The organism is Streptomyces sp. CC0208 (assembly GCF_003443735.1).
In the GTDB taxonomy this organism is placed as follows: domain Bacteria; phylum Actinomycetota; class Actinomycetes; order Streptomycetales; family Streptomycetaceae; genus Streptomyces; species Streptomyces sviceus.
Window position 1 is genome coordinate 1,826,083 of record NZ_CP031969.1, and the last position, 115,343, is coordinate 1,941,425.

Annotated in this window: 96 protein-coding genes and 2 pseudogenes (2 of these 98 only partly in view); 64 read left to right on the forward strand and 34 right to left on the reverse strand. The window is 71.1% G+C overall.

Annotation, left to right across the window (positions count from 1 at the left end; all coding sequences use genetic code 11):
• A protein-coding gene (locus tag D1369_RS08360; protein WP_037901810.1) for a GntR family transcriptional regulator crosses the window boundary here: on the forward strand, nt 1-611 show its 3' portion. The gene continues 67 nt to the left of window position 1, outside the view; 611 of the gene's 678 nt are visible here — the last part of the coding sequence; its start codon lies off the left edge, out of view; its stop codon occupies nt 609-611.
• 24 nt (nt 612-635) lie between these two features.
• Here the strand turns inward: D1369_RS08360 and D1369_RS08365 are convergent, their stop codons facing one another.
• The 4 genes from D1369_RS08365 to D1369_RS08380 form a co-directional block, all read right to left on the reverse strand.
• Nucleotides 636-2,123, reverse strand: a complete 1,488-nt coding sequence (locus tag D1369_RS08365; RefSeq protein ID WP_118082368.1) for a cellulose-binding domain-containing protein — start codon at nt 2,121-2,123, stop codon at nt 636-638.
• A 572-nt stretch (nt 2,124-2,695) separates the two neighbouring features.
• Nucleotides 2,696-4,027 (reverse strand): radical SAM protein, encoded by a 1,332-nt coding sequence (locus tag D1369_RS08370; protein WP_007385588.1) that lies wholly within the window; start codon nt 4,025-4,027, stop codon nt 2,696-2,698.
• 58 nt (nt 4,028-4,085) lie between these two features.
• Nucleotides 4,086-4,748 carry a pyridoxamine 5'-phosphate oxidase family protein gene (locus tag D1369_RS08375; protein WP_007385587.1) on the reverse strand — a complete coding sequence of 221 codons (663 nt, stop codon included), beginning with the start codon at nt 4,746-4,748 and terminating at the stop codon, nt 4,086-4,088.
• 90 nt (nt 4,749-4,838) lie between these two features.
• Nucleotides 4,839-5,846, reverse strand: coding sequence for a hydroxyacid dehydrogenase (locus tag D1369_RS08380; protein ID WP_007385586.1), 1,008 nt, complete (start codon nt 5,844-5,846; stop codon nt 4,839-4,841).
• A 120-nt stretch (nt 5,847-5,966) separates the two neighbouring features.
• Between D1369_RS08380 and D1369_RS08385 the strand changes: the two genes are divergently transcribed.
• The 10 genes from D1369_RS08385 to D1369_RS08430 all read left to right on the forward strand — a co-directional run bounded on the left by D1369_RS08385 (nt 5,967) and on the right by D1369_RS08430 (nt 19,459).
• Nucleotides 5,967-7,220: an FAD-binding protein gene (locus D1369_RS08385; protein ID WP_007385585.1), complete on the forward strand. Its 1,254-nt coding sequence runs from the start codon at nt 5,967-5,969 to the stop codon at nt 7,218-7,220.
• A gap of 113 nt (nt 7,221-7,333) precedes the next feature.
• Nucleotides 7,334-8,566 carry an ROK family transcriptional regulator gene (locus D1369_RS08390; RefSeq protein WP_037901805.1) on the forward strand — a complete coding sequence of 411 codons (1,233 nt, stop codon included), beginning with the start codon at nt 7,334-7,336 and terminating at the stop codon, nt 8,564-8,566.
• Nucleotides 8,567-8,615: 49 nt separating this feature from the next.
• Nucleotides 8,616-10,460 carry a glycoside hydrolase gene (locus tag D1369_RS08395; RefSeq protein ID WP_118082369.1) on the forward strand — a complete coding sequence of 615 codons (1,845 nt, stop codon included), beginning with the start codon at nt 8,616-8,618 and terminating at the stop codon, nt 10,458-10,460.
• 229 nt (nt 10,461-10,689) lie between these two features.
• On the forward strand, nt 10,690-11,955 hold the full coding sequence (locus D1369_RS08400) for a sugar ABC transporter substrate-binding protein (protein ID WP_037901803.1): 1,266 nt from the start codon (nt 10,690-10,692) through the stop codon (nt 11,953-11,955).
• Nucleotides 11,956-11,975: 20 nt separating this feature from the next.
• The gene (locus tag D1369_RS08405; protein WP_007385581.1) at nt 11,976-12,944 is read left to right on the forward strand and encodes a sugar ABC transporter permease; all 969 of its coding nucleotides are present in this window, start codon (nt 11,976-11,978) and stop codon (nt 12,942-12,944) included.
• The gene (locus D1369_RS08410; protein ID WP_007385580.1) at nt 12,941-13,810 is read left to right on the forward strand and encodes a carbohydrate ABC transporter permease; all 870 of its coding nucleotides are present in this window, start codon (nt 12,941-12,943) and stop codon (nt 13,808-13,810) included. Before D1369_RS08405 ends, D1369_RS08410 begins: the two co-directional genes overlap by 4 nt.
• A gap of 25 nt (nt 13,811-13,835) precedes the next feature.
• Complete coding sequence (locus D1369_RS08415) at nt 13,836-16,700, forward strand: glycoside hydrolase family 2 TIM barrel-domain containing protein (protein WP_007385579.1); 2,865 nt, start codon at nt 13,836-13,838, stop codon at nt 16,698-16,700.
• 131 nt (nt 16,701-16,831) lie between these two features.
• On the forward strand, nt 16,832-17,848 hold the full coding sequence (locus tag D1369_RS08420) for an ATP-binding cassette domain-containing protein (RefSeq protein WP_007385578.1): 1,017 nt from the start codon (nt 16,832-16,834) through the stop codon (nt 17,846-17,848).
• 1 nt (nt 17,849) lies between these two features.
• The gene (locus D1369_RS08425; protein WP_037901800.1) at nt 17,850-18,653 is read left to right on the forward strand and encodes an ABC-2 family transporter protein; all 804 of its coding nucleotides are present in this window, start codon (nt 17,850-17,852) and stop codon (nt 18,651-18,653) included.
• 5 nt (nt 18,654-18,658) lie between these two features.
• Nucleotides 18,659-19,459 carry an ABC-2 family transporter protein gene (locus D1369_RS08430; protein WP_007385576.1) on the forward strand — a complete coding sequence of 267 codons (801 nt, stop codon included), beginning with the start codon at nt 18,659-18,661 and terminating at the stop codon, nt 19,457-19,459.
• Nucleotides 19,460-19,483: 24 nt separating this feature from the next.
• Here the strand turns inward: D1369_RS08430 and D1369_RS08435 are convergent, their stop codons facing one another.
• Both D1369_RS08435 and D1369_RS08440 read right to left on the reverse strand, forming a co-directional pair.
• Nucleotides 19,484-20,737 carry an MFS transporter gene (locus D1369_RS08435; RefSeq protein ID WP_007385575.1) on the reverse strand — a complete coding sequence of 418 codons (1,254 nt, stop codon included), beginning with the start codon at nt 20,735-20,737 and terminating at the stop codon, nt 19,484-19,486.
• A 33-nt stretch (nt 20,738-20,770) separates the two neighbouring features.
• Entirely contained in the window at nt 20,771-22,039 is a 1,269-nt protein-coding gene (locus tag D1369_RS08440; protein WP_007385574.1) for an acyltransferase, read from the reverse strand.
• 124 nt (nt 22,040-22,163) lie between these two features.
• Here D1369_RS08440 and D1369_RS08445 point away from each other — a divergent pair, with 124 nt between their 5' ends.
• Complete coding sequence (locus D1369_RS08445; protein WP_050789780.1) at nt 22,164-25,856, forward strand: helix-turn-helix domain-containing protein; 3,693 nt, start codon at nt 22,164-22,166, stop codon at nt 25,854-25,856.
• Between the two features lie 99 nt (nt 25,857-25,955).
• On the forward strand, nt 25,956-26,492 hold the full coding sequence (locus tag D1369_RS08450) for a hypothetical protein (protein WP_007385572.1): 537 nt from the start codon (nt 25,956-25,958) through the stop codon (nt 26,490-26,492).
• A gap of 26 nt (nt 26,493-26,518) precedes the next feature.
• On the opposite strand, the pseudogene D1369_RS42840 reads toward D1369_RS08450, so the two are convergent.
• Nucleotides 26,519-26,719, reverse strand: a pseudogene (locus tag D1369_RS42840) (VOC family protein); the annotation flags it as partial.
• A gap of 194 nt (nt 26,720-26,913) precedes the next feature.
• On the opposite strand from D1369_RS42840, the gene D1369_RS08455 reads away from it, so the two are divergent.
• Entirely contained in the window at nt 26,914-27,306 is a 393-nt protein-coding gene (locus D1369_RS08455; protein ID WP_007385570.1) for a hypothetical protein, read from the forward strand.
• On the opposite strand, the gene D1369_RS08460 is transcribed toward D1369_RS08455, so the two are convergent.
• The 3 genes from D1369_RS08460 to D1369_RS08470 form a co-directional block, all read right to left on the reverse strand.
• On the reverse strand, nt 27,278-29,257 hold the full coding sequence (locus D1369_RS08460) for a hypothetical protein (protein ID WP_007385569.1): 1,980 nt from the start codon (nt 29,255-29,257) through the stop codon (nt 27,278-27,280). The two genes, D1369_RS08455 and D1369_RS08460, sit on opposite strands and share 29 nt — an antisense overlap.
• A 24-nt stretch (nt 29,258-29,281) precedes the next feature.
• A complete protein-coding gene (locus D1369_RS08465; protein WP_118082370.1) occupies nt 29,282-30,973 on the reverse strand; it encodes a DUF2264 domain-containing protein in 1,692 nt (563 codons plus the stop codon).
• 107 nt (nt 30,974-31,080) lie between these two features.
• Nucleotides 31,081-32,121, reverse strand: a complete 1,041-nt coding sequence (locus D1369_RS08470; RefSeq protein WP_037901796.1) for a rhamnogalacturonan acetylesterase — start codon at nt 32,119-32,121, stop codon at nt 31,081-31,083.
• 194 nt (nt 32,122-32,315) lie between these two features.
• Between D1369_RS08470 and D1369_RS08475 the strand changes: the two genes are divergently transcribed.
• Entirely contained in the window at nt 32,316-33,998 is a 1,683-nt protein-coding gene (locus tag D1369_RS08475) for a rhamnogalacturonan lyase B N-terminal domain-containing protein (RefSeq protein WP_007385566.1), read from the forward strand.
• A gap of 2 nt (nt 33,999-34,000) precedes the next feature.
• On the opposite strand, the gene D1369_RS08480 is transcribed toward D1369_RS08475, so the two are convergent.
• Nucleotides 34,001-35,410 carry an RICIN domain-containing protein gene (locus D1369_RS08480; protein WP_007385565.1) on the reverse strand — a complete coding sequence of 470 codons (1,410 nt, stop codon included), beginning with the start codon at nt 35,408-35,410 and terminating at the stop codon, nt 34,001-34,003.
• Nucleotides 35,407-36,483, reverse strand: a complete 1,077-nt coding sequence (locus D1369_RS08485; protein WP_037901795.1) for a glycoside hydrolase family 43 protein — start codon at nt 36,481-36,483, stop codon at nt 35,407-35,409. The genes D1369_RS08480 and D1369_RS08485 overlap by 4 nt, the downstream gene beginning before the upstream one ends.
• 190 nt (nt 36,484-36,673) lie before the next feature.
• Between D1369_RS08485 and D1369_RS08490 the strand changes: the two genes are divergently transcribed.
• Both D1369_RS08490 and mmuM read left to right on the forward strand, forming a co-directional pair.
• Complete coding sequence (locus tag D1369_RS08490) at nt 36,674-38,758, forward strand: autotransporter (protein WP_037901793.1); 2,085 nt, start codon at nt 36,674-36,676, stop codon at nt 38,756-38,758.
• Between the two features lie 135 nt (nt 38,759-38,893).
• Nucleotides 38,894-39,835, forward strand: coding sequence for a homocysteine S-methyltransferase (gene mmuM / locus D1369_RS08495; protein ID WP_007385562.1), 942 nt, complete (start codon nt 38,894-38,896; stop codon nt 39,833-39,835).
• A gap of 93 nt (nt 39,836-39,928) precedes the next feature.
• On the opposite strand, the gene ppk2 is transcribed toward mmuM, so the two are convergent.
• Nucleotides 39,929-40,918 (reverse strand): polyphosphate kinase 2, encoded by a 990-nt coding sequence (gene ppk2 / locus D1369_RS08500; protein WP_050789779.1) that lies wholly within the window; start codon nt 40,916-40,918, stop codon nt 39,929-39,931.
• 239 nt (nt 40,919-41,157) lie between these two features.
• Between ppk2 and D1369_RS08505 the strand changes: the two genes are divergently transcribed.
• The 4 genes from D1369_RS08505 to D1369_RS08520 all read left to right on the forward strand — a co-directional run bounded on the left by D1369_RS08505 (nt 41,158) and on the right by D1369_RS08520 (nt 44,919).
• The gene (locus D1369_RS08505) at nt 41,158-41,352 is read left to right on the forward strand and encodes an antitoxin (RefSeq protein WP_007385560.1); all 195 of its coding nucleotides are present in this window, start codon (nt 41,158-41,160) and stop codon (nt 41,350-41,352) included.
• 335 nt (nt 41,353-41,687) lie between these two features.
• Nucleotides 41,688-41,981: a hypothetical protein gene (locus D1369_RS08510; RefSeq protein WP_118082371.1), complete on the forward strand. Its 294-nt coding sequence runs from the start codon at nt 41,688-41,690 to the stop codon at nt 41,979-41,981.
• A 242-nt stretch (nt 41,982-42,223) separates the two neighbouring features.
• A complete protein-coding gene (locus D1369_RS08515) occupies nt 42,224-43,228 on the forward strand; it encodes a TIGR03885 family FMN-dependent LLM class oxidoreductase (protein ID WP_007385559.1) in 1,005 nt (334 codons plus the stop codon).
• The gene (locus D1369_RS08520) at nt 43,219-44,919 is read left to right on the forward strand and encodes an alpha-amylase family protein (protein WP_118082372.1); all 1,701 of its coding nucleotides are present in this window, start codon (nt 43,219-43,221) and stop codon (nt 44,917-44,919) included. The genes D1369_RS08515 and D1369_RS08520 overlap by 10 nt, the downstream gene beginning before the upstream one ends.
• Nucleotides 44,920-45,039: 120 nt before the next feature.
• Here D1369_RS08520 and D1369_RS08525 read toward each other — a convergent pair whose 3' ends face one another.
• Nucleotides 45,040-46,626: a carboxylesterase family protein gene (locus tag D1369_RS08525; RefSeq protein WP_205574461.1), complete on the reverse strand. Its 1,587-nt coding sequence runs from the start codon at nt 46,624-46,626 to the stop codon at nt 45,040-45,042.
• Between the two features lie 317 nt (nt 46,627-46,943).
• Between D1369_RS08525 and D1369_RS08530 the strand changes: the two genes are divergently transcribed.
• Together D1369_RS08530 and D1369_RS08535 are read left to right on the forward strand one after the other, a co-directional pair.
• A complete protein-coding gene (locus D1369_RS08530; RefSeq protein ID WP_007385557.1) occupies nt 46,944-47,987 on the forward strand; it encodes a substrate-binding domain-containing protein in 1,044 nt (347 codons plus the stop codon).
• 159 nt (nt 47,988-48,146) lie between these two features.
• Nucleotides 48,147-48,569 (forward strand): helix-turn-helix transcriptional regulator, encoded by a 423-nt coding sequence (locus D1369_RS08535; protein WP_037901789.1) that lies wholly within the window; start codon nt 48,147-48,149, stop codon nt 48,567-48,569.
• Nucleotides 48,570-48,602: 33 nt separating this feature from the next.
• Here D1369_RS08535 and D1369_RS08540 read toward each other — a convergent pair whose 3' ends face one another.
• Together D1369_RS08540 and D1369_RS08545 are read right to left on the reverse strand one after the other, a co-directional pair.
• A complete protein-coding gene (locus D1369_RS08540; RefSeq protein WP_037901787.1) occupies nt 48,603-49,142 on the reverse strand; it encodes a peptidoglycan-binding protein in 540 nt (179 codons plus the stop codon).
• 215 nt (nt 49,143-49,357) lie between these two features.
• Nucleotides 49,358-50,026 carry a ThuA domain-containing protein gene (locus D1369_RS08545; RefSeq protein ID WP_007385554.1) on the reverse strand — a complete coding sequence of 223 codons (669 nt, stop codon included), beginning with the start codon at nt 50,024-50,026 and terminating at the stop codon, nt 49,358-49,360.
• Nucleotides 50,027-50,098: 72 nt separating this feature from the next.
• Between D1369_RS08545 and D1369_RS08550 the strand changes: the two genes are divergently transcribed.
• On the forward strand, nt 50,099-50,731 hold the full coding sequence (locus D1369_RS08550) for a VOC family protein (protein WP_007385553.1): 633 nt from the start codon (nt 50,099-50,101) through the stop codon (nt 50,729-50,731).
• 52 nt (nt 50,732-50,783) lie between these two features.
• Nucleotides 50,784-51,185 (forward strand): VOC family protein, encoded by a 402-nt coding sequence (locus D1369_RS08555; RefSeq protein ID WP_007385552.1) that lies wholly within the window; start codon nt 50,784-50,786, stop codon nt 51,183-51,185.
• Here D1369_RS08555 and D1369_RS08560 read toward each other — a convergent pair.
• Together D1369_RS08560 and D1369_RS08565 are read right to left on the reverse strand one after the other, a co-directional pair.
• Nucleotides 51,168-51,833 carry a helix-turn-helix domain-containing protein gene (locus tag D1369_RS08560; RefSeq protein WP_007385551.1) on the reverse strand — a complete coding sequence of 222 codons (666 nt, stop codon included), beginning with the start codon at nt 51,831-51,833 and terminating at the stop codon, nt 51,168-51,170. The two genes, D1369_RS08555 and D1369_RS08560, sit on opposite strands and share 18 nt — an antisense overlap.
• Nucleotides 51,834-51,842: 9 nt before the next feature.
• Nucleotides 51,843-52,784 (reverse strand): AraC family transcriptional regulator, encoded by a 942-nt coding sequence (locus D1369_RS08565; protein ID WP_007385550.1) that lies wholly within the window; start codon nt 52,782-52,784, stop codon nt 51,843-51,845.
• A gap of 81 nt (nt 52,785-52,865) precedes the next feature.
• Here D1369_RS08565 and D1369_RS08570 point away from each other — a divergent pair, with 81 nt between their 5' ends.
• On the forward strand, nt 52,866-53,702 hold the full coding sequence (locus tag D1369_RS08570) for an NAD(P)H-binding protein (protein ID WP_007385549.1): 837 nt from the start codon (nt 52,866-52,868) through the stop codon (nt 53,700-53,702).
• 80 nt (nt 53,703-53,782) lie between these two features.
• Here the strand turns inward: D1369_RS08570 and D1369_RS08575 are convergent, their stop codons facing one another.
• Nucleotides 53,783-54,925 (reverse strand): YihY/virulence factor BrkB family protein, encoded by a 1,143-nt coding sequence (locus D1369_RS08575; protein WP_037901784.1) that lies wholly within the window; start codon nt 54,923-54,925, stop codon nt 53,783-53,785.
• Nucleotides 54,926-55,511: 586 nt separating this feature from the next.
• On the opposite strand from D1369_RS08575, the gene D1369_RS08580 reads away from it, so the two are divergent.
• The 20 genes from D1369_RS08580 (at nt 55,512) to D1369_RS08680 (ending at nt 79,474) form a co-directional block, all read left to right on the forward strand.
• Nucleotides 55,512-56,720: a heparan-alpha-glucosaminide N-acetyltransferase domain-containing protein gene (locus tag D1369_RS08580; RefSeq protein ID WP_007385547.1), complete on the forward strand. Its 1,209-nt coding sequence runs from the start codon at nt 55,512-55,514 to the stop codon at nt 56,718-56,720.
• 35 nt (nt 56,721-56,755) lie between these two features.
• The gene (locus D1369_RS08585; protein WP_007385546.1) at nt 56,756-59,224 is read left to right on the forward strand and encodes a Pls/PosA family non-ribosomal peptide synthetase; all 2,469 of its coding nucleotides are present in this window, start codon (nt 56,756-56,758) and stop codon (nt 59,222-59,224) included.
• A 35-nt stretch (nt 59,225-59,259) separates the two neighbouring features.
• Nucleotides 59,260-61,377: a non-ribosomal peptide synthetase gene (locus D1369_RS08590; RefSeq protein ID WP_007385545.1), complete on the forward strand. Its 2,118-nt coding sequence runs from the start codon at nt 59,260-59,262 to the stop codon at nt 61,375-61,377.
• Between the two features lie 13 nt (nt 61,378-61,390).
• Nucleotides 61,391-62,377: a TauD/TfdA family dioxygenase gene (locus tag D1369_RS08595; RefSeq protein WP_007385544.1), complete on the forward strand. Its 987-nt coding sequence runs from the start codon at nt 61,391-61,393 to the stop codon at nt 62,375-62,377.
• Entirely contained in the window at nt 62,374-63,405 is a 1,032-nt protein-coding gene (sbnB, locus tag D1369_RS08600; protein ID WP_007385543.1) for a 2,3-diaminopropionate biosynthesis protein SbnB, read from the forward strand. The genes D1369_RS08595 and sbnB overlap by 4 nt, the downstream gene beginning before the upstream one ends.
• Nucleotides 63,406-63,435: 30 nt before the next feature.
• Nucleotides 63,436-64,419, forward strand: coding sequence for a 2,3-diaminopropionate biosynthesis protein SbnA (gene sbnA, locus D1369_RS08605; protein ID WP_007385542.1), 984 nt, complete (start codon nt 63,436-63,438; stop codon nt 64,417-64,419).
• 343 nt (nt 64,420-64,762) lie between these two features.
• On the forward strand, nt 64,763-66,397 hold the full coding sequence (locus D1369_RS08610; protein WP_118082374.1) for an acyl-CoA dehydrogenase family protein: 1,635 nt from the start codon (nt 64,763-64,765) through the stop codon (nt 66,395-66,397).
• Between the two features lie 254 nt (nt 66,398-66,651).
• Nucleotides 66,652-67,941, forward strand: coding sequence for a GAF domain-containing protein (locus tag D1369_RS08615; RefSeq protein WP_037901781.1), 1,290 nt, complete (start codon nt 66,652-66,654; stop codon nt 67,939-67,941).
• A 152-nt stretch (nt 67,942-68,093) separates the two neighbouring features.
• A complete protein-coding gene (locus D1369_RS08620; protein ID WP_007385539.1) occupies nt 68,094-69,389 on the forward strand; it encodes a hypothetical protein in 1,296 nt (431 codons plus the stop codon).
• 17 nt (nt 69,390-69,406) lie between these two features.
• Complete coding sequence (locus tag D1369_RS08625) at nt 69,407-69,979, forward strand: GNAT family N-acetyltransferase (RefSeq protein ID WP_007385538.1); 573 nt, start codon at nt 69,407-69,409, stop codon at nt 69,977-69,979.
• 336 nt (nt 69,980-70,315) lie between these two features.
• Nucleotides 70,316-72,013 carry a nitrite/sulfite reductase gene (locus tag D1369_RS08630; protein WP_007385537.1) on the forward strand — a complete coding sequence of 566 codons (1,698 nt, stop codon included), beginning with the start codon at nt 70,316-70,318 and terminating at the stop codon, nt 72,011-72,013.
• The gene (locus D1369_RS08635) at nt 72,010-72,189 is read left to right on the forward strand and encodes a hypothetical protein (RefSeq protein ID WP_007385536.1); all 180 of its coding nucleotides are present in this window, start codon (nt 72,010-72,012) and stop codon (nt 72,187-72,189) included. The genes D1369_RS08630 and D1369_RS08635 overlap by 4 nt, the downstream gene beginning before the upstream one ends.
• Nucleotides 72,186-72,896 (forward strand): phosphoadenylyl-sulfate reductase, encoded by a 711-nt coding sequence (locus D1369_RS08640; protein WP_007385535.1) that lies wholly within the window; start codon nt 72,186-72,188, stop codon nt 72,894-72,896. Before D1369_RS08635 ends, D1369_RS08640 begins: the two co-directional genes overlap by 4 nt.
• Nucleotides 72,893-73,456 carry an adenylyl-sulfate kinase gene (gene cysC / locus D1369_RS08645; RefSeq protein ID WP_007385534.1) on the forward strand — a complete coding sequence of 188 codons (564 nt, stop codon included), beginning with the start codon at nt 72,893-72,895 and terminating at the stop codon, nt 73,454-73,456. The genes D1369_RS08640 and cysC overlap by 4 nt, the downstream gene beginning before the upstream one ends.
• Nucleotides 73,453-74,391: a sulfate adenylyltransferase subunit CysD gene (gene cysD, locus D1369_RS08650; RefSeq protein WP_007385533.1), complete on the forward strand. Its 939-nt coding sequence runs from the start codon at nt 73,453-73,455 to the stop codon at nt 74,389-74,391. The genes cysC and cysD overlap by 4 nt, the downstream gene beginning before the upstream one ends.
• Before the next feature lie 2 nt (nt 74,392-74,393).
• Complete coding sequence (locus D1369_RS08655) at nt 74,394-75,722, forward strand: GTP-binding protein (RefSeq protein WP_007385532.1); 1,329 nt, start codon at nt 74,394-74,396, stop codon at nt 75,720-75,722.
• A gap of 222 nt (nt 75,723-75,944) precedes the next feature.
• The gene (locus D1369_RS08665) at nt 75,945-77,048 is read left to right on the forward strand and encodes an ABC transporter substrate-binding protein (RefSeq protein ID WP_007385531.1); all 1,104 of its coding nucleotides are present in this window, start codon (nt 75,945-75,947) and stop codon (nt 77,046-77,048) included.
• Between the two features lie 36 nt (nt 77,049-77,084).
• Entirely contained in the window at nt 77,085-77,870 is a 786-nt protein-coding gene (locus D1369_RS08670) for an ABC transporter ATP-binding protein (protein WP_037901773.1), read from the forward strand.
• Nucleotides 77,857-78,735, forward strand: coding sequence for an ABC transporter permease (locus D1369_RS08675; protein ID WP_037901771.1), 879 nt, complete (start codon nt 77,857-77,859; stop codon nt 78,733-78,735). Before D1369_RS08670 ends, D1369_RS08675 begins: the two co-directional genes overlap by 14 nt.
• Nucleotides 78,736-78,739: 4 nt before the next feature.
• Nucleotides 78,740-79,474, forward strand: coding sequence for a sirohydrochlorin chelatase (locus tag D1369_RS08680; protein ID WP_007385528.1), 735 nt, complete (start codon nt 78,740-78,742; stop codon nt 79,472-79,474).
• On the opposite strand, the gene D1369_RS08685 is transcribed toward D1369_RS08680, so the two are convergent.
• Nucleotides 79,464-80,501 (reverse strand): 2-dehydropantoate 2-reductase N-terminal domain-containing protein, encoded by a 1,038-nt coding sequence (locus D1369_RS08685; protein ID WP_037901768.1) that lies wholly within the window; start codon nt 80,499-80,501, stop codon nt 79,464-79,466. The two genes, D1369_RS08680 and D1369_RS08685, sit on opposite strands and share 11 nt — an antisense overlap.
• 122 nt (nt 80,502-80,623) lie before the next feature.
• Here D1369_RS08685 and D1369_RS08690 point away from each other — a divergent pair, with 122 nt between their 5' ends.
• A complete protein-coding gene (locus tag D1369_RS08690; RefSeq protein ID WP_007385526.1) occupies nt 80,624-81,154 on the forward strand; it encodes a hypothetical protein in 531 nt (176 codons plus the stop codon).
• Between the two features lie 64 nt (nt 81,155-81,218).
• Here the strand turns inward: D1369_RS08690 and D1369_RS08695 are convergent, their stop codons facing one another.
• Together D1369_RS08695 and D1369_RS08700 are read right to left on the reverse strand one after the other, a co-directional pair.
• Nucleotides 81,219-82,130, reverse strand: a complete 912-nt coding sequence (locus D1369_RS08695; RefSeq protein WP_007385525.1) for an NADP-dependent oxidoreductase — start codon at nt 82,128-82,130, stop codon at nt 81,219-81,221.
• Nucleotides 82,127-82,591, reverse strand: a complete 465-nt coding sequence (locus tag D1369_RS08700) for a hypothetical protein (protein WP_050789778.1) — start codon at nt 82,589-82,591, stop codon at nt 82,127-82,129. The genes D1369_RS08695 and D1369_RS08700 overlap by 4 nt, the downstream gene beginning before the upstream one ends.
• A gap of 241 nt (nt 82,592-82,832) precedes the next feature.
• On the opposite strand from D1369_RS08700, the gene D1369_RS08705 reads away from it, so the two are divergent.
• From D1369_RS08705 to D1369_RS08760, 12 genes are all read left to right on the forward strand, one after another.
• Nucleotides 82,833-84,068: a sedoheptulose 7-phosphate cyclase gene (locus D1369_RS08705; protein WP_007385523.1), complete on the forward strand. Its 1,236-nt coding sequence runs from the start codon at nt 82,833-82,835 to the stop codon at nt 84,066-84,068.
• Nucleotides 84,065-84,832 carry an SDR family oxidoreductase gene (locus tag D1369_RS08710; RefSeq protein WP_007385522.1) on the forward strand — a complete coding sequence of 256 codons (768 nt, stop codon included), beginning with the start codon at nt 84,065-84,067 and terminating at the stop codon, nt 84,830-84,832. Before D1369_RS08705 ends, D1369_RS08710 begins: the two co-directional genes overlap by 4 nt.
• Nucleotides 84,833-84,863: 31 nt before the next feature.
• Entirely contained in the window at nt 84,864-85,547 is a 684-nt protein-coding gene (locus D1369_RS08715) for an HAD-IA family hydrolase (RefSeq protein WP_037901766.1), read from the forward strand.
• Nucleotides 85,544-86,602, forward strand: a complete 1,059-nt coding sequence (locus tag D1369_RS08720) for an ROK family protein (protein WP_240436059.1) — start codon at nt 85,544-85,546, stop codon at nt 86,600-86,602. Before D1369_RS08715 ends, D1369_RS08720 begins: the two co-directional genes overlap by 4 nt.
• Entirely contained in the window at nt 86,599-87,687 is a 1,089-nt protein-coding gene (locus D1369_RS08725; protein WP_007385520.1) for an alcohol dehydrogenase catalytic domain-containing protein, read from the forward strand. The genes D1369_RS08720 and D1369_RS08725 overlap by 4 nt, the downstream gene beginning before the upstream one ends.
• Nucleotides 87,684-88,535, forward strand: coding sequence for a TIM barrel protein (locus D1369_RS08730; protein ID WP_237557685.1), 852 nt, complete (start codon nt 87,684-87,686; stop codon nt 88,533-88,535). The genes D1369_RS08725 and D1369_RS08730 overlap by 4 nt, the downstream gene beginning before the upstream one ends.
• Nucleotides 88,532-89,569 (forward strand): alcohol dehydrogenase catalytic domain-containing protein, encoded by a 1,038-nt coding sequence (locus D1369_RS08735; RefSeq protein ID WP_118082376.1) that lies wholly within the window; start codon nt 88,532-88,534, stop codon nt 89,567-89,569. The genes D1369_RS08730 and D1369_RS08735 overlap by 4 nt, the downstream gene beginning before the upstream one ends.
• Complete coding sequence (locus D1369_RS08740) at nt 89,566-90,900, forward strand: MFS transporter (RefSeq protein ID WP_118082377.1); 1,335 nt, start codon at nt 89,566-89,568, stop codon at nt 90,898-90,900. Before D1369_RS08735 ends, D1369_RS08740 begins: the two co-directional genes overlap by 4 nt.
• A gap of 97 nt (nt 90,901-90,997) precedes the next feature.
• Nucleotides 90,998-91,774: an alpha/beta hydrolase gene (locus D1369_RS08745; RefSeq protein WP_050789775.1), complete on the forward strand. Its 777-nt coding sequence runs from the start codon at nt 90,998-91,000 to the stop codon at nt 91,772-91,774.
• A 129-nt stretch (nt 91,775-91,903) separates the two neighbouring features.
• Entirely contained in the window at nt 91,904-93,115 is a 1,212-nt protein-coding gene (locus D1369_RS08750) for an acyltransferase (protein ID WP_037901764.1), read from the forward strand.
• A gap of 59 nt (nt 93,116-93,174) precedes the next feature.
• Nucleotides 93,175-94,353, forward strand: a complete 1,179-nt coding sequence (locus D1369_RS08755) for an MFS transporter (protein WP_007385514.1) — start codon at nt 93,175-93,177, stop codon at nt 94,351-94,353.
• A gap of 6 nt (nt 94,354-94,359) precedes the next feature.
• Nucleotides 94,360-95,565: an acyltransferase gene (locus tag D1369_RS08760; protein WP_205574462.1), complete on the forward strand. Its 1,206-nt coding sequence runs from the start codon at nt 94,360-94,362 to the stop codon at nt 95,563-95,565.
• Here the strand turns inward: D1369_RS08760 and D1369_RS08765 are convergent.
• Both D1369_RS08765 and D1369_RS08770 read right to left on the reverse strand, forming a co-directional pair.
• Nucleotides 95,477-96,763: an MAB_1171c family putative transporter gene (locus tag D1369_RS08765; RefSeq protein ID WP_202477116.1), complete on the reverse strand. Its 1,287-nt coding sequence runs from the start codon at nt 96,761-96,763 to the stop codon at nt 95,477-95,479. The genes D1369_RS08760 and D1369_RS08765 overlap by 89 nt on opposite strands.
• A 167-nt stretch (nt 96,764-96,930) precedes the next feature.
• Nucleotides 96,931-97,485 carry a DUF1697 domain-containing protein gene (locus D1369_RS08770; protein ID WP_007385511.1) on the reverse strand — a complete coding sequence of 185 codons (555 nt, stop codon included), beginning with the start codon at nt 97,483-97,485 and terminating at the stop codon, nt 96,931-96,933.
• Nucleotides 97,486-97,719: 234 nt separating this feature from the next.
• Between D1369_RS08770 and D1369_RS08775 the strand changes: the two genes are divergently transcribed.
• The gene (locus D1369_RS08775; RefSeq protein WP_007385510.1) at nt 97,720-99,984 is read left to right on the forward strand and encodes an MMPL family transporter; all 2,265 of its coding nucleotides are present in this window, start codon (nt 97,720-97,722) and stop codon (nt 99,982-99,984) included.
• Between the two features lie 73 nt (nt 99,985-100,057).
• Here the strand turns inward: D1369_RS08775 and mgt are convergent.
• From mgt to D1369_RS08800, 5 genes and pseudogenes are all read right to left on the reverse strand, one after another.
• Nucleotides 100,058-101,330, reverse strand: a pseudogene (gene mgt, locus D1369_RS08780) (macrolide-inactivating glycosyltransferase).
• Nucleotides 101,311-102,087: an ErmE/ErmH/ErmO/ErmR family 23S rRNA (adenine(2058)-N(6))-methyltransferase gene (gene erm, locus D1369_RS08785; RefSeq protein WP_007385508.1), complete on the reverse strand. Its 777-nt coding sequence runs from the start codon at nt 102,085-102,087 to the stop codon at nt 101,311-101,313. The pseudogene mgt and the gene erm overlap by 20 nt, the downstream one beginning before the upstream one ends.
• Nucleotides 102,088-102,349: 262 nt before the next feature.
• The gene (locus D1369_RS08790; RefSeq protein WP_037901756.1) at nt 102,350-103,624 is read right to left on the reverse strand and encodes a sugar ABC transporter substrate-binding protein; all 1,275 of its coding nucleotides are present in this window, start codon (nt 103,622-103,624) and stop codon (nt 102,350-102,352) included.
• A complete protein-coding gene (locus tag D1369_RS08795; RefSeq protein WP_007385506.1) occupies nt 103,624-104,457 on the reverse strand; it encodes a carbohydrate ABC transporter permease in 834 nt (277 codons plus the stop codon). Before D1369_RS08795 ends, D1369_RS08790 begins: the two co-directional genes overlap by 1 nt.
• A complete protein-coding gene (locus tag D1369_RS08800; protein WP_007385505.1) occupies nt 104,454-105,389 on the reverse strand; it encodes a sugar ABC transporter permease in 936 nt (311 codons plus the stop codon). Before D1369_RS08800 ends, D1369_RS08795 begins: the two co-directional genes overlap by 4 nt.
• Nucleotides 105,390-105,601: 212 nt before the next feature.
• Between D1369_RS08800 and D1369_RS08805 the strand changes: the two genes are divergently transcribed.
• Nucleotides 105,602-106,456, forward strand: a complete 855-nt coding sequence (locus D1369_RS08805) for an aminoglycoside phosphotransferase family protein (RefSeq protein ID WP_007385504.1) — start codon at nt 105,602-105,604, stop codon at nt 106,454-106,456.
• A gap of 13 nt (nt 106,457-106,469) precedes the next feature.
• Here D1369_RS08805 and D1369_RS08810 read toward each other — a convergent pair whose 3' ends face one another.
• Nucleotides 106,470-107,378, reverse strand: a complete 909-nt coding sequence (locus D1369_RS08810) for a LysR family transcriptional regulator (protein ID WP_007385503.1) — start codon at nt 107,376-107,378, stop codon at nt 106,470-106,472.
• A gap of 80 nt (nt 107,379-107,458) precedes the next feature.
• Here D1369_RS08810 and D1369_RS08815 point away from each other — a divergent pair, with 80 nt between their 5' ends.
• Both D1369_RS08815 and D1369_RS08820 read left to right on the forward strand, forming a co-directional pair.
• Nucleotides 107,459-108,445, forward strand: coding sequence for a DMT family transporter (locus D1369_RS08815; protein WP_037901755.1), 987 nt, complete (start codon nt 107,459-107,461; stop codon nt 108,443-108,445).
• Nucleotides 108,385-108,927, forward strand: coding sequence for a YbaK/EbsC family protein (locus tag D1369_RS08820; RefSeq protein ID WP_007385501.1), 543 nt, complete (start codon nt 108,385-108,387; stop codon nt 108,925-108,927). Before D1369_RS08815 ends, D1369_RS08820 begins: the two co-directional genes overlap by 61 nt.
• A gap of 7 nt (nt 108,928-108,934) precedes the next feature.
• Here D1369_RS08820 and D1369_RS08825 read toward each other — a convergent pair whose 3' ends face one another.
• The 4 genes from D1369_RS08825 to D1369_RS08840 form a co-directional block, all read right to left on the reverse strand.
• Complete coding sequence (locus D1369_RS08825; protein WP_007385500.1) at nt 108,935-109,657, reverse strand: 3'-5' exonuclease; 723 nt, start codon at nt 109,655-109,657, stop codon at nt 108,935-108,937.
• A 120-nt stretch (nt 109,658-109,777) separates the two neighbouring features.
• Nucleotides 109,778-111,022, reverse strand: coding sequence for an SAV2148 family HEPN domain-containing protein (locus D1369_RS08830; RefSeq protein WP_082319488.1), 1,245 nt, complete (start codon nt 111,020-111,022; stop codon nt 109,778-109,780).
• A gap of 114 nt (nt 111,023-111,136) precedes the next feature.
• Nucleotides 111,137-112,456 carry a copper amine oxidase gene (locus tag D1369_RS08835; protein WP_037901753.1) on the reverse strand — a complete coding sequence of 440 codons (1,320 nt, stop codon included), beginning with the start codon at nt 112,454-112,456 and terminating at the stop codon, nt 111,137-111,139.
• A gap of 58 nt (nt 112,457-112,514) precedes the next feature.
• On the reverse strand, nt 112,515-113,333 hold the full coding sequence (locus D1369_RS08840; protein WP_007385497.1) for a hypothetical protein: 819 nt from the start codon (nt 113,331-113,333) through the stop codon (nt 112,515-112,517).
• 195 nt (nt 113,334-113,528) lie between these two features.
• Between D1369_RS08840 and glgX the strand changes: the two genes are divergently transcribed.
• Nucleotides 113,529-115,343, forward strand: partial view of a glycogen debranching protein GlgX gene (gene glgX, locus D1369_RS08845; RefSeq protein WP_007385496.1) — the 5' portion only. 318 nt of this gene lie beyond the right edge of the window; 1,815 of the gene's 2,133 nt are visible here — the first part of the coding sequence; it begins with the start codon at nt 113,529-113,531; its stop codon lies off the right edge, out of view.

A 115,343-nucleotide genomic window follows, 5' to 3' on the forward strand; every position in this document is an offset into this window, starting at 1 on the left:
AGCGGGTCGCCGACGCCCTGCGGGCCGCGCTGATCGCGGGTGAACTCCTCCCGGGGCAGGTGTACTCGGCGCCCGCGCTCGCCGCCCGCTTCGGTGTGTCGGCCACGCCCGTGCGCGAGGCCATGCTCGACCTCGCCAAGGAGGGCTTGGTCGACACCGTCCCCAACAAGGGGTTCCGGGTCACCGCGGTCTCCGAGAAGCAGCTCGACGAGTACACCCACATCCGCTCGCTCATCGAGATCCCCACCGTGGTCGAGCTGGCCTCGACCGCCGACCCGGTCTCCCTGGAGGCGCTGCGACCGGCCGCCCGGGAGATCGTGCAGGCGGCGGTGTCAGGCGACCTGATCGCCTACGTCGAGGCCGACACCCGCTTCCACCTCGGCCTGCTCGCCCTCGCGGGCAACTCCCACCTGGTCGAGGTGGTCGGCGACCTGCGCAAGCGGTCGCGTCTCTACGGCCTCACCCCGCTGGTGAAGTCCGGCCGCCTGCTGGCCTCCGCCGAGGAGCACCTCGAACTCCTCGACGCGCTGATCGCCCGCGACGAGCGGGCGGTCCACGCGGTCATGACCCGGCACATCGGGCACGTCCGGGGGTTGTGGGCGGCCAAGTAGGCGAGGGCGCGATCTGACGTTTTGTCAGGACTTTGCGCACTCCTGCCCGTTGAGGGAGAAGTCGTAGGCAGGGGCGTTCTTGCCCTGCCAGGAGGCGAGGAAGCCGAGGGAGAGCGAACCGTCCGCGGCGACCGACTTGTTGTAGGCCTCGGCGGTCGCGGTGACCTTCGAGCCGCTCTGGGTGAAGTTCGCGTCCCACATCTGCGTCACCTTCTGGCCGTCCTTGAAGGACCAGGTGATCCGCCAGTCGTCGAGCGCCTCGGCGGTGGTGACGGTGACCTCGGCCTGGAAGCCGTCGGGCCACTGGTTGACGAGGGCGTACTCGAAGCGGCAGGCCGGTGCGGCGCTCTCGCCGGGCTCCGGTTCCTCGGCGCCGGCGGAGGAGGTGCCCTGGGGTTCCGGGTCGGAGTTCGTCGCACCCGTGGACTCCGACGGGTTCCCCGTGGGCGTCCCGAAGGTCTGCGCCGAGCCGGGCGCCCGCGAGGTGACGGCGGGGACGGAGGAGGTGAGGACGGAGGAGGTGGGGTTGGCCACCGGCTGGCCCTCGGCGGTGGTGCCGGGCCCCGCGGCGCCGTTCTTCATGTCGTCGCCCGGCATCATCGAGACCGCGAGGGCGAGCAGGGAGACGAGGACAGCGGCGACGAGCAGCCCGTTGCGCGCCACCTTCGCCTTGTGTGCGCCGGGGTTGGGGGGCCCGCTCTCCAGGGCGTGCGGGCGCCCGGCACCGAGACGCACCTCGGCGGCCCGGCGGCGGCGCTCCAGATAGGCGAGCCCGCCCCAGCCGATCACCCCGCCGGCGAGGGCCGCGGGCAGCCCGCCGCCGTGCAGTCGAAGACAGGCTGCGGCCTCCGCGCACTGCTGGCATCGCGCGAGATGGCGGGAGAGGTCGGCCGGTGCCTCGCCGGAGGCGGAGCGGGTGACGGCGTCCAGCAGCCGTGCGTAACTGCGGCAGTGCGTGTCCATCGGCATGTCGAGGTGGTTGCGGTGGCTGCGGTCCCGGAACAGGACGCGGACCTGGGCGAGTTCTTCGCCCACGGTGGCCGGGTCGAGGCCGAGCCGACGGGCCACCACGGGCAGCGGCAGCGCCTCCACCTCGGCCAGCCACAGCAGTTCGGCGTCCGCCGCCTGCAGATCGCGCAGTCCGCGCAGGGCGATGGGGCGCTGCAGCGGTGGCCCGGTGTAGCGGGTGGCCTTGTCGGAGTTGAGCCACAGCCGCAGATCGGGGTCGAGGCGGTGGCCGAGGCCCTGCGTCTCCCAGTCCGCCGCGATGGTGCGAACGGCGGTGAGCAGCAGGGGTATCCGGGGCAGCCGGGCCGGACGGCGGCCGGCACCGCGGACGGCGGCATCCGCCTCCCGGGCCTCACGCGTGCCGAGGGAGAACGCCTCCGTGGCCAGTTCGGTGGCGGCGGTGGAGCCGGCCGTGCACAGATCGGCGTACGACAGCACGGCATCCCAGCACTCGGAGAACAGCGCGGCCTCGGCGGCGTCCTGGGGGGTCGGCAGGTCGGGCATGGGTCTCCTGCATCCAAAGCGAGGTCAACTCGCCATACTGGCAAAGGAGTTGCGGGGAACCTCGCGGCAGGACAGGAGCCTTTCACGTCTCCCACACAACTGACAAGCAGGCTATTCAAATCGGTTACCGAGGGTTCGGTCCACTCCCCCACGGCATATTGCTGCGCGGAGTCACGTCCTTGTGTACGGACCGGAAGCGGGAACGTATCAATCCCGCCACACAGGAACCAGCCGTAACGCGGAATCAGTCCCGCTGTCGGTGCCCGGACATGGCGGGCCACTCACACTGCCGGGGGTGGTGAACGCGCGCGACGGAAGACGCCTCGGAGCCGGACGGGGGGGTCGGCGCCGCTCGTTCGGCGGCAGAAACCGGTCACGGCCGAGGCCCACCCTCGCGCGGGGGGCGGACCTCGGCCTTGGCCTGTTCCGAAGGGTCGAAACGGTTCCGAAGAGTCGAACGGATCCGAAGGGTCGGACCCGAGTCGGCGCCGAAGCCGTCAGGCTTGAACCGGCGCCGTCAGGCTTGAACCGGCGCCGAAGCCGTTCTCAGACCCAGGCCGGTTCCGGAGCCGTCAGACCTCGGCCGCCTCGGCCGGTTCCGGGGCCTCCGGAAGGCTGTCCATGAAGGAGCTCACCGAGAACACGGCGCGACCGGGTCCGGGCGGGCCGTAGCCGGGAGGCGAGGAGAGCCCGAAGTCGTCCATGGTCTGGCGGTAGGCCTGGAGCAGCCGGATGTGGTACTCCAGCGGCGCGCCCTGCGGGTTGGCCTTGCCGAGCGGAGTCGTCGGCTCGGGGCACCAGGTGGTGAAGCGGGGCGTGATGCCGTGCGACATGAAGAACCGCAGGCCCTCGGTGGTGGAGGCGATGGCCTCGTCGACCGTCTTGAAGCCGAAGGGCTCCGCCATCTCGACGCCCGCGACGAAGTTGGGGATGACATTGCGCGCCCCGAACACCTCCGCCGAGTCCAGGATGCGCTTGTGCCACACGTCCCGGCCGACGTACCGCTCCTTGCCCGGGCAGTACATCTTGAAGAGGTACTCGTCCCACACCTCGTAGTTGGGGTGGTAGATCTGCACGCCGTAGTCCTTGAACCGCTGCACGTCGTCCCGCGGCAGCGCCTGGGCCACGACCTTGCCGATCCACCGGCCCGGGAAGCGCTCCTCGATGGCCTTGGCGTAGTGGCCGTAGAAGTCGGCCTCGTCGCGCCCCGAGACGGTCTTGGTGATCGCGCCGCCGGTGAGCGTGTAGGCGGTGGACACCTTCGCGGTGTCGTACCGGTCGATGATCTCCAGGGCTTCGAGGACCTCCTCGACGTCCTTGACCCCGGTGTACGGCCGCCCGGCCGCCTTGTGCTGGCGCCAGTTGTGGTTGATGTCGCAGTACTGGCACTCCTCCTTGGCGCCGAAGTACTGGCAGACCCGGAAGACGGTCAGGTAGATCAGGTAGCCCCACTGGATGGTCGGGGCGACCTCCATGACGGACTTCCCGCTGGAGAGCTTGTGCCGGTAGTACTCCGGCATCGGCGGCACACCCACGTCGGCGATCCGCTTCCCGTCGAGGTAGAGGCCGAGCAGCCCTTCCTCGTCGGCGGCCACGCGGTACGGCGAGGACGGATTGACCCGCACCGACACCACGGTCCGCCTGAGGTCGTACGGCCCGCCGGTGAGGATGATCTCCTCCGGCGGCCGGCGCAGCGCGGCCTCGCCCAGCTCCGGCAGGGTGCCGTGGTCGAAGGAGAAGATGAAGTACGACTTCGGCTTCACCTCACCGGACTCGTTGTCGCTGAGGGCTGACGGGTCGAAGGCCACGCCACCTCGCAGCAGGTCCTCCTTGAAGACGGCTTCCCGCGGAACCTGCGGAAACCGCTCCATCAGATCTTCGACCAGCGCGGTACGGCTGCCCATCCCGTATCTCCTCCCGGATCGGACGTACGACTCCTCACGGTATGCCCTCGCTCGGACATCAGCCGTGCCGGGTCCCCTCACGGCGTGCGATATGGGGCGGTACGGGGGTTTCCAGAGGCAGTGACGGGTCCGGAACGGGCGTGCCCCACGCCGAGGTGAGCGGAAGCACACCGGCCCACAGCCCCAGCTCGGCGTCGGGCCCGTCGCCGTCGTCGGGGGCGCCCGTACGGATCTTGACGGAGGCCTCGTCGAGGCGGAGGGCGAGCAGAGTGGTGGCCGCGAGCTCCTTCCGGCTGGGCTGCCGGGCGTACGTCCACTGTCCGGGCGTCGCGTGTTCGGTCAGCAGGCGCAGGCCGGCCAGCTTCTCCTGCGGGTCGGTCACCTTGCGGGCCTCGCCGTGGATCATGGCGCTGCGGTAGTTGACGCCGTGTTCGAAGACGGACCGCGCGAGGACCAGCCCGTCGACGTGCGTGACGGTGACACAGACCGGCGTACCGCCCGCGAGGCTGCGGCTGGCGACCGAGCCGTGCAGGTAGAGCTGCCGCTCGTCGCGCCCGTACACCGTGGGCACGACCAGCGGCCGCCCCTCGACCACGACCCCGAGATGACAGACGAACCCCGCGTCGAGGATCGCCTCCAGGTCGGCCCGGTCCAGGCTGCCCTGCTCGCGCAGGCGCCGGTGGCGGGTGAGGTCGGTCTCGGGAAGCTGCTCAGAAGCCACGAACCAGGACGCTACTGATTCAGCGATTCCATGGCCAGTCTCCAACCCAGTTGGACCTTGAAGCAGCCGTAGAACAACGAAATCCGTAGCTCAGGCCGTTCGCTCCAGCTCGGCGAAGTCCACCGGACACGCGAGCCCGGCCCCGGACACCACCCGCTCCGCCTCGGCGGCGACCGCCAGCCCCAGTCGGGCCAGCTCGTTGCCCTGTGAGCCCGCGAGGTGCGGGGTGACGAAGGCACCCGGAAGGTCGTGGAGGGGGGAGTCGGCGGGCAGCGGCTCCGGGTCGGTGACGTCGAGGATCGCGGACAGGCGGCCGGTGCGCAGCTCGTCCACGAGGGCGTCCGTGTCGACCAGGCTCCCCCGCGCGGTGTTGATCAGGACCCCTCCGTCCGGCATCAGGGCCAGTTCGCGGCGGCCGATCAGGTGCCGGGTCTCAGGGGTCTCCGGGGCGTGGACGGTCACGATGTCCGAGGTGCGCAGCAGGTCGTCCAGCCCCACCAGGGGGACGCCCAGCCCCGCGGCCCCCGCCTCGTCGACGTACGGGTCGCTCAGGCTCACCGCGAGGTCGAACGGCCGCAGCAGCTCGATCACCTTCCGCCCGATCCGGGACGCCCCGATCACCCCGACCCGCCGCCCGTGGTTGCCGATGCCGGGCACGACGCCCCAGCCGGGAGAGACCCGCTCGGCGCGCAGTCGCTCGCGGCGCACGAAGACGTCCTTGCCGGCGAGCAGGATCATGGCGAGCGTGTACTCGGCGACGGGCACCGCGTTGGCCTCGGCCGCCGAGGACACGGCGATCCCGCGCCGCCAGATCTCGGGGCCGGCGAAGCCCTTGACCGAGCCGGCCGAGTGCAGGACGGCCCGGAGTTTCGGGGCCGCGTCGAGGACGGCCGTGTCCAGACGGGGGCAGCCCCAGCCGGTCACGAGGATCTCGGTGCGGGCCAGGACGTCCGCGAAGGCCGGGTCGGTGAGATCCTCGGCCACCAGAGCGGGATCGATGTCCACCCACTCCCGCAGTCGCGCCAGCACCTCGGGCGGGAAGAGGAGCGGCACGTTCTCGGCGGTCATGGCGAACAACGCCTGAGGTCGCTCGGACAAGGTGGGAGTCCTCCATACCTGCGGAAAAGCATACGAAACGGTTGTAGAAAACGCTCTCTACGGTAGGCCCCGACAAATGAGAGGGTCAACGCATACACACTCCCAGGAGGAACGACGGACATGTCGGAGACGATCACCAACTGGGCGGGGAACATCACCTACTCCGCCAGGGAACTGCACCGGCCCCACTCGCTCGACGAGCTCGCCGCCCTCGTCGCCGACAGCGCGCGGGTGCGGGTGCTGGGCAGCGGGCATTCCTTCAACGAGATCGCCGAGCCGGGCCCGGAAGGTGTCCTGCTGACGATCGCCGACCTGCCGGCGGTGATCGACGTGGACACCGAGGCCCGTACGGTACGGGTCGCGGGCGGCGTCCGGTACGCCGACCTGGCCCGCACGGTCCACGCCCACGGCCTCGCGCTGCCCAACATGGCGTCGCTGCCGCACATTTCGGTGGCCGGCTCGGTGGCGACCGGCACCCACGGCTCGGGCGTCGGCAACGGTCCGCTCTCCTCGGCCGTGCGTGAGGTGGAGCTGGTCACCGCGGACGGCTCGCTGCAGACCATCGGCCGGGACGACCCGCGTTTCGGCGGCGCGGTCACCTCGTTGGGCGCGCTCGGTGTCGTCACCGCGCTCACCCTGGACCTCGTGCCCTCCTTCGAGGTGGAGCAGTACGTCTTCACCGAACTCCCCCTCGCCGGCCTGGATTCGGCGGCCTTCGAGACGGTCATGTCGACGGCGTACAGCGTCAGCCTGTTCACCGACTGGGGCGCGCCGGGCTTCCGGCAGGTCTGGGTCAAGCGGCGGACGGACCAGCCGCTCGCCGACTTCCCGTGGGCCGCACCCGCCACCGAGAAGATGCACCCGGTGCCGGGCATGCCCGCGGTCAACTGCACCGAGCAGTTCGGGGTGCCGGGGCCCTGGCACGACCGACTGCCGCACTTCCGGGCCGAGTTCACACCGAGCAGCGGGGCGGAACTCCAGTCGGAGTACCTGCTGCCGCGCCAGTACGCCCTTGAGGCGCTGCACGCGGTGGACGGCGCCCGGGAGACGGTCGCCGGGGTGCTCCAGATCTGCGAGGTGCGGACGGTGGCCGCCGACGAGCAGTGGCTGAGCCCCTCCTACGGCCGGGACACCGTGGCCCTGCACTTCACCTGGATCGAGGACACCGCGGCCGTCCTGCCGGTGGTACGCCGGCTGGAGGAGGCACTGGAGCCCTTCGACGCGCGGCCGCACTGGGGCAAGGTGTTCACCACGCCCGCCGAGATCCTGCGCGAGCGCTACCCGAGGCTCGGCGACTTCCGGAAGCTGGCGCGTGAGCTGGACCCCGAGGCAAAATTCGCCAACGCCTTCGTGCGGGCCGTACTCGACGCCTGACTTTATAAAACCCCTTTCCTAACCCCTTGTACAAAGTCCCTCGCAGCCCATAGCCTTGCGCCGCGCCGGTGCCACTGTCGTCCCGGCATGAGCGAAGGGATGGGGCAGGCCCGGTGAAGCGCACATCACGCGACATCCGCACCGCGAACCGCTACGAGGTGTTGCGCCAGATCATCGCCGAGTCGCCCACCTCCCGGCAGGAGCTGGCGGCGGCCACCGGGCTGAGCCTGGCCACCGTCGCCACGCTCGTGGGCGAGCTGCTCGACCTCCGGATGATCACGGAGGTCGGGTTCGAGGAGTCGGCCGGCGGGCGTCCGAGGGGCCTCGTGGCCGTCAACGCGTCGGGGGGCGCGTTGATCGGCGTGGACATCGCGGAGACCTACGTCCACGTCGAGCTGTTCGACCTCGCGCTGAACGTCCTGGCGCGTGCCGAGGAGGACATGCGCCCGGGCGAGAGCCTCCCCGAGCAGGTGGTCGGCCATGTCGCCGCCGCCGTCGGTTCGGTGGTGACGCAGGCCGGGATCGAGGGCGCCCGGGTGCTGGGCGTGGGCGTGAGCGTGCCGGGGCAGGTGGACCGCGCGACCGGCATCTCGGAGTACGCGCCCAACTGGGACTGGCACGACGTGCCGCTGCTCGACCTGCTCTCCGAGTACATCGCCTACCCGCTCTACCTGGACAACCCGCTGCGTGCCGTCGCCGTGGCCGAACTGTGGTTCGGGGCGGCGCGCGGGAGCGGGAACGCCGTGGTGGTCACCCTCGGGACCGGCGTGGGCGCCGGGCTCGTCCTGGGCGGCGCTCTGCACCGGGGCGTGTCCAACAGCGCCGGCGAGTGGGGCCACAACACGATCGTCCTGGACGGACGCCTGTGCCGCTGCGGCAACCACGGCTGTGTGGAGACGTACGTGGGCGCGCCCGGGATCATGCTGAACCTGCGGGAGCTGAGCCCCGACAGCGAGCTGCTGCACCCGGGCGACCAGACGGCGACGGTCGCCGCACTGGCGCGGGGGATGCGCACCGGGGACCCGGTGGCGATCGAGGTCGTCCGGCACACCGCCCGTTATCTGGGCGCCTCCATCGCGCATCTGGTCAACCTGTTCAACCCCGAGGTGGTCGTGCTCAGCAGCTGGGTCGCGGCCGCCCTCGGCGAGCCCCTGGTCGCGGAGGTGCGCGAGGCCGTCGCCCGGCACGCGCTGCCCCGGCCGATGGCCGCCACCGAGATCGTCCTCTCCCCGATCCCGACGGATCCGGCGTGCCTGGGCGCGGCGACGTTCGCGCTCGAAGGGGCGCTCCAGTCGGTCGGGCAGAGGTCCGCGAAACGCACCACCCCGGCACGCACGAAGGCGTAGGAACCCCGGCCAGGAGCCGTACCGCACCACCTTCACGACGACGGAAGGGATGCACGTGTCTCACCCCCACCGCAAGAGATCAGCCCTGCTGACAGCCGCAGCCGCGTTCGCTGTCGCGGGACCGCTGATATCCGCTCCGCCCGCGTCGGCCGCCACCCCCACGGTGGCCGAAGTCTCCCCGCACGCCGCCCAGACCATCGACAACATCGGCGCCTCGGGCGCCTGGTGGGTCAACGACCTGAAGAACTTCGACCCGAAGGTCCAGGCCCGGGTGTCCAGGCTGCTGTTCTCCAAGGACGGCCTGGCGCTCAGCAGTTACCGCTACAACATCGGCGGGGGCGGCACCGGTGTGACCTACGCGCCGCGCGCTCCCGAGACCTTCGTGAACGGCGACGGGTCCTACGACTGGAGCAAGGACAAGGCGGGGCGCACGTTCCTGTACGCGGCCGCCAAGTACGGCGTGAAGGACCTGATCGCCTTCGTCAACAGCGCGCCCACGCAGTGGAAGACCAACGGCCTGAGCTGCGGCGGCTACCTCAGGACGGAGAACGAGCAGGACTACGCGAAGTACGTCGCCGACGTCACCGACCACTTCGCGAAGCAGGGCGTGAGGTTCGACTACATCAGTCCCTTCAACGAGCCGACCAACAGCTTCGGCGACTGCGGCCAGGAGGGCATGCTGGTCCCGGTCGACCAACGCGACGACATCGTGCGGGCGTTGGGCGCCGAGCAGCAGGCCCGGAAACAGAAGACCGGCATCATCGCCGACGAGTCCAGCTCCACGGTGAGCTTCAACACCGAGGTCCCGCAGTGGATCTCGCAGCCGGACACCGCCCAGTACGTCGACAAGCTCGCCCACCACACGTACAACAACCCGGGCGACGACCAGCGGGCGAAGATCTACGAGACGTCCAGGTCGGTCGGCAAGCAGTCCTGGTCCACGGAGATCTGCTGCTTCGGCAAGGGCGGCACGGGCTGGGCGCAGGAGTACGACCCCACGATCGACGGCGGTCTGAACCTCTCCCGGATCATCTACAAGGACTTCGCGACCGCGCACGACTCGGCGTTCCAGTGGTGGGTCGCCCTGTCCGAGATGATCGGTTCCGACCCCCTCGCGCGCAACGACGAGGGCTGGAACGACGGCCTGATCTACTACGACCCGAACTACGCCACCAACGGCAACCAGACCCTGTACTTCACCAAGCGCTACTACGCGCTCGGCCAGTACAGCAAGTACGTCCGGCCGGGCTCGGTCGCGCACAACGTGACCGGAGCACCGGACGGCGTCGAGGTGTCGACGTACGACGACCACGGCAAGTGGGTCGTCGTGGTCAACAACCACAACACCACCGACACCGCGGTGAAGCTGCACTTCAACAGCAAGGCGCCGGTGCGCGCGAGCAAGGCCGTGCGGACCTCGGCGACCGAGAGCTGGGCGAAGGTCGCGAAGCCGTCGGTCAGGGGCGGCACGGCCTCGGCGACCCTGCCGGCCCGGTCCATCACGACGTACGTCCTCGACCAGAAGGGCCACGGCACGTCGGCGGTCACCGGCGCGCTGGCGGGCAAGCAGTCCGGCAAGTGCCTGACCGCGAGCGCCTCGGGTGCGGTGATCACGAGCTGCACGGGCGGGTCCGAACAGGTGTGGTCGTACGACGCGAAGGGCCGCCTGAAGGGCGTGAACGGCTATCTGACCGCGGGGAGTTCGGGACTCACGACGAGCCCTGAGGCAACCCGTGACGGCAGTCAGCAATGGCTGCTGAACTCCAACGGCCAAGTCGTCAGCGAGGCGTTGGGCACCTGCCTGGACGTCGGCGGACAGGCGACGGCCGACGGCAGCAAGGTCGGCCTGTGGACCTGCAACGGCGGGACCAACCAGGCCTGGTCCAAGCAGTAGCGCAGCACATCCGCAAGGGGGTCGCGGGCCGCGGTGCGGCGGCCCGCGACCCCGGGACGTCCGGTATCCCGAACGCCGCACAACGCTTCGAGCAGACTTCGTCCAACCCCTTGCCGAAGCCTTAGCCGAAGGTTAACGTCCCGCACCGCAGGTCCATTTGAGCCACCTGGCACTGAGCCGCAGAGCCAAGGCGCAGAGCCGTAGCCGTATTCGAGACAAGGACGTCAGCATGTCGGCATTGAGCAACAGCAACTGGGACCGTCGAAACGTTCTGCGAGCCGCGATGGGCCTGGCCGCCGCCGGCGGGCTGGCCGCGTGCGGCAGCAACAACGGCCGAGGCGGGAGCGGAGGGTCGGGAACCCAGCTCACCCAGATGTTCCACGCCTACGGCGAAGCGGGCACGGAGCAGGCGATCAAGCGGTACGCGAAGGCGTACAAGAAGGCCAACGTGACCACCAACTGGATCACCGGCAACACCTTCGAGGCCAAGCTCTTCTCGTCGCTGCTCACCAAGCAGGCGCCCGACGTCTTCGAGTTCCACCCGCAGATCCAGATGGTCAAGAGCGGGCAGGTCGCCGACCTGACCGACATCATCGACCCGGTCAAGGACGACTTCAACCCGGCCGACATCAAGTCGCACACGGTGGACGGCAAGATATACGGCGTCCGCATGATCGACGACCCGCAGTTCTTCTTCTACCGCAAGTCGATGCTGGAGAAGGCCAAGGTCGACGTGCCGACCACCCTCGACGAGCTGCTTGAGGCGGCGGAGAAGCTCACCACCAACAAGGTCAAGGGCGTCTTCCTCGGCAACGACCTCACCCCGGCCATCAACCCGCTCCTCTGGTCGGCCGGCGCCGACACCCTCACCCCCGACAACAAGCCGGCCTTCCACACGGACGCCGTGGTCGCCGGCATCAAGCAGCTCCGCCAGCTGTTCACCAGCGGCAACCTGCTCCTGGACGCCCCGGCCGACTACTGGGACCCGTCCGCGATCAACCAGGGCCTGTGCGCCATCCAGTTCTGCGGCATGTGGGCGATGCCCGCCATGCAGAAGGCCCTCGGCGACGACCTCGGCGTCTTCCCCTTCCCCAAGGTCGGGGACAACGGCAAGCAGTCGGTCTACAACGGCGGCTGGTCGATGTTCGTCAACGCCAAGGGCAAGAACGTCGACGCGGCCAAGGAATACGTCAAGTGGCTGTGGATCGACCAGAAGGAGTACCAGGAGGACTGGGCCACCTCGTACGGCTTCCACATCCCGCCGCGCACCTCCATCGCGCAGTCCGCCACCAAGCTCAAGTCGGGCCTGCCGGCCGAGGGTGTCAAGCTCTTCAACGAGTTCGGGCACTTCGACAACATCGGCTGGACCCAGTCCATGATCACCGCCCTGACCGACGCGTTCACCAACAGCGTCCGCAAGAACGGCGACCCGAACGCCGCACTCGCCACCGCGGAGAAGAAGGTCAACGCCGAGCTCAAGAAGCTCTTCGGATAGGTCGACGGAGAAACCACGACATGTCGACCACCACCACGCGCGGGGTCGCCCAGCCCGCCCCGGCCCAGGCCTCACCGGCCCGGCCGCGGCGGGCCCTACGGGGCAACCCGACCCTCAACTTCTGGCTCTTCACCGGGCCGTTCCTCATCGGCCTGGTGATCTTCGTCTTCGTGCCGATCGTCTGGAGCATCTGGCTCAGCTTCTTCGACGCACGCTTCACCGTGACGCCGAGCAAGTTCATCGGCTTCGACAACTACAAGAGCATGCTGACGAACTCCAACTTCACCGGTTCCCTGGTGACGTTCACGGTGTTCGCCGCGCTCATCGTGCCCCTCACCTGGACCCTGTCCCTGGGCCTGGCCCTGCTGGTGCACCGGCTGCGCTTCATGCGGGCGTTCTTCCGGTCGGTGTTCTTCCTGCCCACCGCGGTCAGCTACGTCGCCGCCGCGCTGATCTGGAAGATGTCCATCTTCACCGGGGTCCGCTTCGGCCTGATGAACACGGTGCTCGGCTGGTTCGGCGTCGACAACATCGCCTATCTGTCCGACCCGAACCCGCCCTGGTACTGGCTGGTCATCGTCACCGTACGGCTGTGGCTGCAGGCCGGTTTCTACATGATCCTTTTCCTGGCCGCGCTGCAGAACATCCCGGCGGAGCTGTACGAGGCGGCAGCGATCGACGGCGCCAAGCCCGGCTGGCAGACCTTCCGGTACATCACGCTGCCCCAGCTGCGTGCCACCTCCACCGCGGTGATCCTGCTCCTGCTCGTCGCCGCCTACCAGGCGTTCGACGAGTTCTTCAACATCATCTCGATCAAGGCGACCTGGGGTCAGACCCCGCTCATGGTCCTGTACAAGACAGCCCTCGGCGACAACCAGGACTACGGCGCCGGCAGCGCGGGCGCCGTCATCCTCACGGTGCTGATCTGCGCCGTCACGCTCCTCCAGGGCAAGTTCATGGGCTTCGGAAGGGGGGAGGACTCCAAGTGACCACCACCGCACCTCAGGTGGGCAAGGAGAGCCGCAAGAAGCGCGGCGCCGCCCTCGGCAACACGGGCCTGTACATCGCCGTCAGCGTCGCCGCCCTGCTCTTCCTGCTCCCCTTCTACCTGATCCTGCGCAACTCCCTCTCCACGGACCCGGAGATCACGGGCGAGAACTGGAAGCTGCTCCCCTCCTTCCAGTGGGGCAACATCAGCGAGCTGTTCGACGACCCGACGGTCGACTTCGCCAGGTCCATGTGGAACTCGACGGTGATCGCCGTCTCCATGACCGTCGGCACCCTGCTGATCTGCTCCCTGGCCGGCTACGGCCTCGCACGCATCCCCTACAAGCACGCCAACAAGGTCTTCTACGCCGTCCTCGCGACCCTGATGGTCCCCACCGCCGTCACCTTCGTGCCCAGCTTCGTGCTGGTCTCGTCGCTCGGCTGGATCGACACCTACCGCGGTCTGATCATCCCGGGCCTGTTCAGTGGTTTCACCTGCTTCCTGTTCCGGCAGTACTTCCTCGGGTTCCCCAAGGAACTGGAGGAGGCGGCACGCGTGGACGGGCTCGGCTACTGGGGCGCATACTGGCGCATTGTCGTACCCAACTCGCTGAACTTCTTCGCGGCGATGGCCACGATCACGTTCATCAGCGGCTGGAACGCCTTCCTGTGGCCGTTGGTCATCGGCCAGGACCCGAGCTCCTGGACCGTCCAGGTCGCACTGTCCTCCTTCATGACCAACCAGACCGTCAACTTCCACCTGATCTTCATGGCCACCGCCATTTCCATCCTGCCCCTGCTGTTCGTGTTCCTCTTCCTCCAGCGCTGGCTGGTCCAGGGGATCGCGCAGACCGGCATCAAGGGCTGACACCTCTCTCAGGACCTGGAGACCGATGTCCTTCCGCACCACCAGCAGCGCTTTCGACTACGTCGAGGACGTATCCCCGGGCAGCGGGGCCCTCCCGCCCCGCGCCTGGTACGCGTCCTCCGACGCGAAGGCCCTGTCCCTCGACGGCGCCTGGCGCTTCCGGCTCTCGGCGACCGCCGACGCCGAGGACGACTCCTTCGCCGAGGAGGGATACGACGCCGCCGGCTGGGCCGAGGTCACGGTCCCCGGGCACTGGGTCCTCCAGGGCGACGGCGCCTTCGGGCTGCCGATCTACACCAACCACCTCTACCCCTTCCCGGTGGACCCGCCGCACGTCCCCACCGAGAACCCGACCGGCGACCACCTGCGCGTCTTCGACCTGCCGGAGGACTGGCCCGCGGACGGCGGCGCGGTGATCCGGTTCGACGGTGTCGAGTCCTGCGCCCGGGTCTGGCTCAACGGCACGGACATCGGTGAGTTCAAGGGCTCCCGGCTCGCGCACGAGTTCGCCGTGGGCCATCTGCTGAAGCCCAAGGGCAACGTCCTGGCGGTCCGCGTGCACCAGTGGTCGGCCGGCTCCTACCTGGAGGACCAGGACCAGTGGTGGCTGCCGGGCATCTTCCGTGAGGTGACCCTGCTGCACCGCCCGGCGGGCGGCGTGCTGGACTTCTTCGTGCACGCCTCCTACGACCACCTCACCGGCGAGGGCACCCTGCGTGTCGACTCCGACGTAGACGGGCGGGTGCTGGTGCCCGCCCTCGACATCGATGTCGCCACCGGCGAGTCCGTGACGGCCCTGGTGGCCCCGTGGAGCGCCGAGAGCCCCCGCCTCTACGACGGCGAACTGGTCACCGAGGGCGAGCGGGTCCCGCTCAGGATCGGCTTCCGTACGGTCGTCCTGGAAGACGGTCTGATCAAGGTCAACGGCAAGGCGGTCCTGTTCAAGGGCGTCAACCGGCACGAGTGGCACCCGGAGAAGGGCCGCACCCTGGACCTTGCGACCATGCGCGAGGACGTGCTGCTGATGAAGCGGCACAACATCAACGCCGTGCGCACCTCGCACTACCCGCCGCACCCGGCCTTCCTGGACCTGTGCGACGAGTACGGCCTGTGGGTCATCGACGAGTGCGACCTGGAGACCCACGGCTTCACCGAGCAGGACTGGCGGGACAACCCCGTCGACGACGACCGCTGGACCCCGGCCCTCCTGGACCGCGCGGCCCGCATGGTCGAGCGGGACAAGAACCACCCCTCGATCGTCTTCTGGTCGCTGGGCAACGAGGCCGGCACCGGCCGCGGTCTGACCGCCATGGCCGAATGGATCCACGGCCGGGACCCCGAGCGGCTCGTCCACTACGAGGGCGACTGGAACTGCCGGGACACCGACGTGTACTCGCGCATGTACGCCTTCCACGGCGAGGTCGAGCAGATCGGCAAGCGGCTGGACGGCGGCACGCAGGGGCGCCGCGAGCTGCCTTTCATCCAGTGCGAGTACGGCCACGCCATGGGCAACGGCCCCGGCGGCCTCGCCGACTACCAGGAGCTCTTCGAGAAGTACGACCGTCTCCAGGGCGGCTTCATCTGGGAGTGGATCGACCACGGCGTCCAGCACCCCGAGCTCGGTTACGCCTACGGCGGCGACTTCGGCGAGGAGCTGCACGACGGGAACTTCGTCTGCGACGGCCTGATCTTCCCGGACCGCACGCCCTCCCCCGGCCTGATCGAGTACAAGAAGGTCATCGAGCCGGTCCGCATCGAGGGCGCCGACGGCACCGTGCGCGTCACCAACAAGTACGACTTCGCGGACCTGTCCCAGCTCGCCTTCGAGTGGTCGTACCAGGTGGACGGCGAGACGGTCGAGGCGGGCACGCTCGCCGTACCGGCGCTGGCACCGGGTGAGTCGGCGGACCTGAAGCTGCCGGAGTCGCCTGCGCACGAGGGGGCGGAGGCGCAGTGGACCGTGAGGGCACTGCTGGCGTCCGACACGGCCTGGGCGGAGAAGGGCCATGTCGTCGCGTGGGGCCAGCTGCCGGCTTCCTCGCCGGTACGGCCCTCCGTGGCGGCCACCGACCGGCCGGTGCGCGGCGAGCGGCTGATCACCCTGGGCCCGGCGTCCTTCGACGGCCGTACCGGCGCCCTCAAGGCGATCGGCGGGGTCGCCGTCGAGAGCCCGCGGCTTGACGTGTGGCGGGCGACGACCGACAACGACGAGGGCACGGAGTGGAACTCCGGAATCCAGTACAGCGCGCTGTGGCGGACCCTGGGCCTGCATCGCATGCGGCACCGACTCGGTGCGGTGGAACTCGATGAGGACGCGCTGACGGTCCGCACCCGGGTGGCGCCCGCGGCCCGCGAGGTGGGCCTGAACGTGGTCTACCGCTGGACCTCGGACGGCTCGCGGCTTCGCCTGACGGTGTCCGTCGGCCCCGACGGCGAGTGGACCCAGCCGCTGCCGCGCCTCGGCATCCGGCTCGGACTTTCGGAGGCCGACCAGGTCAGGTGGTTCGGCGGCGGCCCCGGCGAGGCCTACCCCGACACCCGGAAGGCCTCGATGGTCGGGCGCTGGGACGCGACCGTGGACGAGCTCCAGACGCCGTATCTGCGCCCGCAGGAGAACGGCGCCCGCGCCGACGTCCGCTGGGTGGAGCTCGGCGGGCTGCGGATCGAGGGCGACCCGGAGTTCTCGTTCACCGCCCGGCGCTGGACGACCGAGCAGCTGGACGCGGCGACGCATCTGACGGATCTGCGGGCCGGTGACACGGTGTGGGTCAACCTCGACCACGGTCACCACGGTGTCGGCTCGCAGTCCTGCGGTCCGGGCCCGCTGCCGCAGTACCACCTGCGGGCCGAGCCGGCGGCGTTCTCGTTCGTCTTCTCGGTGATCGATTAGTCCAATTCACCAGTGGATTAATCCATTGCCCGTGTGATCGCGGTTCTGCGACGGTCATGGTGTACCCGCGGCCGGTCGGCCCTCCAAGCCGACCGGCCGCACCTCTTGTTCACCGCAAGGGAGTTCACAGCGTGCCCGGAAGCATCGAGGTTCGCGGCCTGTCCCGCACCTTCCACACCACCGTCCGTCGCCCCGGCCTCGCCGGCACCCTGCGTTCCCTGGTCAACCCGGAGCGGGTCGCCAAGCACGCCGTCTCGGACATCACCTTCGACGTGGCGCCCGGCGAACTCCTGGCCCTGCTCGGCCCGAACGGCGCGGGCAAGTCCACCACCATCAAGATGCTCACCGGCATCCTCACGCCCACCTCCGGCGAGGCCCGGGTGGCGGGCGTGGTGCCGTACGAGGATCGCGAACGCAACGCCCGTAACATCGGCGCGGTGTTCGGGCAGCGCACCCAGCTGTGGTGGGACCTGCCGGTGCGCGAGTCGTTCTCGATCCTCCGGGACATCTACGAGGTGCCGAAGGTCGAACACGCGTCCCGGCTGGCGGAGTTCGACGACATCCTGGAGCTGTCCACCTTCTGGGACACCCGGGTCCGCCATCTCTCCCTCGGCCAGCGGGTGCGCTGCGATCTGGCGGCCGCGCTGCTGCACGACCCGCCGGTCGTCTTCCTCGACGAGCCGACCATCGGCATGGACGTGGTGGTCAAGGAGCAGGTGCGGGAGTTTCTGCGCCACCAGGTGGAGGAGCGCGGCCGTACGGTCCTGCTGACCACCCATGACATGACCGAGGTCGAGCGGCTCGCCGAGCGGGTCGTGCTGGTCAACCACGGCAGGCTCGTCCTCGACGGCTCCCTCGACGAGATCCGCCGTAAGTTCGGCTCCACCTGGCAGGTCCGCGCGACCCTCGCCGACGCCCACACCGACGTCGTCCCGCTGCCGGGGATCGCGGTGCTGCGCAAGGAGGGCCCGCAGGTCGTCTTCGGCCCCGAGAGCCCCGACGGACCGGACTCCCCCACCGTGCACCAGGCCCTGAAGGCGGTCATCGAGCGGTACGAGGTGACGGGCGTCGCCATCGACGAGGCCGACCTCGAAGACGTGATGCGGGCGGCCTACGTACACGCGGAGCCCGCGGCCGAGGCGGTCTGACATGGCCGTCCTGCACGCCTGGCGCGCCGCCCGGGTCACCCCGCTCGGCGAGCTGCACGCACCGCCCCGGATGACGGCCGTGCTGGTCCGCCTGGTCGTCCAGGTGGTCCTGGTGGCTTCCCTGTGGCACGGCCTGTACACACACACCGGCACCACCGCGGGCCTCGCCGAGGGCCAGGCGGTCACCTATGCCGTGCTGGCCGTACTCGCCTCCCGCCTGCGGGAGTTGGACCAGTACGCGGGCCGGGACACCGTGCTCCAGCACATGCACTTCGGCACCATCGTCTACTGGTATCTGCGCCCGCTGCCGCCCCAGCGCTACCACGCGCTGCGTGCGCTGGGCGAGCAGTTGTACGGCTTCACGTGGGCGCTCGGCGGATATCTGGTCTGCCTGGCGGCCGGCGTGGTGGACCCGCCCGAGTCGGCGGCCGTGGCAGGGGTGTTCGCGCTGAGCCTGCTCCTTGGCCAGGGCGTCCTGTACTTCGTGCTGCTCACGCTGGACCAGCTGTGCTTCTGGACGGTCCGCAACAACGCGGCGATGCTGATCCTGATCTTCGCGCAGAACCTGCTGTCGGGTGTGTACGCGCCGCTGTGGTTCTTCCCGGACTGGTTCATCACGCTGAGCGGATTCCTGCCGTTCCAGGCCACGTTGAGCGTGCCGCTGTCCCTCTACATCGGACGCATCCCGCTGTCCGACGCCTTCGGGCAGCTGGCGATCCAGGCGTTCTGGGTCGTGACGCTGTTCCTGTTCACCCGTTTCCTGTGGCGGCGGGCCGCTCGTCGCGTCATCTCCCAAGGAGGCTGAGGCCCGTGAACGGCATGCGGATCGCGTGGCGCGTCACGCGTCTCAACTTCCGTGCGCAACTGGAGTACCGCACCGAGTTCCTGCTGATGATCGCGATCGGTGCGATCTGGCAGGTGTCGGTGATCGTGTTCGTCACCGTGCTGCTGACCCGGTTCACCGGGATGGGCGGCTGGGACAGCTCGGAGGTCCTGCTGATCCCGGCGACGCGGATGCTCGCGCACGGGCTGTTCGTCCTGTTGCTGGGCCGGGTGCACGGCGCGGGCCGGCAGATCCAGGAGGGCAGGATCGACATCTACCTGACCCGCCCGATGCCGGTGTACCGCCAGCTCCAGCTGGCCTTCTTCCCCACCAACGCGATCGGCGACCTGACGGTCGCGGTGGGCCTGATGGTCGGCGCGCTCAGCCGCAGCCAGCTGGACTGGACGCCGGGCCGCATCTCCTACCTGATCGCCGCCGTCGTCGGGGGCATGTTCCTGGAGGCGGCCCTCTTCACTGCGATCACCTGCGCGGCCCTGCGCTTCCCGGCCGCGGACTACTGGAGCCGCTGGCTGGAGGAACTCCTGGGCACCTTCGGCAGCTACCCCCTCAACGTCCTCCCGAAGGCAGTGGGCGGCCTCCTCACCTACGGCCTCCCCCTCGCCTTCGTCGCCTACTTCCCGGCAGCGATCCTGACGGGCCACGGCCACGACACGGGAGTCCCGTACTGGCTGGCGGCGATTTCGCCGCTGCTGGGCGTGGTGGCGTATCTGGGGTCGCGGGTGCTGTGGGGGTGGAGTCTTCGGCATTATGCGGGGGTCAACGGGTGACTTGCCGGGTGACGTGCGGCGAGGTCAGGAACGGCGGATCGGGGTGAACAGGGCGGTGGCCGCCACGAGTACGCATGTGGCGCCTGCCACCAGGCCCACCGGTGCCGTGCCGTGATGGTCCGCCGCCCAGGTCAGGACGGCCGCGCCGATCGGGGCCGCTGAGTAGTGCAGGGTCCAGAAGGCGGAGGTGACGCGGCCCAGGAGGGGTTCCGGGGTCACCTCCTGGCGCAGGGACATGGAGCAGGTGCCCGCCATGCCGCCGCAGGCGAGGAAGACCGCGCACAGCGCCGCGACGGCTGGTACGCCACGGGCCCAGCCGATGCCGGCGAAGGCGAGCCCGCACAGCGCGACCGAGCCGGTCCAGACCGCGCCGAAGCCGAGCCGTCGGCGTATCCGCGCCACCAGCAGGGCGCCGGTGACGGTACCGAGCGCGCCGACGGCCATGACGGTGCCGACCGTGCCGTCGTCGTGGCCGAGGTCGTGCTTGAGGTGGTAGATCACCAGGTCGTTCAGGCCGAGGGTGAGGAAGCTGAACACGAACAGCAGCAGGGTGAGCGAGCGCAGCACCGGGTGCCCGCGCAGGAACGCCACCCCGGTGCGCAGGTCGCGCCACAGGCCGGTGCGTTCGCCATCGGCTCCGGCGGGTCGGGCACGGAACCGTACGAAGGCCGTGCACAGCGCCGACACCCCGAAGCTCGCCGCGTCTACGCCGACGGCCGTGGCGGGGCCGGTCCAGGCCGCCACCACGCCCGCGCACACCGGTCCCAGCACCCCGGCCGCGGCGGCCGTCGCGTTCAACCGACCGTTGGCCTCCGTGAGTTGACCTGTATCGACGAGACCCCGTACGACGGTGACGTACCCGACGGCGAACAGCATGCCGCCCGCCTCGCACACCGGCAGCACCGCGTACAGCAGCCAGACCCGCGGCCCGAACAGCCACACCAGCGGGATCACCCCGTACAGCACCGTGCGCACGAGGTCGCAGCCGATGAGCAGCCGGCGCCGGTCGACCCGGTCCACCACCACTCCCGCGAACACGGCCGCCACCACCGAGGCGGCACCACCGACCGCCGTCAGCAGTCCCATCCGGGCGAGGGAACCCGTGGCCTCCAGCACCAGCAGGGGCAGGGCGATCAGGGCGAAGGAGTCACCGAGGACGGAGAGGGTCTGGGCGGCCCAGAAGACGGCGAAGTCGCGTTGCCGCCGGAGGGGACGCGAACGGGGCGGCGACGAAGGCGACTTGTCGGTCGTGCCGTCCCGCTGAGCCTCGTACGCCATGCCCCTCCCCTGGTCCCGGACGAACTGGCAACTTTAGGGTCGCCGACGCCGGCATGGAAATGACTTTCGGCCGACGGCGGTCGGCTGCTGCCGTCCCCCGTGCACCCGGCCCGCCAACCTGCGCCCCCAAGCCTGGCCCGGCGCTTCGACGCAACGATGAGTCAGCAGACACACGGGCAACAGCGCGGCGAAGAAGGCCACTTCGAGCACGAGACTGTCCTGCCGCCGTCGGCCGACCGTTGCGTCGATCACCGCCAGCAGGACCGGATGCACCAGATAGACTGAGTAGCTGATCGTTCCCAGTCCGGTCAGCACCGGCGGTACGCGGCGACCGCGCGCCCCCAGTCCGACGGCGAACGTGAGCACGGCCAGCAGGAACGCGACGATCCAGCCGCGCCGTGCGAAGTGGTCGTCGGCACCGGCCCCGTACGCACTCCCCACGGCACAGACGACCACCAGGACAGCGGCGCCGGCCGTACGGCGCCAGGTGCTCTGACCGTTCTCGGCACGGTGAACGGCGGTGCCGAGGAACATCACGGCGAGGATCACCAGGCCCTCCCACAGCGGGACCGTGCCGTTGAACGGGACCAGGACGAGCGCCAGCACCCCGCCCAGCACACCCCCGAACCCCCGCAGCACGGGTGACCTGGCGCTCGCACAGCAGATGGCGAGCGCCATGGTGATCGAGGCGCACACGATCAGCGGGGCCGTACCGACCAGGCCTGACAGGGCGGAGGCGGGCAGCACCACGCCCGCCGTCACGCTCGCCGCGGAGAGCACTGCCAGGGTGACCGCGATCGCCGCGGACTGCCGGTGGAGGCGCACCGTGAACAGGGCGACGACCAGCAGGTAGAAGGACATCTCGTAGGAGAGCGTCCACAGGACCAGCAGGACATCGGGCGTTCCCAGCAACTCCTGCAGCATCGTGGCGTGGGCGACGACCACGGTGACGGCGTTCTGCCCGCCGAAGTCACGCAGCTCCGCGACACCCAGGAGGTGGGCGGCGAGGAGCACCGTGACGACCACCGCCCACAGCGGGTACACGCGGAAGATCCGCCCGATCCAGAACGTCCGGACGCAGCCCCGGCGTTCCAGCGACGCGGGGATGATGTAGCCGCTCACCAGGAAGAACACCATGATGCCGTAGCGGCTGGTGTTGAACTGCGGCATCAACTCCCGCCGGAAGTCCGCCATGAAGGTGTACGAGGAGTGGTCAAACACCACGACGAGTGCGGCGATACCGCGCAGGGCGTCCAGCCAGCCCAGCTTCGCCGGAGCGGGGACGAGGGGTGGGGATTTCATGCGGGAGCGGAGTCCTCTTCGATCAGGCAGGCCCCGGTCGGGGTGCGCTGATCACCGAGTTCACCGGCCGGCGCATTGTTCGGCAGTACCGTTCTGGCGGCCGAACATTGAACGGGGTGAAGGTGTGGCGGGGCGTCGTGAGGTACCGGTGGATCCGGCCGCGGGTCCGGTGCAGCGGTTCGCGTTCGAGTTACGCAAGCTGAGGCTGGAGGCGGACGGGATCACCTACCGGTCGCTGGCGCGGCGGGCGGGCTATTCGGTGACCACGCTGTCGCAGGCCGCGGCGGGCGAGCAGTTGCCGACGCTCCCGGTGGTGCTGGCCTATGCGGGGGCATGCGGTGCGGATCCGGCGGAATGGGAGGACCTCTGGAAGGCGGCGGTGGAGGAGTCCGCCGGTGACGGCTCCCGGGGCGAGGACGGAGCGCTCTCGCCGTATCGCGGTCTCGCACGGTTCGAGACCGGGGACAGCGCCCTGTTCTTCGGCCGGGAACAGCTCACCGCCGACCTGGTCGATCTGCTGGGCCGCCGACGGTTCGCCGCGGTCTTCGGCCCTTCCGGCAGTGGCAAGTCCTCCCTGCTGCGGGCCGGGCTGATACCGGTCCTGCGGCGCGCTCAGGAGCCGGGCCCGCGCCCGGCCGCGATCCGGATCCTGACCCCGGGCGAACAGCCCGCCCGCAGCCACGCAGCGCTCCTCACGCCCGCGATTCCCCGCGAGGGCAACGCCGGGGCGGACACGTTCGTGATCGTCGACCAGTTCGAGGAGGTCTTCACCCTCTGCCGCGACGCGGCCGAGCGCGCTCGCTTCATCGATCTGCTGCTGACAGCCCGTCAGCCCGTGAGCCGGCTGCGGGTGCTGCTGGCGGTGCGCGGCGACTTCTACGGCCGCTGCGCCGAGCACCGTGAGCTGGCCGACGCACTGCGTGACGCCAACCTCCTGACCGCACCGATGAGCCGGACGGAACTGCGTGACGCCGTGGTCAAGCCGGCCACGGCCGCCGGGCTGACCGTGGAACGCGCCCTGACCGCCCGGCTGGTCGAAGAGGTCGCGGATGCGCCGGGCGGGCTGCCCCTGCTGTCCCACGCGTTGCTGGAGACCTGGCGACGGCGCCGCGGCAAGACACTGACCATGGCGGGGTACGAGGCGGCGGGATGCCTGGACGGCGCGATCGCCAAGACCGCCGAGGAGGTCTACGGCCGGTTCACCGAGGACCAGGCGGCCGCCGCCCGCCGGGCGTTGTTGCGCCTGGTCTCCCCCGGGGACGGCACGCCCGACACCCGCCGTCCCGCCGTGCGCGAGGAACTCGGCAACACCGGCCGGGTGGTGGAGGCGCTCGCCGGGGCACGGCTGCTCACCCTGGACGGGGACACGGTCGAGATCGCCCACGAGGCGCTGCTCACGGCCTGGCCCAGGCTGCGCGCCTGGATCGAGGAGGACCGCGAACGCCTGCGGGTGCACCGGAACCTGACCGAAGCGGCCCACACCTGGCAGGAACTCGGCCGCGAGGAGGGCGCGTTGTACCGGGGAAGCCGGCTCGCCGCCGCCCAGGAACACTTCGACGGCGCACCGCGCGAGGACCTGACCGACCTGGAGCGCGCCTACCTCGACGCCGGCCGCGACCACGAGCAGAAGGGCCGTCGCCGGTCCCGGCTGGTGCTCACCGCGGTCACCGCCGCCCTGTGCCTCGCCCTCGTCGCCGCCGGTCTCGCCGTGGGGCAGTGGCGGAGCGCGGTCACCGCCCAGCACCTGGCCCAGTCCCGGCAACTGGCCGCCGAGTCCGGTGCGTTGCTGGACGCCGACCCCGACCTCGCGGCGCTGCTGGCCGTCCACGCCTACCGGACCAGTCCGACCCGCGAGGCCACCGCCGCCCTGTACGCCGCCTCGGGGCTGCCGCTGCGCAAGCGCCTGGTCGGTGGCACCGAGCCCGTGGATTCGATCGCCCTCAGCCCGGATGAACATACCGTCGCCGCCACCAGCCGAGACGGCAAGGTGCGGATCTGGAGTCTGCCCGGAGGCCGACTCCGACACACGTTCACTGGCTACGACAGCGGCGAAGTCGCGGCGTTCAGCCCCGACGGAGGCACCCTCGCTGTCGCTTTCGCCCGTGGTGCCGACGGGATGATAGGGCTACTGGATCCGGTCACCGGCAGGAAACTCAGAACCATCACCGTCCCCGACGGTTCGGTACGCGGGATGGCCTTCAGCCCTGACGGCCGTACCGTGGCCGCCGCCTCCGTGACCACCGTACGGGTGTGGGACGTGGCCACCGGTCGCAAGCGGCGCGGCTTTACCTGGCTCTATCCGCAGGCGGTCGCCTTCGGCCCGGACGGACGGACCGTCGCCGCAGCGGGCCTCGACGGACTCGTGCGGGTGTGGGACGTGGTTACCGGCCGTACCCGCACCGTCCGCGGCGACCGAATCGACGGCAAGGCAGTAACTTTCAGCCCGGACGGACGGACCTACGCGGTGGTCCGCGCCGGCGGTTCGGTGCAACTGCGGGAGGCGGCCACCGGGATCGTCCGGCGCACCTTCAAGGACGTTCCCGTGGGGATGAACCAGCTGGCTTTCGCCCCCGACGGGCGGACGATCGCCATCCCGAGCCTCGACGGCACGGTGCGACTTTGGGATACCGCCTCCGGCGCGGCGCGGGCCACCGTGACCGCCGGGCACCACGGACGAGGAGTCATGCAAGTGGCCCTCAGTGCGGACGGCCGAACCCTGGTCACCAGCAACAACGGGGACCCCGACGTCCGTGTCCACCGCCTGCCCGCCGATCTCCCGCAGACCACTCTGCCCGGCTCCGCCGACACCTCCATCGACGACATGGTCTTCAGCCCGGACGGACACGCGGTGGCCACGGTCCGCCAAGGGCCGGTCGGCCGTGGGGAGGTACAGCTCTGGGATGCCGGGACCGGCGATCACGAAGCCTCACTGCCGCTCGACAAGGACTCGGCTCCCGGAAGAAAGCAGCCGCAGTTCCCGGTTAGCCGCCTGGCGGCCGTGGGGTTCGACCCGACTGGCCGTGCCCTGGCTGCAAGGTCCGTCAAGAAGGGGGTGATCGAGGTCCTGGACGTCGCCACGGGCCGAATTCGCCTGAGCCGTGCCCTGGGCGCCGGCGGCGCGGCGGTCTTCAGCCCCGACGGGACACGGCTCGCCGTCATCGGCCGGCAGGGGGCGGTACACCTCTTGAACCTCTCCACCGGCGTACGGCACACCGCGGCCAAGCCCGGCAGCCGGAGGATGGCGTTCACCCCGGACGGACGCACTCTCGCCGCAGTGGGCAACGAGGCCGACGGTGACCAGGTCAGGCTGTTCGACACCGCGACGGGACGTTCCCAGCGCACCATCAAGCTGGGCGCCCGGTTCCTCTCGGCCTTCGCGTTCAGCCCGGACGGGCGCACCCTGGCCACCGTGAGCGGCAGTCGCGGATCGGTGACGATCTGGAACGTGCGCACCGGCCGACTCCAGGACAGCTTCCGTGTCGAAGGTGAAGTGGCGTCGCTGGCCTTCAGCCCCGATGCGCGCACCCTGGCCGCGGGCGGCGCGAGAGGCGTCCAGTTGTGGGACCTCGCGACCGGCCTGCACAGGCTCACCCTGCCGGCGCGCTCACCCGAAGCGGTGGCGTTCAGCCCCGACGGGCGCACCCTGGCCATCGGCGCGGCGGGCTCCGTCGGCCTGTGGAGTGTCGACCTGCCCGACCCGGCCCGCGCGATCCACGACATCTGCGCGGCCGTCGACACCGACCTCACCCCTCTGGAGCGGGCCCGCTACGTGCACGACGAGTCCACGGGAACCGGCTGCCGGCGGGCCTCGCCATAGGTAGGAGGCGTCAGCCGCCGCACGCCCCCACCCGGAGCTCCGCCCACACGGTCTTGTACGCCCCTCGACGCGACGGTCCCGGACGGCGAGTCGGCGTACGTGCACGGCATCAGCGCGGGCGGTGTCGCCGCCCTCGACCTGCTCGCCCGGCACCCGGCGCGGCTGCTGCACGTCGTCGCGCACGAGCCGCCGTGTGTGAGCGTGCTGCCGGACGGGGCACGGCAGCGGGCCGGGTTCGTGGAGGTCTGCGACGTCTACCGCGACCGGGGTCTCGCCGCGGCGGGAGCCCGCATGGCCGCCCTGCTGGAGGAGCGGGCGGCCGGTGAGCTGCCGGAGGGCCAACCCCTGTCCAGGGAGGAGGAGTTGGCCAGCCCCATGGCGATCTCCCTGGCCCACGTCCTGCTGCCCTTCACCGCGTACATCCCGACGGCGGCTCCATCGGGGCCCCGGCTCACCCTCACCGCCGGCACCGACTCACGCAACCACCTCCTTTACCGCACAGCCGAGTTGCTCGCCAAGGATCTGCACGGCGACTTCGTCGAGATCCCCGGCGGTCATCTCGGCGCCGCCCAACATCCGGTGGCCTACGCCGAACAGCTCACGCGGACGCTGCTCGGGGCGGACGTGACCGGCTGATCCTTTGGGCGGGCGCCGGGGCGGCCTCAGTGCTTCCGTTCCGCCGCCCTCCGCTCCTCGCAGAACTCGTTGCCCTCCGGGTCGACGAGGACCACCCAGCCCATGCCGTCACCCGTGCGCTGGGCGTCGACGATCGTGGCGCCCAGAGCAAGGAGGCGGTCGACCTCCTTGTCGCGGGTGCGGTCCTGCGGCTGGAGGTCGAAGTGAAGGCAGTTCTTGACGGTCTGCCGTCCGGAAGGACGGGACGCCGACCTGGGCGTACGCTCGGGTGACACCGTCGTACGCCACCCCACTGAACGGTCCCTCCCCGACCGCGACGACTCTGCGGATCGCCCGCCTCAAGCCCTGAGGATGGCCGTGCAACCGTCTCCCGCGGCCGCGTGTCCCACTCAGTGCGACGCACACGGACGGGGGAGAGCGCATGGGCGACGGTGTACGAAGTGTCCGACGGTTCTTTCGGCGGCATCCGACGGAGCCGCCCCAGCCCTCGGAGCTCCTGCCCATCCTGCGGGTGTGGTTGTTCCTGCTGGCCGTGGGGGCGTGCGCGGCCGCGTTCGGCTGGGAGACAGTGTCGCTCACGCTCCTCGTCGGGACGGTGTGGGCCATGTTCGACGAAGTGACCCTGGGCGTACGGCACGGTTGGCCCGCCTTCGTGGCGGCGCTGGCGGTCGGCAGGGGCATGAACCGTCTCGCGCAGGCCGCGGTGCCCGGGTCCGGGTCGCTGTGGGACGAGTTCTGCGTGAACGCCCTGTGCACCGCGGCGGCTCTGGTGACGTTCGTCGGGGTCAGTCGGCTGCGGTGGCGGAGGCGCTGAGCAACTCGACCATCTGCCGCATGACCTCCACGGGCAGGGCCGGGTTCCGTGCGGCGGTCTCCGCGGCGCCGCTCGCCTGCCGCAGCAGCCGGACGAGGATGCGGGCCGGCATGTGGGGGTGGCGAGCGGCCGCGCTCCGGATGTGTTCGTGCGGGTCCTCCAGCAGTCGTGCCGCGGCGGCCGGTGACAGCCGTGGGTCGGTGGCGGCCCGGTAGCGCACCTCGTCGCTGTTGTCCCGGCTGAGTCGCTCTACCAGTTCGGGCGTGGATTCCGGGTCGTCGAGGGCCAGTCGGCGCATGCGCGGGTTCGGGTCGTCGGCGTGGCGCAGGAGGTCGTGGCGGGGGAAGTTGGGGTGGCCGCGCGGCCGGTCGGGGCTGGTGAGGCTGCCGTCCCACCACTGCCACACCCGCATGAGCATGTCGGCGGGCGCGTCGTCGCAGGACTCGGCGAGGAAGAGCTGGACGACGCGGTCCTCGTCGTCGGCGAGAAGGGCCACGGCGTCCGGCGGGAGGTGCCGGGCGCGGGCGACGCTTCTGCGGACCAGGGGGTGGGAGGAGGCCGCCAGGCGGCCCATGGCGGCGGGGTCGTCGTGCAGGGCGACGACCCAGTCGAGCGGGTAATAGCGACCGCTCGGGTCGAAGTCGTAGAGGATTCCGGCGCGTTGCTCCTCGGTGAGGTCGGCTCGCGTCGAGATCTCGAACCGCACGCCGGCGTCGGGGTCGTCGCCGAGCAGGGCGATCAGGTCCGGGGCGAGGCGTGGGTTGCCGGCCAGGGAGCGGCGTTCGGCCGCCTCCCCGTGCCGTGCCACGTGCGCTGCCAGGTCATGCTCCAGCAGACAGGTCTGCAGCGCCTCGCGCTTGGCGTCCAGCTCCTCGAACACCGACCGGGACATCGGGTGCTCCTGATGGTGCAGCAGCAGCGCCCGTGCCCGCACCAAGTCGTGGGAGTCGGCCAGCAGCGCGTCTCGCGCCGGGGCGTCGAGGTGCGGCCAGGCCGCCGTGCAGGCCACGTGGCGCACGCCGGCGTCGGGGTCGGCGGTCAGGGCGACCGACAGGGAGGCGGGCAGGCCCTTGAGGCGGGCCGTCTCGGAGCGGACGCGCGGGGACGGGTCGGCGGCGAGTCCCCGGCAGGCGTCCTCGGGAAGTTCTGCCCAGCGGTCGGCGGCCACCATCGTGAGGATCCACCGCTGTCGGTCATCCCGCTCCGCGAGGATCGCGCGGGCCCACTGCTCGGGGGTGATGTTCGGCTGAAGCTCGGCCGCCCGCATCCGCAGCTTCCGATCCGGATGGGCCAGGAGGGCCTCCACGGCGTCCGCCGGCAGCGCACGGTACAGCGCGTACGACGACCGCTCCACCAGGAGCGGCCACAGATCCCTCGGGGTGGCGGGGTTGAGCGCGAGTCCGTCCGCCCACGCGTCCAGCAGCTTCCCGAGGGGCTTCGGCCCCTCGAACAAGGACACCCACGCGGCGGCCCGCTCCTCCGGTGTCTCCGCTCCAGCGGCACGTGCGGCCTCCTCGTGCCGCTCCCTGAGCCGGTCGACGGCGACGAGCCAGACCGCGTACTCCTCGGTCGTGGCGCCCACCATCGCGTCCCCGTCCAGGGACAGCGTGAGGAACTCCGGTTGCCCGGGGCGCGGTCCCAGGACCCCGGCGAGATCCCAGTCGTCGGTGAGCCGGACCCGCACCCATCCCCCGCTGCCGGAGAAGTCGACGAGGAACACCCCGTCGCCGCCAAGGATCCCGGCCTCGGTCGCCAGCCGGTGCCACTGGGCGTTGAGTTCGGCGACCAGGTCCGGCCGGTCGTCCGCCACCGCGACGGTCGGCTCGGTCTCCCACCCGACGACATGCCGCCACGCGAACGGCGGCGGCAGCACCTCCTCGACCCGCCGGTCCCCCACGACCTCCAGCCCGGCCCGGCCCAGCAGTTCTACCAGTTCGTCTCTCCCACCCATGATCCTCATACTGCCCGAGGCGGTTCAGCCCCCGGCGGTGATTTCCACTCCGGAGCCGTCCAGCCGGACCCGCGTCTCGGAGCCCCCGCTCCAGACCACGGTCAACTCGCCCTCTCCCACGGCCCGTACGGTCACCGTCTCCCCCAACGGCACGGCATCGGCGTCAGCGGTGAGCCGGGCCAGCGCGACGAACAGCGTGTCCCCCTCCCCCGTCACCCCGCTCAACTCGTCATCGAGGCCCACAGCAGGCAGCAGTTCGGCCCGGACACCGTCGCGCGCGGCCCATCCCGTCACCCGCACCGGCGTCCCGGGCTCGGCCCCGGACACGAGGAAGGCGCGCACCTCCACGGCTCCCCGCGCGAGCACGACACTGGAAACCCGCGCGCCCCCGGCCGCCCTGTGCCGCGAAGCCGCCCACCCCTCCCCCACACCCAACGGCTCGATCTCCGTACGGTTCGGATCCCCGCCCACGATCAGGCTGTTGTCGTACGACTCCGAGGGCTCGGTCACCGTCGAGTACGCGAGGCGGGTGTAGTACGGGTCGTAGCGGACGTCCTCGCTGCCGTGGTTGTGGAGGCGGACGAGGCCGTCGGAACGGGTGGACTGGAGCAGCCAGTTGGGGGCGGCGATCGAGGTGACCGCGTCGGAGCGTTCGGCCGGGCCCGGCTCCTCCACCGCCGTCCACACCTCGTGGTCCGCCGGGAGGAGCAGGCCGAGGAAGCCCTTGCTCGCCCAGTACGGGGAGGCCGGGCCCGAATAGCCTTGCAGGACGGCGGAGTCGGGACCGTGCCAGCCGAGGGTGAGCAGGCCGCGGGAGTCCACCGCGCCCCGGTCCAGGAAGTACTTGAGGGCTCCGGAGGCCAGCCGTCGGGTCTCGCCCGGGGGCAGCGGGGTGTGGCCCGTCAGCGCGCCCAGCCACAGCGGGACGGTGGTCGCGAAGCGGTACGTCAGGGAGCGGCCCTGGTGCATCGGGGCGCCGTCGGCGCCGAACAGGCGGGCGTAGTCGTCGAGATGGCGGGAGAGGCGGCCGCCGTACAGGTCCAGCAACCGGTCGTCCTGGGCCAGCCAGGCGTGCAGCACCGGGTAGAGGTGCATGGCCCAGCCGTTGTAGTAGTCGAACTTGCGGCCGTCGCCGTCCGTGTACCAACCCTCGCCGACGTACCACTGCTCGATGCGCTCCAGACCTCGGTCGATCGCCTTGCGGGAGGCGTCCGGATCGTGCCCGACCGACGACAGGAAGCCGGCCACCGTGACCGGGAACAGCTCCCAGTTGCAGGGCCAGGCCTCGGCGGTGAGCGCGTCGCCGAGCCAGGCCGCGGTGCGCTGCCGTACGGCGTCGTCCAGACGGTCCCAGAGCAGCGGCTTGGTGATCCGCAGCGCGAACGCGATCGACGCCGCCTCGACCAACGGCTGGCTGCGGTCCGCGATGCGGGGCCAGACTCCCGAGACTCCGGCGGCGAGACCGTCGGCGTACCGCTCCAGCGCGGTCGCGTCCTGACGGAAGGCCGCCAGCAGGAGCGTACGGGCGTAGCCCTCAAGGCCGTCGGAGAGCCGGCCGGACCAGCTCTCCCGGTCACCGGGGAGGTGGTAGAGGGCGCGGTCCTCGGTGGCGTACGGCTCGACCGCGGCGAGCAGGGCGTCGGCGGCGGCCTCCCAGTGGGCGCGCGTGTAGCCGGTGTGCGGACTGAGGGTGCGGTCCTCGGGGGGCAGCTGCATCGGTTCTCTTTCTTCGACTCGCAGGCTCGCAGGCTCGCAGGCTCGCGGCTCGCGGCTCGCAACACAGACCTGGGGCGCCCCGGTTCCGGTCGGGACGCCCCAGGCGTCTATCCCACCCTCACAGACCCCTTGGGCACCAGCCCCTGTGCGAACAGTTCGTCGCGGACCAGGCCCGCGTACACGGTGGCGCCGTGTACGGAGGTGTGGGTGTTGTCTCTCTTCTCGTTGTAGAGATAGATCGCCTTGGAACCCTCCACCCCGAGGGACTCCACGAGCGCCTTCGTCTTCGCCGTCAGGTCGATCAGCGGGACGTCCTCGGCCGCGGCCACCGAGCGGATCACCGCGGGATGGTCCACCCCGAGGCCGTTGACCAGCAGGGCCGTCCCGTTGTTCAGCGTGCCGTCCGAGTTGAACCAGCGTCGCACGATGGGCGTCACGAGGACAGGGTTCCCGCCTTTCTCCCTCACACCCGCGACCAATGTCTCCAGGTTCGCCCGGTACGTCGCCTCGTCGGTCGTCTTGTCGTTGTGGGCGAGCTGGACGAGGACGAGGTCGCCGGGGCGGATCAGCGGCTGGACCGTGGCCCACAGACGCGGCTCGGACAGATAGGTCACCGTGCTCTCGCCGGAGTCGGCGTAGTTGGCCACGGACACGCCCTTGCGCAGGTACTGGGGCAGTTGCTGGCCCCAGCCGGAGTAGGGGTCGCCGGGCTGGTCGCAGACCGTGGAGTCGCCGACGAGGAAGATCTGGCGGGTGTGCCGGGCGCGGGTGACCTTGATGTCGGCGAGCGCGGGGGCCGAGCCGCCCAGCACGAGGTCCAGGCCCGGCGTGCCGTCGGGTCCGGTCGGTTCGCCCTCCGGGGTGCGGACGTTCACGGTGAAGCTGCGCGAGACCTGCTCGCCGGCCTCGGCCGCCGTCTCCGGCAGCAGCGAACGCCGGGTCTCACCGCTGATCTTCGTGCTTGACGCGGCATCGCCGCCGAGGAGGACCTTCACGTCGTACGTTCCCGGCGGGACGTCGAAGTGGCAGCCGGCGGTGGTGCAGTTCTCGATGCCGAGGGGACGGCCGGAGTGCGCCTGCGCCGGTACGGCGGTCAGGCCCGCGCTCAGCGTGACCGCCGCCAGCACGGCGAGGTTGAAACGTCTCATTCGAGGCTCCTCAGACGGACGACAAGGCCTGGCGGCTGGACCGTACCCCCATCTGCAAGCGCTTTCTAGTCCCTGCGCGAGTTTCACAAGATTGCCAACTCCCAGGCAGTGAAAGCCCTTTCGCGAAATCGATTCAACTGTCACCCTCCAAAGCACCCGCACCACCCCCACACGTCTCCGAAGGAGGCACCCCCATGTCCGAATCCACCGTGCACGCAGCGGTCGGACGCCGCACCTTCGTCCTCGGCACCGTGGCCGCCGCCGGCACCGCCGCCCTCGCCGGGCCGCTCGCCGACAGCGCCTCCGCCGCGAGCTTCGGCTGGTCCGACGACGGCTCAAACTACGTCGTCGACACCGGCGCCAACCTCGTCTTCAAGATCAGCAAGACCAACGGCGATCTGACCTCGCTGGTCTACAAGGGCACGCAGTACCAGGGCTACGGCGGCAAGAACTCGCACATCGAGTCCGGCCTCGGCACCTCCACCGTGAGCATCAAGCAGTCCGGCACGACGATCCTGATCTCGGTCGCGTACGGCACGCTGAAGCACTACTACGCGGCCCGCAGCGGTGAGAACAACGTCTATCTGTGGACCAACAAGGCCGACGACTCGGTCTCGGCGACCCGCTACATCCTGCGCGTCAACGCGGGCAAGTTCCTCAACGACGAGCCCGACTCGTACACTTACGCGCCCACCACCATCGAGGCCTCCGACGTCTTCAAGAAGTCCGACGGTCAGACCCGCTCCAAGCACTACGCGAAGGCGCGGGTCATCGACTACAACTACGTCGGCTGGACCACCGGCAGCGTCGGTCTGTACATCGTGCGCTCCAACCACGAGAAGGCCTCCGGCGGCCCGTTCTACCGCTCCCTGCTGCGCCACCAGAGCGCGGACGGCGGCGGTCTGTACGAGATCCTGTACTACGGCGAGAACCAGACGGAGGCCCAGCGCTTCGGCCTCCAGGGCCCCTACGTCATCGCCTTCACCGACGGCGGCGCCCCCTCTTCCGCGCTGTACCCCGGGACCCTCACCACCTCCTGGGCGGACTCGCTCGGCATCTCGGGCTACGTCCCCGCGAGCGGCCGGGGCAAGGTCGCCGGCGTCGGCATCACCCGGCGGAACACGGCGTACGCCTACACGGTCGGGCTCGCCAACTCCGCCGCCCAGTACTGGGGTTCGGCGCGGTCGTCGGACGGCTACTTCTCCATCGGGGGTGTGCTGCCGGGGACGTACACGCTGACCGTCTTCAAGGGTGAACTCGCCGTCTACACCGGCTCGGTGAGCGTCAGCGCGGGCGGCACGACCACCCTCAACAGCATCGCGATCCCGTCCTCGAACGATCCCAGCAACGCGAGCGCGATCTGGCGCATCAACAACTGGGACGGCACGCCCGGCGGTTTCAAGAACGCCGACCTGATGACGTACGCCCATCCGTCCGACGTCCGCGCCTCCTCCTGGACCGGCAACGTCGTCATCGGCAGCGGCACCGAGACCTCGGCCTTCCCCTGCTACCTGTGGAAGGACGTCAACAGCGGAATCATCGTCTACTTCAAGCTGACCGCCGCCCAGGCCGCCGCCGCGCACACCCTGCGCATCGGGGTGACGACGGCCTACGCCAACGGCCGCCCGCAGGTCGTCGTCAACGACACCTGGACCTCCGCCGTCCCCTCCCCGCCCACCCAGCCGAGCACCCGGTCGCTGACCGTGGGCTCGTACCGGGGCAACAACTACACGTTCACCTACAGCGTGCCGGCGTCCGCCTGGCTGACGGACACCAGCGCCTACAACACGCTGAAGATCTACGTGGCGAGCGGTTCGGGGTCGACGTCCTTCCTCAGTGCGGGCACATCGATCGACGCGATCGATCTGCTGGCCTGACGTCAGGTCCCGCGCGTCCACTGCTGGTTGGCCGCTCCGTTGCACGTGTACGTGATGATCGCGGCGGAGTTGGCGGTGGACGCGCCGTTCACGTCCAGGCACTCACCACTGGCGCGCGCCTTGACGGTCACGTACGAGCCCGACGTGACCACCGACCACTGCTGGGCGGTCGCGCTCCCGCAGTTCTCCTGGGTGACGTTGGTGGCGTTCTCCTGGAGGCACAGGGAGCTGCCGCGGCCGACCAGCTGGTAGTAGCCGGTGCCGAGGTCCTTGAACCACCACTTCTGGTTGGCACCGCCGTTGCAGGTGTACTGGCTGATCGCGACGCCCTGCCACAGCGACTGGCTGGCCACGTCCGCGCACTTTCCGCTGTTGCGGGAGACCAGCGTGTTGTATGTGGCGCTGGTGCCGCTGATCGTCCCGGCCGCCGCGTCGATCGTGATCTGGGGGTACCAGGACATGGACATCGTGGTGGAGGTGGGGAAGGTCAACGGCAGCCACACGTACCGGGAGTCGTTGACGGTCCCGCCGAAGGAGTTGCCCCAGCGGTCGCCCATGTAGAGGTACGAGGTGCCCGAAGTCCCCTGCACCGGAAGGACGTAGGCGGTCTGCGAGTTGTAGGTCGTGGAGTCGCCGACGTTCGCCATCGAGGTCCACGGGCCGGCCAGGGAGGTCGCGGTGGCGTACTGCTGCTGGTTGGCGCTCCAGCCGGTCGCGCCCGAGGTCAGCATGAAGTAGACGCCGCCCCGCTTGAACAGGGCCGGGGCCTCGCGGTGTCCGCCCACCCACGGGTTGGCGACGAGGCTCGCGATGCCGGTGTAGTCGGCGGTCAGCTTGTAGATGTGCAGGTCGTAGTTCTCGTTGGCCGCCGAGACCATGTAGCCCGTGCCGTCGGTGTCGACGAACGTCGTGATGTCGCGGGACATGTTGTCGCCCAGCGGGCGGAAGCTGCCCTGGTAGGTGTAGCTCCCGTCGACCGTGGAGGAGACGGCGACGGCCGCGCGGGCCTCGCTGTAGTCGGTGCCGTTCTCCTTGTGCATCCACATCACGAACTTGCCGGTGGAGGCGTTGTAGATGACCTTGGGCCGCTCGATGTAGGCGGTGGACAGCTCGGAGGCGCTGGACTGGGTCAGGACGTGGTTCCGAAACTCCCAGTTCTTCAGGTCGGTGGAGCGGTAGGCGTCCACGTACCGGAAGGTGTTGTCGGCGTTGCGGTCCTCGCCGAACCAGTAGTAGTAGGAGCCGACCTTGATGACCCCGCCGCCGTGGGCGTGCAGGGCGTTTCCCGACGTGTCCGTGAACTGGACGCCGTTGGGGATGGTCAGCGGGGCGGCCTGGGCAGGTCCGGCCGTCACCAGGGCGCCGGCCAGGGCCAGACACAGGGCGAGCAGTACGGCGTATGCACGTCTCATGACGCGACCTCCGTGTCCGTGGCGGTGTCGGCCACCGGTATGCCGAAGTCCGGGGTGCCGTCCGCGTGCCAGCCGAGCTTCTGGACGCGGGTGTGGCGGTTGGGGTCGTTCAGCGGGTCGCCGACGATCTCCTTGTACTGGCGGGCGTGGTAGACGAGGACGTCACTGCGGCCGTCCTCGGCCACCGTGAAGCAGTTGTGGCCCGGGCCGTACTGCCTGGTGGTGTCGTTGCTGGTGAAGACGGGGGTAGGCGACTTGGACCAGCTCGCCGGGTTCATGAGGTCGGCGTTCGCGTCGGCGGTGAGCAGGCCCATGCAGTAGTGCCAGTCGGTGGCGCTGGCCGAGTAGGACATGAAGAGGCGGCCGTTGCGGGCGATGACCGACGGCCCCTCGTTCACCTTGTAGCCGACACACTCCCAGTCGTACTCCGGGGTGGAGAGCCGGATCTGAGGACCTGTCAGGGTCCATGGGTTCGCCATCCTGGACAGGAAGATGCCGGTGTTGTTGTCGAGGCCGGGCTCGTGCTGCGCCCAGGCGAGGTAGCGGGAGCCGCGGTGGGTGAAGGTCGTGGCGTCCAGCGAGAAGGTCTCCCAGGCGGTCCTGATCTGCCCCTTCTCCGCCCAAGTGCCCTTGAAGGGGTTGGGGTTGGCGTTCTCCAGGACCCAGATGCGGATGTCCCACACACTCTCGGCGGGCGCGGAGGCGAAGTAGATGTACCACTTGCCGCCGATGCGGTGGATCTCCGGCGCCCAGATGTGGGCGCCCATGACACCGGTAGGGTGCTTGGTCCAGACGACGGACTCGTCGGCGCTCGCGAGGCCGTTGATGGTGTGCGAACGGCGCAGGACGATGCGGTCGTACTCGGGGACGGTGGCCGTGAAGTAGTAGTAGCCGTCGGTGTGACGGTGGATGTACGGGTCGGCGCGTTGGCGGACGAGCGGGTTCACGAAGGGCGCGGCCTTCTTCGGGCGCGGGGCGGCTTCGGCGACGGTGGGGGTCGCGGCCAGGGCGCCCGCGGCCAGGGCACCTTTCAGCAGCAGTCGTCGGTGGGGGACGTCGGGGGCGCGGCTCATACGGACTGCCTCTCGGGTGGGGGTGTCCTGAGAGAGATGTTCGATATTGAGAACATCTGTTGTGATTGCGAACAGCCGAAAGGTACGGCTGGGGAACCAGGAGGTCAACGGGTCGGACGCGACCAAAAGAAGGCGCTTTCTGCGTACCGGATTTCTGTTATCGGTCCGGCCGTCGCGCGTCTCCGATCATGTGAGCAGCCAAACCCACAAGACAGCAGCAGTCGCGAGCGCCCTCGTCGCCCTCCTGGCCTGGGCTCCTCCGGCTCTGGCCGCCGGCCCCCGGGACGTCACCGCCGACGTCCTCGCGGACCGGGACGTCACCCTGACCGGCGACACGGTCGTGAGCGTGCCCGCGGGGACGACGACGTACGACGGGGTGTTCCGCGGCGAGGGCACGCTGACCGTGCGCGGCACCGGGACGCTGGTCCTCACCAAGGACAGCGACTTCACGTTGCCCAGGTCCCGCCAGCGGCAGTCCGTGCGGACTCAGGGTGGCAACCACCCGTACGTCACCACGTCCCACCCGGACCCGCCCGCGATCACGGTCGAGCGCGGGGCGACCCTGCAGTACGGCGACGGCGGGACGACAGGCCTGATCGGCCACTTCCCCTACAACACCCCGGCGTTCCGGCTGAACCAGGACAACATCCGGGTCGACGGCACCCTGCGGTTGTCCCTGACGAGCGCCTACAACCTGGGCACCGTCAGCGGCTCCGGCCTGATCACCCAGCCGCGCTTCCTCTGGGGCACCTGGGATCTGACGTCCGGCCCGTTCTCCGGGGTCGTCGACAACGGCACGCAGACCAACGCGGGGCGGCCCGAGTACGCGACCGCTCTGCCGAACATGCGCAAGGTGCTGAACCAGGGCACCTGGACCGTGGACACCCCGCTGGGACAGACCGTCACCGAGCGGATGGACTTCTACCAGCGCGAGTACGGCAGCGACATCAACGTCCAGTCCCGGCCGGGAAGCAAGGTGATCCTGACGGGCCAGTACAGCTGGTCGAACCAGGGCGGCGACACCGATCCCTCGCTCAGCGACCCCGCCCTGAACTGGACTCCGGCCGCCAAGAACGTCAACAAGCGCGGCACCAACATCAAGGGCGCGAACGTCCAGTGGGGCGACGGGACGACCAGCAGGATCTTCATGCCGGGCACGGCGAAGACGGTGTACATCAACCTCCTCGCGGCGCGCTCCCGTTCACTGCTGACCTTCGACTACAACGGGCCGGTCACCCTCGGCGCCCCGATCGGCGGCGGCCGCTTCCACGACACCCTGTCCGCGCCCGGTGCGGGTGACATCGTCATCAAGGGGACCAAGGGCAACGACGTCACCTTCGCGGCCGTCCAGTACTACGACGGTTCCACCACCGTCGAGAAGGGTGCCGTACTGCGCCTGGGCAGCGGCAGGCCGGGGGGCGACGGAGGGCTCTACACCGGGGGCCGTCTCTACAGGCTCGTGAACAACGGCTCGCTCGTGCTCGACAACGCGGCCAGGTCCCTGACCCTGCCCCGGATCAGCGGCAGCGGCTCGCTCAGCCAGACGGGCAGGGCGACGACCACACTGACCGGCGGCGCGATCACCTACACCGGGACGACGACGGTCAAGCGGGGCACGCTGGCCCTGCGGAGCGGTGCAACGCTCGCCCGCAGCAAGGGAATCCGGCTCACCTCGACGGCCGCACGGCTCGACGTCGGCACAGCCGGCCTCCGGGTGGTCTCCGCACTGTCCGGCAAGGGCACGGTGAAGGGCACGGTCACCAACGAGGGCGTGGTCGCGGGCGGTCTCACCGTCTCCGGCGGGTACACCCAGAGCGCCAAGGGCCAACTGGTGCTGGGAAGCGCCCCGTTGAAGGTGACGGGTCCGGTACGGCTGTCCGGTGACCTCGACCTCGCCGCGGCCGGCACGGACCCGGCCCGCAGGATCACCGTGCTGGACAACAAGGGCGGTGCGAAGGTCGTGGGCGCCTTCAAGGGCCTGAAGGAGGGCACGCGGCTCAAGCTCGCCGACACGACCTACCGCCTCACCTACCGCGGCGGCGACGGCAACGACGTCGTCCTGACCGCCGTGTCGGCAAGCGCGTCCCCGCGTGTCCGCTCTGCCTCGACGCCAAAGGCGGCGGCCGCGGCGCCCCACGCCACGGGTGAGGCGGCCGAGGGACTGGGCTGGTGGCCGTACGTTCTGGCACTGGGACTGCTGGGCGGCCTGGTGGCCCCGCAGACCGCGCGGAGGCGGAGCAGGCGACCCGAGGGCGGGCGCCACGCGGCGCACTGAACGATCCGGGGTTCCGCGGCACCCCTGTCCGGCCCGCACCCTGGTCCGGTCCGCACCCCGGTCCGCATGCCGGTCCCGGTGTTCGCGGACCGGACAGCCGCGGCCGTCCGGCGGGCCTTCGGTTAGCGTCGAGGCATGACCAGCGACACCCCGGAAGTCCCCGACGCCCTCGCCCGCCCCTTCGCCGAGGCCCTCGCGGCCGGTCCGGTCGTGCTCGACGGCGGTATGTCCAACCAGCTGGAGTCCGCCGGGCACGACCTGAGCGACGAGCTGTGGTCGGCCCGGCTGCTCGCGGAGCGGCCCGAGGCGATCACCGAGGCGCATCTCGCGTACTACGAGGCGGGCGCGGACGTGGCGATCACGTCCAGCTACCAGGCCACCTTCGAGGGCTTCGCCAAGCGCGGCATCGGGCGCGAGCGGGCCGCCGAACTGCTCGCCCTGAGCGTCGGGTTGGCACAGGAGGCGACGCGGCAGGCGCAGGCGAAGGGGGTACGGCGGCCGCTGTACGTGGCGGCCTCGGTCGGGCCGTACGGCGCGATGCTCGCGGACGGCTCGGAGTACCGCGGTCGGTACGGCCTGAGCGTGGCCGAGCTGGAGGCGTTCCACCGGCCCCGGCTCGAGGTGCTGGCGGCGGCCGGACCCGACGTGCTGGCGCTGGAGACGATCCCGGACAGCGACGAGGCGCAGGCGCTGCTGCGGGCGGTCCGCGGTCTCGGTGTGCCGGCCTGGCTCTCCTACTCCGTCGCGGGCGACCGCACCCGTGCGGGGCAGCCCCTGGAGGAGGCGTTCGCGCTCGCCGCCGACGTGGACGAGGTCATCGCGGTCGGCGTCAACTGCTGCGTCCCCGAGGACGTGGACAACGCGATCGAGACCGCCGCGCGGGTCACCGGCAAGCCCGTCGTGGTCTACCCCAACAGCGGCGAGACCTGGAACGCGGGAGCGCGCCGCTGGGAGGGACGGTCCTCGTTCACGTCGGACGAGGTCATGGGGTGGAGGGCCTCGGGCGCACGGCTGATCGGGGGATGCTGCCGGGTGGGTCCTGAGGCGATCTCGGGGATTGCGGGAGCGGTGCGTTAGCGGGAGCGGTGCGGCGCGTGAGCGGGTGGCGCGTGAGCGGGGCGGCGCGCCTTTTGCCCACGCGCCGCGCAGCGCCGTCCGTGGCGCTGCCGCTCAGTCCCCCTCTTCCGGGTGCTGCCCGGGGCCGCCGCCCTGAGGCGACAGCGGGGTGGGGGAAAGGTCCGTGGGTTCCTCCCCGCTCTCCAGGAGAGTGTTGGCGGCGCCGATGATCCGCGGGTCTGCCGACCCGACCGCCTCCTCGTCCTTGGCCGCGTAGTCGCAGCGCAGCAGCAGATGCCGCATCGCTTCGAGCCGGGCCCGACGCTTGTCGTTGCTCTTCACCACGGTCCACGGGGCGTAGGGCGTGTCCGTCGCGCGGAACATGTCGACCTTCGCCTTCGTATAGGCGTCCCACAGGTCGAGCGAGGCCAGGTCGGTGGGCGACAGCTTCCACTGCCGTACGGGATCGACCCGGCGGATCGCGAACCGTGTGCGCTGTTCACCCCGTGAGACCGAGAACCAGAACTTGACCAGCGTGATGCCGTCGTCCGTGAGCAGCTTCTCGAAAACGGGTGCCTGGGCGTGGAAGTGCCGGTACTCGTCAGGGGTGCAGTATCCCATCACCCGTTCCACGCCGGCCCGGTTGTACCAGGACCGGTCGAAGAAGACGATCTCCCCGGGAGCGGGCAGATGGGGGACGTAGCGCTGGAAGTACCACTGCCCGGCCTCCCTCTCGCTCGGCTTGTCCAACGCCACCACCCGGGCTCCACGCGGGTTGAGGCGTTCGGTGAACCGCTTGATCGTGCCGCCCTTGCCCGCCGCGTCCCGCCCCTCGCACACCACCACGACGCGCTGCCCGGTGTCGCGCACCCATTTCTGGAGCTTCAGCAGTTCGATCTGAAGGATCCGCTTTTCCCGCTCGTACGGCTTCCGTCGGAGCTTCTCCTCGTACGGATAGTTCTCGCGCCAGGTGTCGAGAGGATTGCCGTCGCCGGCCAGCAGGATGGGCTGCTCGGGCCGCTGCTCGTCCACGAGCAGCCCCGCGAGCAGTTCCGACGGGGCGGACGTGCCCTCGGGGTCTGCGGCCGGTGCCGCCGGCCTCACGGAATCAACCACGGCGGGCTCCTCCTGCTCATGACGTCGACAGTTCGCCGCGTTCCCCTCCCGGGACAAGAGGGGAAGGGCGACAGGGCGGACCGTCCGGATCTTGCCGAGTGCCCACTGCCCGGCCGTGCATGTCCGTCCGCGTGAGGTGCCTGCCGGTCCGTTCGGGATGATTTGCCCCGAGCCTCCCGGGTACTCGCCGCCGGGTACGACGCACGCGCTATCGCGGGAGGTATCCCATGGGCAAGCTGGGCGACATGGCGAACAAGGCCAAGGCAATGGCGAAGGGTCACCCGGATCAGGCCGACAAGGGCGTGACGCGCGCTGAGCGCATGGTCGACGAGCGGACCGGGGACAAGTACGACGCCCAAACCGACAAGGCCGCCGACGCGGCCCGTCGTTCCTACCGGGACAGCGGTACGACGGAGCGCTGACTCGCATGACCGACCTCCGGCCCCCGGCGCACAGCGTCGGGGGCCGGAGACGTGTGGCCGGCTCCGGGGGCGGTCGCCCGCGGACTCCGCGAGACGGGCGGGAAGCCGCTCACCTGCACCATTGTCATGGCCCGCAGGCCCGTAGGCGGCATACCGGGTCCCAGTCCCCCGTGCCTGCGATGCCCTGCGCCCCTGTCCGCGGCCGTCGCAGGACTCGCGCTCGTCTTCGGCGTCCGGTTCTTCCACCTGCGCCGTGCAGGTCGTCGTCCACTACCCGCTGCGACAAGTCCCCCTCAGGCTGATCGAGGGGAGGGATCGGGGGTACACGGCTCCGCATGGCACCGAAGAACGATCACTCCAAGGTCCTGCGGGCGGTACGGCAGATGCGCCGCATCCGAGCCTTCTACGCGCTGGGTGCTCTTCTCTGGGCGGCGACCGCCGCCTGGGGAGGCTGGCAGAACCCCGGCAGTCGGCAGATGTGGGTGCCCGTACTCCTGTTGGCCGTCTTCGCCGGTCTGCTGTCCGCGACGACCCTGTGGCTGCGGCAGTACCGGTCCGAGGACACCGACCGTCCCGCCCACCACGCGGCTCCACGGAGGCCGGCCGTCCGTCGCCACGCCAGCGCCTGACCCGCGGGCCTGCGAGCCTGCGGGCCCGCGGGCCTGCGGACCCGCGGCGGCGCTCGGCCGGACACGAAGCCGTCGGCGCCGAGGCCGAAGCCGGGGCCGGACGGCTCGGAGCGGGCCTCTTGAGGTCGCCTCCCGCGCCCCCGACTCCACCACGCGCACCGTGCGGCGCGTGAGTTCCGACGGCGCCGACACCCGTGGGGCCGGCGCCCGCTGAGGGGCCCTCCGGGGGGTAGTCGCTTGCCATGACTGTCTACGGATTACACGCCTCGCACGAGCAGATCCCGCCCGCGGATCTGCTCGACGCCGTGGTACGCGCGGAGCAGGCGGGCTTCACCGCCGCCATGTGCTCGGACCACTTCTCGCCGTGGAGCGTGCGACAGGGAGAGTCCGGCTTCGCCTGGTCATGGCTCGGAGCCGCCCTCCAGGCCACCGACCAGGTGCCGTTCGGTGTGGTGAACGCGCCCGGCCAGCGTTACCACCCCGCCGTCGTCGCCCAGGCGATCGCCACCCTCGCGTCCATGAACCCGGGCCGGTTCTGGACCGCGCTCGGCACCGGAGAGGCCTCCAACGAACACATCACCGGCGCGGGCTGGCCCCGCAAGGACACCCGCTCCGCGCGCCTGCGGGAGTGCGTCGACGTCATCCGGGCGCTGCTGCGGGGCGAGGAGGTCAGCCACGACGGACTGGTGACCGTGGACCGGGCCCGGCTGTGGACGCTGCCGCCCGAGGAACCGCCGCTGATAGGAGCCGCGTGCAGCACCGCCACCGCGGCCTGGTGCGCCGAGTGGGCGGACGGACTGATCACGGTCAACGCCCCGCGCGAACGCCTGCGCGAGATCATCGGCGCGTACCGTGACGCGGGCGGCCGTGGCCCCCTCCATCTTCAGGTGCACCTGAGCTGGGCGCCCGACGAGGCCGAGGCGCTCGCCCTCGCGCACGACCAGTGGCGGACCAACGTGCACGCCCCGCCGGTCAGTTGGGACCTCGACTCCGCGGAACTGTTCGACGTCGTCAGCGAGCACGTCACCCCCGAGGAGGTGGCGCGCACGGTCGACGTCTCCTCCGACCTCGGCCGGCACGCCGCCCGGCTCCAGGAGTACGCCGACCTGGGGTTCGACGCGGTGATGCTGCACCACGTGGGCCGGGAACAGGCCGCGTTCATCGACGCGTTCGGCGCCGGGGTACTGCCGCGACTCGACGTGACCCGCCCGATCCCCGCCACGGCGAAGGAGTACCGATGCGTCTGACCCGCACGTCCGACCTGTGGTGGAAGAACGCGGTGGTGTACTGCCTGGACGTCGAGACGTACCAGGACGGCAACGGCGACGGCATCGGGGACTTCGCGGGGCTCACCCAGCGCATCGACCACCTGGTGCGCCTCGGCGTGACCTGCGTGTGGCTGATGCCCTTCTACCCGACGCGGGAGCGCGACGACGGCTACGACATCACGGACTTCTACGGCGTGGACCCGCGCCTGGGCACCCTCGGCGACTTCGCCGAGTTCGTCCGCACCGCGCGCGACCGCGGCATCCGCGTGATCGCCGATCTCGTCGTCAACCACACCTCCGAGGACCACCCCTGGTTCCAGGACGCCCGCTCCAGCCGGGACTCCGCCCACCGCGACTGGTACGTCTGGAAGGACGAGCCCCCCGAGGACGGCCCCCAGGGCGTGGTCTTCCCCGACGCGGAGGACAGCCTGTGGGAGTACGACGAGGGCAGCGGCCAGTACTACCTGCACCGCTTCTACAAGCAGCAGCCCGACCTCAACGTCGCCCACCCCGAGGTCCGTGACGAGATAGCCCGCATCATGGGCTTCTGGACCCAGCTCGGCCTGTCCGGCTTCCGGGTCGACGCCGTGCCCTTCCTGCTGGAGACCGACGGACAGAGCGACGCGGGGGATCTGCCCGACCCGCACGAGTACCTCGCCGACCTGCGGGCCTTCCTCGGCCGCCGCAACGGCGAGTCGGTCCTGCTCGGCGAGGTCAACCTGCCCTACGACGGCACCACCCGCTTCTTCGGCGACCCCTCCTCGGACCGCGGCGACGAACTCACCATGTGCTTCGACTTCGTCGGGATGCAGCAGATGTACCTGTCGATGGCACGTCACGACGCCAGGCCGCTGGCCGCCGCACTGCGCGACCGCCCCGCGGCGCCGCGCGACGCCCACTGGGCCGTGTTCGTGCGCAACCACGACGAACTCACCCTCGACAAACTCAGCGACTCCGAACGGGCCGAGGTGTTCGCGTCCTTCGGCCCGGAGAAGGACATGCAGCTGTACGACCGAGGGCTGCGGCGCAGGCTCCCGCCCATGGTCGACGGCGACCGACGCCGCGTCGAACTGGCCTACAGCCTGCTGTTCACCCTGCCGGGCACCCCCGTGCTCTTCTACGGCGAGGAACTCGGCATGGGCGAGAACCTGGCCGCGGAGGGACGCCAGGCCGTACGCACCCCGATGCAGTGGACCCCGGAGAAGGGCGCCGGGTTCTCCACCGCCGAGCCGGACGCCTTCCCCAACCCGCTGGTGGACGGCGCGTTCGGTCCCCAGAAGATCAACGTGTACGAGCAGAGCCGCGACCCTGCTTCCCTGCTGAGCCGCATGCGTCTGTTCATCGAACGCTACCGGGAGGCCCCCGAACTGGCGTGGGGCGACTACCGCTTGCTGAACACGGGAGAGGACGCGGTCCTGGCGCACGTCTGCCGCGCCGGCGACGGCACCGTGCTGGCCGTGCACAACTTCGCGGACCGGCCTCACACCGTACGGCTGGAACTGGCCGAGGCCGGATCCGGCGGACGGTTGACGGACCTGCTCGACGAGGGACACACCGGTCTCAAGGCGGGCGAGGACGGCATGTTCCACGTCGACCTGCCCCCGTACGGCTATCGGTGGCTCCGCGTCGGCACCCCGGCGGACGACCCTGAAAGCATCGCGTCCAGCTGACAGGCCCACGAGCGGCGGCCCCGAGCCATCGTCGGGGCCGCCCCGGATTTCCGCGCTGCTGCCCCTCAGCCCTGGGAGGGACTCGACGTCCCCGGGGACGTCTCCCTGGCCGGCTGTTCCTCAGTGCCGCCGCGCGAGCCCCGAGCGCCGCAGCCGTCGTACGACCGACCGCAGTTCCGCGGTCCGCGCGGGCCAGCCCTCCGCCGGTTCCGACACGGGCGCCGTCTCCTCGGTGGTCGGGTCCGCCGTCCACACCGCGAAATCATGGTCCCGAGGGCCGGACACGAGGTAGGGGTCGCCCTTGCCGAAGATCTGGACCGGGTGGGTGGCGTCCCAGGGCTGCCAGCCGGGGTCGCCGTCGACGGCGAAACGTACCCAGGCCCCGTGCATGGCGTCGGCGAGCTCGGTCGGGGCGCCCTCGCCGGCGAGCTTGGCCGACTCGGGGGTGTTTCCGGTGTCGAAGACGAAGCCGAGCTCCAGGGCGTGGCAGGCGCCGAGTTTCGGCAGGTGGGAGGGCCAGGCGAACTCGTAGACGTACGAGGTGCCCGGACGGGCCCCGGCCAGGCGGTGCAGGGGGATGCGGAGCAGGTGGTCGGTGACCATCTGGCCGACGGTGTCGGCGGTGCCGGCGTCGGGGTGCAGGGCGCGGTAGCCGCGGACCACCTCGGAGCCGCAGTGGCAGCGGGCCATGGCTCCGGCGAGGGCGACCGGCCCGAGCCGTTCGACGCGCTCCACGAGGCCGCCGGGGACGAGCCAGAGGCGGTACTCGTCGCTGGTCCAGCCGAGCATCAGGTCGACGTCCTTCGCGACGCCCGCGTCCGGCTCGGTGAGGGCCTCCAGGGGGTCGCGCGGCACGAGGTCGCCGTCGACCACGATCCCGAACGCGGGGCCGCCGAGGACCGGGCTGCTGAGCCGGCCCACCTCGGCCTGGGTGCGCAGCAGCAGGTCACGGTCGACCTCGGCGAAGGCCGCGGCGGTGGCGGGGACCTTCAGCCGGGTGGCCATCCTGCGCACCATCCGCCGTACCTTGTCGCGGTCGCTCGCCTCGGGCGGCCCGCTCTGCAGGACCGCCCGCCGGACCAGGCCCTGGGCCTGCGGGGCGGCCAGCAGGGCGCCGGTGCTGATCGCGCCGGCCGACTGTCCGGCCAGCGTCACCCGCCCCGGGTCGCCGCCGAAGGCCCCGATCGCCTGGTGGACCCATTGCAGGGCGGCGAACTGGTCGCGCAGGCCGGGGTTGGCGGGCGCGTCGGGGAAGAGACCGTAGCCCTCCACGCCGAGCCGGTAGTTCACCGAGACGAACACGACGCCATCGCGGGCGAAGGCGTGCCCGTCGTACACCGGCACCGCGGAGGATCCCCTGGTCAGGGCGCCGCCGTGCAGCCACACCAGGACCGGGAGCCGGGCCCCGGGGCCGGGCTCGGGGGTCCACACGTTGAGGTTGAGGCAGTCGTCGCCGGGCACGACGGGGTCGGAGAGGTACTGCGCGAAGGCCTCGGAGTACGGGGGTTTCGGTGCCGTCGGCCCGAAGTCGACCGTGTCGCGCACCCCGTCCCAGCGCTCGGGCGGCTCCGGTGGCCGGAAGCGGCGGGGGCCGAAGGGCGGGGCCGCGTAGGGGATTCCCCGAAAGACCGCGACGCCGTTCTCGTACCGGCCGCGTACGGTCCCGTAGGGCGTGCTGACCACGGGGTTCGTCCGGACTGCTGTCATGCACCAGCCTCCTCACCGCGCTACTGCACCGGTAACAACAGAGCACCACAGTTCCGCTCGGTATTCCGGTGCGGAGCGCGGTTCGGCCGCTACTTGGCGTACATCAGGGTGCCGAAGCCCCGCTGGTCGAAGCCTCCGCTGGTGTCCGGCTGAGCCGCGGGGAGCGTTCGAGGTTTCGAAAGTCAGAGGGCCTGAAGACCCGCGTGGCCCGGCCTCTTCCCGACTTCACCTGGCGAACCTAGGGTAGGAAGCGCTTACTGTTTCCGCGCTGGTCGAAACTTTCATGGCCCTCGGGCGGGCCGGAGAGGTGGTTCCCGATGGTCCGCACGGGGAGTGCGAGCGTGGCGGCCGGTCCCACGCTGGCGGTCGTGGCCCGGGAGGCGGGCGTGTCGGTGCCGACCGCCTCCAAGGTGGTCAACGGCCGGGAGGACGTGGCCCCCGAGACCCGCCGCCGGGTCACCGAGGCGCTGGACCGGCTCGGCTACGTCCGCAGACCGAGGTTCGACGCGGCGAAGGCGTCGGGCCTCGTCGACCTGGTCGTGCACTCGCTGGAGACCTCCTGGTCGGGCGCGGTGCTGCACGGCGTTGAGGCGGCCGCCCACGACGCGGGCCTGGAGGTGGTGGTCTCGGCCGGCCTGACCCGGAACCGGGCGGGGCGCCCGGACCGCGGCTGGATGGACAAGCTCACCGCGCGCGGCTCCTCCGGGGTGCTGTTCAACCTGGCCGAGCTGACCTCGTCGCAGTACGGCTGGCTGGACCAGCACCGCATCCCGTACGTCCTGATCGACCCGGTCCTGGAGCCGCCGCCGGGCGTGGTCTCGGTGGGCGCGGCGAACTGGCGGGGCGGGGTGACGGCGACGGAGCATCTGCTGGCGCTGGGCCACGAGCGCATCGCGGTCGTCGCCGGCCATCAGCGCAGGATGTGCAGCAGCGCCCGCGTGGCGGGCTACCGTTCCGCGCTCGCGGCGGCGGGGATACGGCAGCGTCCCGAGTACGTCCGGCACGCCGGTCTCGACGAGAGGGCGGCCCACCTCCGCATGCTGGAACTCCTGGATCTGCCCGAACCGCCGACCGCGGTCTTCGTCTGCTCCGACCACATGGCCCTCGGTGTGTACGAGGCGCTGGCGGAGCGGGGTCTGCGCGTCCCCGACGACATCAGCGTCGTGGGTTTCGACGACCTCCCCGAGGCCCGCTGGACCACTCCGGCCCTCACCACGGTCCGTCAGCCCCTGTCGGAGATGGCGGCCACGGCCCTGCGTCTGCTGGTCCGCATGATGGAGGGCGACCGCCCGGAGAGCACCCGCACCGAGCTGTCGACGCGGCTGGTGGAGCGGGCGAGCACGGCCCCGCCGCGCGACTGAGCTCCGATCGGCTGCAGGGGCCACCCACCGCCCAATTCGTTCAGCTTCGGTCATCTGCGGGCGAGGGGAACTGGCCGGGGCGGACGGGCGTCGAACGTTGCGGCGGGGAGGGGGGCCGCTGCCCCTGCCGGGGCGGCGGCGAGCACTTGGGGGACGACCATGACGCGCTGGCGGCCGCTGCCGGACTCGCTTCCGAGGGAGGCGCGGCATCTCGTCGAACAGCTGCGGCACCTCAAGGACCGGACGGATCTGAGCCTGGCCGAGCTGGCCCGGCGCACCGCGTACAGCAAGTCGTCCTGGCAGCGGTATCTCAGCGGGGCCAAGCAGCCGCCGCGGGGGGCGGTGCAGGCGCTGTGCCGGGTGGCGGGCGCGGACCAGGCGCGGCTGCTGGCGCTGTGGGACCTGGCAGACCCGGTCTGGCCGTACGGCACGGTGGTGACCGTGGTGGCGCAGGAGGTGGCGGTGTCGGTTCCGGCCGGTCTCGAGTACCGGCGGTGGCGTACGGCGGCGCTGGTCGCGTTCGCCGTCATCGTGCTGCTGGTGGCGGGGGTGCTGTGGGCGTGGCCGTCGGGGAGCGGGTGACCGCGGGGCCGCCCGCTCCCCCGCCGGCAGAGGTCAGCCGACCTGGTCGTAGTACGCGATCCGCCAGGGTCCTGTGCCCTTGAGCTTCACCCGGTACTTGCCGCTGACCCGCTTGAAGTCGACGTCGCGCCTGTCGCCGTCGTAGCGGACACCGCCGCCGGAGACGGGGCCGTGGAGCCACTGCTGGGCGAACTCCCAGCTCTGGTCGGTGACCACGCCGTCGTTGTCGGTGAGTCCGTAGCGCTCCTGCCACCACTGGGTGGCCGACTCGGTCTCCGGGCCGAACGAGCCGTCGATCTGGCTCTTGCCGAAGTTGTGCCAGTCCCCGTCCTCGTCCTGCCACTTGGCGCCGTCCGCGTACAGGACGGACTCCCACAGGGCCGTGGCGTTGCTGTCGGCGTAGTCGTCGACGCTCAGGTTCTCCTCGTCCTGCCAGTCGTCGCTGACGACGCCGTTGCCGTCGATGCCGTGGTACGAGGCCGCGTCGGCCGCCGGCGCCACGGCGAGGCCGAGCGTCCCGGCGCCCAGCAACGCGGCCGTCATCATCGCGACGGCCCGCTTGCGCATGCTCATGGAAGTCTCCCTTTCCGAACCGCCGTGGTTCCCCCCGTGGTTCCCCCTGGGGCGGCTCGCTTCGCTTGGCACGGCACAGACTCACAGGGCCGAGCTGCGCACGGCGAGACCTGCCGGCGTCCCCGGGCCGGCGGGGGACGGTCCGTGCCGCGTACGGCGGTGCGGTCCGGGAGCGCGGGCCGTACGGGGACCTGCTGGGACGGGATGGGACGGGCTCAGGCCCCGCAGTGCTCCAGCCGTGCCGCCCAGGTGATCCCGCCGAGCAGATGGGTCCGGAAGTCCGGGTCCGCCCAGGCCTCGGCGGCGTGCCCGAGCGCGGTGTAGAAGACGCGGCCCGCGCCCTGCTCCCGGCACCACACCAGCGGATGGTCGCCGCCCATGCCGCCGCCGTCGTACGACGACTCGTCGGCGCACGCCAACACCCGTACGGACCCTCGCGGGTTGGTCCGGAAGTCGTACCACTCGTCGGTGAACTCCCATACGGCGGGCAGGTGTCGGGTGGCCGGGTGCTCGCGGTCCTCGACGCGGATCCTGCCGGGCTGGTACGCGGGGTGCTTGTCGAACCGGGCGCCCAGCAGTTCACCGTAGTAGGGCCAGGTGTACTCGGTGCAGGCGGCCGCGTGCACCCCGACGAACCCGCCGCCCGACTCCACGTGGGCGGCCAGCCGGTCGCGCCCCGCCGGGGTGAGGATCTCACCGCTGGTGGAGAGGAAGACGACGGCGGCGTACCGGTCGAGGGGCCGCTCCAGGGCCGCCGGGTCCTCGCTCGCGTCCACCTCGAAGCCGCCGGAGCCGCCGAGGGCGCGGACGGCGTCGACGGCGGCCGGGATGGAGTCGTGGCGGTAGGCGGTGGTGCGGGTGTACACGAGGAGTCGGGGAGCCATGGCCCGAGCCTAGGAGGTGTGTCGTCGTGCCGGTGTTCCGCCGTGCGGTCCGGACGTCGTAGCCTCGGCGCGGTGAACGCGATTCCCGCCCGGCTGGACCATCTCGTCCTGGCGACCCCCGACCTGGCGGCGACGGTCGCCGACTTCACGCGGCGCACCGGTGTGAGCCCCGCCCCCGGGGGTGTGCATGTCGGTCTCGGCACCCGCAACCATCTCGTGTCGCTGGGCGGCACCGCCTATCTGGAGATCATCGGCCCGGATCCGGAGCAGCCGGAGCCGATGGGGCCGCGTCCCTTCGGCGTCGACGCGCTCGCCGCTGCCCGCACGGTCACCTGGGCGATCAGCCCGCCCGACCTGGACGCGGCGGTGGCGACGGCCCGGATCCGCGGTTACGACCCCGGCGAGATCCGCCCGATGAGCCGCCGCCGGCCCGACGGCACCCTGCTGGAGTGGCGCCTCACGAACGGCGACACCCAGCATCCCTCCGGCCTGGTCCCCTTCCTCATCGACTGGGGCGCCACCGCGCACCCGACGGCCTCGGGCCTGCCCACCACTGTCCTGCGCTCCCTGACCGCGACCGCCCCGGCGCCGCACGAGATCCGTCCGCTCCTCGCCGCCCTCGACACCGAACTCCCCCTCACCGAGGGACCGGTGGGCCTCTCCTTCACGGTGGACACCCCGCGGGGACCGGTGACCTTCGGCTGAGGTGTCCGATTCCTTCAAGACCGGGCGCCTCGGCCCTGCCTACCGTGACGTCATGACTCCACGATTCGACGCCATCGGACTGGTGGCCTCCGACATGGCCGCCTCCGTCGCCTTCTACCGGCGGCTCGGGTTCCCGTTCCCCGAAGGGTCGGAGGCCCAGCCGCACGCGGAGGCCGAACTGCCGGGCGGTGTACGGCTGATGCTCGACACCGAGGACACGGTCCGCTCCTTCCACCCCGGGTGGCGGGCGCCGGCCGCCGGCAGCCGCACCGGGCTCGCGCTGCGGTGCGACAGCCCGGCCGAGGTCGACGCGGTGTACGAGGAGCTGGTGGGCGAGGGTTTCCACGGGGAGCTCAAGCCGTGGAACGCCGACTGGGGCCAGCGGTACGCGTCCCTGCACGACCCCGACGGCAACAGCGTCGACCTGTACGCCCCGCTACCCGGCGGCGAGTAGACGCCCGAGCGGCACGCCCGCCAACTCCCTCACGTCCCGCGCGAGATGGGCCTGGTCGGCGAAGCCGCACCGCGCAGCCGTCTCCGCGAACGGCACTCCGGCCCCGGCCAGCGCGAGGGCCCGCCGCAGCCGCAGGATCCGGGCCAGGGTCTTCGGCCCGTACCCGAACGCCACGAGCGACTTCCGGTGCAACTGCCGTGCCCCGAGGCCGATCTCGTCGGCGGTCGCGGCGACGGGACGGCCCGCGTCGAGAGCGGCGACGAGGGCCCGCAGCGCGGGGTCGGGAGGGGCCGCGCGCTCCAGGGCGATGTTTTCGAGCGCGGTGGCGGGGACGGAGGCCTTGGCTGTACGGCTCCGCAGCCGCCGTACCTCCGACACGGGCCAGAGATCGGCCAACTCCACCCGCCGGTCCCGCAGTTCATGGGCGGGCACCCCGAGGAAGGCGGGCGCGCAACCGGGAGGGAAGCGCAGGCCGGTCCAGGTGCTGGGGGCGCCGTCGGTGACGTACGCGCGGGTATCGGGCCCGGCGACGAGCAGTCGCTCCTCGTGCCAGAGCAGATCCATGCACCCGTCGGGCAGGACACGTCCGGACCCGTCACCGGTCCAGATGACGGCACCGGCTAGCCGGGACGGCCGTTCCGTGTACACGTCCCCAGGCTACGTCGGGCCGACCCGCAGCCGGAACTCCTGCGGGCTGACCCCGTAGCCCCTCTTGAACGCGCTGGACAGCGCGAACGCGCTGCCGTACCCCACCTGCCGGGCGATCGCCTCCAGCGTCGCGTTCCCCTCCCGCAGCCGGTCCGCCGCCAACGCGAGGCGCCACCCGGTCAGATACGTCATCACCGGCTCCCCCACCAGCTCGCTGAACCGCCGGGCGAGCGCCGCACGCGACACCCCCGCCTTGGCGGCGAGGGAGGCCACCGTCCACGGATGCGCGGGATCGTCCTGCATCAGCCGCAGCACCCGCCCCACCACAGGGTCCGCCAGCGCCGCGTACCACGCGGGCGCCTTTGCCTCGGGCCGGGAGAACCAGGCCCGGAGCGCCGCGATGACCAGCAGGTCCAGCATCCGGTCCAGGACGACCTCCTGCCCCGGCTCGTCGCGCACGATCTCCTCCATGAGGAGGGGGGTCAGCGGGCACTTCCACACGTCCGTGGTGAGCGACAGCAGCGGTGGCAGCGCGTCCAGGAGCCGGTTGCTGATCTCGCCCTCCATCAGATACGTCCCGATGAGGACCACCGTCCCGCCGTCGAGCCGGTCGCCCCAGGTGCGCACGCCGAGGTCCATGGAGCCGTTCAGGGACCGTCCGTCGGGGTAGCTGCACTCCGCGCCGGGCAGGATCAGCGCCTGCGGGGCCGTACCGGGGTCGTCGGCGCAGGTGTAGGGGTCGGGGCCGCGGGCGATGGCTAGGTCGCCGGGGCGCAGGCGGACCGGCTCGCCCGCGTCGGGCAGGACCACGGCTTCCCCGCGGACCATCAGCATGACCGTCAGCGGTGCCCGGTCCTCGATCCGCACCGCCCACGGCGGGTCGAAACACGCGCGGATCATGAAGGCGCCACGCGCCCGCGGTCCTTCCAGCAGGCCTGCCAGAGCGTCCATGCGGCCAGCGTAGACGCGTGCGCATGGGAATGAGCCGTTCAGCGATGGGCCCGTGCCGGGTACGGGAGTTGACTCGACGGCATGACACAGAACACGCGGAACACGACGGTGGTGGTGACCGGCGCCTCGGGCCGTACGGGGAGCCGGGTGGCGCGGTCCGCTCAGGCCGCGGGGCTGAGGGTGCGGGCGGCCTCGCGGGCCCAGGGGTTCGACTGGCAGGACCGGTCCACGTGGGCGCAGGTGCTGCGGGGGGCGGACGCGGCGTATCTGGTGTACCCCTCGGACATCGGCGCCCCGGGGGCCGCCGAGGCGGTCGGGGCGGTCGCGCGGGAGGCGGTGGGGGCCGGCGTACGACGGCTGGTGCTGCTGTCGTCGCGGGGGCAGGACCGGGCACGGGACGCGGAGGAGGCGCTGCGTGCGTCGGGGGCCGACTGGACGGTCGTGCGGGCCGCGTGGTTCGCGCAGAACTTCAGTGAGGGGCCGCTGGTCGAGGAGCTGCGGCTGAGCGGGGAGCTGGTGTTCCCGGCGGGCGAGGTGCGGGAGCCGTTCGTGGATGTGCGGGACATCGGGGACGTGGTGGTGGCCGCGCTGGCATGGGGCGACCGGTACGTCGGGGACACGATCACCGTCTCCGGCCCACGGTTGCTGACCTTCGGCGAGGCGGTGGCGGAGATCGCGAAGGCGGCGGGGCGGGAGCTGACGTACCGGGCGGTGTCACCGGAGCAGTACGGGGAGAACCTGCTCGCGTTCGGGGTACCGGCGGACGAGGTGGAGGCGCTCATCGAGGCGTTCACGCAGCTCCTGGACGGCCGCAACGCCCATCTCTCGGACGGCGTCCAGCAGGTCCTGGGCCGCGAGCCCCGGGACTTCACGGACTTCGCGAGGGAGGCGGCGGCTGCGGAAACGTGGAAGTCCTGACTCCGGCGAGCGAACCGACCCAGGGGCGCGGGGAACGGCGCGAGAAACCCCACCGGCCCCCACCCGGCAACGCACCCCCTTCAGGACCCGTCGGGCTTCTGCGGGGGGTGCGCCGACTTCGCATGCGTCCGCAGACGAGAGGTCACGTCCTCCGGAGGCAGGAAGCGGGACCAGCGTTCCGGGAACTCCGAGGGCATGTCGGGATCGTCGGGGTCGGGGTGGGTGTCGTGGAGTGCGGCCGCGCGGGCCACGTACTCCGCGACCTGCGCCTCCCGCACCCGCTCCTGCGCCGCGCGCGCCGCCGCCGTGGCCGCCGCCGGCCACACGCGGTCGATCGCGGCGTTCATCGCGGCGCCCACCAGGACCGCGAAGGCCGACACGCCGATCCACAGCAGCACCGCCACCGCGGCGGCGAGCGAGCCGTAGATCGTCGCGCCCTCGATCGTGCTCTGGAGGTAGATCCGGAGCAGGAAGCTCCCCAGCACCCACATCGCCAGGGCCACCAGCGCGCCGGGCACGTCCTCGATCCACGGTGAGCGCACCGGTACCGACACGTGGTACAGGGTCGTCAGGAAGGCGATGGACAGGATGATCACCACCGGCCAGTACAGGACCTGGACGACCGTCGTCGACCACGGCACGATCCGCACCACCGCGTCCGGACCCGCCACCATCAGCGGCAGCGCCACCGAGCCGATCAGCAGCGCCGCGACGAACAGCGCGAACGCCACGAGCCGGGTCTTGACGATGCCGCGGACCCCGTCGAGGCCGTACATGACGGTGATGGTGTCGATGAAGACGTTCACCGCGCGCGACCCGGACCACAGGGCGAACAGGAAGCCGACCGAGATGACGTCGGGACGGCCGCCCTTCATCACGTCGTCGAGGATCGGCTGCGCGATCTCCCGTACCCCCTTGTCGGACAGGACCGTGCGCGCCGCGTCCAGGAGATTGGCCTCCAGGCTGCTGATGCTGTCGGTGCCGGTCCAGTCGTCGACGTAGCCGAGCAGGCCGATGAGGCTGAGCAGCAGCGGCGGCACGGACAGCAGCGAGAAGAACGCGGCCTCGGCGGCGAGCCCCAGGATGCGGTACTCGATGCACGAGTTGACGGTGTCCTTGAGCAGCAGCCAGGCGGTCCTGCGCTTCGACACGTTCCGGTAGAGGGCACGGGCCCGGTGGAGTCGCCCGGAGGGTGGCTGAGGGGATTCGCTTGCTGCCTGCACGTCCTAAAGGTATCCGCCAGGGGAGCGTGCACTCATCCCCCCGTCCCGGTCCGGGGCACGCCCGTGCGGGGAACGCCCGCTCGCGTTCGGTTCGGTCATACCGCGGAAAACGCCGGGCAACCCCGTGGAAATCGCGAAGGAAATCGAACCCCTTTTCTGTCATGCACCCGCTGGCCGATTTTCGCGGACCCGGGAACCGGAATACCGGACGACATATGCACCGTCCATGAAGTGAGTTCCCCGGTGGCGCCACCGAACGGCACGAATGAGTCATACCGACCATGAACGGTCGACCGACAGGAAACCGCCATTGAATGAAATGCGCTTGACCCGTTCATGAGCGCCTCGAAACAATTCGGATTGCATTCTCAGAGCCCTGACCATGGGCTGAGCCAGGCCACCCCGTCCCCCTCGCGTGGCCACTCCAGACACATACCGCACCGCTCCTTCTCATATTTCATTCCGTGTCTCACGGCACTTCTTTTTCTTCCGGAACACCGGAACCACGGGGGTCCTTCTTCATGATTTTCCGCTGTGCGGTGAACAGCGGGCGATATTCCGCCGTATCCCACTCTGGAGAATTCGCATGCCTGCTCCGTACGCACCGAAGCAAGCCGCGCCGCGCATCGTGGGGGTCGATGTGGCACGGGGGCTCGCCCTGCTCGGAATGTTCTCCGTTCACGTGTTCGGCGCGTTCGACGAGGCCGGATCGCCCACGCCCGCCTGGATGTTCGCGGGCGGCCGTTCCTCGGCGACCTTCGCCGTGACGGCCGGGATCGGTCTGGCCTTCACGACCGGCGGTCGCCGGCCGGCGACCGGGCGGCCCGCGACCGTCGCGGTGGCGGCGCGGGCCGGTGTCATCGCGCTGATCGGGCTGCTGCTCGGCTACGCCTCGCGCGCGGCGGACCTCGACGTGGACGTGATCCTGGCCTTCTACGCCCTGTTGTTCCTGACCGCGATCCCGCTGCTGGGCCTCGGTCCGCGGACCTTGACGGCTCTGGCCCTGTCCCTGGCCGTGGGGGCGCCGTTCGCCGTCCACGCGCTTCGGGGCGCGCTGCCCCCGCCCGCGTTCGACGGCGACCCGACCCTCCAGGACGTGGTCACCGATCCGCTCGGCCTGGTGTCGGACCTGCTCGTGCACGGCGACTACCCGGTGCTCGCCTGGACCGCCTATCTGTGCGCCGGACTCGCCCTCGGCCGGCTGGACCTGACGTCACGCAGCCTCGCGCCCCGGCTCCTCGGGGGCGGTCTCGCGCTCGTGGCCGGGGTCTGGCTGGTGTCGTCCCTGGTCCTGTTCCGGTTCGACGGGCTGCGGCAGCTGTGGCGCGCGGAGTTCCCCGGCGCCTCCCGCGCCGAGGCCCTGTGGGACAGCCCGGACGGCGTGACCTGGTGGGCGCTGCTCTCCCGCGCGCCGCACGCGACCACGCCCTTCGACCTGCTCCTCACCCTGGGCTCGGCGGCGGCGATCCTCGGCGGCGCCCTGCTGCTGACCAGGAGCGCCCTGCTCACGTGGGCGCTCACACCGCTCGCGGCGGCGGGCAGCATGCCGCTGACCCTGTACGCCGCCCATGTGCTCCTGCTCGCCACCGGTGCGCTCTCCGGCTCCCCCGGGCTCCTCTACGCCGTCATGACCACCGGAGCGCTCCTGTTCGCCCTCTCGTGGCGGCACGTCGGACGTGGCCCGCTGGAAACGGTCGTCGCAGGCGCGGCCCGGCGGTGTCGCGAGGGCGTAACACCACCCCGGCCCCCGGAACCGGTGGCAGACCCGGTCCGACTTAGCAAGCACACCGAATAGTCCATAAGACCAAAAGTGATGATCTAGGAGCTCAAGTGGTGGTAAATCCCGGCGAGATCACGACAGTCGCCCCGGTGGACGGCACCGCCCAGGTCCTCGCCGAGGTGCTGGCCGGGGTCGTGAAGACGGATCAAGTCCCCCTCGACAGCCACTTCTTCGACGACCTGGGCGCCAACTCCCTGGTCATGGCGCAGTTCTGTGCCCGGGTGCGGAAGCGGGACGATCTGCCGCAGGTGTCGATGAGGGATGTCTACGGCCACCCGACGATCCGCGGCCTGGCGACCGCCCTCGCCGAGGTCCCGGCCATCGCACCGGCCCCCGCCCGGCCGGCCGAGCCGCCCCCGCCGCCGGGCAGCACCGCCCGCCATGCGCTGTGCGGGGTGCTGCAGTTCCTCGTCTTCGCCGTGTACTGCTTCGCGGCCGGCGTCGCCACCGCCGAGGGGTACACCTGGATATCCGACGCCGACGGCCTGCTCATGGTCTATCTGCGCTCGCTGGTCCTCGGCGGCGCCCTGTTCCTCGCCCTGTGCACCCTGCCCGTGGTGGCGAAGTGGGTGCTGGTCGGCCGGTGGCAGGAGACGGAGTTCCCGGTGTGGAGCCTCGCCTACGTCCGCTTCTGGCTGGTCAAGGCGCTGCTGCACGCCAGCCCGATGGTGCTGTTCACGGGCAACCCGCTGTACGTCCTCTACCTGCGGGCCCTCGGCGCCCGCATCGGCCCGGGCGTCACGGTCCTGTCCCACTCGATGCCGGTCTGCACCGACCTGCTGACCGTCGGCGCCGGCACGGTGATCCGCAAGGACGCCCTGCTGCTCGGCTACCGGGCGCACGCGGGCCGGATCCGCACCGGCCCGGTCACCCTCGGCCGGGACGTCTTCGTCGGCGAGAAGACCGTCCTCGACATCGGCACGTCCATCGGCGACGGCGGCCAGCTGGGCCACTCCTCGGCGCTGTACGACGGTGCCGCGATCCCCGCGGGCGAGCGCTGGCACGGCTCCCCGGCCCGCCCCACCGACGTCGACCACATCCGCGTCCCGGCAGCCCGCTGCACCCCCACGCGCCGGGCCGGCTACGCCCTCGTGGCGCTGCTGCAGACGCTGCTGGTGTACGTCCCGCTCGGCATCGGCGGTGTCTTCCTCGTCATGGACCTCGTGCCGGCACTGGACCCGCTGCTCGACCCGAACGCGAAGGAGCTGGCGTCGGCGGCCTTCTACGCCGAGGCGCTCGTCCTGTCCGTCGCCCTCTTCGTGGGTTTCGTGGTCCTCGGCCTCGTCACCGTGACGGTCCTGCCGCGGCTGCTGAACCTGACCCTGAAGGCGGACCGGGTCTATCCGCTCTACGGCTTCCACTACTCCGTACAGCGCGCGATCGCCCGCATGACCAACATCAAGTTCTTCAAGTGGCTGTGCGGCGACAGCTCGTACATCGTCCCCTACCTGCGGTCCCTCGGCTACGACCTCTCGCACGTCGAGCAGACCGGCTCGAACTTCGGAACCGAGGTCGCCCACGAGACGCCGTACCTGGCCACCGTCGGCAGCGGCACGATGGTCGCCGACGGGCTGTCGATCCTGAACGCCGAGTACTCCAGCACCTCGTTCCGGCTCTCGCGGGTCACGATCGGCGGGCAGAACTTCCTCGGCAACCACATCGCCTATCCCGTCGGCGGCCGCACCGGGGACAACTGCCTGCTCGCCACGAAGGTGCTGGTGCCGCTCGACGGCGAACTCCGCGAGGGAGTGGGCCTCTTGGGCTCGCCGCCGTTCGAGATCCCGCGCACGGTGGAGCGCGACACCCGCTTCGACCACTTCCGCGAGGGCGACGAGCTGCGCCGCCGTCTCTCGGCCAAGAACCGCTCCAACGCCCGCACGATGGCCCTCTTCCTTTTCCTGCGCTGGCTGCACTGGTTCCTGCTGACGCTGCTCGGCTTCGCGGCCGTCGACCTCTACGGCGGCCGGGGCGCCCTCGGCGGACTGCTGATCGGCGCCTACCTGATGACCGGCCTCGCGGTGACGGTCGGCTACTGGGCGCTGGTGGAGCGCGTGATCACCCGCTTCCGGCCGCTGCAGCCGCGGTTGTGCTCCATCTACGACCCGTACTTCTGGTGGCACGAGCGGCTGTGGAAGGTGCCGGACCAGCATCTCGTGGTGTTCAACGGCACCCCGTTCAAGAGCCTGGTCTGGCGGCTGCTGGGAGTGCGGATCGGTCGGCGCGTCTTCGACGACGGCTGCTACCTCACCGAGCGGACGCTGGTCGCGATCGGCAGCGACACCACGCTCGGCCACCACTCCAAGGTGCAGGCCCACTCCCAGGAGGACGGCACCTTCAAGTCCGACCACATCGTCATCGGCGACGGCTGCACCCTCGGGACGGGCGCGCTGGTCCACTACGGCGTCGCGATGGGCGACGGCTCCGTGCTCGGTGCCGACGCCTTCCTGATGAAGGGCGAGGAGATGCCGGCGGGGGCGCACTGGGGCGGGAATCCGGCGGTGGCGCTGCGACGCGCCTGACCGTCCGATCGAGAAAACACAGGGGGAAGAACGTCATGGAAACAGCTCCGCACCGCACGCCCGGTCCGATACCGGACGTCACCGAGTACGCGGTCTCGCTGCCCGACGGCACACCGACCGATCCCGCCGCGCTGCACGCGGCCCGCACCAGGGTCCTCGCCGCCCTCTCGGGCGGAACGGAGGGCGCTGCCGACGACGAACTGCGTGTCGCTGTCACCGACGGTGAGCTGCGGCTGCACTACCGCACCGGCGCCCTGGACACCGGGGCAGCCGCCCGCCTCGCCGGCTACCACCTCACCGCGCTCACCGACCCCAACCGCCGAAGCCTGCTGTCCGAGGACGAACTCCGGTTCCAGCTTGAGGAGTTGGCGGGCCCGGTGCGTGAACTCCCGGACCGGCGGGTGCACGAGCTGTTCGAGGAGCGGGTCGAGAAGCGCCCGGACGCCGTGGCCGCCGTACAGGACGACCGGCGGTGGACGTACGCCGAGCTCAACTCCCGCGCCAACCGGATCGGTCGGGCACTGCTGGCCCGCGGCCTCGCGGCCGAGGACGTCGTCGCCGTCGTCATGGAACGGAACCTGGACTGGATGGCGGCCGTGCTCGGCGTGCTCAAGGCGGGCGGGGTCTATCTGCCGGTCGAGCCGCACTTCCCGGCCGAGCGGGTCGCGAGGACGCTGTGGCGGGCGGGCTGCGCGTTCGTCGTCACCGAGGAGGGCAGCACCGGATCGCTCTCCGGTACGTCCGCAGGTACGTCCGCCGAGACGGGTACGTCCGCCGAGACGCTGTTCGTGGACGCCGCGTACGCCGAGGGCCACGCGGACCACGATCTCGCCATCCCGGTCTCGGCGGGCCAACTCGCCTACATCTACTTCACGTCCGGCTCCACCGGTGAGCCCAAGGGCGCGATGTGCGAGCACGCCGGATTCCTCAACCATGTGCTCGCCAAGGTCGAGGACCTGGGGATCGGCGAGGACGACGTCGTCGCGCAGACCGCGCCGCAGTGCTTCGACATCTCCCTGTGGCAGCTGCTCGCCGGGCCGGTCGTCGGCGGACGGACGCTGATCGTCGGGCAGGACACGATCCTGGACGTGCCGCGGTTCGTGGACACGGTCGTGCGGGGGCGGGTCAATGTGCTCCAGGTCGTGCCGTCGTATCTGGAGGCGGTGCTCGCCGAGTTGGGGCAGCGGCCGCGCGAACTGGCCGACCTGCGCTGTGTGTCGGTGACCGGGGAGGCGGTGAAGCGGGAGCTGGTGCAGCGCTGGTTCGCCACCGCGCCCGCTGTCAGGCTGGCCAACGCCTATGGCCTGACCGAGACTTCGGACGACACCAACCACGAGGTCATGGACCGGGTGCCGGACGGCGACCGGGTCCCGCTCGGACGCCCTGTGCGCAATGTGCGGGTGTACGTCGTCGACGAGGACCTGGTTCCCGTGCCGCTGGGCGCTCCCGGCGAGATCGTCTTCTCCGGGGTGTGCGTGGGACGCGGCTACGTCAACGACCCCGAGCGCACCGCGGCCGCCTTCACGGAGGACCCGTACCGGCCCGGCGAGCGCCTGTACCGCAGCGGTGACGTGGGGCGCTGGCGGGCCGACGGCAAACTGGAGTTCCTCGGCCGCCGGGACACCCAGGTCAAGATCCGCGGGTTCCGCGTCGAGATCGGCGAGATAGAGAACGCGCTGCTGCGGGTGGACGGGGTGCGCGACGGGGCCGTCGTGGTCGTACGGGGCACCCAGCTCGCCGCGTTCTGCGCCGGGCCCGAGCCGGTGGCCTCGGACACGGTTCGGGAACGGCTGGCCGTGTCGCTGCCGTCGTACATGGTGCCGGCGGTCGTGCACTGGCGGGAGCACCTGCCGCTGACCGCCAACGGCAAGACCGACCGACGCACGCTGACCGCGCTCGCCGAGGACCTCGACACGGGTGCCGCGGGCGGGCCCGTGACGGACGGCGAGCGGCGGGTGGCGGACGCCTGGGCCGAGGTGCTCGGCGTTTCCGCCGACCGGATCGGCCGCCTCGACCACTTCTTCGACCGCGGCGGCAGCTCGCTGTCCGCCGTGCGTCTCGCGATCGCCCTGGACCGGGCGATCACCCTCCAGGACGTCGTCCGTCACCCGGTCCTCGCGGACCTGGCGGATCTGCTCGACCGGCGCGGCTGAAAGGAACACCGAGATGTCCTCCACGAGTCTCCTTCCCCATCTGGACCTGGCCCCGGGCAGCCCGCCGCTCCTGCACGCCACGTCCCACGGCGACGCGGTGAGCTGGGCCGCCGCGCACCGCGACCCGCTGCGTGACCTCGTCCGCGACCACGGCTGCGTCCTGGTGCGGGGGCTGGGCCTGGCCGACCCCGCAACGAGCGAGGCGGTCTTCAGGCGGCTGACCGACGGCCTGATGCCCGACCGTGAGCCCTTCGCACCCCGCCGGCGCTACGCGGACGGCGTGTACTCGTCCACCAAGTGGCCGCCGAACCAGCAGATGTGCATGCACCACGAGGTCAGCTACGGCCTGGAGTTCCCGGGCCTGCTGCTGTTCGCCTGTCTGGAGGCGCCCGGGGCCGGGGGCGCGACGGCGCTCGCCGACGCGTCGGCCGTGCTGCGGGCCCTGCCCCGCGAGCTGGTCTCCCGCTTCGAACGGGAGGGCTGGCTGCTGACCCGGGCGTACCACGAGGAGATCGGAGCGTCGGTCGAGGAGGCCTTCGGCACGGACGACCGCGACGCCGTCGAACGCTACTGCCGCCGGCACGCCATCGAGTTCGCCTGGCAGCGCGACGGCTCCCTGCACACCCGGCAGCGGCGCGGCGCGGTGCTGCGACACCCGCGCTCCGGGCTGCCCTGCTGGTTCAACCAGATCGCGTTCCTCAACGAGTGGACCATGGAGCCCGAAGTGCACGAATACCTGGCGGACCTGTACGGCGCCGACGGACTGCCCTTCAACACCCGCTTCGGGGACGGGAGTCCGATCGACGCGGACGTCGTCCGGACGATCAACGAGGTGTACGACGCCCACACCGTGCGCGAACCCTGGCAGGACGGCGACCTCCTGCTCGTCGACAACATCCGCACAGCGCACAGCCGTGAGCCCTTCGAGGGGCCGCGCGAGGTGCTGGCCGCGCTCGGCGACCCGGTGCTGCGCACCGACGGCGAGGTGAGCGGCGCATGAGCACCCTCGACGCCCCGTCCTTCGCGCTCGTCACCGGCGCCCAGGTCCAACAGGCCCTGCACGGCCGGGAACCGGAGATCGCGGACCTCGTCGAGGCCGTGTACCGGCTGCACGGCGCGGGTGACTCGGTGAACCCGCCGTCGTACTTCCTGAGGTTCCCGGACCGTCCCTCGTCCCGGATCATCGCGCTGCCCGCCTCCCTGGGCGGACCGCTGCGGGTGGACGGCCTGAAGTGGGTGTCCAGTTTCCCGGAGAACATCAGGTCCGGGCTGCCGCGCGCGTCGGCGGTACTAATCCTCAACGACCCGGAGACCGGCTATCCGTTCGCCTGTCTGGAGAGCTCGGTCATCAGCGCCACGCGCACGGCGTCCTCGGCGGCGCTGGCGGCGGACCGGCTCAGTGCGGGCCGGACCCGCCCGACCCACGTGGGCTTCATCGGCACCGGGTTGATCGCCCGCTACATCCACACCCATCTCACCGCCACCGGCTGGGAGTTCGAGGAGACGGGCGTGCACGACCTGTCCGCCGAGAGCGCCGCCGGGTTCCGCGGTTACCTGGAGAGGTCCGGCGCGCCGGGGAAGGTGGCCGTGCACGACTCGGCCGAATCCCTCGTCCGCTCCAGCGACCTGGTCGTCTTCGCGACCGTCGCCGGCGAGCCGCATGTCCACGATCCGTCGTGGTTCGGCCATCACCCCCTGGTCCTGCATGTGTCCCTGCGCGACCTCGCCCCGCAGATCCTGCTCGCGTCGGCCAACTTCGTCGACGACGTCGAGCACTGCCTCAAGGCCGAGACCTCCCCGCATCTGGCCGAACGGCTCACGGGGAGCAGGGACTTCATCGACGGCACGCTCGACGACGTGCTGACCGGACGGGTGACCGTCCCGACGGACCGGACGGTGGTGTTCTCCCCCTTCGGGCTCGGGGTGCTCGACCTCGCCGTCGGCCGGTACGTCCACGACGAACTGGCCCGGCGCGGCGAACTGCACGTCGTCGACGGGTTCTTCAACGAGCTGCGCCGGTACGGCTGAACGACCCGTGCGCATGAGGAGGGGGGCGTCATGCCCGTCATATCCGATCCTTCGGAGTTCAACGAGTCAGACCTCTACGTCGACCTGCGGGCCGCGCTGGAGCTTCCGCTGTTCCTGAAGTGCGAGGGCTTCAACTTCGCCGGGTCCATCAAGCTGAAGGCGGCCCGCGAGATGGTGAACGCCGCCGAGCGCGACGGCACCCTGCGGCCCGGGTCGGTCCTGGTCGAGTCGTCGTCGGGGAACCTGGGGGTGGCCCTGAGCATGATCGCGGCGAGCCGGGGCTACGGCTTCCTGTGCGTGACCGACTCACGCTGCAACCAGGCGTCGATCCGGCTCATGGAGTCGCTCGGCACCCGGGTGCACGTGGTCAGGGAGCCGGATCTGCACGACGGCTACCTGGGCGCGCGGCTGGCGTACGTGCGGATGCTGTGCGCCTCGGACGAGCGGTACGTGTGGCTCAACCAGTACAGCAACCAGGGGAACTGGCGGGCGCACTACCGCAGCACGGCGCCGGAGATCGCGCGGCGCTTCCCGGACCTGGACGTGCTGTTCGTCGGGGCCGGCACCACCGGGACCCTGATGGGCTGCGCCCGCTGGTTCTGGCAGTGGCGGCGCCCGGTGCGGATCGTCGCCGTCGACAGCGTCGGCTCGGTCACCTTCGGCGGGCCGCCGGGCGTCCGTCTGATCCCGGGTCTCGGCACGAGTGTGCCCTCGCAGCTGCTCGACAAGTCGTACATCGACGACGTGGTCCTCGTCGAGGAACCGGACACCCTTCAGGTCTGCCGCGGGCTGGCGGCTCGGGGCTTCCTGTTCGGCGGTTCCACCGGCACGGTCGTCAGCGGCGCCCACCAGTGGCTGTCCGCCCACGGCCGCCGCGGCCTCACCGCGGTGGCGATCGCCCCGGACCTCGGCGAACGCTACCTCGACACCGTGTACCGGGCGGGCTGGCCCCACGGCCCCTCCGACACGGACCCGATGCACCACCCGACGGAGGCGATGGCCCACCTGGCCTGACCCCTGCACCCACGGGCACCGGGTGCCCGCGCCGGTGTCTCCCGGGTGATCTCCTCCGCGAGACACCGACTCGGGGCGGACAGAGCTCGCGCCCACGAGACACCGGCCAGGCGCCGTCGGGCCGCGGCAAACGCCCCCCAAGATGAGCAACACAGACGCGCACCGCCCCCGCCCCGTACCGCCAGACGCCCCACGCACGCTGTCCCCGACCACGAGACGACCGGCCCCCACCCCCATGACGACCATGCCCTCACAACAACCACGCCCCGCCACACAGCGCCCACACCCCCCACCCCCGTGTCCGTGAGGTGCCCCTCCCCCGCCCCGGGGTACTTTCGCTGACATGGCAGGCACCACGCACACCGTGACCAACCAGCCCCCGCCCCTGACCGGCTACGACGTCTACGGCGCCGACCGCGCCCTGAAGGAGGCCGTCGAGCGGCACCTCGACCCGGCCCTGCTCGACGAGGTCCACGGAGAGCTGGCCGCGCTCGGCCGGGCCTGTGGTTCGGCGCAGGTGCAGGAGTGGGGTCTCCAGGCCAACGAGAACCCGCCCCGGCTGCGCACCCACGACCGCTACGGACACCGTGTCGACGAGGTCGAGTTCCATCCGGCCTGGCACCGGGTGCTCGGCAAGGGCGTCTCGGCGGGCCTGACAGCAGCTTGGGCCCGCCCCGGCGGTCACGTACGGCGAGCGGCGGCCTTCGTCCTGTGGACGCAGGTCGACGCGGGCAGCTGCTGCCCCCTGTCGATGACCCACGCCGCGGTCCCCGCCCTGCGCACCGACCCGGACCTGGCCGCCGAGTGGGAGCCGCGTCTGACGTCCATGGTCTACGACCGCGAGCTGCGTCCCGCCCACCTCAAGGCCGGGGCGCTGTTCGGGATGGGGATGACGGAGAAGCAGGGCGGCAGCGACGTCCGGGCGAACACGACGTCCGCGCGGCCCCTGCCGGACGGCGAGACCTACGAGCTCACCGGCCACAAGTGGTTCTGCTCGGCCCCCATGTCGGACGGCTTCCTGGTCCTCGCCCAGGCCCCGGGCGGCCTCACCTGCTTCCTGGTCCCCCGCGTCCTGGAGGACGGCACCCGCAACACGTTTCTCCTCCAACGCCTCAAGGACAAGCTCGGCAACCGCTCCAACGCCTCCGCCGAGGTCGAGTTCGACCGCACCTGGGCCCGCCGCGTCGGCGACGAGGGGCGCGGGGTCCGCACCATCATCGAGATGGTCGCCGCGACCCGGCTGGACTGTGTCCTCGGCTCGGCCGGCCTGATGCGCCAGGCCGTCGCCCAGGCCGTCCACCACTGCACCCACCGCGAGGCCTTCGGCGGCAAGCTCGTCGACAAACCGCTGATGCGCAACGTCCTGGCCGACCTCGCCCTGGAGTCCGAGGCCGCGACGACCCTCGCCCTGCGCCTGGCGGCCGCCTACGACAACGACGACGAACAGGAACGGGCCCTCCTCAGGATCGCGGTGCCGACGGCCAAGTACTGGATCACCAAGCGCTGCACCCCGCTGACGGCAGAGGCCGCCGAATGCCTGGGCGGCAACGGCTACGTGGAGGAGTCGGGCATGCCCCGCCTGGTCCGCGAGTCACCGCTGAACTCCGTCTGGGAGGGCGCGGGCAACATCCAGGCCCTGGACGTCCTGAGGGTCCTCCAGCGCGAGCCCCAGGCCCTGAACGCCTACCTCCTGGAGATCGGCCGGACCCGGGGCGCCGACCACCGTCTGGACGCGGCGACGAAGAGCCTCTTCACCGAACTGGCCGATCTGGAGGGCATCGAGGGGCGGGCCCGCCATCTGACGGAACGGCTCGCGCTCGTCCTGCAGGGCTCCCTGCTCGTCCGCCACGCGCCCGCGGAGGTCGCGGACGCCTTCTGCGCGTCCCGGCTGGGCGGCGACGGCGGCGCGTCCTTCGGCACCTTGCCCACGACCCTGGACCTGGCGTCGGTGGTGGATCGGGCCCGGCCGGTGGAGTGACCTGCCTCAGCCGCGGGCCGGAGTGAACGGGGGTGGTGCTGCGCCGACACGGCACCACCCCCGTTACGGCCCTCGGAGGCCGAAACACGCCGCTGCGAGACGGCGTTCGCCCAAGTTTCAATCAAGCCGGAGCCCACCACCAGGGTTGCAGGGGGTTGCAACTTCCTGGTGACTGTGGGCGGACTGGGTCCCTCCCCGAGCCGCGACCGGCACTATGAGACAGACAGTCAATGGATCCGGGACCGGGAGGACCAGTGCCGCTCTCGCCGACGCATGTGACCCACCTAGCCACCGTGGACACGGCAGGCGCAGCCCGGGTACTGAACGACATCCGCTCCGCCACCCTGTCCGGCCGGCGCACGCCCCTCGCCCCGCGCCCGGTGATCGAGGAGTCCTGGAGCCGGATGCTGCGCAGCGGCGTCGACCCGGACCACGATTTCCGGTCAGGTCTGCTGCCCCCCGAGGAGGTGCGGCGGCGCCGGGAGACCACGCGGCTCAGGCATGTTCTGCCGGTGCTCAGGGAGGGGCTGCTGTCGGTCGCGGACGTCGCCCACCACATCATGGTGGTCGCCGACGACGACGGCCGGGTGTTGTGGCGGGAGGGCAGCTCCCGCGTGCTGCGCAAGGCCGACGGCACCGGCTTCGAACTCGGCGCCGACTGGCGGGAGAACGTCGTCGGCACGAACGGCGTCGGCACCCCGGTGGTGGTGCGCCGCCCCGTCCAGGTATTCGCCTCCGAGCACTTCGTGCGCTCCCAGGCCTCCTGGACCTGCACCGGCGCCCCCATCAAGGACCCGCGGGACGGCCGGCTGATCGGTGTGGTCGACGTGAGCGGGCCGCTGGACACCATGCACCCGGCGACCCTCGCCTGGGTCGACTCGGTGGCCAAGCTCGCCGAGTCCCGGCTGCGCGAGCTGCATCTGGCCTCGCTGGAGCAACTGCGGGCCGTGGCGGCGCCGGTGCTCGCCCGGCTCACCGGCCGGGCCCTCGTGGTGGACCGGGACGGCTGGACGGCGGCCGTGACCGGAATGCCGTACCCGAACCGGATCGCCCTGCCCAAGTCGCCCTCGCCGGGCCGCCGATGGCTGCCGGCGCTCGGTCTGTGCACCCTGGAACCGCTGGCGGGCGGCTGGTTGGTCCGCGCCAGCGACGAACCGGAGCCGCAGGGCGCCACCCGGGTCGTGCTGGACCTCGCGCATCCGCGCCGCTGGACGGTGACGGTGTCGGGCGACGCGGGCACCTGGGTTCACGAACTCAGCCCCCGGCACGCCGAATTGCTCTACCTGCTGGCCCTGCACCGCTCGGGCCGCAGCGCGGCCGGCCTGGCACAGGACATGTTCGGCGATCCGGGCCGCACAGTGACCGTACGTGCGGAGATGTCCCGGGTACGGCGCTATCTCGGGGTGTTCCTGGACCACCGACCGTATCGTTTCTGCGAGGACGCCGAGGTCGAGGTGCTGCTGCCGGCCAGTCCGGGCGACCTGCTGCCCCACTCGACGGCCCCGGCCGTGCTCGAGGCCCGTGCCAGTGCCGAGACCGGGTGAAAACCCTCGCTCATGGTGCATGTTCCGCATAATTGCAGCATCTTCGTCCCCAGCGGTGCCGCACTGCCGTAGCATCCTCTGCGGGCCACCCCACCTGCTCCTCGGTCAACGTACGGATCATCAGGCGCAGTTGGCCCGCCTCGGGAGGACGTATGAAGCAACGTGGCAGACACCGCAGGCGCAAGCGGGGCCAAGCGCTGCGCGCCTTCCTGGCCGGGACCGCCCTCGCGCTGACCGCCGCCGCCACCATGATCAGCGCTTCGCAGGCCACGGTCGCCGCCAACCCCGGGACACTGAAGCCGCTCACCTCGGCCGCCGAGACCGCCCCGCTGCGCCTCAAGGAATCCCGGGTCCCGGAGCGTTCCCTCGACCGGCTCTCCGCCGGGATGGGGCATCCGGTCGGTGTCTCCGCCGTCCTGGACTCCGCCGACCGGCCCCTGCGCGACGCGATCGACTGCACGGCCGGTGAGCGCACGGCACTGCCCGTGGAGCCGACGGCCACCGCCGCCTACTGCTGGGACGCCGCCGACACCCGCTCCTGGCGGGCCGGGGCGGTCACCACCTCCGGGGACGCCGACGACGACGGGCTGTGGGGCGCCAACCGTGTGATCCTCTCCGCGTGGAGCCGCACCGGCACCGCGGCTCAGGGCGGGGGCCTGGCCCGGGTCGCCTTCGTCGACGCCAATGACCTGAACCGGCCCACCTACTCCTGGGTCCTCCTCGCCGTCCCGGTCGACGGCGGACGCGACTTCCGGGGCCTGGTCTCCGAGGTCTCCGGGATGGTCTGGTACCAGAACAAGCTGCTGGTCACCGCCAGCGGCGACGGCGGTGACGCGCTGTACGTCTACGACATGAACCGCGTCCAGCGGGCCACCGTCGACAGCGGCGCGGTCGGCAGGGTCCGCGGCGGCTGGTCGGCGCACGGCGCCCAGTGGGTCCTGCCCGCGGTCGGCTCCTACCGCCTGACCGACGCGGCGGGCGCCACCCGCCCCGACTACCTCTCCCTGGACCGCAGCACCGCACCGGACAGCCTGGTCGCCGGCGAGTGGCTCTCCGGGGACGGCGACACGGGCGGCCGTCTGTGGCGCTACGACTTCAGCGGCGCACCCGACCGTGCCGGCCTCCTGGCCACCGACGCCGGCGGCTACGCGCGCGTGGCCGAGGCCTACGCCACGAAGGCATCCGGCTCCGGCCCCGTCCTGGCGCACGACTCCCAGTGGTACCTGGGCCGGGCGGCCGGGACGGAGGGCGACCACGGCACCCTCTGGCGCCAGAACACCTCGAACCCCGCGAAGGCCACCCGCTGCGGCGCGGACGAGACCCGCAGCTGCTGGAGCGGGGAGTCGGAGTCCCTGTCGTACTGGGAACAGACGGGCGACGTGTGGTCCCAGTCCGGCCGGGTGCTGTTCGCGCTGCCGCTGGCCTCGATCGACAGATCTCTGGGATAGATGATTCCCTGACCGGCATGCCGAACATCCCCGTGACCACCTGGTCCCTGGAACAGACCGCCCCCACCGACCTCCTCCCGGCCGAGCCCCCGGAGGGCGACGTCCGCATCCACCGCGCGGAAGTCCCCTCCCCTGAGTTCAGCCGGTTCCTCTACGCCTCCGTGGGCGGCGACATCCGCTGGACCGACCGGCTCTCCTGGACGTACGCCCGGTGGCGGGAGCACCTGGAGCGGCCGGGCGTGGAGACCTGGGTGGCCTACGACCGCGGCACGCCCGCCGGATACGTCGAGCTGGAGGCCCAGGACGACGGTGCGGTGGAGATCGCCTACTTCGGCCTGATCCCGGCCTTCCGCGGCCGGCGGATCGGCGGCCACCTGCTCTCGTACGGCACCGCCCGCGCCTGGGACCTCGCGGACCGCTGGCCGGGGCTGACGGACACCAAGCGGGTCTGGCTGCACACCTGCTCCAAGGACGGCGAGCACGCGATGGCCAACTACCAGCGCCGTGGCTTCCAGCTCTTCGACACGAAGGTCGAGGAGGAGGCGGAGGTGTCGGCACCCGGCCCCTGGCCCGGGGCGTACCCGGCCTGACCTGCGGGAACAAGAGGTCCCGCGATCTTTGTGACCAACGACACCCCGATCTCGCCTGTCGAGACCAGGGTGTCCACATGCTGGATAAAGCTGGACTGTGTCCAGATCGCCGTGACACGCTTCCGTCATGTCTGGAACTGGAATTGCCTTGGTGAGTCGGCGGCACGTCGACCTCGGCCGCATGTCCAGCGCCATCTGTCCGGTGCGCTGACGAGCCGCAGCGTCACCCGACACATCCTCTCGTTCTCCTCCCCGCGCAATGTCGCGCAGGTACACCCATGCGCCCGTACGCGCAGGTAAGAGCCGCTTCCCGCCTGTCCCGAAGGACGTAGAACCATGGCCGCCACCCCGCAGAACCCTGCTGCCGCAGCGCCCCGCCGCAAGGTGAGCCGTCACCGCGGTGAGGGTCAGTGGGCCGCGGGGCACCACACCCCGCTGAACGGCAACGAGCAGTTCAAGAAGGACGACGACGGTCTCAATGTGCGGACACGCATTGAGACGATCTACTCGAAGCGCGGCTTCGACTCGATCGACCCCAACGACCTGCGCGGCCGCATGCGCTGGTGGGGCCTGTACACCCAGCGCAAGCCCGGGATCGACGGCGGCAAGACCGCGATCCTGGAGCCGGAGGAGCTGGACGACAAGTACTTCATGCTGCGGGTGCGGATCGACGGCGGACGCCTCACCACCCAGCAGCTGCGCGTGATCGGCGAGATCTCCGAGGAGTTCGCGCGCGGCAGCGCGGACGTCACCGACCGGCAGAACATCCAGCTGCACTGGATCCGCATCGAGGACGTCCCGGAGATCTGGAACCGTCTGGAGGCGGTCGGCCTCTCCACCACGGAGGCCTGCGGCGACTGCCCGCGTGTCGTGATCGGCTCACCGGTCGCCGGCATCGCCGAGGACGAGATCATCGACGGCTCCTGGGCCATCGAGGAGATCCACGAGCGGTACATCGGCAGCAAGGAGTTCTCCAACCTGCCCCGCAAGTTCAAGACGGCGATCTCAGGATCCCCGCTCCTGGACGTGGTCCACGAGATCAACGACATCGCGTTCGTCGGTGTCGAGCACCCCGAGCACGGCCCCGGCTTCGACCTGTGGGTCGGCGGCGGTCTGTCCACCAACCCGAAGCTCGGCGTCCGGCTCGGCGCCTGGGTTCCGCTGGACGAGGTGCCCGAGGTGTGGGCCGGCGTGGTCGGCATCTTCCGCGACTGGGGCTACCGGCGCCTGCGCACCCGCGCGCGTCTGAAGTTCCTCGTCGCCGACTGGGGCCCGGAGAAGTTCCGCCAGGTCCTGGAGGACGACTACCTGAAGCGCAAGCTGGTCGACGGTCCCGCGCCCGCCGAGCCCTCGGGCCGCTGGCGCGACCACGTCGGCGTGCACCGCCAGAAGGACGGCCTCTTCTACGTCGGTTTCGCACCGCGCGTCGGCCGCATCGACGGCACCACGCTGACGAAGATCGCCGAGGTCGCGGAGGCACACGGCTCGGGCCGGGTCCGGACCACCGTCGAACAGAAGATGATCATCCTCGACGTCGAGGAGGCGCAGGTCCAGCCGCTCGTCGAGGCCCTGGAGGCGCTCGACCTGACGGCCAAGCCCTCGCCCTTCCGGCGCGGCACGATGGCCTGCACCGGCATCGAGTACTGCAAGCTCGCCATCGTCGAGACCAAGGCGCGCGGCTCCCAGCTGATCGACGAACTCGAGCGCCGGATCCCTGACTTCGACGAGCCGCTCACCATCAACCTCAACGGCTGCCCGAACGCCTGCGCCCGTATCCAGGTGGCGGACATCGGTCTCAAGGGCCAGCTGGTCCTGAACGACAAGGGCGAGCAGGTCGAGGGCTACCAGGTGCACCTGGGCGGCGCCCTCGGTCTTGAGGCCGGGTTCGGCCGCAAGGTGCGTGGCCTCAAGGTCACCTCCGAGGAGCTGCCCGACTACGTCGAGCGGGTCCTGAAGCGGTTCCAGGCCGAGCGCGAGGAGGGCGAGCGCTTCGCCGCCTGGGCCGCGCGCGCCTCCGAGGAGGCCCTGTCGTGAGCGAGCGGGCCGCCCCCTTCTACTGCCCCTACTGCGGCGACGAGGACCTGCGTCCGAGCGAGCAGTCTCACGGCGCGTGGGAATGCGCGGCGTGCAACCGCGCATTCCAGTTGAAGTTCCTCGGGCTGCTGGCCCGGGGTCTTCGGCACACCGACGCAGGGGGAGAACAGATATGACCGCGGTTCAGGAAGAGCGCTCGACCGACGATCTGAAGGCGCTCGCCGAGCAGGCGGGCCGTGATCTGGAGGACGCCTCCGCGCTGGAGATCCTCCAGTGGGCGGTCGACACCTTCGGCAAGCGATTCTGCGTGACCTCGTCGATGGAGGACGCGGTGGTCGCGCACCTCGCGTCCCGGGTCCTCAAGGGCGTGGACGTCGTCTTCCTCGACACCGGCTACCACTTCGAGGAGACCATCGGCACCCGCGACGCGGTCGAGGCCGTGATGGACGTCAACGTCATCACGCTCACCCCGCGCCAGACGGTCGCCGAGCAGGACGCCGAGTACGGCCCCAAGCTGCATGACCGCAACCCCGACCTGTGCTGCAAGCTGCGCAAGGTCGAGCCGCTGGAGCGGGGCCTGAAGGACTACGTGGCCTGGGCGACCGGTCTGCGCCGCGACGAGTCCCCGACCCGGGCGAACACCCCGGTCGTCGGCTGGGACGAGAAGCGGCAGAAGGTCAAGGTCTCCCCCATCGCCCGCTGGACCCAGGACGACGTGGACGCCTACGTCACCGAGCACGGGGTCCTGACGAACCCCCTGCTGATGGACGGCTACGCGTCCGTCGGCTGCGCCCCCTGCACCCGCCGTGTCCTGGAGGGCGAGGACGCGCGCGCCGGCCGCTGGGCCGGGCGTTCCAAGACCGAGTGCGGGCTGCACGGATGACGACATCTACCAAGGAGTTGCACGTGACGACCGGAGCCACCGTCTGGCTCACGGGTCTGCCGAGTGCCGGCAAGACCACCATCGCGTACGAGCTGGCCGGCCGGCTGCGCGAGGAGGGCCACCTCGTCGAGGTGCTCGACGGCGACGAGATCCGCGAGTTCATCTCGGCGGGTCTCGGCTTCAGCCGCGAGGACCGGCACACCAACGTGCAGCGCATCGGCTTCCTCGCCGAACTGCTCGCCCGCAACGGCGTCAAGGCGCTGGTCCCGGTCATCGCGCCCTACGCCGACAGCCGTGACGCGGTGCGCAAGCGCCACCAGGAGAGCGGTGCCGCCTACCTGGAGATCCATGTGGCGACTCCGGTCGAGGTGTGCTCCGTACGCGATGTGAAGGGCCTGTACGCCAAGCAGGCCGCGGGCGAGCTGTCCGGGCTCACCGGGGTCGACGACCCGTACGAGGAGCCCGAGTCGCCCGACCTGCGGATCGAGTCGCAGAACCAGACCGTCCAGGAGTCCGCGGCCGCGGTCCACGCGCTGCTCACCGAGAGGGGACTGGCATGACGACCACCGTTACCAAGGTGGAGGACGGCACGGAGGCTCCGTACGCCCTGTCCCACCTGGACGCCCTCGAGTCCGAGGCCGTGCACATCTTCCGTGAGGTGGCGGGTGAGTTCGAGCGGCCGGTGATCCTGTTCTCCGGCGGCAAGGACTCCATTGTCATGCTGCACCTGGCGCTGAAGGCGTTCGCCCCCGCGGCGATCCCCTTCTCGCTGCTGCATGTGGACACCGGACACAACTTCCCCGAGGTCCTTGAGTACCGTGACCGTGTGGTGGCCGCCCATGGGCTGCGCCTCCATGTGGCCTCCGTCCAGGATTACATCGACCGCGGTGTGCTCAAGGAGCGTCCGGACGGGACCCGCAACCCGCTCCAGACGCTGCCGCTGACCGAGAAGATCCAGGCGGAGAAGTTCGACGCCGTCTTCGGCGGTGGCCGCCGGGACGAGGAGAAGGCCCGCGCCAAGGAGCGGGTGTTCTCGCTGCGCGACGAGTTCTCCCAGTGGGACCCGCGGCGCCAGCGCCCCGAGCTGTGGAACCTGTACAACGGCCGCCACGCACCCGGCGAGCACGTCCGCGTCTTCCCGCTGTCCAACTGGACCGAGCTGGACGTCTGGCAGTACATCGCCCGCGAGAAGATCGAGCTGCCGGAGATCTACTTCGCCCACGAGCGTGAGGTCTTCTCCCGCAGCGGTATGTGGCTGACCGCCGGTGAGTGGGGCGGCCCCAAGGACGGCGAGACCGTCGAGAAGCGCCTGGTCCGGTACCGGACCGTCGGTGACATGTCCTGCACGGGTGCCGTCGACTCCGACGCCGACAGCATCGAGAAGGTCATCACGGAGATCGCCGCCTCCCGGCTCACCGAGCGGGGCGCCACCCGCGCCGACGACAAGATGTCCGAGGCCGCGATGGAAGACCGCAAGCGCGAGGGGTACTTCTAAGCATGAGCACGACCACGGAACTCACCGAGACGACCCTTCTGCGGTTCGCGACCGCCGGTTCGGTCGACGACGGCAAGTCGACCCTCGTCGGCCGCCTGCTGCACGACTCCAAGTCGATCCTCACGGATCAGCTGGAGGCCGTGGAGCGCGCGTCGGCGAGCCGCGGCGCCGAGGGCCCGGACCTCGCGCTGCTGACGGACGGTCTGCGCGCCGAGCGCGAGCAGGGCATCACCATCGACGTGGCCTACCGCTACTTCGCCACCCCCAGGCGCCGGTTCATCCTCGCCGACACCCCCGGCCATGTGCAGTACACCCGCAACATGGTGACGGGTGCCTCCACGGCCGAGCTCACGGTGATCCTCATCGACGCCCGCAACGGAGTCGTCGAGCAGACCCGCCGGCACGCGGCCCTCGCCGCGCTGCTCCGTGTCCCGCACGTGGTCCTCGCCGTCAACAAGATGGACCTCGTCGACTACGCCGAGCCCGTCTTCGCCGCGATCGCCGAGGAGTTCACGGCGTACGCGACCGAGCTGGGTGTCCCGGACGTCACCGCGATCCCGATCTCGGCGCTCGCCGGCGACAACGTGGTGGAGCCGTCCGCGAACATGGACTGGTACGGCGGCCCGACCGTCCTGGAGCACCTGGAGACGGTCCCGGTCACCCACGACCTGAGCCACTGCCACGCCCGCCTTCCCGTGCAGTACGTGATCCGGCCGCAGACCGCCGAGCACCCCGACTACCGGGGTTACGCCGGTCAGATCGCCGCCGGTTCCTTCCACGTCGGCGAGCAGATCACCGTGCTGCCCTCCGGCCGTTCCACGAAGATCGCCGGCATCGACCTGCTCGGTGAGCCGGTCGACGTGGCCTGGACGACCCAGTCGGTGACGATCCTCCTGGAGGACGACATCGACATCTCGCGCGGTGACCTGCTGGTGCCCAGCAAGGACGCCCCGCCGACCACCCAGGACATCGAGGCGACCGTCTGCCACGTGGCCGACGCCCCGCTGACCGTCGGCCACCGGGTGCTGCTCAAGCACGGCACCCGCACGGTCAAGGCGATCGTCAAGGACATCCCGTCCCGGCTCACGCTCGACGACCTGTCCCTGCACCCGCATCCGGGACAGCTCGTCGCCAACGACATCGGCCGCGTGAAGATCCGTACCGCCGAGCCGCTTCCCGTCGACTCCTACTCGGACTCGCGGCGCACCGGTTCGTTCATCCTCATCGACCCGAACGACGGCACCACGCTCACCGCGGGCATGGTCGGCGAGTCGTTCGCGTCCCCGGAGCCGGTCAAGGACGAGTCCGAGGACGACGGGTGGGACTTCTGACATGAACTCCACCGACTACTACTCCACGTTCGCGAAGGAGGGCGGCCGCGTAGGCAGCGGCGCGCTCGGCAGCGGGCAGGGCGGAGTGGCGCGATGTGTGCGCTGACGTACGCGCACCGCTTGCGCGCCCCGTCCCCCCACAGCCGTAGACGCAAACCTGCCGACCTCCCGGCCACGACCTGAAAGACCGTGACCGCCGGGCCTCCGAGAGGAACACCTCCCGTGCCTGCTACACCAGTTCTTCGCCGCACCCTCGCGGTCATCGCCGCGCTCCCGCTGCTCACCCTCGCCGCTTGCGGCTACGGCTCGGACTCCAAGGACACCGACACCGCCAAGGTCGCCGCCGGCGCCAAGAAGATCGACGGGCTCGACTCCGTCAAGATCGGCTACTTCGGCAACCTGACCCACGGCACCGCGCTCGTCGGGGTGAACAAGGGCTTCTTCCAGAAGGAGCTCGGGGCCACCAAGGCCTCGTACGCGACCTTCAACGCCGGACCTTCCGAGATCGAGGCGCTCAACTCCAAGTCGATCGACATCGGCTGGATCGGCCCCTCCCCGTCGATCAACGGCTACGTCAAGTCGGGCGGCAAGAGCCTGAAGATCATCGGCGGTTCGGCCTCCGGCGGTGTGAAGCTGGTCGTCAACCCGGACAAGATCAAGTCCCTGAAGGACGTCAAGGGCAAGAAGATCGCCACCCCGCAGCTCGGCAACACGCAGGACGTGGCGTTCCTCAACTGGATCGCCGACCAGGGCTGGAAGGTCGACGCACAGAGCGGCAAGGGTGACGTCACCGTCGTCCGCACCGACAACAAGATCACGCCGGACGCCTACAAGGCCGGTTCCATCGACGGCGCCTGGGTCCCGGAGCCGACCGCGTCGAAGCTGGTCGCCGAGGGCGGCAAGGTGCTGCTCGACGAGGCGTCGCTGTGGCCGGACAAGAAGTTCGTGATCACGAACATCATCGTGCGCCAGGACTTCCTCAAGGAGCACCCGAAGGCGGTCGAGGCCGTCCTGAAGGCGTCGGTGGAGGCCAACAAGTGGATCAACGCCAACCCTGACGCGGCGAAGGCGGCGGCGAACAAGCAGCTGGAGGCGGACTCCGGCAAGGCGCTCAAGCCCGCGGTCCTGGACCCGGCCTGGAAGTCGATCCAGTTCACCAACGACCCGCTGGCCGCCACCCTCAACACCGAGGCGGAGCACGCGGTCAAGGCCGGTCTGCTGAAGAAGCCCGACCTGAACGGGATCTACGACCTCACGATCCTCAACAAGGTCCTCAAGGCCGACGGCGAGTCCACGGTCGACGCCGCCGGTCTCGGCACCAGCTGACCCCGGTCCCCGAAGAGCTCCCAGGAGGTGACGACCATGGCCACGACCACGACACTCGCCAAGGCCGACGAGTCCGTCGAGTACGCCGCGCGTCTTGAGCACGTCTCGAAGTCGTTCGCGGGACCGGGCGGACAGCAGCTCGTCCTGGACGACGTCAGCATCGATGTCGCGCCGGGCGAGTTCGTCACCCTCCTGGGGGCCTCGGGCTGCGGCAAGTCCACGCTGCTGAACCTGGTGGCCGGGCTCGACGGCCCGACCGCCGGGTCCATCACGACGGACGGCCGCCCCGCCCTGATGTTCCAGGAGCACGCCCTCTTCCCGTGGCTGACCGCGGGCAAGAACATCGAACTCGCTCTGAAACTCAGGGGAGTTCCCAAGCCCGAGCGGCGCGGCAAGGCCGAGGAGCTGCTCGAACTGGTCCGGCTGAAGGGCGCGTACGGCAAGCGCGTCCACGAACTGTCGGGCGGTATGCGCCAGCGTGTGGCTCTGGCCCGCGCGCTGGGGCAGGAGAGCAACCTGCTGCTGATGGACGAGCCGTTCGCGGCCCTCGACGCCATCACGCGCGACGTGCTGCACGACGAGATCACCCGGATCTGGACGGAGACCGGGATCTCCGTCCTGTTCGTCACGCACAACGTGCGCGAGGCGGTACGGCTCGCGCAGCGCGTGATCCTGCTGTCCTCCCGTCCCGGCCGGATCGCGCGCGAGTGGACGGTCGACATCCCGCAGCCGCGCCGCATCGAGGACGCGCCCGTGGCCGAACTGGCCCGTGAGATCACCGAAGAACTGCGTGGGGAGATCCGCCGTCATGGCCAGCACTGACACGACACCGGCCCAGGACGCCGGGAGCGTAGAGGCGGGCCTCGACGCGCTGGAGACCCAGGCCACCGGCCGCCCGACCCTCCGGCAGACGCTCGTCAACAAGATCCTGCCGCCGGTCATCGCGCTCGCGGTGGTCCTCGTGGTCTGGACCCTGCTCTACCCGGTCGTCGACGATCCCTCCAAGCTGCCGTCGCCGGCGGCCGTGGGCTCCACGTTCAAGGACGCCTGGCTGGCGGGCGATCTGCTCGGCTACATCTGGACCAGCGTCTCGCGCGGTCTGCTGGGCTTCTTCTTCGCCCTGCTCATCGGCACCCCGCTGGGTCTGATCGTGGCCCGGGTGAAGTTCATCCGCGCGGCCATCGGCCCGATCCTGTCCGGCCTCCAGTCGCTGCCGTCGGTGGCGTGGGTGCCGCCGGCCGTGATCTGGCTGGGCCTGAACAACTCCATGATGTACGCCGTGATCCTGCTCGGCGCGGTCCCCTCCATCGCCAACGGCCTGGTGTCCGGCGTCGACCAGGTGCCGCCGCTGTTCCTGCGGGCCGGCCGCACGATGGGCGCGACAGGCATCAAGGGCATCTGGCACGTCACGCTGCCCGCCGCGCTGCCCGGCTATGTGGCGGGCCTCAAGCAGGGCTGGGCGTTCTCCTGGCGCTCGCTGATGGCCGCGGAGATCATCGCCCAGTTCCCCGATCTGGGCGTGGGCCTCGGCCAGTTGCTGGAGAACGGCCGCACCAACAGCGACATGGCCATGGTGTTCGAGGCGATCCTGCTCATCCTGTTCGTCGGCATCGCGATCGACCTGCTGATCTTCAGCCCGCTGGAGCGGTGGGTTCTGCGCAGCCGCGGTCTGCTGGTGAAGAGCTGAGTCCATGAAGCCCGTTCTCCTGGTCATCGCCCACGGCAGCCGCGACCCGCGGCACGCCGCGACGGTGCACGCTCTCGTACGCCGGGTGCGCTCGCTGCGCCCGGACGTACGGGTGGAGACGGGCTTCCTGGACTTCAACGTCCCCTCCGTGCCGGGCGTGTTGGAGTCCCTGGCGGCGGAGGGCGTCCGTGACGTCGTGGCGCTGCCGCTGTTGCTGACGCGGGCGTTCCACGCGAAGGCGGACATCCCCGCGGTGCTGCGGGACGCGCCGTCGCGGCTGCGGATCCGGCAGGCGGAGGTGCTGGGCCCGTCCCCGCTGCTCCTGTCCGCGCTCGAACGGCGGTTGTACGAGGCGGGGTTGACGCCCGCCGACAAGTCCTCGACCGGGGTCGTGCTGGCCTCGGCGGGGTCCACCGACCCGGAGGCGATCGCAGTGATCGCTGACATCGCGCGGGAGTGGCGGCACACCGGTTGGTGCGCCGTGCGGCCTGCGTTCGCCTCCGCGGCCCTGCCCCGCACCGAGGACGCCGTACGCGAACTGCGGGCCATGGGCTGCGCGAAGGTGGCGGTGGCGCCGTACGTCCTCGCCCCCGGGTTCCTGCCCGACCGCATCGCGCGGGGCGCGGCGGACGCGGACGTCCTGGCCGGGGTGCTGGGCCCCGCGCCGGAGGTGGCGCGGGTGCTGCTGCGACGCTACGACAGCGCGTCGGCGCGGGTGCTGCTGCCGGTCAGCGCGTGAGACGACGCTCTTTCCCTACGGCCGTCTCGGCCTCGTCGGCGAGCCGTACCAGCTCCCCCACCGGCATCGCCCCGGGCCGTCTGCGTTCACGGGCGCAGGTGTTGGCTAGCCGCTGCAGGAGTTCGTTCAGCGGGGTCGGTACCCCGTGCAGGCGGCCGAGGAGGGCGATCTCGCCGTTGAGGTGGTCGGCCTCGATGGTGCCGGTACCCCGGGTGAGGGACTGCCAGGAGGAACCGCCGCCGCGCGGGGCGCCCTCCAGGGGCTGCAGGGTGACCTTGTCGCCGCGCAGCGCCCGCTGCTCCTCGACGCTCGCGTACGCGATCCCGGCGGCGTCGAGCACGGCCCGGCCCTCGGCCCGTACCCGGCCGACGAGCGCCAGGGCTTCCTCGCTCTCGACGGGACCGGCGACCGCCTCGACGGCGTTGGCGAGGTTGGACAGCAGCTTGGCGTACTGCCAGCGGGCGAGGTCCGGCACGACCGGTGCCTCGAACCGCGACTTCTCCAGGTCGGCGGCGACCCGCCGGGCCGTCTCGTCCGTGCCGTGCGGATACACGCCCAGGTGCAGGATGCCGGTGAGCGGGCTGCCCGCGGCGGAGACGACTCCGGGCTCGACGAAGGTGGAGGGCAGCCAGACGCAGACGCCGTACACGCGGCGGAAACGGCGCAGGGCGATGCGCTGGCCTTCCACGCCGTTCTGCGCGCACAGCAGCGGCAGCCGCTCGGCCGCGGTGCCACCGCCCGCGACCGGGGCGGGGCCCCAGGCGTCGAGGGCGCCTTCGGTGTCCTGGGTCTTCACCGCGAGGACGAGTACGTCGTCCTCCCTGAGTTCGCCGAGCGGTGTCGGCCCGTCGACGACCGGCAGGCGGTACGTCAGTTCGCCTTCCGGCACCCGCAGCCGGAGTCCGTCGTCGCGGAGCGACGCGTGGTGCGCGCCCCGCGCGACCAGCACGACCTCGTGTCCCGAACCCGCGAGCCGCCCACCGACGGTCCCGCCGACCGCCCCTGCCCCGATGATGACGTAGCGCATGGGAAAAGCCTCGCAGAGGACGGGAGTTGAGGTGTTCCCGGGGCGGGGAGGAGCGCCCTCGTGGCGGGTGTGAGTCAGAAAGCGTAGATTTGAGGGCTGGTCTACCCGGGGGGACACGACAGGTGTTGAGAGAGACTTTCCGGCGTCGTGGAGGGCGTTGGGCGAGCGGGAGCGGCGACCGGCGGCGGGACGCCGAGCTGCGGGCGCACAGCCGTCGGCTGCTGCACCGGCTCGCGCCTTCGCTGCCGCTCGGCATCGCCGAGCTGTGCGAGCTGCTGGCCGAGCAGCGCGGAACACCGATCACGCTGCTGGAGTGGGAGCTGCCGGCCGACGGCCCCTTCGGCGTGCTGCTGTCCCGGCCGGACGAGGACGTCATCGTCTACCAGGCGAACACCACCAAGGCGCACCAGGCGCACATCGTGCTGCACGAGATCGGCCACATCATCGCCTACGACCTGGCGGGAGAGCGGCCCGAGCTGCCGTTGCTGCGCACCTGCTACTCCGACCGGGACGAACGGGACGCCGAGGTCGTCGCGTCCACGCTGATGCACCAGGCGATGTCGATGCACCGGCAGGCGCAGCGCTACGGCCTCGACGAGCCGTGGCGGCCCTCGGTCTTCGGCAGCCTCGTCTTCGAGGACGGGCTCAGGTGAGCCGTGCGCGCTCCGGGGCCGCGGGCGGCTGAGGTGAGCCGTGCGCGCTCCGGGGCCTCGGGCCTCAGGGCACCAGGAGGAGCTTGCCGCGGAAACCGCCGCGCTCCAGGCGGCGGTGGGCCTCGGCCGCGTCCTCGAACGGGAGCACGGTGAGTTCCTGACGAGGTGCGATGCCGCGGGCCGCGGCCTCGGCGACACTGACCAGGTCGTCCCGGTCCAGCTCCACGCCGATCAACGTGTACGCGACCTCGGGCCGGGCGGCCGGATCAGGAGCGCTGAACGGGGTGATGGTGAGGAAGGCGCCCTGGGGCCGCACGGCGTCGAACAGAGCGGGCACGCCGCCGGCGTCGATCACGATGTCGTAGGCCCCGGTCCCGACCTGCGCGGGATCCGCGAGCACCGCGCCCTCGCCCGGCCGTCCGGCCCGCTGCTCCTGCCACACGGGCAGGTCGGAGGGGCGGACGAGCAGGTCCGTGCGCGTGGACGGCTCGTCGAGCAGACGGGCCGCGAGGTGCGCGCCGACGCCTCCCTGGGCGCCGATCAGCAGGATCCGCTTCCCGGCGCGGTCCGGGGTGCGGCGCAGCAGCTGGGTCGCGGTCACGCCCGCCAGCGGCAGCGCCGCGGCCTCCTCGAGCTTCAGGCCGTCCGGCACGTGCGCCACGAACCCCGGGTCGAAGGCGACGTACTCGGCCATGCTGCCCACGCCCGTGCCCAGTTGTGCCGTCATCGCGAGGACGCGGTCGCCGGTGCGGAAGCCGGAGCCGGCGGGTGCGTGCGCGACGGTGCCCGCGAGGTCCCAGCCGAGCACGGCGGGCAGGGAGGTGGGGATCAGGCCCGAACGGGTCGCCAGGTCCACCGGGTTGACGGCGGCCGCGGCGGTCTCGATCACCAGGGCGTCGGCGGCTTCCGGCTCCGGTAGGTCGAGGACTTCCAGGACCTCCGGTCCACCGGTCCTGGTCAGGCCGACGGCCCTCATGCCTCCCCCTCCTCGGCGGCCGGCTCGGGGGCCTTTCGTGAAGCGTCCAGTACATCCATGATCGACAGGAGCTGCTCGCGCAGATCCGGGCTGAGCTTGCCGGCGCGCATGGCGATCGAGCGGACCTGCCGGTCGGCGAGTGTCTCGGTCCGCTCCTCCTTCTTCTCCGGGGCGCCGGGCGGTGCCGGCTCGGAGATGAGCGCGCTCACCGAGACCGGCAGGGACATGTCCCGGGACTGGAAGTACCGCACGATCGCCGAGAGCACGTTCATCGTCGGGTTGGTCTGCGAGCCGTTGCGCAACGACGTCAGATAGCTCCGGGAGATCGTCACGTCGTGACCGGGGTCCTCCGAAATCGCCTTGGCGACCTCGGCCGTCGTCGGCTCGCGAAGGCGTCCCACGGCGTCAGGTGTTGCGGCATCCGCGAACCAGGCATTCAGGCGTTCTGCCAACGTGGCCATGCGGTCGACCTTCCCAGGGTTCCAGCGACTCAAGGGGGCGGTGACCAGGCGCTGAGCGGCTCAGCCCGGTGGTGAACGCGCCGGGCGCATCGCTGCGGGCCGACGGTGTCGCCGCCTCTCCTATTGTCGGGAACTTTAGCACGCACGTTACATAGCGAGCCTTGCTGCTACTATATTGAACACGGCGCCTATAAATCTATCTCCTGTCCGCCAATATGGCGCCTGTAGATTCGGAGGAGACATGCACAGCGGTACCCAGATCACCCAGGGGCTCCGTCTGGCCATGGGTGACAGTCCGGCCTGGACGGTCGAGGCCGTACGTCAGGCGCGCTACCACGTCGTGAGCTCCGACCACCTCTTCACGCGGGACAACACCACACTGCTGACCGGCTGCCCGGACGCGCCGCTGCGCTCCGGAGAGCGGCGCCTCCTCGTCGTCGACGAGAACGTGGACACGCTCTACGGCGCTCAGATCAGGGAGTTCTTCGACTTCCACGACATCAGGGCCACGGTCCTGACCCTGCGCGCCGACGAGACCGTGAAGCAGTGGGACGCCGTGTGCGAGGTCGTCGACGCGATGAACGACTTCGGGATCGACCGCCGCCGCGAGCCGGTCATGGCGATCGGCGGCGGAGTCCTGACCGACATCGTCGGTTTCGCGGCGAGCATCTACCGGCGCGGGACGCCGTACATCCGCATCCCCACGACGCTGATCGGCCTCGTCGACGCGGGCGTGGGCGTGAAGACCGGGGTCAACTACTCCACCGGCAAGAACCGCCTGGGCACCTACGCGCCCGCCACGGCCACGTTCCTGGACCGCTCGTTCCTGCGCAGCCTGGACCTGAGGCACATCAGCAACGGCCTGGCCGAGATCCTGAAGATGGCTCTCATCCGGTCCGAGAAACTGTTCGACCTCCTGGAGTCGCACGGTCCCGCGGTGCGCGCCGACCGCTTCCAGGGCACCAACGGCGACCTCGCCCGCGCCGCCGACGCGATCATCGCCGAGTCCATCCACCTCATGCTGGAGGAACTGCAGCCCAACCTGTGGGAGTCGTCCCTGGAGCGCTGCGTGGACTACGGCCACACCTTCAGCCCGACCGTCGAGATGCACGCCCTGCCCGAGCTGCTGCACGGCGAGGCCGTCGTGATCGACATGGCCCTCACCACCGCGCTGTCCACACTGCGCGGCGACGTCAGCGAGGCACAGGCCGACCGGATCTTCTCGGTGATCCGGGCGCTCGGACTGCCGCTCTGGAACGCCGTGCTGGACGACACCTCCCTGCTCGAACACGCGCTGCAGGACACCGTGCGCCACCGCGACGGGCAGCAGCGGCTGCCACTGCCGCTGGGCATCGGACGGCACCGCTTCGTCAACGACGTCACCCCGGCCGAACTGCGCGAGGCCGCGAGGCTGCTGCACGGCCGCGCGGCGGACCTGTCGCCCGCCGCCTCGGACGAGGAGCTGGTGAGCGTATGAGCGCGCCGGACCGCACGCCCGCCACGGCCGTCGTGGTCGGCGGGTCGACCGGGATCGGGCGCGGCATGGCCGACGCCTGGGCCGCGCAGGGGATCGAGACCCACGTCTTCAGCCGCAGCCGTCCGGCCGGCCCCGACGGCGACCGGCTGGTATGGCACCGCACCGACCTGCGCGACGCCGAGCAGGCCGCGGAGAGCCTGCGCTCCGGCCTGCCGGACCGCATCGATCTGGTCTGCTACTCCGCCGTCTACTTCACCTCCCGGCGCGATCCGTTCACGCGGACGACCGAGGCCGACTGGCTCGACCAGTTCGCCGTCAACGTGCACGGCCTGGCCCGGACCCTGCGGGCCACGCTCCCGGCGCTGCGCGAGGCGGCACCGGGGCTGTTCCTGCACGTGTCGTCCGAGGTCGTGTACAACGCGGGCCCGCACCGCTCCGGTTACGCCGCCACCAAGGCCGCCGCCGACTCCCTGATCCGGTCGGTCTCGCAGGAGATCGACCCCGCCGAGGTGACGTTCGTCCAGACGCTGCCCGCGGGCATGGTCGACACCCCGGGCATCCGCGCCCGGCGGCCCGCCGACTTCGACTACCGCGGCTACATGGCACCGGCCGCCTTCGCGCCGCTGGCCGTGGAGCTCGCCCGCACCCGGGGCGTCCCGTACGCGGGCGAGGCGCTCGTCGTACACGAGGACGCCACCTGGTCGTCCGTCGCCGAGGATCTGCCCGTTTCCCAGTCGCGTCCCCTCGCGGACGTCCGCGCGTAGCCGCGGCCGCCCCCTCTGCCTGGAGTACCCCTTGCCTCAACTGCACGCCACAGCACTGCTGTTCGACATGGACGGCACCCTCGTGGACTCGACCGCCCTGGTCGAGTCCACCTGGGCCGGATTCTGCGAACGGCACCGGCTCGATCTCGCGGAGGTACTGGCCTTCGCCCACGGCCGCCCCACCCGGGAGACCGTCGGCCACTTCCTCTCCGACCCGAACCTGGCGGCGGCGGAGACCCGGCGCCTCGTCGCCCACGAGGAGTCCGAGACCACGGGCATCACCGAAGTCCCCGGCGCACGTGCGCTGCTCGCCGCACTGCCCCCGCACACTTGGGGCGTCGTCACCTCCGCGGGTCGCCGGCTCGCGGAGGTCCGAATGGCCGCGGCCGGGCTCCCGCTGCCCGGAATCCTGGTCAGCGCCGACGAGGTGAGCCGCGGCAAGCCGGACCCCGAGGGCTATCTGAGCGCCGCCGCCCAACTCGGCTGCCCGCCGCAGGACGCGGTCGTGGTCGAGGACTCCAGCGCGGGGGTGCGGGCCGGACTCGCCGCCTGCGGACGCACGGTGGTCATCGGCGCTCTGGACACGTACGACGACGTGGCACCGCGCTGGACCGACTTCCGCGGCTTCCGGGTCGAGCCGCCGCGGGCCGGCGTCTCCGGCGTACTGCTGGACGTACCCGAGCCGGTCGCCGCGGGCCAGGTGGTCGCGCGGTGAGGAGCAGCGCCACTCCCGCCGTAGCGCCCCCGGCGTCCGCGAGCGGCCCGGCCTCACCCACCCCGGCGTCCCCCGCGCCCCCCGTCTTCGCCGCGGACATCGGCGGTACGTGGGTGCGTATGCGCACCGGTGGGCCGGAGGAAGCGGTGGAGCGGGTTCCGTCGCCCAGCCGGCTGCGTCACCCGGAGCGTTCCGTCCCCCGGTTGCGGGCGGAGCTCGTCGGCCTGCTGGGCGACCGGGTGCCGGCCGGGGCCCGAGCCGCGCTGTCCTTCGGCGCGGCCATCGACCACCTGACCGGCACGGTGTACGGGTCGGCCCCGCTGTGGGGCGAGGAGACCGCCCCGTACGACGTGGCCGCCGAGCTGCGACGCCGTAGGCCCGATGTCACCTGGCACCTCGTCAACGACGTCACCGCCGCGCTGCTGGACTTCGCCGCCGTGCACGCCCGGCCGGGCGTGCGGCGCGTGGCCTATCTGACCGTCAGCAGCGGCATCGCGCTGCGCACGGCGGATCTGGAACAGCGCCGGATCCCGGTCGACGACATGGGCCTGCAGGGCGAGGTGGGCCACCTCCCGGTCACGCTCACCCGCCCCGGCTCGGACGTCCTGACGGGCCTGCCCTGCGAGTGCGGCGCGCGGGATCACCTCGCCTCGGTCGCCTCCGGCCCGGGCCTCGCGCGGACGGCGGAACGGCTCGGGCTGGCCCGGCCCGCGCAGGTCGCCGACTGGCTCCCCGGCGCCCTCGCCGCCGGCGAACCCGGCGCCCGGCGGCTGCTGGAGCTGTGCGCCGCCCCGGTCGCCGAACTGCTGCGCACCATGTGGTGCCTCGATCCGCACCTCGACCTGATCGGGATCGGCGGTGGGGTCGCCGAGGGGCTCGCCGGGCCCTACGCGGCCGAGATCCGCCGCCTGCTCGCCACCGCCACGTCCTACGCCGACCGGGGCCGCGACGACAGCTGGCTCGACGAGCGGCTCGTGTTCTGCGCACCCGGACAGGTCGACCCGCTGCGCGGCGCGCAGCGGGTCGCGGACTGGCGCCACGGGATCACACGGTGAGCGCCGCGACCCACCGTGCCCTCGTACGCCGGCCGCCCGACGGATCCGGCCGCACCCTCGTCGAGGTGGCCGAGGTGCCCCTGCCGCGACTCGAACCGGGCGACGCCCTGCTCGCACCGGCGACCGTGGGCATCTGCGGCACCGACTGGCAGATCCTGCGCGGCCTGCGCGACGACCCCACCCCGGTCCTCGGCCACGAAGGTGTCGCGTACGTGGTCGAACCCGGGGATTCGGGCCTGGCGGAGGGCACGGCGGTCACCGTGAACCCCACGCACCCGCACGACCCGTCCTTCCTCCTCGGCCACAACCTCCCCGGCCTGTGGGCGGAACGCACCCGCATCCCGGCCACGGCCGTGCGCGCCGGCCTGGTCGTCCCGGTGCCCGAGGACGCGGCGCGGCCTCGGGTGGCCGCCCTCGCGGAACCGCTCGCCTCGGCGCTGTACGGGATGCGGATCGCGCGCCACGCGGTGCGGCCCGCCGCCCTGGTCGTCTGGGGCGACGGCATCGTGGGACGGCTCGCGCGCGATCTCTGGCGGACCGAACTCCCGGGGCTGCACTGCCTCCTCGTGGGGCACGGCCCCGACGCCACCGACCCGGCCGACCCGGAGTTGCCGGGGCTGCTGGCCGCTCTCCCCTCGCCGGTCGTCGCGGTGATCACCACACCGCGTACCGGCACCCGGGAGGCGCTCACGGCGCTGGACCGGCAGGTGCCGGGCACGCTCCTGGTCGACGTCCACGCCGGCCTCGAGCCGGGGCCGCTCCCGCTGACCGCCGGTGACATCGACGTCGCCGCGATCCGCGCCGCCAACTGCGGAGGCACCCCCTGGCCACCGCGCGTCGAGGAGTTCCAGCGGCCGCACGGCCGGCTCCTGCTCTGCGGTCACCGCGGAGTCGGCGACGGCCATCTGCGGCACGCCGTCGACCTGTTGCGCACCACTGCGGACCTCGGTGAGCGCGTGCTGACCCACCGGGTCGGACCGGAGGAGGCCGCCGACCTCGTCAACACCGTGCTCGTCTCGGGCACACGCGAGGCCACCGGGCACCGCGTCCTCAAGACGGCGATCGACATGGGGGGCCGCCCATGACCGGAGCACCCGCGGCCACGGCGTCGAGCACAGCCACGAACGCACCCATGCGTCCCGCCCCGGCCGTCGCCGCCCCGCAGTGGCGGATCGACACCGACCGCCGGGCGGCGGCGCGCACCGCGCTCGCGGCGGGAGCCGACCAGCTGCACCTGGACTACGGCGGCGCCCACCGCGGCCCACCGCTGAGCGACCCCGTCGCTTGGCGGGCGGCCGAGGCCGTCACACGACGGCTCCCGGTGCCCGTGCTCGCCGTGAACCACCTCAACGACATCGGCCTCGCACACGAGCGGGGCGTACCCAACCCCGCCGCGGTGGAGCTCCTGCGGCACGCCCTGGACTGCGCCCTGCGCCTGGGAGTCGCCGTGCTCCATGTGCCCGGATTCCGGCGCAGCCTGCCGCACGGCGCGGGCATCCGGGCCGGCACGGTGGAGGCGCTGCGCGGGGTGTGCGCTCAGCTCACCGGGACGGACCTGCTGGTCGCCTACGAGTCCCCGCTGGGCGCGCGGGAGTCGCTCGCGCTGGCCCGTGCGGTGGACCATCCGGCCCTGCGCCTGGTCCTGGACACCGGCAACCTGTGCGACGCTGGCCTGCGGCCGCTCGCCTTCGCCGAAGCGGTCGCGGCAGCCGGACTGCTGCTGCCGGACGTCCACGTCAAGGACGGTTCCGGTACGACGGCGCCCTCGGCCGGTGACCTCCCGGCCCTGCTCAGGACGTCCGGCGCCCGCTCGGTGCTCGTCGAGAACGACTACCGGCACACCCCCGCCCGCCTGCGCGAGGACATCGCCCTGTGCCGCCGTGCGGCGGCCCCCCGCCCTCCCGAGAAAGCCCCCTTCAAGGACGCGCCATGAAAGTCATCCAGCTCACCGCCCCCCGCACGCTGTCGGTCACCGAGAGCGCACCGCCCGAGCCCGGACCCGGCGAAGTCCTCGTCCGGGTGGGGCTGCTCGGCCTGTGCGGCACCGACCTCGGCTTCTTCGACGGCAGCAGCAACTACCTGCGCGACGGGCTGAAGAGCTACCCGTTCGTCCTCGGCCACGAATGGATCGGCACCGTCGTCGGGGCCGGTCCCGGGACCGGCCCCGACCTGCTCGGCCGGCGGGTGTCGGGCCACAACTTCCGTGTCTGCGGCCGGTGCGCGCACTGCCGGGCCGGACGTATCCGGTCCTGCCCCGAGCGCAGCGAGATCGGCGTGCTGGGCACCCGGCCGGGCGCCGGGGCGCAGCTGATCACCGTCCCGGTGGACACCCTCACCCGGATCCCCGACGGCCTGTCCGCCGCGGCCGGCGCCCTGCTGGAGCCGACCGCCGCCGCGGCGCACGCCGTGGACCGGCTCACGGTGACCGCGTCCGACCGGGTGGCGGTGCTGGGCGCCGGCACCCTCGGGCTCGCCGCGGCGCAGATCACCCGGGCGATCGGCGCGGACACCCTCGTCCTCGACCCGCAGCCCGCGGCCCGTGCGCTCGCCGCCGAGCTGGGCCTGCGCGCCCAGGACGCCCCCGGAGCGTCCGACGAGGAGGCGTACGACGCGGTGATCGAGGCGTCCGGCAGCGCGGCAGGCGTCCGCGCCGCCGTCCGACTGGTCGCGGCCGGCGGCCGCATCGCCCAGCTGGGCACGCCCCATCACACCGTCGACGGCTTCGACGCGGCGGCACTGGTGATCCGGGACGTGACCCTGCACGGCGTGCTGTCCGGCATCGGCTACTGGGACCGGCTCGTCGGCCTCGTCGAGTCCGGGGCGGTGAACCTCGACGCCCTCGTCGACCGGGTCTTCCCGCTGGAGGAGCTGGACGCCGCCTTCGCCCACCTCGCGGACGGCGGCCGGGACCGCCCCAAGGTCCTCGTCCGGATCGACCCGGCGCTCGCCGCCGCCGACCGGGCATGAGCGGCGGGGCAGGGGCCCGCGACCGTACCGACGGGACAAGGGCCCCCGACCGTATCGACGCGTCGGCCGCCGTGCGGCTGGCCGTCCTCGCGAGCGCCACGTTCGTCTATGTGACCTTCGAGGTCTTCCCGGTCGGGCTCCTCCAGGACATCGCCCGCGATCTCGACGTCCCGGCCGGCCGGGTGGGGCTGCTCATCAGCGGTTACGCCGTGGTCGCCGCCGTCGTCACGGTGCCGACGGTCGCGCTGGCCTCCCGCGTCTCGCGCGGTACCGCCCTGGTGGTCTCCCTCCTCGTCCTCGTGGTCGCCGAGGTGCTCGCCGGGTTCGCCACGAGCTTCGCGATGATGGTGGTCAGCCGGGTGGCCGCGGCCCTGACGCACGGTGTGCTCTGGTCGCTGATCGCCCCGGCCGCGGCGACGCTGGTACCGCGGCACCGTGTGGGCACCGCGACCGCGGCCGTGTTCGGCGGTTCCACCCTGGCCGCGATCGCCGGCAGTCCGGGGACGACTCTCATCGGCGAGCTGATCGGCTGGCGGGCCACGGCCCTGGTGCTGGCGGCGGCCACCGTGGCCGTGACTGTCGGGCTGGTGTGGGCCCTCGGGCTGTACGGCCCCACCCGGCCGGCGGCGGCCGGGACGCCGGGGACGGACGCGGCGACCGGGGATCCGGACGGCACGGCCGGCGCCGGGCGGCGGGGGGCGCACTGGCCCCGCGTCCTGACGCTGTGTGCCGTGGCGGTCGTACTGATCAGCGCGCACTTCCTGAGCTACACCTACTTCGCCGTCCTCGTCACCGAGGTCACCGGCAGCTCCGCTGCGACGGTGGGGCTGCTGGCGGTCTTCGGCTGCGCGGGGGCCGTGGGCACCTGGCTGGTGGGCCGGTACAACGACACGGCCCCCCGGCGGACGGCGTCCGTGACCATCACGGTGTTCGCCGTGGGCGTCGGGCTGCTGGCGGTCGCGTCGGTGCTGGACGGCGGTGCCCTGGCGCGCGGCACGGCGGCCGCTGTCGCCGTCGCCCTGTGGGGCGGCGCGTTCGCCGCGGCCGGACCGGTCTTCCAGACGGGCGTGATGCGCCTGGCAGGCCAGGAGGCCGACCGCGCCTCCTCCGTCTATGTCACCGGCTTCCAGATCGGGATCGCGAGCGGCTCGGCCCTGGGTGCCGCGCTGCTCGGCCGGTCGGCGTTGTGGCTGCCGGTCACCTCGACGGTGCTGGTGGCGCTCGTGCTGCTGGTCGTCCTGGTGCGGCGCCCGGTGCCGACGGCCGAAGTGCCCGCCAAGCAGGACGACAAGGACGCCCCGGACGACCAGCACGCCGAGGTGCGCCTTTAGAAGTCGGTGTGCAAATTTAAAACCCGAGATGCTTATATAGTGGCACCAACGCTTCTGGCGACGCCCTCCGTTCCCCCCACCCGTGAAAGGCAATGAGATGCCCCATACGACCGTCGACAGCGCGACCGTGCACTACCGCACCGAGGGGCAGGGCCCCGGCCTGCTCCTGGTGCACGGCACCGGCGCCACCGGTGACGCCAACTACGGTCATCTGCTGGAGGAGTTCACGGACCACCGCACGGTGATCCTCCCCGACTACGCCGGCAGTGGCGGCACCACCGACGACGGCAGCCCGCTCACGCTGGAGCAGCTCGCGGACCAGGTGCTCGGTGCCGCCGACGCGGCCACGGACGAGCCCGTCGACATCGTCGGGTTCTCCCTCGGCGCGCTCGTCGCCGTCATGGCCGCGGCCCGGCGTCCCGAGCGGGTGCGCCGACTGGTGCTGGTGGCCGGCTGGGCCCGCAACGACGACCTGCGCAAGCGTCTCGGGTTCACCCTCTGGCGCCGGCTGGCCGACGTCGACCCGGAGCTCTACTCGCACTACATCAGCCTGCTGCTCTTCACCCCGGGCTTCCTGGCGACCCTGGACGAGAACACGTTCCACGAGGCCGTGGGCGGCGCCGCGGTCGAGGAGGGCACTCTGCGCCAGATCGAACTCGGCCTGGAGGCGGACATCCGCGAGCTCCTGCCGAAGATCGGCGTCCCCACCCTGGTCGTCGGCTGCCTCCACGACCAGCTGGTCCCCGTCGAGCACTCCCGGGAACTGCACGAGTCGATCCCCGGAAGCACCTACCTGGAGATCGAGAGCGGCCACCTGGTGCCGGCCGAGGCGCCGGACAAGCTGGTGGACGCCATCCGGACCTTCCTGAACTGACCTCTCTCCGGCACGCAACCGAGGCGGGCGACCGGACACCGGCGTCCGGCCGCCCGTCTGCCCGCTCGCGCGCCCGCGCGCCTGCCCGCTCGCGCGACTCATCGAGCCCCAGAGGAATGAAGCCTGCCCATGGCCATGCAAGAGACCTCACCGTCCGAGCTCATACGCCCGTCCGCCACCACGCCCGACGGCGCCATCACGTCCGGCGGCGCGGCACCACGCCCCGGCGTCGTCCGGCTGCCCTCCCTCACGGGGATGCGGTTCCCGGCGGCGCTCCTGGTCTTCCTGTTCCACGTCTCCCTGCCCGCCGGCTGGCTCATGCCCGGCGACGCCAACTCCACCCTCTTCGCACGGCTGGTCGAACAGGCCGGCGGTGTCGGCGTCACCTTCTTCTTCGTCCTCAGCGGCTTCGTCCTCACCTGGTCCGCCCGTGAGGGGGACCCGACCAGGTCGTTCTGGCGCCGCCGGTACGTCAAGATCGTGCCGAACTACCTTGTCGCCTGGGCGCTCGCGATGGTCCTGATCGCGGCCGGTACCGCCGCCTGGCGCTCGGGCGTCACCTTCTTCATGCTGCAGTCCTGGGTGCCGGACTACGACACCAACTTCAGTGTGAACGCGCCCGGTTGGTCGCTGTCCACCGAGGTCTTCTTCTACCTGTGCTTCCCGCTGCTGTTCGCCGGGGTCCGGCGGATCGCGCCGCGGCGGCTGAAGTTCTGGATCGCGGGCGTGATCGCCGCGGTCGCCGTCACACCCTGGCTGGCCACCACCTTCGTCCCCGCGGGCGACGTCTACATGTCGAACGAGCCCGGTGTCTCCGGCCTCCACCTCTGGTTCGCCTACGTCTTCCCGCCCGCCCGGCTCCTCGACTTCCTGCTCGGCATCCTGGTCGCCCGCGCCGTCATGCTGGGCCGGTGGCGTGACATCGGCCTCGTCCCGGCCGGCCTGCTGCTCGTGGCGAGCTATGTGATCGCCGAACTCCCGGGCGTGCCCTACCTGTTCGCGCAGCGGGCCGTCTGCCTCGTGCCGTGCGCCCTGCTGATCGCGGCCGGTGCGCTCGCGGACGCGTCCGGCCGGCCGACCCTCTTCCGCAACCGCGCGATGGTCTGGCTCGGCGAAGTCTCCTTCGCCTTCTACCTGCTGCACTTCATCGTGCTCTTCAAGACACGCGAGCTGCTCGGCGCCCGCTTCGACTCCGTCCCGACGGTGATCGCGCTGGCCGTCGCCGAGTGCGCGCTGGCGGTCCTGGCCTCCTGGGCGATGTACGCCTGGATCGAGAAGCCGCTGGTACGGCGCTGGTCCCGCACCCGGCCCAAGGCCCCCGACGCCGCCACCGTCGCCTGATTCCCGCCAGCACCGCCTGATTCCCCGTCACCGCCCCGCACGACCGAAGGTGCATACCCATGCCGTTCCGACTCGCCGCGCTGATCCTCGCGATCTTCTGCGTCGGCACCGCGGAGCTGTCCCCCAGCGGCATGCTGGACGACCTCTCCGCCGACCTCGCCGTGAGCATCGCCACGGCCGGACTGCTGGTGACCGCGTACGCGTTGACGATGGTGGTCGGCGGCCCCGCGGTCACCGCGCTCACCACCCGGGTGCGCCGCAAGACCCTGCTCGTGGCCCTCCTCGCGGTCTTCGTCCTGGGCAACGCCGTCTGCGCCCTGGCGCCCGGTTTCGGCGTGCTGATGGCCGGCCGGGTGGTGACCGCGGCGGTGCACGGCACCTTCATGGCGGTCTGTGTCGTGACCGCGGGGAACATGGTCGGGGCGGGCAAGGGCGGCGGTGCCGTGGCCGCGACCCAGCTCGGGATCAACCTCGCCACCGTCCTCGGCGTGCCCATGGGCTCCTTCCTCGCCCAGCACTACGACTGGCGTGCCCCGTTCGGCGTCGTCGCGGCCCTGGCCACGGTGGCGATCGGCCTGGTCCTCGCCTGGGTGCCCGACACCCCCGCCCCGACCGTCAGCGCGGCCCATGAGGCCCGGGTGTTCCGCCGCCCGAGCGTCTGGGGCACGGTGGGCGCCACCGTGCTCTGCTCCGCCGGCATGTTCACGCTGATCACCTACATGGTGCCGCTGCTGACCGGCGTGGGCGGTCTCCCCCGGCGGTGGGTGCCCGCCGTGCTGCTCGCCTACGGGCTGGGCTCGATCGTGGGGAACCTGCTCGGCGGACGTTTCGCCGACCGCGGCATCGACCGGGCCGTCGGACAGCTGTCCTGGGCCCTGACGGCCGTATGCCTGCTGGTGTGGCTGCTCGCCCCGTACGGCCTCGCCGGGGCGTTCGCCCTGGTGCTGTTCTCGCTGGCGACCTTCGCCCTGATCCCCGGCCTCCAGGCCAAGGTGCTGACCGAGGCCTCCGACGCGCCCACGCTCTCCCTGACCGCCAACATGTCCGCCTTCGGCCTGGGCGCGGCGCTCGGCTCGTGGCTCGGGGGCCTGCTCACCGAGTCCGCGGCCGGCACCCGTGCCGTCCCCGTCGGGGCCGCCGCACTCACCGCGTCGGGCGCGCTGCTCGTGCTCGGCCTGCGCCGCGCGGCCCGTCGTACCCCGCAGACCCTTCCCATCGCCGTATCCCCTGAGAGGTGAGCCGTGGTGACCGCGCCACTCCCCGTCCAGACCGGCACATCCGCCGGTGAAGCCCCTGCCGGACGTCCGGCACCCCTGCCCTCGCTCACCGGCCTGCGGTTCATCGCGGCGGCCCTGGTCTTCTTCTTCCACTCCTCGTTCTTCGAACCGTTGACCAACCCCTTCGCCGACCGCGGTCAGGCCGAGGGCTTCCAGTGGCTGTTCAGCAAGGCGGGCTGGATGGGGGTGTCCTTCTTCTTCGTCCTGAGCGGCTTCGTCCTGACGTGGTCCAGCAGACGCGACGACACGGTCACCGGGTTCTGGCGGCGCCGCTTGCTCAAGATCTTCCCCAACCACGTCGCCATGTGGGCGCTGGCGATGCTGCTCTTCGCCGGGGCGACGACCCCGCTCACCTCGTGGCTGCCGAACCTGTTCCTGCTGCACTCGTGGTTCCCGCAGCACGACATCTACATCAGCGTCAACGCGCCCAGCTGGTCGCTCTGCAGTGAGCTGCTCTTCTACCTGCTCTTCCCGTTCCTCATCGGGCCCGTCCGGCGGATCAGGACCGAGCGGCTGTGGGCCTGGGCCGGCGCCGCCGTGGTCGGCATGCTCGCTCTGGAGACGGCCGTCTACCTGCTGGTGCCGGACCAGCCGCGCACGCCCGAGGGGTTCCCCATCTCGTCCCTCCAGTTCTGGCTCGGCTACAACTTCCCTCCTGGCCGGCTCTTCGAGTTCGTCCTCGGCATGCTCCTGGCCCGGCTGGTCCTGGCGGGCCGGTTCCCCCGCGTTCCCCTGACCGCCGCGCTCGCGCTGGTGGTGGCGGGCTACGCGCTGGCGCTGAACGTGCCGTTCCTGTACGGGTTCACCGTCGCCACCATCGTTCCGGTCGCCGTGCTGGTCTGCGCGGTGGCCCTGGCCGACGTGGACGGCCGGCGCACCCTGCTGAGCGGCCGGACGATGCGGTGGCTGGGCGAGGTGTCCTTCGGCTTCTACCTGGCCCAGTACGTGGTCCTGTACTACGGCCGGGTCCATGTACTGGACAACAGGACGTACGGTCTGCTCGGCGGCGTACTCGAACTGCTCGCCCTGTTCCTGGTCACCCTGGCCCTGGGCTGGCTGCTGATGGTCTGCGTGGAACGCCCGGTCATGCGCCGCTGGGCCCGTCCCCGCGACCGGACACCGCGGACGGCTCCGGGGCCGGTCGCGGTCCCGGTCGCTCGGAGTTCCGGCTGAGGGTGCCGCCGGGGTGTCCCGAGGCGACCACGCGGGAGCGCGACCGCGGGGCAGCCGTGCGCAGCTCCTCAAGGCCGCGGGAGAGCTCGATCAGTCCCGCGAGATCGCTCTCGTAGTCGGCGTCGTGGCCTCCGCCCGGGTCCACGACGACCGACGGCGCCGAAGCCGCGCCGTCCTCAAGGTCGGTGTCGCCGTGCAGGCGCAGCGCCCGGTCGACCAGGCGGGCGAGGTCCGGCCCGGTCGGGGTCCCGGCCGCCGACGGCGTTTCCTGTGCCGCTTGGCGCAGGTAGGGGCTGAGCCGGGTGAGCCCGTCCCGGCACTCCACGTATCGGCGGTAGACGACCGAGCTGTAGTCCAGGGGCGGCCGCCGCCGGTACCGGGGGGCGCGGTCGAGCACCAGCTCCGGATAGAGCTCCGCGAGCCGCCGCCACAGCTCCTCAAGGCCCCGGAACCGGGCCCGGTGGCAGGACCTCTCGCGCAGGAACTGAACCGTGCTGGCCAGGCACGGCAGGCTCAGTCCCGCGCACACCGCGATGGCGGCCACCTGACCGAAGAGAAAGGCGTTCGCGTACGTGATGTGGTGCCCGAAGCCGCGGAACGCACGGCAGTTGACCCACAGGATGCGGAAGGCGCAACTGAGGGAGAGCCCCAGCAGCCCGGCGGAGACGGTGCCCAGGGAGATGCGGCGCAGCGGCTGGCCGCGCCGGGCGTGACGAGCGGCGATCAGGGCACAGGTGGCGTATCCGAAGACCAGGTAGACACCGCCGATGTCGTAGAACGCGCGCACGCGCCAGTCGTCCAGGTAGGGCGCCGCCAGCGAGTGGTTGCGCAGATCCGGCGGCAGCGACGCGGTCAGGACGGCCATCGCGGTCAGGCAGCTCAGGCAGAGCACCACTTCGCCCCTGGTGCCCAGGGACCGGCGTTGCAGCGGGTACTCACGCAGGAAGCCGATCATGAGGCAGAGCCCGGTCAGGATCGCCGCGTTGTACGTGAGTTTCGTGAACCCGGTGAAGGTGAAGCCGTCCAGTAACGCGTGACCGGGGAACTGGCCCAGCAGGTTTCCCATGCCGAGCAGGAACATCGACAGGCACAGATGCAGCCGCATCGGAGCACGAAAGCGCTGCCGGACCAGTGCGGGGAGCGTCCACGCCGTGCCACCGAGGAGCGTGACGACCGTCACGAGGTTCACTCCGCTCATGCCGACCGTCCCGCAAGTCCCCGCGCGCACCGCACTTCTGGGCTCACCATGCGTCTCTCCGTCCCCCGGACCCTGCCGAGATCCACATCGAGGCGCGCCGTCGAGCCCTTGCTTCGTCTGTCAACCTACGGTGCTTGCATGGACGCGGCAAGTTACTGTGGCGGATCTCAACCCGCCGTCGTCGTCATCTCCACAAGCTTGACGACCGTGTTCCAGTTGCGGCTGGTGGCGATCAGGCCCTTGTTCAGGCGGGGCTTGGAGAGGTGCTCGGCGAGCTTGGAGCGGCCGAGGCCGTTCGGGGCGTACAGGTACAGGGTGCGGTCGCCGAGGCGGAACTCCTCGGGGAGGTAGGCGGCCTGGTCGATCTCCGCGAAACGGTCCGCGTCCACGGGTGCGGAGAAGTAGGTGACGTGGAGCTGCTTGCCCTCCAGCTCGGCTGCCGGGAAGGGGCAGTTGTCGACGATCGCCTTCAGGTAGGCGTGATCGCGGACGATCACGTCGACCGGGAAGCCGAACCGCTTCTCGATCGCGGCCGTGAGCTCGGCGGCCAGGGACTCCTCGTCGCCGTGGTCGGCGGTGAACACGGCCTGGCCGCTCTGGAGGTAGCTGCGTACACCGTCGTAACCCAGGCCTTCCATCAGCGCGCGCAGGTCGGCCATGGGGACCTTCCTGCTGCCGCCGACGTTGATTCCGCGCAGCAGTGCCGCGTAGGTCGTCGTCATGCGCACACCCTAGGACGGGGTGCGCGCGGACCCTGATCACCGCCCCGCACAACGTTCGTTAGATGTAAGGGTCACGGTCCTCCCCAGTGCGGAGGGCGCGCGGTCCCTTGGGAGGAGCCGACGGCCCCCGCACTTCACCGGGCAGCACGACGAGACGGGTTTATCCAGCTCATACCTTCGAGAGGAAAGGTGGCGGCAGGGGGCTGCCACCGCTCACAAGGGGGCAAGCCCGTCATGGGGAACGGAGACACAAAGGTGCGTGGCCTGGCCGCCAGGGCCGGCGGCTGGAGCGCACGCCACCGATGGGCTGCTGTCGGTATCTGGGTGCTGTTCGTCGTCCTGGCGATGGGACTCGGCTCGGCGGCGGGCCGGGTCGACGTCAAGGACAGCGACCAGCTCAAGGGAGAGACCCACACCGCCGCGAAGATCATCGAGGACGCCGGGATCGACGAGCCGGCCAGTGAGTCGGTGCTGATCCAGGCCAAGGACGCCGGCACCAAGGCGACCGACGCCGACTTCAGGGCCGCCGTCGCCGCCGTCGTGAAGGCGGTCGAGGGCACCGGCAAGGTCACCGACGTGAGCTCGCCGTACGACACGCACACCATCTCGAAGGACGGCCGCAGCGCGCTCGTGCAGTTCGACATGCGCGGCGAGGCGGACACCGCCGGGGACCGGGTGGAGCCAGTACTGAAGGCCGTCGAGGGGGTGCAGAAGGAGCACGGGTCGCTGCGGATCGAGGAGATCGGCGGCGCCAGCATGATGAAGACGTTCTCCGACGCGTTCGGCGACGACTTCGAGAAGGCCGAGCTCTCCGCGGTCCCGGTGGCGCTCGGCATCCTGCTCATCGCCTTCGGCGCACTGGTCGCGGCCTTCCTGCCGGTGCTTCTGGCCGTCAGCGCCATCATGGCGACCATGGGGCTGATGGGCATCGTCAGCCATGTGATGCCCATGAGCGACACCGCCAACTCGGTGATGCTGCTGGTCGGTCTGGCCGTGGGCGTCGACTACTGCCTGTTCTATCTGCGCCGTGAGCGCGAGGAACGGCAGGCCGGGCGGGACCCGCAGACCGCTCTGCGGATCGCCGCCGCCACCAGTGGCCGCGCGATCATCGTCTCGGGTGTCACGGTGTGTGTGGCGATGGCGGGCATGCTCTTCACCGGGCTCGCCGAGTTCGAGGCGATGGGCCTGGCCTCACTGATGGTCGTGGCGGTCGCGATGATCGGTTCCATCACCGTGCTGCCCGCACTGCTCTCGCTGCTGGGCGAGCGGGTCGAGAAGGGCAAGATCCCCTTCCTGCACCCGGAGAGCCGGCTGCGCCGCAAGCGGGGCGGCAACCGGGAGAGCCGGTTCTGGACCGCCGTGCTGAAGGGTGTCCTCGCGAAGCCGGCCGTCTCGGTCGTGGTCGCGGCCGGTGCACTGCTCGCCATCGCGGCGCCCGCGCTCGGCATGAAGACCCAGAACCTCACCCTGGACCAGCAGTTCGGCGACTCACTGCCCATCGTGCAGACCTACAACCGGGTCAACGACGCCTTCCCCGGCGGCTCCGAACCGGCCGAGGTGGTCGTGAAGGCGGCCGACATCAACGCCCCCGAAGTCACGTCCGCGCTGGCCGACTTCAAGGCGAAGGCGATCTCCTCGGGCGCCTCGCGCGGCCCGGTCGAGATCAAGCTGCACGACGCGCAGAACCTCGCCTTCGTGTACGTCCCGCTGGTGGGCGGCTCCGACCTCGACAAGGCGGGCGCGAGCCTGGACAAGCTGCGTGACGAGGTGCGGCCTGCCACGCTCGGCAAGGTCGACGGCGTCGAGGCGCCGATCACCGGAGAGGTGGCCGGTTCCAAGGACTTCAACGACCAGTTGGCCGGAGCGGTCGTCCCGGTGTTCGCGTTCGTCGTGGTCTTCGCCTTCGTGCTGATGCTGCTGTCGTTCCGCTCGCTGACGGTCGCGATCACCTCGATCGTGCTCAACCTGCTGTCGGTGGGCGCCGCCTACGGCATCCTCGTCGCGGTCTTCCAGCACGGCTGGGGCGCGTCGCTGGTGGGCGCGGAGGGCGTCGGCGCCATCATCACCTGGCTGCCGCTGTTCCTGTTCGTGATCCTGTTCGGCCTGTCGATGGACTACCACGTGTTCGTGGTCTCGCGAATCCGCGAGGCGCACCTGCGGGGCCGCAGCACCAAGGACGCGATCCAGCACGGCGTGGTCACCACGGCCGGTGTGGTCACCAGCGCCGCCGTCATCATGGTCGCGGTGTTCGCGATCTTCGGGACGCTGTCCATGCAGTCCATGAAGCAGATGGGCGTGGGCCTCGCGGCCGCGGTCCTCATCGACGCGACGATCATCCGGGGCGTGCTGCTCCCGGCGGTCATGGCGCTGCTCGGCGAGCGCAACTGGTACCTGCCGAAGTGGCTGCACCGGCTGCCCGACCTCACCCACGACGAGGCCGCGGAAGCCGTGGCGGCGCCCGCGGCGCGGGACGACGAGGGTGAGCCGCTGCGGGTCTGACCCCTGCGAGGCAGGTCTTGAACTCCCTTGTACCGAGGGCCCGTTGGCAACTGGGGTGCCAACGGGCCCTCACTCATGCGCGCAGTTGCGCCTCGATGAGGTCGGCGGCCCCGCGCGTGCCGCCCTCCTGAGCCATCTCCGCCTGGACCTCCTTGAGCCTGCGGGCCACCTCGGGGTCGTCGACGAGCGCGAGGGCGGCCTCGCGCAGCGCCTCGGCCGTCGCGTCCTCCGTGTCGATCCGGCGGGCGACCCCGAGGCCCTGGAGCATGTCGGCGTTGCCGAACTGGTCCACGGCCTGCGGTACGGCGATCATCGGCGTGGCGGTCGCCAGCCCCTCCTGGCTGCCGCCCGCGCCGGCGTGCGTGACGAACAGGTCGGCCTGCCTCAGGATCGCCAACTGCGGTACCCAGGAGCGCACTTCGACGTTCTCCGGTACGGCGCCCAGCTCGGCCGGGTCCACCTGCCGGCCGATCTGGAGCACGAGGTGCCAGCCGGGGAGGTCACCGAAGGCCCGGACGCATTCCCAGTAGAAGTCGGGCCGCTTGGTGAAGGAGGAGCCGAGCGAGACCAGGGCCACCTTCTCCGCCGAGACCGGCCGCCGCCACTCCCCCTCGGCGCCGCGGCCCCCCTGACAGGCGCCGACGAAGGTGTACACGCTCTCGTCGACCCGGTCGGCGTTCGGCTGGAGCGCCCTGGGGATCAGGACGAGCGAGCGGTCGGGGCGGCCGACGAAGGCGTCGGGGTCCAGGCCGATCCCGTTCTCCCGCAGCCAGCCCTGGAAGCGGGCGTAGTAGGCCTGCCCTCGTTCGGTGCTCTTCGGCTCGGCCCACATCGGCTCGGCGACCTCCTCCTCGTAGCCCTCCCAGGCGACGAGGTTCGGCGAGAGCGAGATCGCGGGCACACCCCAGCGGTGGGCGAGGACGCGGGCCGGGTAGGCGGTGATGTCGTGCAGGACGAGATCCGGTTCGTCGCCCTGGTACGCCTCGGCGAGCTGTGGCAGAGCCTGCATCGCGTCGGCGAGGAAGAGCTCCACGTGGTCGAGCAGTTCGCTGCCCCAGGCCGCCGGGTCGTCGTCGGGACCGGGCAGTGTGGAGTTCCAGGGCTTGACCTCGGCGCCGGTCTCGGCGACCTTCTCGGCGAACAGGGGCGGAACGGCGTACGTGACCCGGTGCCCGCGCGCCACGAGCTCGCGGATCACCTCCAGGCTGGGGTTCACGTGACCGTGCGCGGCGATGGAGAACATGGCGATGTGTGAGGTCATGGACCACAGCCTGCACGAGACGAGACGTCTCGTGCAACTTGTTTGAACGAGGCTCGGTGTGCCGCTCATGGCGCCAGCACCTCATGAAGTCGCAGCCACCGCTCCGGCGCCACTTCACCCACCAGTACGTCCCGGTCGAGTCGGGCGGCGCGAAAGCCGGCGTCCACCCGGCGCCGTGGATGGGCCCGGCACAGGGACGCGTGCAGCGAGCCCCCGACCCCTGAGAAGCCGAGTTCCACCAGGTGCCGCCAGCCCGGCAGCGCACCGGGCGGGAGCAGGGGGACACCGCGCCGCTCGATCCGCAGGATCCCCGCGTCCACGCGCGGAACGGGCCGGAAGCTGCGCCGCCCGACCAGCCCCGCCAGGCGCCACTCGTACCGGGGCCAGTTCAGAACGGTCAGCAGGGTCCAACTCCCGTAGTCACCCGTGCGCTTGCGGGCGTACTCCACCTGGGTGAGAAGGGTCGCGTCGGTGAGCGCGGGGGCCCGCAGACACCAGTCGACGATCGCCGCGGTACGGGAGAACGGCACGTTCCCGGCGACCGAGAAGGCCGTGCGCGGCGGGCGGGCCGCCAGGAAGTCCCCGCCGATCACGCGCACTTGTGGTGTGCCGGAGAAGCGGGCGGCGAGCACGGGGACGAGCCGTTCGTCGATCTCGTAGGCGAGCAGCGTGCGACAGCGCGGGGCCAGCAGTTCGGTCAACGCGCCTTTGCCCGCGCCGACTTCAAGCAGGAGCGGGTTTTTCGGACGGGGTACGGCGAGCCTCGCGAGGCGCGCCGCGGCCGCACGGTCGGTGAGGAAGTTCTGCGAGAGCGCGCGAGAGACGCGCGAGGGGCGGGCCATGGCCTGCGGTCCTTGTCTTCCGGGAGCGGGAGAAGGGCAGACGAAGGCCCTGACCGGAAGACAGGAGAAGTGCGTACGGGATGAACCTGGCCGCGGGTGATCAGCGGCGGATGTGGCTCCCCGGGCCGGTCAGGGCTCCGGGACCACGACGCATCCGTACGGAGTGCGTGAAGCCCCGGCCGAGACCGGAGAAACGGATCGCGTTGTTCGCTGCCACGGACGGAACGCTAGGGCGGCCCGGCCGGCCGGGCCAACCGGTTTTTCAGCGCTGGTAGCGGGCCAGCACGAGGTTCCCGTCATCCTCCAGCCGTTTCCGCAGCTCACCGAGGCCGATCGCCCCGCTGTAGTACTCCTGGAAGGCGGGGGTGGCGACCTTGTCCTTCCACTCCGGGTAGCCCCGGACGGACTGCGCGGGCGCCGGGCTCAGCCGGGAGGCGAGAGCCGTGCCCGTCGCCCAGCCGTCCTTGGCGGTGTGCAGGGCGGGGTTCTTCAGCGCCTCGGTCCCGGTGGGCAGCATCCAGTCCCCCAGCGCCAGCCGGACCATGTTCTTGGGCCGGAGCAGGAAGTCGATGAACGCGGCGGCCTCCTTCTTGTGCGGGCAGTCCTCGGCGACGGACAGGGTCTGCGGGCTGACGCCCTGGGTGAGTCCGTCGGCGCCGGCCGGGGCGGGGAGCACCTGCCACCGGAAGCCCATCGGCGCCTGCTGCGCGATCTGCTGACGGTAGGAGAACCCGAGCGGGACCATCGCGTACTTGCCGCCGAAGAAGCCGGGCAGGGTGTCGGAGCCGCCGCTGCCGAGCGTGGTCGGCGAGGCGCTGTGGTCGGTGTTCGCCTGGTCGTGGATGGTGCGGGGCACGGTCTCGTCGGCCTTCTCGAAACGGATGGCGACCTTTCCGTCGGCGCCCCGGTGGAAGAGCTGTCCGCCCGTCGACAGCGACAGGTTGAGGGTCGCGGAGACGGGTTCCTTGAGCGGCCAGGCCACGCCGTACTTGCCGTCACCGCTGAGCTGCCGGGTGATCCTCCTGAACTCCGCCCAGCTCCATGGGTGTTCGGGGGTGGGGATGCGGACGCCGGACTCCTTCAGCCACATTGCGTTGGCGACGAGGACCCTCGGCTCCTGGAGGAAGGGCACGCCGTAGACACCGTCGCCGAAGGTGGCCGTCTGCCAACTCCGTCGCGCGATGTCCGACTTCAGCCGCTCGGGCAGCAGCTTCTCGAGATCCGCGAGATAGCCGCCGTAGGCGAAGTCCGCGAGGTCGTCGGAGGCGTCGTGGATGATGTCGGGCGCCTCGCCGCCCTCGAACGAGGTGAGCAACTGGTCGTGGACGCTGTCCCAACTTCCCTGCACGTACTCGACCTTGATGCCGGGGTGGGTCGCGTTCCACTCCTTCACGAGCTCCTGGTTGGCCGCCACCGAGTCCTCCTGCCAGGCGAGCGACTGGAAGCGGAGGGTGATCCGACCGTCCTCGGAGGGGCCCGTACCGGTGCACCCGGTCAGGATCAGGAGGAGGACTCCCACGAACCATCGTGCGCGCATCAGCTCTTCACCGCCCCGGTCAACATGCCCCCCGTGATACGGCGTTGGATGATCGCGAAGATGACCAGCGAGGGCAGCGTGGCGAGGAAGGCGGCCGCCGCCAGCGGACCGAGGTCGGCTACGCCCTCCGCACCGATGAAGTGGGTGAGGACGACCGGCAGGGTCTGTTTGTCCGCGGTCTTCAGCAGCACGAGCGCGAAGAAGAACTCGTTCCACGCGGTGATGAACGCGAACAGAGCCGTCGCCACGATCCCGGGCGCGAGCAGCGGCGCCGTCACCGACACCAGGGTCCTGAGGCGCCCGGCCCCGTCGACGGCCGCCGCCTCCTCCAGTTCGGCCGGCACGGCACGGACGTATCCGACGAGCATCCACAGCGCGAACGGCAGCGCCCACACGACGTACACCATGACCAGACCCACCAGGGAGTTGATCAGCCGCAGGTTCTTCAGCACCAGGAACAGCGGGATGATCACCAGCACGAGCGGGAACGCCTGGCTGACCACCACCCAGCCCGTCGCGGCCTTCGCGAGCCGGGTGCGGTGGCGGGCCATGACGTAGGCCAGCGGGGTCGCGATCAGTACGGCGATCACGGCGGCGGCGAGCGCGGCGAGCAGGGAGTTTCCGGCGGCGCGCAGCAGGGGCTGTTCGTCGAAGGCCTGCCGGAAGTTGTCGAGCGTGGGATCCCGGGGGATCCAGGTGGGGTGCAGACTGCCCAGTTCCCGGGGGGACTTGAAGGCGGTGGAGACCAGCCAGAGGAAGGGGAAGGCGAGGAAGACGAGATAGGCGAGGAGGGCGGCGTACTGGCCGACGCGGCCGGAGGTGCTGGTCCTCATGTCTGGTCACCCCCCTTGAGGCGGCCCGTGAGGAAGAGGGCCAGGAGGACGGAGACGGCCGCGACCATCACGAGACCCATCGCGGCCGCGTACCCGAACTGGCCGTAGCGGAAGGCTTCCTCGTAGGCGAAGAGCATGGGGAGGCGGGTGCGGCCGCCGGGTCCCCCGCTGGTCAGCACGTAGACCAGCGCGAACGAGTTGAAGTTCCAGATGAAGTTGAGCGCGGTGATCGCGAGGGCGACCGGTCTGAGGGCGGGCCAGGTGACCGTGCGGAATCGTCGCCAGGCGCCCGCGCCGTCCATCGCGGCCGCTTCGTGGAGTTCGCGCGGGGTGTTCTGGAGGCCGGCGAGCAGGGTGACCGTCGTCTGAGGCATCCCTGCCCAGACGCCGACGACGATCACGGCGGGCAGAGCGGTGGACAGACCACTGAGCCAGTCACGGCCGTCGCCGAGACCGAGGGTGCGCAGGGTCTCGTTGAGCACGCCGGCGTCCGGGTTGTAGACGAGGCGCCACATGACACCGACGACGACCTCGGGCATGGCCCAGGGGATGATCGCGAGGGCGCGGGCGAGCCAGCGAAGCTTGAGGTCCTGGTCGAGCAGCAGGGCGAGGCCGAGCGCCAGCAGGAACTGCGGCACGGTCACGCCGACCGCCCACACCAGACCGATCCGGAACGACTCCCAGAACAGCGTGTCGTGCAGCAGGTCCTGGAAGTTGAGGCCGCCGATCCACTGGGTGGCCCGGGTCCGGCCCGACTGGGCGTCGGTGAAGGCCAGCAAAATCCCGTACAGCAGGGGCCCCACACTCAGCACCAGGATCGGGATCAGCGCGGGCAGCACCAGGAACCAGGCCCCCTGACCGGAAGGGCGCCGGTCGCCCTCGGCCCGCGGAGCGCCGCGCGCCGGCCGCTCCGTCGCGGTCACCAAGGTCACGTCATCGACTCCTTCGCGCGGCTCGTGACGATCCGGCCCTCCCGGCCTGGGCCTCCGTCATGGTCGTGAAGGGGATATGCGCCGTCAAGGCAGCGCGCACACCGGCCCACCTGTGGGAATGCGAGACTGACCGGGCGATGGCGCGAACTCGACGCCGTGCGCGGTGGCACTGCACAGGCATGCGGGACATGTCAGAACCGGGAGGCCGGACGATGGACGAGACACGGGCGCGGGACGTACTGGAGGCGGCGGGGCTGCCGGCGGGGTCCGCGCAGCTGCTCGCCCTCGGGGAGAACGCCGTGTTCGCCGCCGGTGACCTGGTCGTCAAGGTGGGACGCGACGCCGAGCTCCTCGACCGGGCACGCCGGGAACTGGACATCGCCGGGTGGCTCGCGGAGGCGGGGGTGCCGGCGGTGCGGGCGGCCGAGCCGAAGGCGCGGTTGGTGGAGGGCCACCCGGTGACGTTGTGGCACCGGCTTCCCGACGCCGTACGGCCCGCCGAGGCGCGGGATTTGGCCGAAGTCCTACGTGTGGTGCACGCGCTGCCGGCCCCGCCTTTCGAGTTGCCTCCCCGTGAGCTGCTGGGGGGTGTCGAGCGGTGGCTGCGGCTTGCGGGCGATGCGGTCGACCCCGCTGACGCGGCGTACCTCCGTGAGCGGCGGGACGGTTTCGCGGCGGCCGCGACTGCGGTGACACCTCATCTGGAGCCGGGGCCGATCCACGGTGACGCGCTTCCCCGCAATGTCCATGTGGGGCCGGGCGGGCCGGTTCTCGTCGATCTGGAGACGTTCTCCTCGGATCTGCGGGAGCACGATCTGGTGGTCATGGTGTTGTCCCGGGACCGGTACGGGTTGCCTGCGGCGGCCTATGACTCCTTCACCACCGCTTACGGGTGGGACGTGCGGGAGTGGGAGGGCTGCGCGGTGCTTCGGGGAGCCCGGGAGACGGCCAGTTGTGCGTGGGTGGCTCAGCACGCACCGTCGAATCCCAGGGCTCTTGCCGAGTTCGAGAGGCGGGTCGCGTCCTTGCGGGACGGCGACGAGACGGTGCGGTGGTATTCGTTCTGACCGGTGGGCGCCCCTAGGGAGTCGACTCCCCCCGAATCAGCAGGGCGGCCGACCTCAGCTCCGTGAGAACCGAGCGCACCGCCCTCCTCGCCGTCCTCTCCGGGCGGTACAGCGCGTCGATGTGACGTCTCGCCTGGACGCCGCTCAAGGGTCTCAACACCAGTGCCGGATGCCGGCGCATCGTCCAGCGGGGCATCAACGCCAGGCCGCCGCCCGCCGCCACCGCCTCTGCCGCCACGGCGAACTCGTTGATGCGATGGGCCAGGTGGAGGCGGCGCCCCGCTGCCGCCGCGATGGCCTCGATGGTGGCCATGACCGGGAAGCCGTCGTGGACGGTGATCCAGGGTTCGTCGGCCACGTCTGCCGGGGTCACCCGGCGCCTGGCCGCCAGCGGGTGGTCGGCGGGCATGGCCACGTCCAGGGGTTCCCGCAGGAGCGTGGTGGCCGTCACCGTGGGCGGCCAGGCGGGGGCGTGGTCGAGGCGGTGGGCCAGGACGATGTCGTACTCGCGGGTCAGGCGCGGGAAGTCCTCCTGCGGCACGTCCTCGTCGGCCAGCCTGGGCACGGGGGCGCCGGGATCGGCGAGGGCGCGCAGCAGCAGGGGGAAGAAGGCCGCACCCGCGCTGTGGAAGGCCGCCACCGAGACCTCGCCGCCGGGCCGGTCCACGAACTCCTCGACCGTGTGCCGCGCGCGAGCCAGCGCCGTCTCCACCTCGATGGCCGCGGCCGCCAGCGCCTGACCGGCCTCCGTGAGCACCAGCCTTCTGCCGTCGCGTTCGGTCAGCGGCACCCTGACCGAACGCTGCAACAGCCTGAGCTGCTGCGAGATCGCCGACGGGGTCACCAGCAGCGCCTCGGCGACCGCGGTGACGCTGCCCAGTTCGCCGAGTTCCCGCAGGATCCGCAGCTGTCGTTCGTCCACCACGACAGTGTAGAAGCACTAAAAGATCGTTTAAGAAGCTGGATCTAGGCTTCAGAGACGGATCGGTGCAGGGTGGGCGGGTGTCCGACGCCCGCCGTACCGACGTGGTACTCCTGCTGGTCGCGATCGTCTGGGGTTCGAGTTATCTCTCCGCCCAGACAGCGACGTCCGCCCTCCCTGTCCTGCTGGTGCTCCTCGTCCGCTACGCCCTGTCCGCGCTCGCCTGCCTGGGAGTCGTCGCCTTCCCCGGGCGAGGGCCGCGCCGGTGGACCCGTGAGGAGCTGCGGGCGGGGGTACCCCTGGGCTTCACCCAGGCCGCCGTCCTCGTGGTCGAGACCTACGGCGTCGCCCACACCAGCGCCGCCAACGCGGGCCTCATCATCAGCCTGACCATCGTCCTCACGCCCCTTCTCGACCGCACCGGTCACCGGGGCGGTCTGCCGCCGGTGTTCTACGCGGCCGCCGGTGTGTGCGTTCTGGCCGTCGGGCTCCTCATGGCGGGCAACGGCTTCCACGCGCCCCGCCTCGGCGACCTGTTGATGCTCGGCGCCGCGGTCGTACGGGCCGGCCATGTCGCACTCGTCGGACGGCTCACCGCGGGCCGGGCGATACGGCCGCTGCACCTCACGACCGTGCAGACCCTCGTCGGCACGGTCCTGTTCCTCCCCCTGGCCGCGCACGGTCTTCCGGCCCTGGCCCACGCGGCCCCGGCCACCTGGACACAACTGCTCTATCTCGCCCTGTTCTGCAGTGTGTTCGCCTTCCTCGCCCAGACCTGGGCGGTGCAGCGCACCTCGGCCAGCCGGGCCAGTCTGCTGCTGGGCACCGAGCCGATCTGGGCCGCGGCGGCAGGGGTCGCCCTGGGCGGCGAGCACTTCACCGCACTGACCGGGCTCGGAGCGGTCATGATGATCGCCGGCACCTACTGGGGGCAGTCCGTGGAGCGTGCCCATCGCGCAACCGCCTTGCCCCGCACCGCAGTTCATCCCACCCAAGAGGACACCCGATGCCCGGCGACGACGCCTACGACACCGACACCGACACCCACGACACCCACGACCGTCTGATCTCCCTGCTCGACGCCTCCTCCGTCGACTACCAGCTGATCGACCACGCACCCGAGGGCACCACCGACGCCGTGTGCGCGCTGCGCGGGCATCCCGCCTCCGAGGCCGCGAAGTGCATCGTGCTGCGGGTCAAGGTGGACCGCCGGACCACCCGGCATGTGCTCGCGGTCGTCCCCGGGGACCGGCGCGTGGACCTGGACGCGGTCCGGGCGCTGTTCGCCGCGCGCTATGTCGGGTTCAGCGATGCGCAGACCGCCGAGCGGCTGGCCCGCGCGATCCCCGGTACGGTCCTGCCGTTCAGCTTCGATCCCGAGCTGGAGGTCGTCGCCGATCCGGAGGTCGTGAAGCAGCCCCGGCTGTACTTCAACGCCGCCCGGCTGGACCGGTCGCTGTGCATGTCGGGGGCCGACTACGAGCGGTTGGCGAAGCCGAGGGTGGAGCCCGTCGCGAGTCCTCCGCTGTCGGATTCGCTGCCGGGGTGACGCCCTCTCACACCGTCTCGTCGGCCGGCTCGCGCAGCGGCCAGACGCCGTCGACCACGGCCGTCGCGTCGCCCTTGCGGCGCAGGAAGCTCTGGAAGTCCGCCGCCCACTCGGCATACCACTCGATCTGGCGGTGGTGGAGCTCCGCCGGTCCGAGGGCCGCGACCTTCGGGTGGCGCACGGCTATCGCGCAGGCCAGCCGGGCCGCGGCGAGCGCGTCGGCACAGGCGTCATGGGCGGTGTCGAGCGCGACGCCGTACTCCGTGCAGACCGCTTCGAGGTTGCGCTTGCCTCGGCGGTAGCGGTCCACCGAGCGGTCGATGGTGTACGGGTCGATGACCGGTGCGGGGTCGAGGCCGCCCAGGCGCTCACGCAGGGACGGCAGGCCGTAGCGGCGCAGTTCGGCGGAGAGGAGGCTCAGGTCGAAGGCGGCGTTGTAGGCGACGACCGGGACGCCCGTCTTCCAGTAGGTCGTGAGGACGTCCGCGATGGCGTCGGCGACCTGGTCGGCGGGGCGGCCCTCGGCGGCCGCCCGCTCGTTGCTGATCCCGTGGACCGCCACGGCGTCCGCCGGGATCTCCATGCCCGGATCCGCCAGCCACTCCCGGCGCCCCAGGGACTGCCCGTCCCTGAGCTCGATCACGGCAGCCGTGACGATGCGCGCCTCGCGCGGATCGGTGCCGGTGGTCTCCAGGTCGAAGCCGATCAGCAGCTCTCGGTGCCAGCCCATGGGCGGTCCCCCTTCTTGGTGGTGCTTTCCCCCAGTGGTCTCCACCTTCCCATGGGCCACTGACAATCAGAGGACCGCATTCCGCTTGGCATCGCCGACACACCGGAAACCGGGGACACTTCAGGACACCGGACGCGAATCCGCCCAGTTCGTCTCGAACTCCTCGCGGTAGGTGGGGAAGAGACCGCTGTCGTCCACATCGCCCGCCTTGACCAACCGGTTTCCGTTGCGCAGCACGAGGACCGGTGCCTCCATGCCCCGCGACCGGCGCAGATAGGACTGCACGACCGCGATCCCGTCCGAGCCGTCGCCGTCCACGAGGTAGGCCGTGAAGCGCGGGGTGTCGTCGTAGACCTGGATCTCGAAGGCGCCCGGATCACGCAGCCTGGACCGCACCCGGCGCATGTGCAGGATGTTCATCTCGACGGCCCGGCTCAACTCGCCGCGCTTCAGGCCCAGTTCCCGCTCGCGACGCTTGACCGCGCTGGAGGCCGGGTTCAGGAACAGCAGCCGCACCCGGCAGCCGCCCTCGGCGAGCCGCACCAGACGGCGGCCGGAGAAGTTCTGCACGAGGAGGTTCAGGCCGATGCCCACGGCGTCGAGGCGCCGGGCGCCGCCGAAGATGTCCTCGGCGGGGAACTGGCGCAACAGCCGCACCCGGTCGGGATGTACGGCGACCACGTCGGCGTACCGGTCGCCGACCAGGTCCTCGACCGCGTCGACCGGCAGTCGGCGGGCGGACGGCACGTCGCCGCCGGCGCCGAGTATCTCGAGCAGCTTGGCGGCCGCGCGCTCGGCCTGGCCGAGGACCGCCTCGGACAGGGCCCGGTTGCGGGAGACGACGTTGCGCGTCACCTCCAGCTCGTCCAGGGCCAGTTCGACGTCCCGGCGGTCGTCGAAGTAGGGCTCGAAGCAGGGCCAGTGCTGCACCATCAGCTCGCGCAGCTGGGGCAGGGTGAGGAAGCTGAGGACGTTGTCGTCGGCGGGGTCGAGCAGATAGCCCTTGCGGCGGCTGACCTCGCGGACCGCGACCGCGCGCTGGACCCACTCCTGTCCGGCGGGTCCGGCGGCCGCGACCACCCAGTCGTCGTGGCCGTGGACGGGTTCGTAGATGGGACGCAGAACAGCGGCCACGACAGCCCGTAGCCGCTGTTCGACGAGGTTCAGCCAGATGTAGGCACGGCCCGCCCGCTGGGCGCGCGTCCGTACCTCGCGCCAGGCGTCGGCGTCCCAGTCCAGCTCCGGCCCGATCGTCGCTCCCGCGTCCATCGGCCGAGCCAGGGACACCGTGCCGGGCGGGGCGTCTGCGGAGTTCCCCTCGTGACCCTCGTCACCAGGGGGCAACTCCAGCCCTCCCGAGCCCACCCGCGCACCGCCTTCCGCTCCCCCGGCATCACCCGGGGGTTCCGCCCCACCCAACGATCAAGGAAGGGTACTCCGGGAGCGGTCGGCGGTGCAGCCGGATGGACAGGGTCAATCTCAACTACCGGGCTCCCAGTGGCCGTTCTGCCCGGCGAGCTCGGCCGGAGTGAGCGGGTTCATAGCCGTGACGTCCCTGGGGGCGATGGAGAATCCCTGCCAGTGGACCGGCATGGGCTGCTGGTCCTCGTCCCGGGCGACGTGGTGGAAGCCCACGTTCATCCAGACCACCGGGTGGGTGAGGGTCTGGCCGTTGACCCACTTGTCGACGGACGTGCCCGCCCCGGCTCCGCAGTTGCCGGGGTTGTTGCTGGCGAACTGCTCGCACGGGTTGTACTCGGTGAAGTACACGTCGTGCTTGGTGAAGGAGCGTGCCGGGTACTTGGTGCTGGGACCGGGGACGATCTCGTACGACCGCGAGTGCCAGTCCTTGTTCTTGCCGACCGCGCTGACCATGCGCCACCAGCGGTAGCTCTTGGCGTCGCCCGCGAGTTCCTTGGTGACCGGGGTGCGAGTGGTCTTGACGGTGGCGGTCTGCTGGCCCTGGGCGGCCGCGGTGACCGTGGAGTCGTACTGCTCGACCCGGTTCTTGGAGGAACTGTCGAGGGCGAAGTCCAGGCGCCAGAAGGCGTTGTGGCTGTGGCTGGTGGCCTGGGCGCGGGGGCCCTTGCCGATGGGCCAGCCGCGGCCGTCGCCGGCGTCGTAGTCCTCGTAGGAGAGACTGCCGGTCGCGCCGAGGTTCATGGTGATGGTGCCGTCGTCCTGGAAGCGCCACTCGGTCATGTACTCGTACCAGCCGACCTGGTTGACCGAGTAGACGAGCAGGTCCTTGCCCTGCGCCTGGTAGACCTTGTTCGCGCTGTCGCCCTGCATGCGGTAGGCGTGGCCGCGGGAGCGGGTGGTGGTGCACAGGCCGTTGACGTTCTCGTGGTCCGGGTCCCAGGAGTCCGGGACCTTGACGCTCTTGATGGTGCCGCCGGGGCACTCGCCCGGGTCCAGGTTCATCAGGCCCTGGGCGAAGCCGAAGCCCGTCAGGTCGTCGTACTCGACGCTGCCGTCGTCGTAGGGGACGTGGATCTGGCCGAGCCTGGCGCTGTTGAGGACCTTGATCGGCGCGGTCTCGCCCTTGGGCTGGTAGGAGATGTCCTCCAGGACGAGCCCGGCCTTGCTGTCGTAGCGCCAGCACATCCGCCAGGTCGTACCGCTGGAGAGCGTCTGCTCGATCTTGTAGGCGCTGCTGCACTCCGCCGCGGCCGGGGCGGCGGCCTTGGGCTGGGCGGCGGCCGGTCCCGCACCGGTCGTGACACCGGCGGCCAGCGCGGCCACGGACACGCCGAGGGCCGCGTGCCTGCGCGCGCGGCTGATTCTGTTGACACGCATGAAGGAATGACTCCCTTGCGGAAGGAGCAGGTGGGAAAAGTGGACGGAGGGAGGCGGATCAGCTCTCGAGCTTGGCGACCTTGCGGGCGCTCAGATCGATCACGAAGGCCCTGGCGTCGATCCAGGGGCCGTTCTTCACCTTCGGGAACAACCGCACGCAGCGGTGCTCGCCGCACTTGTCGAGCACGGCGGGCTGGCCGCCCGGGACGGCCCGGTACACGGCGCCGGTGAGCAGCAGCTGGTTCGGGTCGGTGAGTTCCTTGTCGGTGGCGTCCTTGTAGTCGGCCTTCAGGTCCGCGCCGAGCGGGTCGGCGATCAGAAGGCTCGCGGCCTCCGCGTACTCGGCGCTGCTCAGCGGCGGCTGGACGCCGTGCTGGGTGCCGGTCGCGACGATCTTGCCGCTGTCGAGATCGACGGTCCTGGTGACGAGGGTGTCGTCCCGGTAGTCGTAGAACGTCACGTTGGCGCGGCGGGGCGCGTTCGGGTCGTCCAGTTCGTCGACCTTGGGATCGGCGAGGTCCACGGTGAGGCGTTCCGGGCCGCGGTCGCCCTCGACGTCCTCACTGGTGTTGAGCAGCTGCGGGTTCACGGCGATCTGCTCGACCCGCTGGATCTCGTCGTCGGTGAGCGGGTCGCGGCCCTTGCCCTTCGCACCCTCGGCGGCCGGCGCCTTTTCCACGACCCCGGGCGTGACGGCCCCGTCCGCGCCCCCGCCCGCCTGCGCCGCGGACTGTCCCGAGGCCGCCTTGCCGCCTCCGGTGTCGTCCGCCCCCGCCGTCCCCGGCAGGGTGATCCCGACCATCACGGCGGTCCCGGCCACCGCGATGGCCGCACCTGCCACCACCTTCCCGAGGTGGCGGTGCACTATCTTGCGCACATCTTCCCCCTACTCCCCGGGCATGTCCGGGAGTATGTGTATGCCCCGATATTTCGGCAAAGAGCGGTTATGTAATCGCCCTCCGCACCGGTCGATCGGTAAGAGGGACGTAAGTCATAGGTGGTTCCATCACTTTCGGGGACACTCGGGGCCAAGGGGCCCCACGTGGCGCGGGACAGCTGAAAGAGTCGTTGCATGCAGGTCTGGCCTGGAGAGGCGTATCCACTCGGTGCCACGTACGACGGCGCCGGTACCAACTTCGCGGTCTTCACCGAAGCCGCGAACCGAGTAGAGCTGTGTCTTTTGCACGACGACGGCTCGGAAACGGCGGTGGAACTGCGCGAGAGCGACGCGTTCGTCCGGCACGCGTATCTGCCCGGCGTGATGCCCGGACAGCGCTACGGCTTCCGCGCGCACGGCCCGTACGCTCCCGAGCGCGGCCTGCGCTGCAACTCCTCGAAGCTGCTGCTCGACCCGTACGCGCGCGCGATCAGTGGTTCGATCCGCTGGGGCGAGGAGGTGTACGGCTACCACTTCGACTCGCCCGACAAGCGCAACGATCTCGACTCGGCGCCGCACACCATGACGTCGGTCGTGGTCAACCCGTACTTCGACTGGGGCGACGACCGGCGGCCGCGGATCGGGTACCACGAGACGGTGATCTACGAGGCGCACGTCAAGGGCCTCACCATGCGGCACCCGGGGCTCCCCGAGGAGCTGCGCGGCACCTACGCCGCCCTCGCGCACCCCGCGATCATCGAGCACCTGGTGGAGCTCGGCGTCACCACCCTGGAGCTGATGCCGGTCCACCAGTTCGTGAACGACCACCGCCTGGTCGACATGGGCCTGAACAATTACTGGGGCTACAACACGATCGGTTTCTTCGCCCCGCACAACGCGTACGCCTCCTGGGGCGACCGCGGCCAGCAGGTCCTGGAGTTCAAGTCGGCGGTCAGGGCGCTGCACGAGGCCGGCATCGAGGTCATCCTGGACGTCGTCTACAACCACACCGCCGAGGGCAACCACCTGGGCCCGACACTGTCCTTCAAGGGCCTGGACAACCCGCAGTACTACCGCCTGACCGACGACCAGCGGTACTACATGGACACCACGGGCACCGGGAACTCCCTGCTGATGCGGTCCCCGCACGTCCTTCAGCTGATCATGGACTCGCTGCGCTACTGGGTCACCGAGATGCACGTCGACGGCTTCCGTTTCGACCTCGCGGCCACCCTGGCCCGGCAGTTCCACGAGGTGGACCGGCTGTCGTCGTTCTTCGACCTGGTGCAGCAGGACCCGGTGGTCTCCCAGGTGAAGCTGATCGCCGAGCCCTGGGACGTCGGCGAGGGCGGCTACCAGGTGGGCAACTTCCCGCCGCTGTGGACCGAGTGGAACGGCAAGTACCGCGACACCGTGCGGGACCTGTGGCGGGGCGAGCCGCGCGCGCTGGCGGAGTTCGCGTCCCGGCTGACCGGTTCCTCCGACCTCTACCAGGACGACGGCCGGCGTCCGCTGGCCTCGATCAACTTCGTCACCTGCCACGACGGGTTCACCCTGCACGACCTCGTCTCGTACAACGACAAGCACAACGAGGCCAACGGCGAGGACAACCGCGACGGCGAGAGCCACAACCGGTCCTGGAACTGCGGGACGGAGGGCGAGACCAACGATCCCGCGGTGCGGGAGCTGCGCGCCCGCCAGATGCGCAACTTCATCGCCACGCTGATGCTGTCCCAGGGCGTGCCGATGATCAGCCACGGCGACGAGGTCGCGCGCACCCAGCGCGGCAACAACAACGCCTACTGCCAGGACAGCGAGCTGGCCTGGGTCCAGTGGCCGGAGGAGGCCGGGGACGGGGCGGCGGGGCTCGGCGCCGAGCTGCTGGCCTTCACGCGCGCGATGGTGTGGCTGCGCAAGGACCATCCGGTCTTGCGGCGCCGTCGCTTCTTCCACGGGCGGCCCGTGGAGGGGACCCACGGCGAGCTGTCGGACATCGCCTGGTTCACCCCC

What these genes read in the sequence shown, in the direction of transcription:
- D1369_RS08365 (WP_118082368.1), bottom strand. Translation starts at nt 2,123, where the DNA reads ATGCCCGACCTGCCGACCCCCCAGGACGCCGCCGAGGCCGCGCTGTTC.
- D1369_RS08370 (WP_007385588.1), bottom strand. Translation starts at nt 4,027, where the DNA reads ATGGGCAGCCGTACCGCGCTGGTCGAAGATCTGATGGAGCGGTTTCCG.
- D1369_RS08385 (WP_007385585.1), top strand. Translation starts at nt 5,967, where the DNA reads ATGTCGGAGACGATCACCAACTGGGCGGGGAACATCACCTACTCCGCC.
- D1369_RS08395 (WP_118082369.1), top strand. Translation starts at nt 8,616, where the DNA reads ATGCACGTGTCTCACCCCCACCGCAAGAGATCAGCCCTGCTGACAGCC.
- D1369_RS08400 (WP_037901803.1), top strand. Translation starts at nt 10,690, where the DNA reads ATGTCGGCATTGAGCAACAGCAACTGGGACCGTCGAAACGTTCTGCGA.
- D1369_RS08405 (WP_007385581.1), top strand. Translation starts at nt 11,976, where the DNA reads ATGTCGACCACCACCACGCGCGGGGTCGCCCAGCCCGCCCCGGCCCAG.
- D1369_RS08415 (WP_007385579.1), top strand. Translation starts at nt 13,836, where the DNA reads ATGTCCTTCCGCACCACCAGCAGCGCTTTCGACTACGTCGAGGACGTA.
- D1369_RS08425 (WP_037901800.1), top strand. Translation starts at nt 17,850, where the DNA reads ATGGCCGTCCTGCACGCCTGGCGCGCCGCCCGGGTCACCCCGCTCGGC.
- D1369_RS08435 (WP_007385575.1), bottom strand. Translation starts at nt 20,737, where the DNA reads ATGGCGTACGAGGCTCAGCGGGACGGCACGACCGACAAGTCGCCTTCG.
- D1369_RS08440 (WP_007385574.1), bottom strand. Translation starts at nt 22,039, where the DNA reads ATGAAATCCCCACCCCTCGTCCCCGCTCCGGCGAAGCTGGGCTGGCTG.
- D1369_RS08455 (WP_007385570.1), top strand. Translation starts at nt 26,914, where the DNA reads ATGGGCGACGGTGTACGAAGTGTCCGACGGTTCTTTCGGCGGCATCCG.
- D1369_RS08460 (WP_007385569.1), bottom strand. Translation starts at nt 29,257, where the DNA reads ATGGGTGGGAGAGACGAACTGGTAGAACTGCTGGGCCGGGCCGGGCTG.
- D1369_RS08465 (WP_118082370.1), bottom strand. Translation starts at nt 30,973, where the DNA reads ATGCAGCTGCCCCCCGAGGACCGCACCCTCAGTCCGCACACCGGCTAC.
- D1369_RS08470 (WP_037901796.1), bottom strand. Translation starts at nt 32,121, where the DNA reads ATGAGACGTTTCAACCTCGCCGTGCTGGCGGCGGTCACGCTGAGCGCG.
- D1369_RS08475 (WP_007385566.1), top strand. Translation starts at nt 32,316, where the DNA reads ATGTCCGAATCCACCGTGCACGCAGCGGTCGGACGCCGCACCTTCGTC.
- D1369_RS08480 (WP_007385565.1), bottom strand. Translation starts at nt 35,410, where the DNA reads ATGAGACGTGCATACGCCGTACTGCTCGCCCTGTGTCTGGCCCTGGCC.
- D1369_RS08485 (WP_037901795.1), bottom strand. Translation starts at nt 36,483, where the DNA reads ATGAGCCGCGCCCCCGACGTCCCCCACCGACGACTGCTGCTGAAAGGT.
- mmuM (WP_007385562.1), top strand. Translation starts at nt 38,894, where the DNA reads ATGACCAGCGACACCCCGGAAGTCCCCGACGCCCTCGCCCGCCCCTTC.
- D1369_RS08505 (WP_007385560.1), top strand. Translation starts at nt 41,158, where the DNA reads ATGGGCAAGCTGGGCGACATGGCGAACAAGGCCAAGGCAATGGCGAAG.
- D1369_RS08510 (WP_118082371.1), top strand. Translation starts at nt 41,688, where the DNA reads ATGGCACCGAAGAACGATCACTCCAAGGTCCTGCGGGCGGTACGGCAG.
- D1369_RS08515 (WP_007385559.1), top strand. Translation starts at nt 42,224, where the DNA reads ATGACTGTCTACGGATTACACGCCTCGCACGAGCAGATCCCGCCCGCG.
- D1369_RS08520 (WP_118082372.1), top strand. Translation starts at nt 43,219, where the DNA reads ATGCGTCTGACCCGCACGTCCGACCTGTGGTGGAAGAACGCGGTGGTG.
- D1369_RS08525 (WP_205574461.1), bottom strand. Translation starts at nt 46,626, where the DNA reads ATGACAGCAGTCCGGACGAACCCCGTGGTCAGCACGCCCTACGGGACC.
- D1369_RS08530 (WP_007385557.1), top strand. Translation starts at nt 46,944, where the DNA reads ATGGTCCGCACGGGGAGTGCGAGCGTGGCGGCCGGTCCCACGCTGGCG.
- D1369_RS08535 (WP_037901789.1), top strand. Translation starts at nt 48,147, where the DNA reads ATGACGCGCTGGCGGCCGCTGCCGGACTCGCTTCCGAGGGAGGCGCGG.
- D1369_RS08540 (WP_037901787.1), bottom strand. Translation starts at nt 49,142, where the DNA reads ATGAGCATGCGCAAGCGGGCCGTCGCGATGATGACGGCCGCGTTGCTG.
- D1369_RS08545 (WP_007385554.1), bottom strand. Translation starts at nt 50,026, where the DNA reads ATGGCTCCCCGACTCCTCGTGTACACCCGCACCACCGCCTACCGCCAC.
- D1369_RS08555 (WP_007385552.1), top strand. Translation starts at nt 50,784, where the DNA reads ATGACTCCACGATTCGACGCCATCGGACTGGTGGCCTCCGACATGGCC.
- D1369_RS08565 (WP_007385550.1), bottom strand. Translation starts at nt 52,784, where the DNA reads ATGGACGCTCTGGCAGGCCTGCTGGAAGGACCGCGGGCGCGTGGCGCC.
- D1369_RS08570 (WP_007385549.1), top strand. Translation starts at nt 52,866, where the DNA reads ATGACACAGAACACGCGGAACACGACGGTGGTGGTGACCGGCGCCTCG.
- D1369_RS08580 (WP_007385547.1), top strand. Translation starts at nt 55,512, where the DNA reads ATGCCTGCTCCGTACGCACCGAAGCAAGCCGCGCCGCGCATCGTGGGG.
- D1369_RS08590 (WP_007385545.1), top strand. Translation starts at nt 59,260, where the DNA reads ATGGAAACAGCTCCGCACCGCACGCCCGGTCCGATACCGGACGTCACC.
- D1369_RS08595 (WP_007385544.1), top strand. Translation starts at nt 61,391, where the DNA reads ATGTCCTCCACGAGTCTCCTTCCCCATCTGGACCTGGCCCCGGGCAGC.
- sbnB (WP_007385543.1), top strand. Translation starts at nt 62,374, where the DNA reads ATGAGCACCCTCGACGCCCCGTCCTTCGCGCTCGTCACCGGCGCCCAG.
- sbnA (WP_007385542.1), top strand. Translation starts at nt 63,436, where the DNA reads ATGCCCGTCATATCCGATCCTTCGGAGTTCAACGAGTCAGACCTCTAC.
- D1369_RS08610 (WP_118082374.1), top strand. Translation starts at nt 64,763, where the DNA reads ATGGCAGGCACCACGCACACCGTGACCAACCAGCCCCCGCCCCTGACC.
- D1369_RS08620 (WP_007385539.1), top strand. Translation starts at nt 68,094, where the DNA reads ATGAAGCAACGTGGCAGACACCGCAGGCGCAAGCGGGGCCAAGCGCTG.
- D1369_RS08625 (WP_007385538.1), top strand. Translation starts at nt 69,407, where the DNA reads ATGCCGAACATCCCCGTGACCACCTGGTCCCTGGAACAGACCGCCCCC.
- D1369_RS08630 (WP_007385537.1), top strand. Translation starts at nt 70,316, where the DNA reads ATGGCCGCCACCCCGCAGAACCCTGCTGCCGCAGCGCCCCGCCGCAAG.
- D1369_RS08640 (WP_007385535.1), top strand. Translation starts at nt 72,186, where the DNA reads ATGACCGCGGTTCAGGAAGAGCGCTCGACCGACGATCTGAAGGCGCTC.
- cysC (WP_007385534.1), top strand. Translation starts at nt 72,893, where the DNA reads ATGACGACATCTACCAAGGAGTTGCACGTGACGACCGGAGCCACCGTC.
- cysD (WP_007385533.1), top strand. Translation starts at nt 73,453, where the DNA reads ATGACGACCACCGTTACCAAGGTGGAGGACGGCACGGAGGCTCCGTAC.
- D1369_RS08655 (WP_007385532.1), top strand. Translation starts at nt 74,394, where the DNA reads ATGAGCACGACCACGGAACTCACCGAGACGACCCTTCTGCGGTTCGCG.
- D1369_RS08670 (WP_037901773.1), top strand. Translation starts at nt 77,085, where the DNA reads ATGGCCACGACCACGACACTCGCCAAGGCCGACGAGTCCGTCGAGTAC.
- D1369_RS08675 (WP_037901771.1), top strand. Translation starts at nt 77,857, where the DNA reads ATGGCCAGCACTGACACGACACCGGCCCAGGACGCCGGGAGCGTAGAG.
- D1369_RS08680 (WP_007385528.1), top strand. Translation starts at nt 78,740, where the DNA reads ATGAAGCCCGTTCTCCTGGTCATCGCCCACGGCAGCCGCGACCCGCGG.
- D1369_RS08685 (WP_037901768.1), bottom strand. Translation starts at nt 80,501, where the DNA reads ATGCGCTACGTCATCATCGGGGCAGGGGCGGTCGGCGGGACCGTCGGT.
- D1369_RS08695 (WP_007385525.1), bottom strand. Translation starts at nt 82,130, where the DNA reads ATGAGGGCCGTCGGCCTGACCAGGACCGGTGGACCGGAGGTCCTGGAA.
- D1369_RS08700 (WP_050789778.1), bottom strand. Translation starts at nt 82,591, where the DNA reads ATGGCCACGTTGGCAGAACGCCTGAATGCCTGGTTCGCGGATGCCGCA.
- D1369_RS08705 (WP_007385523.1), top strand. Translation starts at nt 82,833, where the DNA reads ATGCACAGCGGTACCCAGATCACCCAGGGGCTCCGTCTGGCCATGGGT.
- D1369_RS08710 (WP_007385522.1), top strand. Translation starts at nt 84,065, where the DNA reads ATGAGCGCGCCGGACCGCACGCCCGCCACGGCCGTCGTGGTCGGCGGG.
- D1369_RS08730 (WP_237557685.1), top strand. Translation starts at nt 87,684, where the DNA reads ATGACCGGAGCACCCGCGGCCACGGCGTCGAGCACAGCCACGAACGCA.
- D1369_RS08735 (WP_118082376.1), top strand. Translation starts at nt 88,532, where the DNA reads ATGAAAGTCATCCAGCTCACCGCCCCCCGCACGCTGTCGGTCACCGAG.
- D1369_RS08740 (WP_118082377.1), top strand. Translation starts at nt 89,566, where the DNA reads ATGAGCGGCGGGGCAGGGGCCCGCGACCGTACCGACGGGACAAGGGCC.
- D1369_RS08745 (WP_050789775.1), top strand. Translation starts at nt 90,998, where the DNA reads ATGCCCCATACGACCGTCGACAGCGCGACCGTGCACTACCGCACCGAG.
- D1369_RS08750 (WP_037901764.1), top strand. Translation starts at nt 91,904, where the DNA reads ATGGCCATGCAAGAGACCTCACCGTCCGAGCTCATACGCCCGTCCGCC.
- D1369_RS08755 (WP_007385514.1), top strand. Translation starts at nt 93,175, where the DNA reads ATGCCGTTCCGACTCGCCGCGCTGATCCTCGCGATCTTCTGCGTCGGC.
- D1369_RS08765 (WP_202477116.1), bottom strand. Translation starts at nt 96,763, where the DNA reads ATGAGCGGAGTGAACCTCGTGACGGTCGTCACGCTCCTCGGTGGCACG.
- D1369_RS08770 (WP_007385511.1), bottom strand. Translation starts at nt 97,485, where the DNA reads ATGACGACGACCTACGCGGCACTGCTGCGCGGAATCAACGTCGGCGGC.
- D1369_RS08775 (WP_007385510.1), top strand. Translation starts at nt 97,720, where the DNA reads ATGGGGAACGGAGACACAAAGGTGCGTGGCCTGGCCGCCAGGGCCGGC.
- erm (WP_007385508.1), bottom strand. Translation starts at nt 102,087, where the DNA reads ATGGCCCGCCCCTCGCGCGTCTCTCGCGCGCTCTCGCAGAACTTCCTC.
- D1369_RS08790 (WP_037901756.1), bottom strand. Translation starts at nt 103,624, where the DNA reads ATGCGCGCACGATGGTTCGTGGGAGTCCTCCTCCTGATCCTGACCGGG.
- D1369_RS08795 (WP_007385506.1), bottom strand. Translation starts at nt 104,457, where the DNA reads ATGAGGACCAGCACCTCCGGCCGCGTCGGCCAGTACGCCGCCCTCCTC.
- D1369_RS08805 (WP_007385504.1), top strand. Translation starts at nt 105,602, where the DNA reads ATGGACGAGACACGGGCGCGGGACGTACTGGAGGCGGCGGGGCTGCCG.
- D1369_RS08820 (WP_007385501.1), top strand. Translation starts at nt 108,385, where the DNA reads ATGCCCGGCGACGACGCCTACGACACCGACACCGACACCCACGACACC.
- D1369_RS08825 (WP_007385500.1), bottom strand. Translation starts at nt 109,657, where the DNA reads ATGGGCTGGCACCGAGAGCTGCTGATCGGCTTCGACCTGGAGACCACC.
- D1369_RS08835 (WP_037901753.1), bottom strand. Translation starts at nt 112,456, where the DNA reads ATGCGTGTCAACAGAATCAGCCGCGCGCGCAGGCACGCGGCCCTCGGC.